Raw genomic sequence first — 115,343 nt, 5'->3', positions numbered from 1 at the left:
AATCTGCGACAGCGTCGCTTCGGTCCAGGAAGCGCTCTGGGCGGCGTAGTCTTTCTTCGCCCGCGAGCACTTTCGCTTCGGAAATTTCCCCGGCCTTGTTACCCCATTCCTGACGCACGTAGCTCAGGACGGCGGCAATCTTCTTCGGGGAAAGCTGCGCTTCCCACGGCGGCATCACCTGCGCCGTGGTGAACTGCTTGCCGTCCACGGTGATCGGGCCACTCAGACCCTTCAACACGATGGCGAGCAGACGCTTCTCTCCACCCTGCACGATATCCGAACCAGCGAGATTCGGGTACTGTCCGGGCACGCCCATGCCATTGGGCTGGTGGCAGGCGAAGCACACCTGGCCGTAAACAATCTTACCCTGCTGGGCGAGCGACAATTGCGCTTCGGCCGGGCCGGCGTTGGCGCCCGCTTTTTCCGGCAGCGGGAAGAGCACCGCGGGCGAGCTCTCGTACTCGTTGTAGACGTTGCCGCTCAGGCCGCCATTGAAAACGCCGAAGTAGACGCCAGCCCAGACAAGGGCCACGCCACACACGGCGGTCAGCCACAAAGGCATCGGCGTTACTTCCGCCGACGGTTCGGGCTTTTCACGTTGCACCGCGGCGTGCACCTCGGTGACGTCGGGCGTTTCCTGATAATCGATACGGTTGGGACCTTCGTTGGAATTACTCACTTGGCGGCAACCTCCGGCGTGGCGGTTTTAACTTCCTTGAGCGGATGGCTCTTATCGAGAGACAGCAGGTAGCCAACGAGCTCTTTGGCTTCCGGCTTGGGCACGATCTCGTAGCCGTCCTCGACCGCCACATTCAAGGCTTCGTCGGAGCGTTGGCCGGAGATCTTGCGCTTTTCAAACAGGTAACGATACGCCGGCATCTTCGAGTTATGGATGATGGTGTTCGGCGCGTAGAGATGGAGGAGCTGCCAGGCGGCATCGCGCTTGGCGGGCTTGTATTGGGCGTTTTCGTCCACGGGTTCGTTGCGCCACTTGGCGGAACCGACGTTGGCCAGATCCGGCCCGATGCGGGAGCTGCCGAGGAGCGGCGGCGAATCGAAGATATAATCACGAGCCACCGTGCGGCGGGTACCCCAACCGCGGTCGATATCGGTGCCGTTTTGCTCGTCGCGAACCTGCTGCGAATGGCAGTAGATGCAGCCTTCGGAGATGTAGACGGCGCGGCCGCCAGCGACGATACCGCGATTTTCGATCGGGTAGATGTCGACGACTTTGCCTTCGTCATCCTGGAATTGCGGCTGCATGCCGCCGAGTTGGGCCTGGGGCACCAGCACGAGAGCGAAGAGCGACAGGGCGAATGACCCGACGATCCCGGTCAGCAAATAATTGGAACGGTTCATTAGTGTTTGGCCTCCTCTCCGATGGGCGCGAAAAGGGTCGGCTCACCGCCAGGCTGGCCGATGCGCAACAACATGAGCAGGAAATGCAAGCCGAAGACGAGGTGGCCGACGCCGAGCAGGAGCCACGCACCGATCCGGCCGAGGTTCAGCAGTTCGCTCGTGTTCATAACCGTGGCGAAGATGGTGTTGTCGCTGTCGTTCAGGGCCGCGCCGGTCATGAGGCCGCCAATGAGGAGGGTTACGACGAGCAACGTGCCGCCGTAAGCCGCACCCCAGAAGTGCAGGCTGATCATCGAGGACGAGAGCCACTCGCAACCCACGAGCCGCGGGAGGATGTAGTAGATGGCCCCGAAGATGACCATGCTGAAGAACGAGTAGACCACCAGTTGCATCTCACCGTTTTGGAACTGCGTGAAGTGCACGATGCGATCGACCGACCGGAGCGAAGCGAACAAGCCGATGACACTCGAGACGGTGAAGGCGATGGCGCCGAAGAAGGTGAAGCGGATGGTCGGGCTATGATAGACCATGTGGAACTGGCCTTGCATGGTGAGCACGAGGTTCGCGGTGACCGTCACGATCTGAACCAGGAGGATGATGCTCGAGGCGATGCTCAACGTCACGATCCAGGCGGGAATCGGGCCGCCGCTCAATCGCACCGCGCCCCGTCAGACCGGTGAAGACGATGAAGGACCAGAAGCCGATCGCCGCGAGATTGTAGCTGTGCACCGGGCGGTTGACGACCTTCGGGATGAGGTAGTAAGCCGCCGCCAGAGCGATCGAGGTCAGCCAGATATTGAGGAAGTTCTGCGTCGCCCAAGCCGCCACGAGGTTTTGCACCACGCCGGAGACGTTGGGAAGCACGTGGGCCGCATGCGCCATGGCAAAGCTCCACGGGAACCAGAAGAGAGCGGCGACCAGATACCACACCGAGATGAACGGAGTGGTCTGCGAGCGGAAGCTGAAGAGCAGAAGAGCCCACACTGCCACAAGCAGGTAGCCGAGGAGCATCAGCACCGCGGAGCCCGTCGGGATTTCCAAGCCTTCCAAACCGGTCGTTTTACCACCCAGGATATTGAGGATGCCGTAGGTGAGACCGACCTGCCAGAAGACGGCGCCAGTGAAGAGCACGCCGGGGAATTTCACCTTCACGCGACCGAGACGGGCCAGCAACCAGATGGTCACGCCCAAGCCGGCGAGGCTGCCCCAACCGAAGCAGATCGTATTGGTGAAAGCGGGCCAGATACGGCCGTAGCTCAGGAACGGCACATCGGCGAGGAATCCAGGCGAGTAGAGCTGGATGGAAGCGATGATGCCCAGCACCGTGGCCAGCATGAGCCAGAGGATGCCATTGCCGAAAAAGAAGAGCACGGGGCCACGCGCGGAGGCGTCGATGGCGGCGCGCTCAACTGCCGGATAACTGGTTTCAGCAGTCGAGGCCGGAGCGGTCGTCGAAGTAGGAGCGGTAGCGACAGCGGTCATTTCGGGTTTTCGGTCGGATTAATGAGTGGAGGACGAGCTGGGGTAGCCGGCGCCGCAGCGGGAGCGGGTGCGGGAGCGGGCGCCGCCGGTTGCGGAGCGGGCGCAGGAGCAGCTGGTGCCGGAGCGGGCGCCGGGGCAGCAGCCGGAACTGGCGCAGGCACGGGCGTAGCGGCAGGGGCAGGTGCCGGAGCGGCGGCCGGTGCAGCCGCGGGCGCGGCGGCGGGAGCCGGAGCGGCCGGTGCAGGCGTGGCGCCGAAGTGGATCGTATACGCACCCTGCGGCCAGGACGGCAGCGAAGGCGGAGCAGGCTCCTTCGAATTCGGATCGGGAACGATCACCGGGAGCGGCGGTTCCACTTTGACTTGCGAAGGAGCGGGCTTCTTGGTGCTGAGTTCGGTCACGGCCAGCGGGATCGCCTCGGCGATGGTGACGTGAGCCAAGCCCTTGGCCTTGTCGACCCAGCCTTCGGAATTCAGCTTTTCCTGCGCTTCTTTCTCGAGGCGTTCGCGGACCGCGATGCGATTCGAGGCACGGCGTTGTTCGAGGGTTTGCCCAGGCTTGCCGGAGAAGGCGAGCAGCGCCACCGCGACGATGACTACTGCGAAGAGCAGGACAAATACCCCGAGAAAGCCGAGGAAGCCGTTGGACGTGCGTTGTGTAGATTCGTTCGCCATGTCAGTTGCTCAGTTTCAGCGAGAGGAGGAGGCGCGGGTCGCGGGTCGGATAGAGATAGGACTTGCCAATGACCTTGGTCAGGAAGACCCAGCCGAGGATGCCGCCAATACCCACGAAGGAGAAGAGATCGAAAAGGCTCGGGTGGAAGCCTTCGCGGTGCAGAGCCGGCAGAACGATGACATACATGTCGAGGATCTGCATGGCCAGGATCCACCAGGAAACCCAGAGGATGATCGTGTTCTTCTTGATGAACTGGAAGAGCAGCACCGGGAACGGCAGGAAGAAGCGGCAGACGACCAGCGCCTGGCTGAAGTACCACCAGGTCTCGGTATTACGCAGGCGGAAGTAAGCGGTCTCTTCCGGAATGTTCGCGTACCAAATCAGCATGTATTGATCGAAGCCGATGTAGGCCCAGAAGATGGTGAAGGCCAAAAGGAACTTGCCCATCGTGTGGAAGTGCTCGTCGTTGACCACTTTCAGGTAGCCCTGATTCTTCAGCCAATTGACGATCAGCACGGTCAGCGCCATGCCGCTACCGGCTGCTCCGGCGAAGAGGTAGACACCCCACATAGTGGAGAACCAGTGATAGTCCAGACCCATGAGGTAATCGGCCGCGCTAAAGGTGATGCAAAGGCCCATCGCGGGGATGCCACCGACGCCCAACTTGCGCATGATCAAGGTATGCCTGGCCGCGCCGTCCTTGTCCTGATCCGTGGAGCGCTTCCAGAGGGAGTACGAGATCCAGCCGAGGAGGACGAAATAAACGATCCAGCGAACCCAGAAGAAGGTGTGGTTGAGATAACCACTCTTGCCGTCGAGGAGCGGATCTTCACCGGGGTGAAGGTTCCACCACTTCCACAGATCATTCGCGCAGAAGAGGAGGAGGGGCAGGAAAAAGAGAAGGGACACTGGCGTGACCTTGGCGATATTCTCCATCTGCCGGCGAACCGTGACCGACCATTCGGAATCCGTCGCGTGATGCAGGCAGGTCCAGAAAAGACCACCCACGCAAAGCGAGAAGAAATAGAAAGCCGCGAAGAGCCACGAATAGGCAGCTTGCACGTGCCAGGGTTGATAGCAGAGCCCGATAACACTCAGCACAATTCCGGCAATTCCCACCCAGAGAAGGATCTTCGGCGCATTACCGGCGCGCTTGATATCATAGGTCTCCACCGCTGGCGGAGTAATTTCGTGGGAATGGTCGCTCATTGCTTGGATTGAAGTTCCTTCTGTTTGGCCGCCGGCAGTTCAGCCACCTTGACGCTCTGGCTCTTTTGCAGAGCCCGGATGTAGGAGATGATGGCCCACCGGTCTTCGACCGCGATGTTCGGGCCGTAGGCGCCCATGGTGTTATGCCCGTTGGTAATCGTGTTGAAGATCTGTCCGTCCGGCATGGTCCGAATGCGATCGTCCTGGAGATTGGCGATGGCCGCGATGCCGAACTGACTCGTGATCCCATTGGCCAGGCCGACTTTGCCGTGGCAGACCGCGCAGTTGATGTTGAAGCGTTCCTGACCGCGCTTGACCAACGCATCAGTCACCTCGATCGGGAAACCGTCGCCGTAGACGTCGCCGAACTTACCGGTGTTGTAGTAGTTCGGCTCATCGGTGAATCCTTCGGGCTGGAGCGTGCCATTCTTGGCCGTCGCCTGGAGGAAGAAGCCCGGCAGCGTGTAGCCGAGCGGAATGGTGCCGTCGACTGGACGCCGCGAAGCACTGCCGTCCGAGTAGAACGTGCTCTCGTGCTGCGGGTCGTAGCGCGGCTGGTGCTTCATGTCCGGAAAGATCTGCAGCGGAGGAAGAGGACTCTTCGTGCCGCGGAACCCGGCGAGAACGGCCACCGAAATGGTGCCGAGGATGAAAAGGATGAAGAAGGTGCGAAGCATATCAGTCGTGAATCAGCGTGACGTGCTGACCGCCGATCTCCTCGAGGAGGGCGCGGGTCTTGGTTTCGGAGAATTTCGGATCGCGCGCTTCGATCACGAGGAAAAAGCCGTCATCGGTCACCCGTGCGAAACGTTCCCAGTTGAAGACCGGGTGGTACCACTTCGGGAGTTGGTTCATGACCATCAACGAAAACACCGTGGTGAACGCCGAGAAGAGCACCGTGAGCTCGAACATGATTGGGAAGAACGCCGGGATGGTGCGCCAGTCGTACGGCTTGCCGTGCACGATGAGCTTATAAAGGCTGAACGACGGAATCATTTCCAGGCAGACCGCGGTGAGAAGACCCGTAGTGCCGCCGATGAACACCGGGGCGCTCAACCAGGATTTGCCGAGACCCATGGCTTTGTCCATGCCGTGGATCGGGAAAGGCGTGTGCACGTCCCACTTGGAGAAGCCAGCGTCGCGGATTTTTTCCGCGGCATGCATGAGCGCTGCCGCGCTTTCGAATTCGGCGCCGAGGCCGTATACTTTGCGATATTCAGCCATGTTAGTGATGCCCCTCCTTGGCGGGCGCGTCGTGCGGTCCAAGGGCGCCCGTGGCCGGGCCGCCGGAGTTCGCGGTGGGACGATAGTGATGCGGATCGGCGTGCGGAGTCACCGCCTTCACTTCGAAGGCGCAGATCATCGGCAGGAAGCGCATGAAGAGCAGGAAGAGAGAAAGGAAGATTCCGAACGTGCCGCAGAAGGTCCAGATTTCGATCCAGGACGGGTGATAGTGATGCCAGGAACTCGGGAGGAAGTCCTGGGCGAGCGAGGTCGCGATGATGACGAAGCGCTCGTACCACATGCCCGCGTTGACGAACATGCTGGTGATGAAGACCACGATGTAATTGCTCCGCGCCCACTTGCTCCAGAAGATCTGGGGCGAGATGACGTTGCAGAACATCATCGCGTAGTAATACTTGTTGTACCAGCCGCCTTCGTTGAAGCCGAGCGAAGCACGCTGATGGAAGAAGGTGAACATCTCGAATTTGTTCTGCCCGTAGTAGGCGATGTACAACTCCATGAGATAGGCGTAACCGACGATCGAACCGGTCAGCAGGATGATCTTGGCCATCTTGTCCACGTGCTGACGGGTGACCATGTCATCGAGCTGCGGATAGAGCAGACGCGCCGGGAGCATGATGGTGAGCACCATGGCGAAACCACCGAAGATAGCGCCCGCAACGAAGTAGGGCGGGAAGATGGTGGTGTGCCAGCCAGGAAGGATCGAAGTCGCGAAGTCGAAGGACACGACCGAGTGCACGGAAAGCACCAGTGGGGTGGAGAGACCGGCGAGGAGCAGATACGCCATTTCGTAGTGGCGCCACTGACGGTTCGAACCGCGCCAGCCGAGGGCGAAGACGCCGTAGGCGAACTTCTTCACCCGGGACTTGGCACGATCGCGCAGCGAAGCAAGATCGGGCACGAGGCCGGTATACCAGAAGAGCACGGACACGGTGAAGTAGGTCGAGACCGCGAACACATCCCAGAGGAGCGGCGAACGGAAGTTCGGCCAGATGTCGTAGGAATCCGGAATCGGCGCCAGATACCAGGCCATCCACACGCGACCGACGTGAATGCCCGGGAAGATACCCGCGCAAATCACCGCGAAGAGGGTCATCGCCTCTGCCGCGCGGTTGATCGAGGTGCGCCACTTCTGACGGGAGAGGAAGAGAATCGCCGAGATCAACGTTCCCGCGTGACCGATGCCGATCCAGAACACGAAGTTCGTGATGTCCCACGCCCAACCAACCGTCTTGTTTTCACCCCAGACACCGACACCGTTCGAGATCTGATAGCCGATGCAGCACAGCCCAACCATGGCGAGCAGCGCGCACGGGAAGAAGGCGAGCCACCACCAGATGGGGGTGCGGGCCTCGACAATGCTGGAGACGTTTTCCGTGATCCAATGCAGACTACGCTCATTGGTGACCAGCGGAATGCGCTGGACTTCCTTGGGCGTTTCGAGAGTGGCGACAGCTTCCGACATTACGCTTTGGTTTCTTTGGGTTCAGCGGCGGCTTCGTGCTTTTCGCCACCGTGGTGAGATTTCATGGCCGCGCCGATTTTCTCTGCGCCGGGCATCTTGGGATTGGGGTTACGAATGCGCGCCAGGTAAGAGGTGCGCGTCGAAATGTTGAGATACTCGAGCAACCGGTAGCCGCGCTCGCTCTGCTTGAGCTTGGCCACACTGCTTTCGGGATTGAAGATATCGCCGAAAGTGATGGCGTCCGCCGGGCAGACCTGCGCACAAGCCGTGGTGAACGAATCCGCCGGAATGCGGTAGTTATCGGAATCGCGGATGGCCACCTTGGTGGCGATCTTCGCTTCCTGGATGCGCTGGACGCAGAAGGTGCACTTCTCCATGACGCCACGCATCCGCACCGTCACGTTCGGGTTTTTCTGCATCTTGAGCGTGTCCTCCATCTTCTTCTCGGAGATGAGGTTCCACTTGTGCAGACCGGTGAACCAACCCCCGTTCTTGCTGCCCATGGCGTCGCGCAGGTTGTAATCGAAGAAATTGAAGCGGCGCACTTTGAACGGGCAGTTGTTCGCGCAGTAACGCGTGCCAATGCAACGATTGTAGGCCATGACATTCAGGCCTTCTTCGTTGTGCACAGTGGCGTTCACCGGGCACACCGTTTCACACGGCGCATTCTCGCAGTGCTGGCACATGATGGGCTGCGAAACCATCTCCGGATCCGGATCTTCCTTGTCGACGCTGGCGAAATAACGGTCGGTGCGGATCCAGTGCATTTCGCGGCCATTGATGACCTGCTCCTTGCCGACGATCGGAATGTTGTTTTCCGCCTGGCAGGCGACCATGCACGCGGAACAACCAATGCATGAATTGAGGTCGACGACCATGCCCCAGCCGTGCGGATCCCAGCCGAGGTTGTCTCCATGCCCGCTCACCAGGGGCTTGCCAAACTCTTTAGCCGGGTGCTTCGACAGCTCCGGATTATTCAGCTCAGGATGCGTGTAGAGCGACTTGTTCGGCGGGATATGGGCGTCCATGCCCATCGTCTTGGCGAACTCCGGATTTTCCTTGTACTCGCTGACGGTCGCTTCGCGGGTGAGGTCGCCACCACGGCCTTCGAGCGCGTGGTGTTCCTGAGTGATGGCCAGATTGTAGGTGTGGCCAGTCACGCGCAGCTTCGCACCGAGGACGATGTAAGGCTCGCCAGTGGTGCGCAGCGGATAAGCATTGAACCCCGTGGTCGCACCCACGCGGCCCACTTCCGTCCGCCCGTAACCGAGCGCAATAGTGATCGAATTGTCGGCGTGGCCGGGAGCGACGAGCGCCGGGAGTTCCAGCACGCGCTTGTCGAGAATGACCTGCACCATGGCGCGTCCGATCCTCGAATCCTCATCTTCCTCGATCCCCAGCTTGCGGGCGGTCGCCGGACTGATCAGCGCGGCGTTGTCCCAAGTCACCTTGGTGATCGGGTCGGGAATTTCCTGGAGCCAGCCGTTGTTGTTGTAACGGCCATCGTCCACCTTCGGACAGGGAGTAAGGACGACTTCGAAAGTGTCTTCGCTCAGGGCCGGGATGCTGAATTTTTCCGTGATGAGCTTGGAGGCCGCGCCGCCGTTGAAGTTCAACGTCGCGGGCTTGATCTCGCTGCCCGCGAGGAAGCCATCATGAAGGAATTTCGCCCACGCAGTGGTGAAATCCGCCGGCTTGGCGATTTCCTTGAAGGTATCCTGAACGAGTTCCGGACCGTGCGGCTTCTCGAGGCCGGCGACCTTCGCGAGGAGGTCGAGTTCGCTCCACGCTCCGAAGAGCGGGAGGATCATCGGCTGCACCGAAACGTAGCTGCCATCGACCGCGCGACCGTCACCCCAGAATTCGAGATAGTGCGCGAGCGGCACGTTCCACTTGGAGAGCTTGGCGGTTTCGTCGATTTCCTGGCCGAGGCGGATGACCGTCGGCACGGATTTCTGCAAGGTCGCCCAATCGAGATCGCCCGGGGCGTTGTAAACCGGATTGGGGCCGATGATGAAGAGCGTCTGGACCTTCTTGTCCGCGATGTGCTTCGACAATTCCGCAATCGAAACCGTCGGAGCGACCGTCGACTTACGACCGATGATCGTCTTGCCGATGTTGCCGAGCGCGGCATTGATCGCCGTGGCGAGCGCCTGCACGGCCGCGGATTGACGCGAGCCAGCGACCACGATGCTCTTGCCCTTGGCGGCAATGAGATCTTCGGCGCAATACTTGATCCATTCCGGATCGATCTTGACCGTCGGGGCCGGGATGGCCTTGACCACTTCCGCGAGCACTGAGTCCGACGTCGCGCTGGCCACTGCGGCCGCAATTGCGAGGGCGAACGCACCCACCTGGCTGGCCGGCAAACGCAGGCGATGATCCGACATGCCGCCAGTGATCGTGTAACGATTCTCGACGACGTAGAGCCGGTTCATCTTCGAATCCGGTCCTGTCACGCGGCGACGCGTGGTGAAGCCGCGGATGTCAGTGAGATCGCCATCGCTGCCGAGGAAGTCGGAGTCGAGCGAGAGAATAACATCCGCCTTGCTGAAATCGGCAACGACCTCGGCGCCCTGACCGAAAATGGTCTCGTCCTTCACCGGACCGAGCGGCTCGTAAGTCGCCCACGTGACCTTCGGGAATTTCTGATTGATCAGGCCAATGAGGCGCTGGCGGGTCGGCGAATTATCTTCCTGCAGCAGGAAGGCGAGGCCGGAACCATCACCGGCACCCTTGAGAAGGCCGTCGAGTTCCTTGACGAAAGCCGCCTCGTCCGTGACTGCGCCATCCTTGAGGATCTTCTTCGCGCGATCCGGATCATAGAGATCGAGGATCGAAGATTGCGAATGAATATCCGTGCGCGCCTTGCTGATCGGGTGCAGCGGGTTGCCCTCGATCTTGGTCGGGCGACCGTCGTGCGTGGTCGCGACCAGCGGAGCGTAGCCGCGACGCGTGGGCCGGGCAGTGGTGAAGAAGAGCGGCTTGCCGGGAATCGACCATTCCACGCCCTTCGTGAAGGGCACGAGGTGCATGATCGGGCGGCGGCAGGCGGTGAGCCCCAGGCCGGCGAGCGCCGTGGAGGCACCCATGAGCTTGAGGAAGTTACGACGGGAAAGATCGCCGCCCTGCATTTCCGATGCGCCTTGCGGGAACTCGCGTTCCAGCCAGCCGCGGAACTCCGGCGTATCGGACAATTGCCCGAGGGAACGCCAGTACTTCTTGCCGGTCAACGGCTCAGAGGGATGCTCAAAAATTCGTTTCATCGATGACAGCCGGCGCAGTTTTTATCCGGTGGGTTGATATGCCAGTCGTTCACCAGGGTCGCTCCGATTTCTTCCTGCGTGAGTTTGATCTTGGGATTGGAGAAATCGCGATCCTGTTCCTCCGGCGGTTTACCGAAGGTGGAGACGAACTTCTGCACGTTTTCATCCTCGGGTTTCCAGTTGAGGTTCGTGATCTGATTCAACGGACGCAGGGCGTTTTTCGGATCGCGATGGCAGTCCAGGCACCAGCCCATTGAGTGCGGCTGGTCGTGATAAACGACCGCCATCTCGTTGACCTTGCCGTGGCAACTCACGCAACTGACGCCGCGATTCACATGAGCAGAGTGGTTGAAGAAAACGAAGTCCGAGGTCTTGTGGATTTGCACCCACTGCATCGGCTTACCGGTGGCCCACGAGTCGCGGATCGGAGCGAGTTTCGGATTATCCCGCTGCACCTGCGAGTGGCAGTTCATGCAGACCTGGGTGGTCGGGATGTTCGAGTGAGCGGCCACTTCCACGAAGCTGTGACAGTAACGGCAATCCATGCCGAGCTGACCGACATGCACGTCGTGAGGAAAGGGAACGGGCTGTGCCGGCTGATAGCCGACCCGGGTGTATTTGGGCGTGAAGTAATACCACATGCCCAACGAAACGGCGTTTCCGAGCACCAGCACGCAAACGACGATTTTGATGGGCAGGATATTGCTCCAGCGCGGGAAGATGTTCGCCATTGCCTAGAGACTTTCGAAGCTTCGTGGGTTGAATTTTTCAGCGTTTTGCATGCGGCAGGAAAACGGGTGGGCGTGCACTTTGTGGTTTCAAGGTGGGCATTGCAAGCGCAGTTTGTGAAAAATTTCACAAGCACCGCAAACCCACCAGCACCCGCTCCGTTTTCTTCAAAAAGGGCGGGGATTTTTTGGCCGTCGGCAACACGATGCAAGGACAAAAAACTGACGATCTGCGTACTCGCACGTGCATCGGGGAACGTACCGACGGAGGTCTGACGCGAGTGCGCTCCCGCGAGATTCGCGCTGTAACCGCTGTCCTATTGATGCCGCGGTCCGGTGGCGATCTGCGGTGGCTGCTCCACCTTGAAACTCCACCGGGACTCCACCTTCTTGCCGGCGATCTTTGCCGTGAGAATGGCGGTGTATTCTCCCGGGGCGAGACCGTGCGCCTGATAGGTCAGGACCTTCGCTTGGGAATCGAATCGCGGCGCCACGGGGCCGACTCCACTGAGACGCAGGCCGATGCTGCCGCTATCGATTGCGCCCAGGCGCGTGAGGTCGGCTTTAATGAGCGGATTGGGATCGGCAATCGTCGCGTCATTGGCCGGCTGCGCGTGAATATCCCGGGCGGTAAACTCCTCGGCCACAGCGGCTCGCGAGCTGGCCACCACGCCCCCGCCGAAATTCGTCGCCGTGGTGAAGATCTTCGGTTGGTTGCCTTGAATGAGATAGCGTCCCAAAGCATTTTCCGGCGTGCCGGCGCCGATCTTTTCGCCGTTTACGGTGAAGAGCATTTCGTAGCCGGCCTTCGCGGCGACTTCGCGGACGTGATCGTTGGCCGCTCCGTAAGGCAAGGCGAGCGCGTTGACCTTGATGCCCAGGTGGTCTTCCAGAGCCGTCCGCGAGCCGTGGAGTTCATTCCAGAGCCACTGGTCGTAGGCGGCCTCGGTCATACCGGCTTTCTTCCGGCGCAGGTCTGCGTGGGAGACGGTTTCGCTCTCGATGGCCACACCGGCGTCGCGCAGCTCGGCGAGTTGCTCCCACGATAAGGAACCGCCGCCGGCCTTGGGCCCACCGCGCACGTAATCCGTGTAGACGAAGAGGGTGAAGGGATAGCCGTATTTCTTCAGGATGGGCCAGGCGACACTGTAGGCGCTGCTGTAGCCGTCGTCGATGGTGATGAGCGCGCTCCGCTTCGGGATGCTCTTTTGCTCGTGGCGCCAGGCCTGGAAATCGTCCAGTGAGATGACGGTGATACCTTGATCCTTCAGCGCCTGCATCTGTCCCTCGAACTCTGGGGGCGTGATCTCCGTGTCCGGCCGCTTCACCTTGTCGACGAAACGCTGATACCCGAGAATGATCACTTGAGCGGTTCGATCGATCTTTGGCTCGGCGGGTCCTTCGGCCACGAGATCAGGCGCGCTGGCCGGACTCGAGGTGGCAGATGAACTCGCCTGCACCGGCGAGGGCGTGGCGGGCGAAACCAGCGCGTGGAAATAGGCCGCATACGGCATCTTGCGGCACGCCGGGCACAACACCACCGCCAGGATCACACAGAGGCGGAGCAATTTCATTGGCATCTCCTATCTTGGGCAGGTAACGGCTGGGCATACGGGCCCGCCTGCGGACCGGACCCGCGGTCATCAACTAGAGATTCGGGGCCCCGGCCTTCCGTGGCTCCACGACTTCTGCGGAAAGATACACCGAAATTGACCTCAGGATAGGAGATGGCCATAACCGAGCCCTGTGGATGCGCTGACTAAAGACTATCGAGGATCGATACGGCCGGGTATTAGGCCGTCCGCATTTTGGCCCCCTTTTACAAGCCACCCAAGGCTCAAAGATTTTCCCGTCCAAACCTTAAATCGGTCCGTTTACCCAATGTCCCGCAATGGAATCTCGCCCTCGGCGGTTTGAATCCATACTCTCCTCCCCTTTCCCATGCCTCGTAATCCCCTCTCCACTCTGATCGTCGCCAGTCTCACCATGGTCGGCGCGGCCTGGTCGCTGCACGCCGAGGATGCCCCCGCTTTCACGCCCAAGGCCGAGCACGTCATCCTCGTCATCTGGGACGGCATGCGGCTGGATTTCATCAACGCGCAGAATACACCGAATCTCCAATCGCTGGTGCAGCACGGCACGTTCTTCGCGAACAACCATTCCTTCTGGCCGACGACGACCGAGGTGAATGGCACCGTCCTCGCCACGGGAGCGTTTCCCGCGCGCAGCCATGTCGTGGCGAATTCGGAATACCGCCCGGAGATCAACCCACGCGGACCGGTCCACACGGAGGATGCCGAGGTCATGCACAAGGGCGACGAAGTGAGCGGAGGCAAATACGTGGGCGTGGCCACGGTGGTGGAGACGGTGCGCAAGGCGGGCTTTCCGGCCGTGGTGGCTGGAACCAAGCCGGTGGCGCTGATCCAGGATCGCGCGCCGGAACGACCGGCCACACCGTTTTCGGCCACGCTCTTCGCCGGCAAGATCTATCCCCATGCGCTGCTCGCCTCGATCACCGCCGCACTCGGGCCGATGCCGCAATACAAGCCGGACATGAATAACCCGGCCCCAAACACCGCGGGAAATCAATGGACCACGCGCGCCTTGCTCGAGCATCTCTGGCACGATGGCGTGCCGCGCTATTCGGTACTGTGGCTGAGCGATCCGGACTTTCCGCAACACCTCACCTCGCCGGGCGCGCCGGCGGCGATCGCGGGCATCCACGATAGCGACACGAATCTCGGGTTGGTGATCGCCGAGTTGCAAAAACGCGGTGAGCTCCAAAAGACGGACATCTTCGTCGTGAGCGATCACGGGTTCAGCACCATCGAGCGCAGCGTGGACCCGGTGAAATATTACGGTGAGCACAGGGTGACCGTTTCGAAGCAATTCAACTCGCCGCCGACCAATGGACAGGTGATGTCGGTGAGCGTGGGCGGCGCGACCGGGCTGTATGTCATCGGCCACGATGCCGGAGTGACCGGCAAGCTCGTCGAGATGCTGCAGAGGAGCGATTTTGCGGGACCGATCTTCACCCGCAACGCGGCGCCCGGCACCTTCGCCATCAGCGCCGCGCACCTCGATAGCCCGGAGGCGCCGGACATCGTATTCAGCTTTCGCTGGAGCGCGGGGAACAACGCGGTGGGCACGCCGGGCCTGATCCTCGCCGAAGGCAAGGCCGGCAACGGCATGCACGGCAGCCTGAGCAAATTCGATATTCACAACACGCTCGTCGCGGGCGGCCCGGACATTCGCATTGGCTATCGCGATGAGTTTCCCACCGGCAACATCGACGTGGCGCCGACGATCCTCCATCTGCTCGGACTCAAGTCGCCGGACGGGACGGATGGCCGTGTGCTCAGCGAAGCCTTCACCGGCGCTCCGGAGCCGAAGGAAAAGCCGGTGACCAAGCGCATCGAAACCCTGCGCGACTTCACCACCGGGGTCATTTTCAAAGACGCGCACAAGTGGCAGCAATACCTGCAGACGACCACCTTCGACGGCCGGACTTATTTCGACGAAGGCAACGCCAGCGGGCAGTAAAACTTTTTACGCCCGCCCGCGCCGTCTTTCGCGCCAGGCGGCGAGGCCACTCTCAGCCATGCGCAGCTCTTTGAGCGCGGGATAATTTCCGCTGATCGTCAACCTCGGCAGACGATCCATCTGCGCCGAGTGTTCCCGGGTGAGATTGCCCGGGCGCGTCGTCAGCATCGTCGCGAAACCGCTCGAGCGCACGAGGGCAAACTCGCGTTCACTGACCGCCTTGGCGCCGCCGAAGGGATAGGCGAAGTGTCGCACCTCACGCCCGAGTTGAGCAGCGAGGGCGCGGCGCGCGCCATCGACTTCCACGACCAGCTCTTCGTCCGTCAGGCGGTTCAGGCTGTGGTGCCCCGCGGTGTGCGCGCCAATGGTCACCAGCGGATCCGCGGCCAACGCGCGCAATTCTTCCCAAGTCAGGCACAGCTTCCGAGTGAGGGCGCACGGATCGAGACCCGCGGCCTCGCCAATGACGCGCAGCAGTGCGTCGCGCTCCGCACCCAGGCCGCGCACCAGCCGCGCGATCTCCTCCAGCGCACGGTCACGCTCGCCCGTCGTAGCGGCGGTAAAATGATGCGGCGTGCCTTTCCACGAAAACTGCAGCGCCTTCCCCGCGTTCAAGATTTCCTCGATCCAGTACCACCACACACTCGCGTTGCCCGCGATGAAACCGTTGGTGATGTTGACCGTGAAGGGCGCACCGAATTCACGGAAGATGGGTAGCGCCAGCGTCGCGTTGTCGCGATAGCCATCATCGAAGGTGAAGCAGACAAAGCGCGGACCATGCGGGCTGGCGAGGCGTGCGGGGATTGCCTCCTGGGCGACGATTTCGAGACCATTTTGCCGCACATACTCGAGCATCGCTCGCAGGTCCTTCGGTGTCACTTCCAGCGCGCGATTCGACGGCAAAGGCGAGCGCTCCGCCTCGGGCACGACACGGTGCAAAGTCACGATGAACCCGAGACCACCGAGCACCGGTCGCGCCAGCGTCGCTGCAGCCTGCATGGCCGAATCGCGAAGGCCCCGCGCGGTCATAACCCCAGCAGCGTGACCTCGCTGTAAAGATTGTCGATCTGCTCCGGACGCAAGGTTTTCGACCGAAACAACGCCACCTGGGCAAGCCTTGTCTCCCGGCTGTAGATCGGCAGTGGCCCTTCGAAAAGTCGCGAGTCGATGGCGAGGAGCGCAGTGCGGTTTTTCAGTCCCATGCGCCAGCGAATGTGGCCAAGGCATTCCCGAAAGAGTTCGCGATTGCTGATATGATGGATCCGCGAGAAATGCGCCCGCCGGCCTTTGGTCACGGTGAAGACCACATGGCATTTCGCCCCGCGGTGCGTGATGAGCATTTGCTCGCATTCCGTCGCACGCAGATGGACGAAAAACTCGCGTTGCACACCCCGGAGTTCGGTGGCGATGACCTCCGGATTCATGGTGATGCGCCCTGCAAACCAGCCCCCCGGTTTCCAGATCGAGGGCAGCGGCAACAATACGACCCATTTCGTCTCCAGGTTTTCGAAACCGAAACGGCGATAGAGCGGATCGATCGACGGAATCGCAGTGTGGCAGGTTAGCGTGCGATCTTCGATGCTCATCACCGCCTTGAAGAGTTGCAGCGAGTGATTGCGATACTCGGGCAGCGTGACCCAGCTCGTGAGATTGGCAAATTTCTCGACGCGCCCGTCGATCATGCGCTCGTAAAGGATCGTGCCGAAAAAGCCGACGACGCGGTCGCCGTCCTTAAGAACGAATCCGCGCATATCCTCCTCGCAGGCCCAGGAGTAATGAAACAGCCGGCGCCATTGCTCCGGCGGAATCGGCGGATTACGAAAGACGTCGAAGAGTGGCAGGACGGACTCGAAGCTCGCCGGCGTCGCAATTTCAACGTGGATCATGGCGCGCCGTGTGCTGCCAGTGCCCGGCGGATCGCGGCCACGCTCTGCATCTGCATGAATTCATCCGGCGAGAAGCGTTGGCCGAAGGATTGTTCCAGCGAGAGCACCAAGTTGAGGTGCGCCACCGAATCCCACGCCGCGGTGTTTTCCATCGACGTCTCCTCGTTCAAGGTGCCGACGTCGACACCCAGGGTATCCGCGAGAATTTGAAGGAGCTTGTCATTCATGAAAGTGGACCCCGATATACGAGGGAGAGGGCAGAGCATCCGACAGACTTTTGCGCCAGCGGTTTCCGCCACAGTCCATAAACGCGTGCTGCGGGTAGAAGTCTCGGACGAGCGCGTTCTTGGCGGTCGGGAAATACTCGCCCATGAGCTCGCTGCCGCCTTTGGTTTTCACAAGCTCGGCCAGTCGCGCAAGCAAAGCGGTCTCGACGCTGCGGCCAATGACCCGGCAACTGAGCAAAAACGTATCGATCGTCCACTCGCTGTCCATCGGCCGCGCGATGGCCACTCCGACCAATCCGTGATCCCCAAACCGATCCGCCAAGCGCAGCCACAAAGCCACGCTGCCACTGGCGATCATCTCGGAAATTTGCGCCGCAGTGTGACGGCGCGTGGTGAGGTTGAATTGATTTGTCTTCGCGAGCAATTGCGCCACCCGCGGCAAAGTGTCCGCCCCGACCGCGCCGATCGTCGCCACCATTTGCAAGCCGGCGAGAAACTCCTCCGGCGAGGCCGCGGCGCGACTTGCTTCTGCGCGCGCCTGCTCTTGCTGATACATGCCGGCCCGCTGCTGATCCTCGGCGGAAATCGTCAATTGATCAAAGGCCTCACTCTCCGCGAGCACGGCACCGTATTGCAGCGGATCGGCCGGCACATCCAACACCCGCACCTCAGGCAGAGCCACGCGCACTTCTTCGCGCTCGAAAGGATTGTCGTCGAACAGCACGAGCGCATCGATTCCCAGGTTCAAGGCGGCGGCGATCTCGCGGAGATTGGCGCTCTTTTCCTGCCAGTTGATGCGCATGAGCGCGAAGTCCTCGCGATGCAGGATGCTGTCCGCGTGCTGATCGAGCACCGCCAGCACGTCGGCTTCTTCGTTCTTGCTCGCCAGGGCCAGCAACACCCCGCGCTCCTTCAAAGTGCGCAGGTGCTTTTGAAAGCGTTTGAAGACATTGCCCGGGTAATCATCGCCCAACGCAATTCCACCCAAACCCTCCTCGCCGACCACACCACCCCACAACGTATTATCCGCATCGAGCACGAGACATTTCGCCGGCGCGATAAACGCGGCGCGCAAGGTGCGAGCCAGTGCACCGCTCGTTGCGATCTGCGCGGCCACGCTCCATGGTTGGCGCGCCAGGGCAAACATGCGCGCATCGTGCCAGCCACGCAGTCCATGCTCAGCCACCACACGCGCGTAGTCGAAAACGAATGCGCCCGACACCGCGCGGCAGGCCACCGCAAGCGCCGCATTGGCTTTCTCAATAGCAAAGGCTTGAGAGGACTCCAGCATGGCATCCCCCACCCCGGCCGTGAGCCGTTCCGGTTGGGCAAAATTCACAATGAAGAGCGCGGCCGCCGTGCGTTCACGCAAGCTGCGGAGCAGATCGCGCAAACGTGCGACCGCGGCGTCGAGCGACCCGGTTCGTTCAAAAAATTCCGGCGCCAGTTCCTCCAAGCGAGCGAGGATCACGATGGCTTCCGGATTCTGCGCGTAGAGCGGACCGTCCGCCGCGAGAGCCGTGACCTCCAATTGGCCAAAGGGCGCGAACCACGGCGCGATCTGCAGCCCACGCCGCGCACCTTCCACAATAAGGAAAGGCTGCAGCAATTGCGCGGAAACGGTGGACAGCACCGCCACTCGCAATGGACGCAAGTTCGGCACCTCACCCGCCTGCACCCGGCGCGCGGCCTGCAAATAGGCCGCCGGCGTCGGCGCAAGATTTTGCGTGATGGAGGGAGCCGCCGTCATGCTTCGGCAAGTTTCGAGGCGTTCGCCTCCACCGCCTTCACCACGGCGCGCGAGACTGCGTCCGGATGAATCGCGTGCAAACATTTCAGTTCGAAAGGGCACGGCGTAGTCAGCCAGCACGGCGCGCAATCGACCGGCGTGAAAAAGCGATGGGCAAACGGATAGTCGAACCCATCGGGCGCTTCGTAGCCGCCGAAGAGCACCACGCTGGGAATTTTGTAGGCATTGGCGATGTGCATTCCGCCCGAAACCGGCCCCACGAACACCGCCGCCTGGGAGAGCATCCAGATGAAATCCCGCATGGTCGTCTCCCCGGCAAACGAATGGAAACGTGGGCCGAATTGCGGCTGAGGAAACATCGACTGCGTGCCGACTTCGATGACGTGATAGCGCTCGACCAGCATCTCGACCAACCGGGTCCACGAGGCGAAAGGCCACTGCTTGTTCGGCGTCCATCGACTGGCCTGTGGCTGAATGATGATGCGCGGTCCCGGCACCTCCGCAATGCGCGCCCGGATGGACTCCGACGGATCAATGATCGGCGGCTCCAAATGGCTGGCGGACAGGTTCAGGCCCACACATTCCGCCATCAACGTCACCAGTGGCCGTGGCGGAGGCAGCACCAGATTGTATTGCAGATAAATCGCATTTGCCGCCGCGGCAGGAGTGAAACGCTCGACCGCGGAGAGGTGCGGATTGCGCTCGAAAACGTCCTGATGACGGCTGAGAAAAGTGATGTGGCAACGCGGATTGAGCCGCCGAATTTCGCGGAAGATCGGCGTACACATCAGCTCATCGCCGATGCCGCCGCCATGAGAACAGAGCCGCAAGCGGGCGCGTTGCCAGGGCTTTTGGAACGGCCACGGCCAACGCCAGTTGACCGTCCCCCGGGCTCCGCGAAAAATCATCCAGCGACGAATGAGGTTCTCGGCCCGTTGCCGCTGCCAGCCTAGGGAGGCAATCAGATGTGCGAACGGATTCCCCTCAGCCATGGAGATGCGGGGGCAAAAGGAGGCAGACGTGCATAGTTCGAACTTAAAGATGCGGCGAGTTCCCGACAAGAGTGCGCATGCCGACAAAGGCAAACTCGATGCATCGCTTTTCCGGGCAGTGGCTCATGGATGGGATTCCGTGTTTCCCGCGCGGGCGCGGCGCCGCGATTCGCGGATGACTCCCCACGCCTTCGCCATCGCGATCTCCGCGCGCAACCAGAGTGAAGCGGGCGCCAGATATCGCGTCAGCCCGTAAATCAACCCGTTCCCCAGAAACTGCCGCCAATAGTAGCGCGACACGCCCAGGATGGGATGGGTGCGGATGACCTGGTTGAGCCGCACCTCGGTCATGCCATCACCGCAAAACCATTTGCGGATATAAGCTTCATTCGTCCGGCGCGCGGGAATGCAGTGATAGGTAATGGCTTGGGGCAAATAGCATCCTTGCGCGCCTCGGCGCCGCAACCGATTGATGAGATCGTTCTCCTCACCACCGACCGTCCCCGAGCCTTGCCGGCCCAGATCGGTGTCGAACTGCAAGCCCTCCATCGCCGAGCGGCGAATGGCCATGTTCGCTCCGCCCAGGGCATGCTCGAGGACACGCTCCTTCTCGCCGAGGTTGAGGTAGCCGATCACCGGGGCCAGGGCCCCCGACGCGTGCGCGGCGAACCAGGCCGGCGGGGCGGACTCGAAACGCGGCGGGATCGCCCCGCCGAAAAAGCCGTATTCCGTGAGCCTCTGCCCCGCCTCCCAATGCGCAACCAGCCAGCGCTCATCATATTCCATGTCATCGTCGGTGAATAACAGGAACGGTGCGTCGGTCTTCTCAAGCGCCAGATTCAGGGCGAAGCTCTTGCCTTGGATCTTTTCCAGCAAATAGCGCGATGGGAAAGGCATGGGCGTCTCCCGGCACACTTCCGGCGTGTGATCGGAGGAGTTATTGTCGACGACGACCAATTCCAACTCCACACCCGGTGGCGGAGTGCACTGCGCGAGGGATTTCAACGCCCGCCGCAGGCTTTCCGCCCGGTTGTAAGTGCAGAGAATGATCGAGATATCCATGGATCTGATCTGTCAAAGGCCTCGGCCCGTGACCCTTTCCCTAGAGCCTGTTATTCACTTTTATGAAAGTGATGGCCCGGCCTGCGCCGAAGGCGTTGAATCTTTCAGCCCAGCGAGGAAAATGCATAACCGGACCCTCAGGCGATTGACCGCAATCTCGCCCCTTGAGGCGTGGACACCACTTCCGTCCGCTTGACAAAGAACATGGTCAGCGGTGTGCGGCAGAACGGAGCGTAGCCCTTCTCCCCGAGAAAGTTCGCGAGCTCGGATTGCGGGAGCTGATCCAAGGTGAGCAGGGACGCATCTTCGATGAGAATGAGTGTCGGTGAATATTTCTCCCAATCATTGGATCGCAGCACGTTGAACTCGTGCCCTTCCACGTCGATGCTCAGCATGTCGATCCGCTGGCCGGCCGGCAAGTGGTCCGCCAGGATGTCTTTCAGCAAGCGCGCCTGGACGGTCTTTTTGCCCAGATACTGAAATTTGAAATCAGACTTCGGCCCATCGTGATAAGACATCCGTTGCTCGACGACCTCATCGGAAAGCGTATTGATCCCACCGCCTTCGAACTGGTGATAATTCAAGGTCTGCTCCACATCCGAAACGGCCACTTCGAGATTAATGTCGCGGGGGCGAATCTCGTTGAATTTAGTCATGCTCCCCGGCAGGGGATCGATGTTAATTCCCCGCCAACCCTTGCGATAGAGCAGGTAGGTATTCGAGTAGGCCCGCGGATGGTGGGCGCCGACATCGACATAGAATCCCTCCGCCTGCCGATGAAAAATACGGGCCAGGATCATGTCCTCCCCTTCCTGCGCGAAAACCTCCACCGCATCGGGCTGCAGCTTCCGCGGCCCGCGCAACCGGGCCTTGATCGGCTCCGGAATCATTCGTTTCAAAAGCTTGAACATGCGAAGGGATTTTCTAGTTAGCTAACACGAGTGGGCGGATTGAGCTCCCATTGGGTCCGCAGCAAACATGCGGCGGAATTGAACAATTGGCGGCCATTGCCGAAAAAGTCTCCCCCCTGGATTTCGAAATGCATCGCCGACGGAACGTGATCGGCGCCCGCTTCGTTGACCAGCGCGGCCAATTCGACGGAATAGCGCCCGGGGGTAAGAGAAAAATTGGTGGGCAAAGTCAGTTCCAGCGAGCCGTTCTTGGGAAAAGGCCCGGGCAACCCGCCGGTCAGCGAGTCCAGGGAAAGCAATCGGAACTGCTGGGCGTCGTAAATGTTCACGAAGAAACGCGCCGGCACGTTATCGGTATTTCCCTCGTAGCTCAGCCGGACGCGCAGGCCCCCTCCAGCCACCACCGACTTGGAGCCGTCCAGGGCCATGATCTGCAGATCCGTAAAGCGTACTTCGCCGGTCCCGCGAACATCACCGCGCTTGAACTGGTTTCCGCCATCACCTCCCGGCAGAGCATCCCGCAGGTAGATATTGGCCACTTCTTCGATGGGCCCGGTGGCAGCCACCTTGCCGCGTTCGAGATAGATGCCCTTGCTGCAAAGCGCACTCACCGCCGCCATGTTATGGCTGACAAACAGCACCGTCCGGCCGGCGCGCGCGACTTCGCTCATCCGGCCGAGACACTTCTTCTGAAACGCCGCATCTCCCACCGCGAGCACTTCGTCGATGATCAAAATCTCCGGATCGAGGTGAGCCGCGACCGCAAAGGCCAGTCGCGTGGTCATGCCGCTGGAATAATGCTTCACCGGCGTATCGAGGAACGAGTCCATCTCCGCGAAAGCGGCAATCTCATCGAACTTCCGCAGGATCTCCGCGCGGGTCATGCCGAGGATCGCCCCATTGAGAAAGGTATTCTCGCGTCCGGTCAGCTCCGGATGAAATCCCGTGCCGACCTCGAGCAAACTGGCAATACGCCCGCGAATGCGAATCTCGCCCTCCGTCGGTTCGGTGATCTGGCTGAGAATCTTCAGCAGCGTCGACTTGCCCGCGCCGTTGCGGCCGATGATGCCCACGCAATCGCCCTGCTCCACATCGAAGCTCACATCGCGCAACGCCCAGAATTTCTCCACCTGTTTCTTCTTTCCACGAAACAACGCCGTGAGCTGATCGCGCAGCGTGTCGTGCATCTGCGCGCCGAGCTTGTATTCCTTGCCGAGTTGTCGAACGGAAATCACGGCCATCGTCAGATAATATCGGCGAACGTTTTTTCGGTATTGCGAAAATACATCATCCCGGTCACCAGCATGACGAATCCGACGCCCAAGCTGAGGAAAAAGCCTGGCCAGTAGGGCTCAAACTTCGGCCCAAGCACGCTCCAGCGGAAGCCATCGATCACCGCCACCAGCGGATTCAGGCAGTACCACATGCGCCAGCGCTCCGGCACGATATCCATCCAGAGAAACGGTACGGGCGTGACGTACATGCCTAGCCGCGTGATGAAAGGCACGACGTAGCGGATATCGCGGTACTTCACATTCAAGGCGCTGAACCACGCGCCCGCCGCAAAGCTAACCAGGAAGGTCAGGAACAAAAACACCGGCAGGAGCAGCAGGAGCGGCTGCACCGGCACATGGTAGATCGCCATGAAGATCAAGAGCAGCACGAAGGAAATCCCCGCCTCGACAAATCCACTGCTCACCACGCTCGCCGGGATGATGAGCCGCGGGAAATAAACGCGGGAGATGATGCGCGCCGAAGCCACCATCGAGTTGCTGCTCTCCGAAAGGGTATTGGAAAAGAATTGCCACGGCACCAGTGCAGCAAAGGTGATGATCGCATAGGGCGCCCCGTGCGTGGGAAATTTCGCCACACTGCCGAAGAGCACGGTGAAGACGACTACCATGAGGACGGGCTGCAGGATCACCCAGGTGACACCGAGGTAGGTCTGCTTGTAGCGCAGCAGGATGTCGCGCCAGGCGAGGAAACCGAACAACTCGCGGTAACGCCACAGCTCGCCGAAATTGATGGTGATGAATCCGCGTTGCGGACGGATGACGCGCTCGGGCGCCGGACCTTGATCAACGGACATGGAAAAAACGTGCAGTGAAACTGCGTAACTCGATCATGGGGGCGAGACGCTTAACTGCTCGGCCCGACCAGCGGCAAGACTATTTGCCAGTGTGGCAGGAGATAAAGGTTTGCGTCCGATGACGATCGTCGACAACCCGCTGATCGGCAGGATTCCGTCGAGGACGCGGAAGATCGGCGTGAGGATGCCGTAGAGCCGCAGCTGCCAGGGTTTGAGTGCTTTCTGGCCACCCAGCGTGTTCGCGACATACCACGCCCATACGCCGACTTTGTTGAAGAAAAACTGCTTCTCCACCTCCAGTCCGGCTTCGCGCATTTTGTCTTCGAGCTCGTTTTTCGAGTAGCGCCGGAAATGGCCGAGCGCCCGGTCGAACTCGCTGTAGAGCTTCATGTTGTAAGGGACGAGCACCACGATGCGGCAACCGGCCGGCACGGTATCGAAAAGATTGCGCAACACCGCGCGGTCGTCCTCGATATGCTCCAGCACATTCAGGAAGACGACGCTGTCGGGCACAAAGCCACGCAGTTGCTCGTAATCCTCGCGCTGCGCCATATCGAGCTTCCCGATCTGCAGGTTCTTCTGCGTCGACCAGCGGGCCTTCAGCTCGGTGAGATAGTCGATGCGATAGTCCGTGAGCAGCACCTGCTCGTGCAAACGGATGTGCTTGCTGAGGTTTCCGCGACCCACGCCGAGCTCCGCCACGCGCTGACCGAGCCAGGGCTTTACGCTTTCGTACATCCACAGGTTGAACTGCGGCGCCTGCTCCAGCGCGTCGAGCGTCACCTTGCCCGCATCCGAGTAGTTGCTGGAAAAGCGATACTTGATGATGAACCACAGCGCCGCCATGCCATCGCGCCAGGTGATCTTTTTGCCTTCCTCGTAGCTGCGCCCGTTGTAGCTGATGGGCACCTCGTACATCCGCAGGCGATTGCGCGCCACCTTGGCGGCGATCTCGGGCTCGATGCCGAAACGATTCGACTCCAGCGGAATCATCCGCAGCGCCGCTGCGGTGAACGATTTGTAGCACGTTTCCATGTCGGTGAAGTTCGTGTCGTTCAGCATGTTCGAGAGCAGCGTGAGGAACCGGTTCGCCTGCGTGTGCCAGAAATAGAGCACCTTGCGCTCTTCGCCAGTGAAACGGCTGCCGAAAACCACGTCCGCCTTGCCCTCGATGATCGGCCGCAACATACGCGGATAGTCCTGCGGCTCGTACTCGAGGTCAGCGTCCTGGAATATCACCAGGTCGCCGGACATTTCCTGGATCGCCCGGCGCAACGCCGCGCCCTTGCCCATATTCTGCGGCTGCTGGAAGATCCGCACTTCGGGGTGATCGGCGGCCAACGTCTGCGCAACGCGCCATGTGGCGTCCTTGGAGCCGTCATCGACCACGATGACTTCACGCGTCAGGTCACCCGGCAATTTCGCCGCGAGGATCGCCTGCATGCAGACCGCCAGCGTCTCTTCCTCGTTGTAGGCGGCCACGAGAATGGAAAGTTTTTGGAATACAGGCGTAGGAGACATCGCGAGAGATAAGGACAATGTGCGAAACTATAACCTTCGGCAAAAATCAATTGTTGGGCCGAATCATGTAAAGCTTTGCTCTCTCCGAACGGAGTTCACCTCCGCGGGAGAGATCGGCTTGGGCGAGGGGGAAAAAGAAATCGGGATGCGCCGCCGTGACCCGCTTGAGCTGTTCATGGTGCTCATGGCGATGCTCGCCGGACACCGAATCGTCGAGAATGAGGAAACGAATCTTGCCAGAGGTGAGGAATTTGAAGACGTCGTCGTCCTTGTCGAAGGCCGGCGAGTATCCGCTGCCGCTCCACGTGCTGCTGGCCAGCGATTTACTCGCCCGCTGGATGATATGGCCGGGACGCTTTTCGTGCAACGCCACTTCAGCAATGAACATCCCCTCGCCCGTGGCATCGGAGGAAACCAGCGCCTCGTCATCCGGCTTGGCGTCGGCCAGCATGATCTGCGCAAGCGGGCCGAAGCCAAACGCCCCCTTTGAGGTGATCGGGAAAAATTTCCACACTGTTCCCCCGAGGATGAGGGTCGCAAAAATGGCCACCCGCCAGCAGGCGCCCAACCGCTTGGCGATGAAATCGAAGCCCGCGGCGGCAAACATCAATCCCGCGGGCAGGATGGGAATGAGATGCCGTGCCTCGAGCCCCACGGGCGTGATGGATTGGAAAATGAGCACGGCAAGGATCAACGCGCCGGCCGCCGCCCATCGTCCCGGATGCTTGGAGCCGCCACCCAGTCGGGCGATGACACCGAGCGCGAAGAGCGCCATCAGCACAACGCCGAGCGAGAGTGCGAACTTCTGTGCGTAGTACGGGATCGCCTGGGCGGTAAAACTCCAGGAAGGATTGGGCTGCAACCAGCCGCCCTTGCCCAGATTCCGGGTCGCCCACGTCCACGGGCCGGCCACGACCGAGACGATCAACACTGCACCCCAAAGCGCAGGGCGCTTCAGCAGCGCAAATCGGGGGGTGAAAACCAAAGCGAGCGGCGCCGTCAGCGCCAGCGCCAGACCGGTGCCCTTGGTGAGAATGGCCAGCGAAGCGAGGATGCCGAACCAGATCGCATCGGAGCGCTTTTGGCGGTCCAGGAAATTGCCGAAGGCCATGGTCGCGCCAAACATGAGCACGGCGCTGAGCGTTTCCGCCATGACCATGCCGTAGTAGCTGCGGACCAGCGGCAGCGAGATCAAGACCGCCCCGGCAACTGCGGCGACGACGACACCCACCTCATCACGCAAAAAGCGATAGACCAGCCACGCGAGAATGCCGGCCAGGGTGCAGAGCAAAAACAAAAGCGAGCTGCGCGATACTCCGAAGGGAAAAGTCCACGCGGATTGGACCAGATAGAAAAAGGGCGGCCAGACGCCGAGGCCGATCTTCGGATAGTGGGTGTAGTAGCGGTCGGCGAATTCCTTGCCCACGCGAATGGGCGAGCCATGGAAACCGCTCGCCGCGTAATGCCCAACTTCGATGATCGCGTCGTGAATGAACAGGCCGGTCACGACATGCGCGGCCTCGTCGGGATGGCCGCCGAATTCGCTCTTATAGGCATCGAATTTCCACTGCCAGAAATAGGCAACGTCAAAGACGAGGACGAAGACGATGAGACTGATGACCCAGGGTTGGGCTTTCTTTTGCATGGTAGGGAGTCTGCCTTTAGCTCATCGGAATCGGCGCGAAACGCGCAAAAACCGCTTTGTGCTGCGATTTACTGCCAGGCTCGGGGCGGCATTCCGTGACACGCCAACCCTTGCCAGTAAAGAAATAGTCGATGCGCAGCCACGGGCCGAAGAAGGAAATGGGGTTATGCGTGTATCCTGGAAATGTCAAGCCCCAGCCGCGGCCAACGCGCGCAAAGCAGTCGGTCATCTCGCCGGCAAAGATGTGGTAGATGTAGCCGTGATCGGGCGTGTTGAAATCGCCGCCGACGATCATCGGCTCCTTTTCCTCGGCGAGGACTTTGGCCAGCGCGCCGGCCAGGCTCATGCGCTCACGGACCCAATCACGAAAGTCGCCATAACCGGCCTCGCGGTGGCCGTGACCGGCGAGATCGCCCAGGATGTGGCGTCCGCCGAGAAAGCGGGAAAGCTGCTGCCGCGGCGTGGGCAGGTGCACGCTGTAGATCGCGATGGTGCGACCCTGGTATTGGATCTCGTAGCGCGCGGCCACCGGCTCGCCGTGAATTTTCGCGCCGCCGACCAGCTCCGCTTTTTGGATGGGAAACTTGCTCAGGAAAGCGAACTGATCGAGGTCGCTGAAATACATACCCGGAATCTTTCTCCCGAGATCCGCGCCGCGGCCTTTCGCATCTTGGATGAGAATGATGTCGGGCTTCACCGCGTCGAGAAACGACATGAACTGCGGCCGATTGCTTTCGCCGAAATTGAAGGTGACCGCGCGCAGTTCCGAGCCATTGGGCGAAGGCACGGACGACCAGCGGAAAGTCATGTAGACAAAGATCAGGACGAACGCCGCGGCGAGGTGCCAGAACACCAATCGCCAGCGAAACAACAGGCACAACGGCGTGAGAACCACGAGGGGAAGCAGGGACGTCTGGATCGGCGCGTAGAGCAGCACGCAAAAGAGCCAGAACCGCTCTCCCCACCACTCCATCCCGAAGAGAAACAGCAGGAACCCGGCGACATAGAGCAGCGTCGCCCAACCCAGCGCCTGACGAGTCCACTTGAGCACGCTGTCGATCGTGCCTGCGGTAATCTGAAAGAGAACCTGATCCCGGTTTGGGTGGGCTCCGCCGCCGGATGACGCTCCCTGCGGGGAAGAAGCCGGCTCGCTCATGGTTGCTGCAGGATCCAGGCGGCCGGTAAGTCGAGCCGCGGCTCGTGCGAGTTGGCCATCAACGTTTGCACAAGAGGATTGGCCTTGGTCTGCTGGAGATTCTGTAAGCCTTTCGTTGAGATATCGGTGCCGCCCAGCCGCTCGGCGATGCGGAAACAGAGTTCGGCGTCGTTGATCCGATTCTGCAACTGCCAGTGGAGGCCATAGTAAGCGTAGACATTCTCAAAGAGCGGATCGTACTTCAGCAACTGCTGGAATACCTCTTCCGCGTCCGAAAAACGCCCCATCAGATCGAGCACTTGCGCCTTTTTCAACAATAGGCCGGTATCCTGGGGAAAAAGTTTGAGCCCCGACGCATAAGCCTCAATGGCATCTTCATGCAACGCCAGGACGCTGGCCGATTCGGTGTTGCCTTGGGTAAGAAAGTGCTCGGCTTCACCGAGATAGCCATAGAGGAAGGGATTCTTCTTTTCCCAAGCCAGGCCCTGCCGGGCAAAGGCGACCGCGTCCGTATTGCGCTCGTCACGCAACGCGACCCGCGCTTTCTCGGCATAGACCTCGCCAGGCAAAAGGCGCAGCGAAAAGACCAGCGTGACCAGCGCTACCGCAGCACCGAGCCACCGCCACCATCCCGCGGGTTTCGGCGCCGGGGCTTGCTCGGGGGCGAGCGCCCCCACCGGCCGAGCCATCAAACCAAAGAGAAACGCGACGAACAGGGCATTCGCCGGAATGTGCATGTTGAAATCAACCACTGAATGCACCAGCAAGGCCGCGACCGCCGACAGCGCACCGATGATCAGCGCGAGGTCATGACTCAGCCGCGGCGCGCCGGGTGAAATTTGCTCATGCACAATCTTCCGCAAACCAGCCATTCCCGAGACGAGGTGCACGAGGAGAAACAAGCCGCCCAGCGCGGCGCCGATCACCCCATACTCTGCCAGCAGTTCGAGATAATCATCGTGGGCGTGCATCGGGTCATTCTGCACGACGGGAAAACGAAATTGGCGACCGTAATAAAGATAGGTGCCGCTGCCCGTTCCAAAGGTCGGATTGAGGTGAAATTGCTTCAGGGCCGCCTGCCAAAGCAAGAGGCGGGGATTGTGAGGCTCGTAGATCTGACCCAGGCGGGCGTGGAGCGTTTCGCTCTGGGACATGAAGAGCAAACCACCGCCGACGAAGATGACCGCACTCACGAGCAATCCGGCAAACATCAGCCAAAAGCCACCGCGCCGGGTCAGTTGCACCGCCCACAGGCTCAGGACAGCGAACGCCCCGAGCCCAAATACTACCGAAAGATAACCGCCGCGGCTCCCGGTGATGGCCACACCGGCCAGGCACATCAGCGCACAATAAGCCGCGAGCACGCGCAGAGCAGGCCGGCTGGCTCCCCAACACGCCTGCCCCAAAGCCAGCATCGCGATCATTTCCAGCAATCCGGCGAGGTGGTTGGGACAGATGTAGAAGCCGCTCGCCCGCCACTCATAAGCAGGTGGCCGCATGATGCCGGGCAGCAGCATGAAGTTATCGGCCTGCTTGAATTGAATCGCCCCGATGACGACATGCACCAGCGCCACGATGAGGAGGGCGCCGGTCAAGGCGAGCCGCATCCGCGTGTCGGTGTAATACATGACCGTCAAAAGATAAACAATCAGGGCGCCCAGGACCATGAACAGGTCGGCTCGGGCGAGATATTCCACCGGGGAAGACAGCGCGCGTGCAATCACCCATCCGGCCAACGTCAGGACGGTGACGAGGCAAAGCGCGGGCGGCCGGACCAGCTTCTTGACCGCCAGAAACGAAAGGAGCGCTCCGCCAGCCAAAAGCGCATACCCGGGAAGGCTGAAGACCAATTTGACTCCGCCGATGAGGACCTGGATGCAAATCAGCGCCAGGGCGAAAAGGGTAAAAGAAAGATAACGCACGTCGTCAGCGGGGAAGGAAATTTAGAAGGGCGCCGATGCTTTCGCCACCCAATGCAGAGACTTTTGTTCCGGCAAAGCAAAACGCCCCTGCAACTTTCGTTGCAGGGGCGTCGCAAAGGAACTCAACGCAATTACAGATTGAAGATGTCCGTGACCGGGGCGCCGGTGGCGCTGCGATGGATATAGAAGTCCGAATTGTTGTTGCCGATGGCTTTGACCACCACCGTGCCGTTGCTGTTATTCATGTTGGTGGCATTCAGACCGAGCGCGCCCGCGCCGATCACACCAGCCGCCGCCTGGGTAATACCGAAGGCAACCGCGTTCTCAAGGTTGGTGAGGGTGATGCCCCCGAGACCGGCGACCGTCGTGTTGATCGCACTGGCGATGTCGAAGATCGGGTTACCGGCAGCCATGCTACCACCGGCAGCAGAGCTCACGTTGGTGCCACCCACCCAGCGCAACGCCTGACCGGCCGCCTGAGCCATTTCCAGCGCGTAAGGACGGGCGTTGCCACCCACGGCCGCGGTCAAGACCGCAGCGGTAACCGCACTAATCGTCGAGTCGCCATTGTTCGTCACTTCGGCGATATAACCCGTGATCGCACCCGCCGCACCGTACGTCTGCTCCGACCGGGACGTGCCAACGCCGCCATCGCTTTGCTGGAAAGTCTTGGCGGTATCACCCGCCCCATTGAACGGATTCACTGGACCGCGGAGGACGGTATTGTTCTGCACGACCGACGCAATCACCGCTGCCGAGATCGTCGAAATCAGCGCGTTTTTCGTATCCGTCGTGGACAGATTCGCTTCCAGGATGCCCGTGGCCAAAGAAGCGGTAATCGCCGCAGCGGCCGCCGGCTGGTCAATGACCACGCCGATCGAACCAGGGAAGGCTTTGGTCCCGAGCGCACCGGACGGATTGGTCAGCGAAGGCAGAGCCAGCGGGTGCGGGTTGGTGATTTGCGCGTAGGTGAAGATCGAACCCACCGAAGCGCTGGCTTGCAGCGGATTATTGAAAGCCACCGAACCGGCAATGTAGTGAGCGTGATCCGGATCGATTACCGTCGCCGCAACGGCGATGTCCTGGGTCATCGCAGTATTGGTCACGATCTCGTGGCCGACGAAGTCGAAGAGATCACCGATATTCCCGGCGAGCGCTTCGCTTTTGACGTGGGTCACAACCTTCCGCACTTCCTGCAGAGCCGGATTCAAACCGAGGAAGGTCGAATGAGAGGTCCGATACGCATCACTGGCCACGCTGACCAGAAGCGAATCAGAGACGGAGGATTGCTTGATCGCCACAGCAAGACCGGCATCGGCCTCGTTGGGGTTCGCCAGCACCGCCGCGTAAAGATCCGCGATCACGCTGTTGGTCGGGCTGGCATTCGTGGAAGCCGTGTTGAACGCGCTGAGGGTGTTCGTGTAGGTTTTGGTCGCACCACCCGTCTGGATGGCCTGAACCAGGCTCGCGCCGCTCTGGGCGGCGGTTACATCTCCACTCGTGGCTCCCACCTCGGCAAAACCGGCGGTTTGGATGGCGCTACGATTGGCTCCATGGAGATCGCCGGCCAGCGCCGCAATCACCGCGATATAGGAAGAACCGCCCGCGGTATTAATGGAATCCACTGCTTGCGTCACGAGAGCACCGCTAATTCCGGGAGTGACGTAGGCCACGGCTTCGGCCTTGTAGACGATGTCTGCAAAAGCGCCCGTTTTCCCCGCGCTATTTGCTCCCGCGATCGCGGCATTGACGACGCTATCGACAGTGGTCGAATTCAGCGTGGTATTACTGGTGCTGGTGTAGTTAAGAATGTTGGCCACCACATTACCCACCTGCTCGACGGGAGCGGCTGTGGCGCCACCCATGGCAATATCCGCGAAGGTCGCCGCCCCGTAAGGCGTACGGGCCGTGGTGTTGATCGCTCCAAGCACGGTCGCGATGGCGTTGGACTGATTGGCGTAGACTGCCGCTGCCACCACGCTGCTGGGAGCGGCCGTTCCGTCGACGAGCGCCCACTGAACGATTACCGGAGAGGTCAACGCGCCCCGAACCGTGGCGCCAGACGCGATCGCGTCGGCGAAGCTGGGGTTGGCAGTCACATACCCCTGAAACGCCGTGAGCGACGAGCTGTTGTTGTAGCCAGCGACAACCTGATCCGTATAGCTCTGCGTGCCAGGATTCAAACCGCCCACGACACTGGCGATCGTGCTCGCATTACCACCTTGGGAACGCAGCGCTCCATCCACCAGCGATGCCATCGTCGCGTTCGTCGCATTCGACTTACTCTGCAGAGCGGCGACGGACGCATTCAGAACCGCCGTCAACGAAGCCATGCCAGAGAAGCCGCCGAAGGTGAGATTCTTGACTTCGATATCGATCAGGGCCGGATTGTTCGTGGCTACCGGCGCAGCGAGCAGCGCAGCGACTATGCCCGTGCTGGGATCGGTAAAAGCGGTCGTCTTTTGCGCCGCAGTCAAGGTTGATGCACTGAGGGCCGCCAACCCGGCATTTACGATCGAATTCACGCGAGTGAGATCCGTCGGAACATCAGCGACCGCCGTCGCCGTCAACTGAGGAATGCTCGAGGCGATCGTGGTGTTCGTGCTGGCTCCGGCGGCGTTAAAGATACTCGGAACGATGGAGTTGATGAGCGACGGTTGCACCTTCGCGAGTGCGTCAGTCACCGAGTTCAAATTCGCCACAGCCGCGGCCGGGGTTGCGCTGGAGGTAATGATACCTTGGGAAACGGCGGTCGTCGTCGCGGCAAGATCTGCCGGCCGCCAGCCTACCGCTTCGGCGGCGAGGCTGCCCACGGTAACCCCGGCAGGCACACCCGCCCCCCCGGTGACGATGGCCTGGGCACAAGTCAGCACCGTGTTGGTATACTGGGCCGTCGTCGGCGCAGTCGATCCGGTGGGAATCGGAACTTGCAGGGTCACAGTCGGACCGTAAATGGTCTGCAGCGTGTTCTGCAGGAACTGCAGGTTCGGGCTGGAATGTACGGTAATCCCCGTATACGTACTTCCGTACGGCGCTCCGGCTGGATTTACCGGGTAGTATTGCCCCTGGCCATAGGCACTCGTCGCCAGCACGGAAGCCAACGCAATTCCACCTAGTCCGCTCAACATCGAATGCCGCAAGGATCGAAAGCCACGAGACGAAGCAGTTGCCGCGCGGAGTTTCTGTTTTGAATTCATAGATTTTTGCTCGTGAATGATTTTCGTCATTGTGGGCATTTTCACGGACGACCAAGGGCCGGCGCGAAAACAACCGTAGGGGATGGGCGCAGATTAACGGGACCGGCGCCGGGGTCGTCAACACATTCTTTGCAAACTTTAGAAGGATTTTACGTATTTTTCTACGTACAGAACACGCATTCGGACCTATTTTTGCTTTACGTAGGACCATGAATTGCAACAGAAAGGTCCGTCCGTGGATTCCCCCTCTTTTATTATTCCCTTTAATCCTGCCCTCAAACATCCGCTAAAAAATGAGTGAACTTCTGAACCGATTCAGCCTCGAAGCCGCCAAGTTCAATGGCCAGGTCTTCCTGTCTCTGCTCTTGATTTGGATCGCCCTCGTCTATTGCGCGGTGATCAGTCTCAGATCCCAAGGCTTCAGCGACCGCCAGCGTCGTCTGTGGACCTGGATCATTATTGGCGTCCCTCTGCTCGGGCTGCTGGCTTACCTGCCATTTTCCGTCCGCCGGGAGGATCTTCCCCAAGTCTTCCTGATGAAGATCCACAAGGATCGCACCCTGAAGAAAGTCAAGAACGGCGCTTTTTCTGGAGAACACACGGTTTGAGACGACAATCCAAGCGAGGGCCCGGCTTTCACCGAGCGCCCGTCAGGCAACTTCACACCCCCCGGCGATTCACGATTGCCCGGACGGCTGGAATTTTTTGCCTGGCAATTTTTTCGACACCCGTTTTCGCGCAGCAGGATGCCGCTCCGTCGCGCCCGCAATTCCGGACCGGCCAACCCGCGTCAGTCGCCACTGCCGATGGCTATCCCGCCTCGGGCCCCGGCTACACCGGCACCCAAGGCCTCACCCAAGTTCCAAATGGGTCATTTCAGCCCGACCGCCTCGGTGTTTCGCAAGCGACGCTCTTTCGCAATACGACGTTCCCCTATGGTCCGCTCGTCACTCTCCCCGATGTGGGCCCTTCGGTACGCTCGGAGTCGATCACCGGTGATTTCAAAATCAGCCTGCCGAACGTCTCCGGCGGCTTGCCATGGGCCCAGCAGGGCTTCCAACCACAGGACGCCGATCTCAAGATTGGTCCGCTTTATTTGAAACTGCGCGCCCTCGAGGCCGCGGTGCTTTCCAGCGATAACATCAACCTCACCCCCGACCACAGGGAATCCGACACCATCGCGTATGTCGGAGCGACGATCGAGGCCGTAGCTCAGCTCACCGAGGGCCTGAGCGTCACCACCGCTGGCACTTTCGTCTACCTTCCGACCGAAGGAAAGGCCGGCATCGCCGGTTTCGGCCTATCGGATATCTACAATTTTGGATGGTTGTCCGGCCCGCTGGTGCGCGCCCAAGTCCAGTGGCAAACGATGATTGGCGGGTGGAACGTCGTTTTCGCCGACGACTTTCAGATTCAGCACGCTCTTTATTCGGACGATTTTCGGAGCGACGACGTTTTGTTCCAAGGTGCGGACTTCAATAACCAGCAGGTCGCGGGTCGCTACATCTTGCGACCGGATCGAAACTTCATCTTCGACAACGCCGGTGCCAACAACAACGACAATCACAATCGCAATCTCCGGGACGATACTCTCGTTTACTCGAACACCGTCAGCGTCGGCACCGAGCGCCTACTCCCCGGCGCCATCCGCCTGAGTGCGAATGTCTACCACGAAAATCTTTGGTACAATCAAGGAAATCGCGGGCAACCTGCCTTGCGCGACGCCGCTACGGTCGTTTTACAGGATGTCAACGAGAATACCCGTTTCAAACCCTACTTTATCTACCAGGCGTTTAGTACCGACGAATTTGACAGTCTCCAGCATATCTTCCTCCTCGGTTTCCGCGGCCCGATCACCGACCAACTCCAGCTGTGGGCGGAAGGCGGATACTTCACGGGCGGCTTTTCCAGCAACGACAACGGCGCACTCTGGCGGATACAACTCGACCACACTGCCGGCCCCTATACTCAAGAGTCGGTCTTCTACTCACGTGAGTTCAATTACTTCCACGACGAAATCGACGACATCTTCGGTTACAACCTGCACCAGATCCTCGGGCCAAAACTGGATTCGGACTTCTACGCCTACCAAACCCGCGCCGAATATCTTTTCCACGATGGGACGCTGACCGACGAGCAATGGCGGCTCGGTCTGCGTTTTACTTATGCGGTCGGTCCAAAAACCACCCTCCGCCTGACCGGCGAATACGACACGGGAGAATTCGACAACACGGTAGCGTGGATGGGCCGGGCGGAAGTTGGTTACAATTTTTCCGACACGCTTCTTTTGCAACTTCTTTACCAATATCAGCAAAGCAAATCGGATTCCTTCTCGCGTAACTACTCCGAAAATCTCATCTACGTAAGTCTAACTAAATATTTCCGGTAATCTCGAACAGAAATTGCTACGCAGAAATCCGCAAATTTGCCCACACTACTGAATTGACGGTTAAACTGATTTCGATACAACACGATCCGCCTGTGACCCCTCATCATTCTCTCAAGAAAAAAAGCGCTGGTTTGACATCCAGGCAGTTTCTGCCCGCAACCACCGCTCTTATTACTGTCACTTATTTGCTGGCGTTCTCGACTGGCCTGGCTGCAGACCCGACTGGGAAGTCGGGCATCTCCTTCCGCCAGCCGCAAGTCGACCTCGCTTCCACCAAGGCGGGCAGCGCTGCCCCGGCAGCGACGCCGGGCGCCGATCTCTCCGCCAATGCCGCCAAAAGCGACATGGAAGACCTGGGCGAAAAGCGGCAGACCCTGCAGGGCGAAGTCCGCTACGCCAAGGCCAAGCTGGAAGCGGCCCAAAAGCAATTTGCCCTTCAGACCGCGGCCGGTGATCTCGAGAAAGCCGAGCATCTCGACCAGGAGGTCAAGGATTGGCAGGCCCGCTACTCGGCGGCCAAGGCGCAATTGGACGAGGTGGATAAGCAACTTTCGGATGTCTCGCAGGGTCATTCGGTCGCGGCAGACGAAGTAGTCGTGCCCGGCGAAAACCTGGAGGTTTTCGTCAACGAAGATCCTTCCTTCAACGGCATCTATCAGGTCCGTCGTGGTGGCTACATCATCATGCCGCAGGTCGGGCGCATCTCCGTGGCCGGCAAGTCCCTTTCCGCCGCGGAAGCCTCGGTGAAGCGCGCGCTGCAGAGCTCGCAGCTCCACAACGCCTCCGTCATGATCGAGCGCAAGCAAGGCGCCGACATCGAAAACGGCCCGCTCATCTATCTTTCGGGTGAATTCCACACCCCCGGCCAGTGGCACATTCCCTCGGGCATCACACCCACGCTCGTCAATGTCATCCTCAGCGCGGGTGGTGTGACCGACAAGGCCGACCTCACGCGGGTGCGCGTCATGCGCATCGCGGCGAACAAGAGCGTCGTCGAGGAAGTGAACGTCGACAAGATCCTCCAGGGCGGCGGTCTCACCTCTGACATCACCCTCGGTGAAGGCGACGTCATCACCATTCCCGCCGGCCCCTCGAACCTCGTCTACGTCACCGGCAACGTCTCGTCGCCCGGTGGCTTCCCGCTCAAGGAAGGTGAGCGCGTCAGCGCCTACGCGGCGATCCTCCAGCGCGGTGGTTTCGCGCGTTTCGCCGACCAGAAGCGCGTCTACGTGCTCCGCGCGCTGCCGGATGGCACGAAAGCCAAGCTGCCGGTGGACATCAGCGCCATCAAAAAAGGCCAGCGGCCGGACGTTCAGCTCCAGACCAACGACATTCTCGTCGTGCCGGAGAAGTGGTTTAGCTGGTAATCCGCAGAAACGCTTTTGCCGCTCTCCCTCCATTTTTACAATGGAGCCAGCGGAGCCGATGAACGTCGCGTCCATGCAGCAGGTATGATCCCTGCCTTGTTCGCGACGTTTGTCTGTCTCGGCTGAATCCCATTTCATCCCCGTCATGGATTCTTCACTCGCTCTCTACGTGGAACCTGCTAGGGTATTGTTTTCCGTTCGAAGCGCCTGGGCTCGCGCCGGCGCCTGTCCTATTTTTCGACTACTCTCATGATCCCAGGAACGAAGAAGCCCGCTTTCACGCTTCACGACATTTTCCTCTATGTCGCGATCGCCTCGAAGCACGCACGGCTCATGGTGCTGCTCATCTGCTTCGCTCTCACCGCTGGCCTGACTTATTACGTCTTCGCCAAGCCGGTCTACTACGCGCACGCGCTCATTCACCTCGAATATCTCGCGCGCCCGCTCGATACCGACAAGCTCTACGAGGACGGCCGCCTCTCCGCTTTCGTCGCGCAATTCACCGAGCCGCAGATCATGCTCCGGACGGCACGCGCCCTCGGCATTGACACGAACAGCCGCGACCTCGAGCGCAAGTATCTCTTCAAGTTCCGCGCGTCTCTCAATACCGAGAAAAATATCGACGTGGAAGCGTGGCCGTACTCTGCCGATTGGGCCCACCGCTGGACGGAAACGATGGTGCAGCAGTTCATCGCTTATCGCCAGGAGCGGCGCAACGAAGAGAAAAACCTCATCGTCAACACCTACTCCGAGGAACTCAAGGAACTGGTCGGCCGGCTGGACCAGCAATTCTCCGAGAAACTCGACTTCCAGGATCAGCAGGACTTCACCAAGACGCTCATCCTCGTCAATTCCATCAACAACCTGCCTGCCGACCTCACCAAGCTGCAAATGCGCATCGACGAGATCGGCCGCGTCCGCGTGCGCCTGCAGGATCCCGCGCTCGATAGCGTGGCCAAACTTTCGCTCATTGCTTCCGCGGATGACAACGACACCCGCCTCTCCGTCGGCCAGACCGTAGCCCAGCCTCAGTCCGGGCAGAGCGCCGACAAGAAAGACGCGGCCGCGAACAACAGCGTTGTCGTCGTCCCGTCGCTTCTCAAGTCCCTGCATCCGTGGGACGAACTTGCGCAGCAGCAGCAGCAGGTCAAAAAGGAGATCTCCGAAGGCCTCCGCAAATATCTGCCCACGGCCGGCGCCATGAAGCCGCTTTACCAGCAACTCGACGTCATCAACCAACGCCTCGACGCGGAAGTCGAAGTCGCCACGAACCGCTTCAACCTCGAGTATCAGGAACTCCTCAATAAGAAGCACGACCTCGAAGCCAAGCTGCCCGAATATCAGGAACTCAGCCGCAAGCACGCCAAGCTCCTCTCGCAACTTTCGATCTTCGACGCCTCGCGCGTGCCTTACGACACCTACCTCGCGAACATGCAGCGGGAGATCAATGAAGTGGAGTTTGCCGGCGAAAAGGAACGCATCAATCTCAAGTATTCCGGCCTCCTCGAGGTGCGCGACGATCCGGTTTCGCCCAATCGCCTCCGCATCATGCTCCTCTCCTTTGTCGGCGGCCTCGTTCTCGCCCTCGGCATCCCCTTCCTCATCGAGTATCTCGACCACACGATGACCAACCTCGAGGAAGTCGAGCACTCCTTCCGCCTGCGCGGTCTCGGCGTGGTTCCGCAGACCGAAGCGACCGACATGTTCCTGCCGGCTACCGCTGTCGCCAGCGACGACACGACGAAGCACGGCCTCGTGGAAAACTTCCGCGTCATTCGCACGAACATCCTCTCCATGGGCGAGCTGAGCAAGCCGCCCCATGTCGTGATGGTCACCAGTGCCATGCCGAAGGAAGGCAAGACCGTCGTCTCCTCGAATCTCGCCGCGTCCTTCGCTCTCACCGGTGCGAAAACCCTTCTCATCGATACCGACCTGCGCCGCGGCCGTCTGCATCGCCTTTTCGGCTATCGCAAGGAACCCGGCTTGAGCAACGTCCTCCTCGGCGAATGCACCCTCGAAGACGCCTTCCGTCCCTCGGGCCAGGAAAACCTCACCGTCCTCAGCGCCGGCCGTCACCTCGACCACGGCACCGAGCTGCTCGGTTCCGCCCAGTTCTCCGAACTGCTCAACAGCCTGCGCGGCCGTTTCGACCGCATCGTCATCGATACCCCGCCGGTGCTCGGCCTCTCGGAGACCTCCATCATGCAAAGTCTCGTCGATGGCGTGCTCTTCGTCATCTGGACCGGCCAGACTCCGGTGCGTTGCGTCAAATCCGCCATCGAGACCCTGCGCGCCAACCGCGCCAACTTCTACGGTTTCGTGCTCAACCGTCTCGACCTCAACGCGACGCAGAACTACTACCAGTACTACTACTACTCGCACGACTACTACTACCAGCACGCCATCGAGAGCACATAGTAGTCGTGGGAAAGCAGGTTGGGCGAGGAAGTTGCCACATACCGGCAAAATGCTTGCGCAGAAATGGTCGGCGGACGGGGCGTAACTGCATGTCAGTCAATGAGCTTCCCGCCTTTTGCCAGGAGACGTATGATTCGTTTGCTCATCCTATCCGTGCTTTTGTGCGGCCTCCACTGCCGGGCCGATATCACGACCGAGCCGTGGCCGAAGAAGCTCCAGGATTTTCCATCCAAAGCACGCATTCTCACCCTTCGCAATTTCAAGATCACCGTGCGTCCTTCAAACAACCAGGAGGGTGCTGGCTCTGGCGGCGGAATATACGATTTCACTATCCAGAACACGAGCACGGGAGCGGTGCGCCGCTTTACTGAGCAAAGCGTCGGCGTCGCGATTTTGGAGTTTTGTCACGGCTGGCCCCAGCTCGAAATTTGGGGCAGAGGAGGCGGTGGCAATTGGTCTCGAGGCCTTATCCGTTTCACGCGGCGCGACTACGAGGAGGTCCGCGTCGACGCATTCACCGAATTCGACTTCAACGCAAAGGACAAGACTCGCACCACAACCATGCCTGGAGGCGATGACACTCTTTATTATGTCGAGACTCGCCTGCCCGATAAGTAATAAGTAAGATTTCGACGGAAACGCGGCGCGTCGATTCACACCCCTCACGATGAACTTTTTCGGTACCGCTGCCGTTGTGCTCAGCGTGGTGGCCTTCGCGGTCACTTATCACTGGCTCCGGCCTCGATCCATCGCGGTTCGCAGTTGCTGCCTTTGTGGGTTTGGGCTTCTGGCGATTCCCTCGATCTGGTTCGCCGCCTACTACCTCCACATTTTGCGAGAGCACGCATGGTTCTACACGCTCCGTTCGTGGCCCGGTTCCGAATTCCTCGTGGTTTTCCTGGGTTGCGCTGGCGGGGCGGCGGCAGCGCTCCTGCCCCGATTGCTTCTCGGTTTGCCGTTATTTGCGGTGCTGCTTCCTGGCGTGACGCCTTACATCAAGCCGCTGATGGCACCGCTGCCTGATCCCATCTTCAAAGAAAGCTGGCGCGGTGACGTCTGCCTCCAGAGTACGCCTTCGACTTGTGGTCCGGCCAGCGTCACCACCATTCTTCGGCGCCTCGGTGTCGATACGACGGAACATGCCATTGCCCGCGCGGCCTTTAGTTATGCGGGCGGCACGGAGGCTTGGTATCTGGCACGATACGTCCGCAGCCGCGGCCTCTCCGCACAATTTGATTTTCGCGATACTTTCTCTCCAGCCGCAGGGCTCCCTGCTCTGGTCGGTGTTCGTCTCGGAGGCTTGGGCCACTTCATCGCGGTTCTCGATCTCCACGACGACCAGATCACCATCGCCGACCCTCTGCGTGGCGAAGAGCATCTTTCGCTCACAGAATTTCAACACCGCTATGTTTTCACCGGTTTCCACATGGTCATCCGACGCGGCCCTCCGCATTGATCGTCCAGAATCATTCATGTGACTCGCCGGCACTTCCTCCGTCGCTCACGGCAATGTTTCCTCATGGCTCTTGCCCGCGCGGGGTGATTTCCGTAGACGAGAGCCCCACCAATATTTTCCTGCTTTGCCTGAACAGGTCTCCGTCGTCATCCCAGCGTACAATTACGCGCATTTCCTCCCCGAGGCGATCGCCTCGGTGCTCGCGCAGACGTGGGAACATTTCGAGCTGATTGTCGTCGACGACGGCTCGACCGATAACACGCCCGAAGTCTGCGCGCGTTACACCGATCCGCGCGTCCGTGCGGTGCGCCAGACGAATGCCGGGCTTTCCGCGGCACGCAACACCGGGATCCGCGAGGCTCGCTATCCGTTCGTCGCCTTTCTGGATGCCGATGATCGCTGGCAGCCCGAATTTCTCGCCACGGTCTTTCGCGAATTCGAGCGGCTCGGGCCGACCTTCGCAGCCGTGGGGACGAGTTGCTCGCGGATGAATGCCATCGGCGAACCCCTCGCACCACCGCGCCAGAATTTCCTGCACACCAGCGAGCTGACCGTGAAGTCGTTCTGCCTGCGCAACCGTCCCCTTTCTTCGTCGATCGTCGTGCGACGCGCGGTGTTTGAAGAGTGCGGCTATTTCGACACAGAGCTACGCAGTTCGGAGGACCGCGACATGTGGATCCGCATCACTGCGCGGGGTCATCGCTTCTTTTACCTCGGCGAACCGCTGGCGATCATCCGACGGCACCCGCAGAACATGAGCAAAAATGCGCCGCGCATGAAGCGGAACTCCGGCTTGGTGCTCCGCCGCGCGTGGAAAGCCGGGGCCGTCCCGCGAGGCGATGTCATTTTCTGGCTGCGTACCGCCGCCATCCACTACTTCCTCGTCGCCTGGACGCATTTCGACGACGGCCTGCGCGCCCGCGCCTGGCAATACTTGCTCACCTCCATCGCCCTCTGGCCGATCTTCTTGCGCGCCGATCGCGTCGCCGAACCGCCGCTCTTCCGCCTGCGCGCCATCGCCAACTTCCTCCGCGGCCACCGATGAAAATCCTCCACGTCGTCAATTCGCTGGACCCCGGCGGCATGGAAAACGGAGTCGTGAATCTCACCCGCGGCCTCGAAGCGCGCGGCTTCATATCGCACGTCGCCTGCCTCGAACGACGCGGCGCCTTTTCCGCCCGTCTCCCCGCTTCGAGCCAGGTTTTCCTCCTCGGCAAGTCCGGCGGCTTTTCTCCGCGCGCGGCCTGGCGACTGGCCCGGCTCATCTCCAGGATCAAGCCGGACGTCATCCACAGCCACAATCTCGGTCCGCTCATTTACAGCGGTCTCGCCACGCTCGGCGGGCGGCGCTGCCCCTTGGTTCAGGGCGAACACAGCCAGCTCACAAAGGAAGAATTCCTGCCCCGGCGCCTCCGTCAGCGTCGCTGGTTATATCGCGGCTGTCACACGATCCACACCGTATCCACCGCGATGCGTGAGGAGTTGATCCAGTGCGGCTTTCCCGCACAAAAGATCGTGGCCATCGCCAATGGCGTCGATACCACCCGTTTCACTCCGAGCGACCGTCTGGCCGCCCGCCAGTCCTTTTCCGTCCCGGCGGATTCCCTGTGCATCGGGATCGTGGGGCGCTTCGGCCCGTTCAAGCAACACATCCAGTTGATCGACGCGTTCGAGCAAATCGTTCCGAACTTCCCCCATGCCCGCTTGCTCATTGCCGGAGGTGGTGGCAGCCAGGAAGCAGCCGTGACCGAGCGGGTCCGGCAGAGCACCTTTCGCCCGCTCATTCACCTGCTCGGCTACCAGTCGGACCCCGTCGCCTGCTACCAGGCGCTCGATTTGCTCGCCATCCCCTCGATCAACGAAGGCCTTTCCAATGCAGCGCTGGAGGCCATGGCCTGCGGCGTGCCGGCCCTCGCCCGCTCCGGCTGCGGGCATGAACAGATCATTACCCACGGCGAAGACGGCTGGATCGCCCCCTTGGAAACCACCGACGACCTGGCCCGGGAACTCACCGAAATTCTCTCGGAACCCGTGCGTCTCGTTGACTTCGGCCGAAATGCGCGGAAGAAGGTGACTTCCAAGTTCTCCCTCGAGTCGATGATTACCGCTTACGAACATCTCTACCGCGCTGCCGCGCTGCGCTGATGGATCTCGTCATCGTCATTCTTTTCCAGGCGCTCTACTACCTGCGTCCGCAGGAATGGAGCGAAACGTTTTCGACGATCCACTTCGTGCAGGCGGTGATGCTTACCGGCATCGCCACGCTCTTCTTCCGCCAGGGCGGCTTTCGGCCACGGGAGATGTTTCGCACGCCGCATGACTGGGCGGTGCTTGCCTTCTGGGCTTGGATGGTCATCGCCTCCCCGACTCATTGGGCGACGTTCAAGGAGTGCGTCAACCTTTACATCTTCTACATCGTCATCGTGCAGGTGCTGCGCTCCGTCCCGCGCATGAAGATTTTCGTCGGCTGGTGGGTGTTCTTCATCGTGGTCGTCGCGCTGCTCGCGCTAGCCAGTAAATGGGGTTACGATCCGCTGGACAGTCTCTCGCGGACGAATGGGCCGATGAAGGGACGCCTCGTCCTGAACCTTTCGATCTTCAATAATCCGAATGGTCTCGGCCATAGCGTGGTGCCGGCCATTCCGATGATCTATTACTACTTGATCTGGAAGCGCCCGACGACCTCGCGCGTCATCGGCTTCGCGCTCATGGTCATTCCGCTGGCCTGCATCTACGAAACGGTGTCGAAAGGCGCCTTCCTTTGCGCCGGGGTCACCATCTTTGCCACCCTGGCCTTCGGTCGGCCGAGGAGCGTGCAGATCGCCCTGGCTGTCCTGGCCATGATGTTCGGCGTGTCGGCGCTCTTCCTATTGCCCCGTATGAATGAGCTCAGCAAGGCGAAGAGCGACGAGGCGATCCAGGGGCGTGTCGAGGCGTTCAAGCACGGCTATGGATTGATGCAATCGTTGTTCCGCGGCGTGGGCAAGGGCAACTGGAAGGATGAGGCGTTCATGACTGACTACATCCGCGTAGCGGTGCCGCCCAAGTCCGGTGACAATGGCGACAAGGGGCACTACATCTTGCGGCCGGTTCACTACAATAAGGCTCCGCACTCCTCCTATGTCTGCACGGGCGCCGAACTCGGCAAACCGGGTTTGTTTCTCTTCATCGGCGTGCTCTACTGCTGCCTGCGCACGACGATGACAGCCAGGACAGCCACGCCGGATGAAGAGCGCATCCGCCGCATGCTCTTCGTGCTGGTCATCTCTTTCGTCGTCTCGTCGTGGATGGTGGATTTCGAGTACCGGCCGACATTCTTCATGTTCACCGCGGCGATTGCCGCGCTGCACCGCCATCTCATTGGGATGCTCGCGGAACCGAGGAAGGGAAAGGATGTGGAAGAGGAAACGCCGGAGGATCAACCAGCGCCGCCCGTGTGGCATCCGCCCATCCTGGTGGCGCAACCCGCGCTGGCCGGGGCGCTGGCTCAATCCCACGTCCCCCAGCAACTTCTCGAACCGGAAACCAGCGACGACGACGTGATCGATGTTCAACCTCAGCGCGTGACGGGGGTCGGATGGAATTGGAATCGCCTCGGGTGGTTCGATTTGGTCGCGGTTCTGGCCCTGACCGCCGCCGCCATCCGCTTCTGGGCCTACATGATCGTGCGAATGTAGGCCCACGGGCCGCCTGGTATCATGCTGCTTCACACCATCCCTGTCTTCCTGTTCTGGGTTTCCTGTGGACTGCTTTTCTACACGTTCGCCGGCTATGGGCTGTTGATTTCCGCGCTTGCGCGGCTGCGGCCGAAGCCGGTTGTGCCCTCCGCCCCCGATACGCCGCAGCCTTCCGTTTGCATCGTACTCGTCGCGTGCAACGAGGAAAAGCGGATCGCCGATCGCCTCCGTAACCTGCTCGCGGCGCAATATCCGGCGGATCAATTGAGGGTCCTGCTCGTCTCCGATGGCTCGACGGACGCCACCGTCGCACAGGCGCGGTCCTTGCAGGATGCGCGCATCGAAATCATCGAGCAACCGACCCGATCCGGCAAGGCCGCCGGGCTCAACCTCGGCGTGTCGCACCGCACGGCAGACATTCTCGTCTTCACCGACGCGCGACAGCGTTTCGCGGAAGACGCTATCGCGCGTTTGGTCGCCCATTTTGCCGACCCGGCCATCGGCGCCGTCAGCGGTTCGCTGGAAATCGCGCCGGCAGCCAGTGCCACGGGCGCGGGAGTCGATGCGTATTGGCGGTACGAGAAATCGCTCCGCGCTGCGGAGTCGCAGTGGGACTCATGCGTCGGTTGCACGGGCGCCATCTACGCCCTGCGCCGCGATCTGTTCATGCCCATTCCCGAGGATACCTTGCTCGACGACGTCGTCATCCCCATGCAAGCCGCGGCACAGGGCGCCCGCGTCATCCACGATCCTGCGGCCGTCGCCTTCGACCCTCAATCCCTCGAACCGGAAGCCGAGCAACGTCGCAAGCAGCGCACCCTCGCCGGCGGGTTCCAAATGCTCTTCCGCTATCCCGCGTGGCTGCTACCGAAGGGGCACCGGCTGTGGTGGCAACTCATCTCCCACAAATATCTCCGCCTCCTCGCACCCTTCTTTCTGATAGGCGCCTTTGTCGCGAATATCCCGCTCGCGGGGGAGCAGCTTTACGCTCCGTTTCTCGCTGCGCAGATCCTTCTCTATTTCTTCGCGGTCCTCAGCCGGTCTCCAGCGGCCAGCCAATGGAAATTCTGCAAGCTTCCCGCCGGCTTCGTCTTTCTCAATTTCCAGGTCCTGCGCGGTCTGCGCTATTACCTTGTCGGCGGCGGCCGACAGGGCTGGCAGTAGACTACAAAAGACCAAGTATTTTCACTTATCACGTTCGGACACCGTTGATTCTCCGGTGACGATTTGCATATATGCCTGAAAAGGCGTTGCTCCCCCGGGACAATTTCGCCACTTTCCCGCCGACGTTCCCCACCCATGCGCACCGGGCACTCCCATTCCAATTTTCAGTCATGATCAAGGCGCTCGACATCTGGCTTCCTGCCTGGCGGCGCCGCGAGAAGTACAGCCAGCACGCGCTCGGCACGCGCCATGTCATGATCGCGATCTGCGATCACTACGAGCCGTTCCATGGCGTGGGAAAACCGGAAGCCGTCGCGCGGGTCGAGGCCTGGCAACGCGACTATCCCAAGCTCATCGAAGAATTTCGCGACGCGGACGGCATCGCTCCCCGCTACTCGTTTTTCTACCCGATCGAGCAGTACGACGCCGACATCGTCGGTCGCCTCGCCGATCTCTGCGCGGCCACCGGCAGCGAGACCGAGATCCATCTCCACCACGACAACGACACCGCGGAAAATCTGCGCCGCACTCTGGAGCAGGGCGTGGAGCGATTCGCCAGCCACGGCCTGCTCTCGCGCGACGGCACTGGCGCGCTTCGCTACGGTTTCATCCACGGCAATTGGGCGCTCGATAATTCGCATCCCCACGGCCGGCACTGCGGGGTGAACAACGAACTCCGCATCCTCCGGCAAACGGGCTGTTACGCCGACTTCACGCTGCCCTCCGCACCGGAGCGCACGCAAACGCACACGATCAATAGCGTCTATTACGCCCGAGGTACAGACCGGCCGAAGTCCCACGACCGCGGCCGGCGGGTGCGGGCGGATCGCGACCCGCAGCAGCAGCACGAGGACGAGTTGCTCATCGTGCAGGGGCCGCTCGCCTTGAACTGGCAGCGCAAGAAATTCGGTTTCCTCCCGCGCATCGAAAACAGCGACCTCACGGCCGTCAATCCGCCCACCCTCGAGCGCTTCCGCCTCTGGCTCGATTGCCAGGTCGCCGTCGAGGGCCGGCCCAACTGGGTCTTCGTGAAGCTGCACACTCACGGTGCCAAACCCGAGAATACACGCATGCTCCTCGGCGAGCCGATGCGCGAGTTTCATCGCTCCCTGGCAAAGCTCGCCGCCAAGGACCGCACCATCTGCTTCCACTACGTGACCGCGCGCGAATTGGTGAACATCCTGCACGCCGCCGAGGCCGGTCACTCGGGCAATCCCGGCCAATTTCGCGATTTCCGTTACCGGCGCGTGACCTCTGGCCAAACGGAAGGCAGCATGGCGGAATCACGCCCTTGAAGCTGCTCTTCGTCTCGAATCTTTTCCCTGACGCCACCGAGCCCTATCGCGGGCTCGATAACGTCACCCTGCTCCATCACCTCACGGAGCGCTGGGAGATCCGCGTTTTGGCAGTGCGGCCAGCGTGGCGGTCCCGTGCCTGGCAACCGCGCGAGATGGACCAGAAGTTTGCGCCACAATACGTCCCCACGCCGTATATTCCGAAAGTCGGTAGCCGCTGGAATCACCGGATCATGGCGCGAAACCTGCGCGAGCGTCTGCGGGAACTGCGCCGGCAATTCGCTTTCGATGTCGTTCTCAGCTCGTGGATTTTTCCCGACTCCTGCGCTATCGCCGAGTTGTCGCAGAAATTGGATTTCCCCTTCGTGGCCATCGCGCAGGGTTCGGATGTTCACCAATACCTGCGCGTGCCCGTGCGGCGGGAGATCATCACGCGACTGCTCCCAAGTGCGAGCGGCGTCGTTACGCGCAGCGGGGAATTGGCGCGGCTCCTTGCGGAAGCCGGTGTCGCCCGCGAGCGCCTGCACCCGATCTACAATGGCGTGGATCTCGACCTCTTCCGTCCTAGCGACAAAGCCGCCGCGCGGCGCGAACTCGGTCTGCCGCTCGATGCGCCGATCATCCTCCAGGTCGGGAACTTTTACCAAATCAAGAACCCGCTCATTCCTCCGATAGCCCTGACGCAGATGCGATCGGAACGCTTCAAGGCTCCGCCGGTCGTTGTCATGGTTGGGGGCGGCGATCTGGAAAAAGACGTCCGCCAATTCGCCGAGCGCTCCTCGGTGGCCGATCGCGTCATTCTGCCCGGGAGAACCAATGCGCAAGGCGTGGCCCGCTACATGCAAGCCGCGGACCTCCTCAGCCTGACCAGCGCGAACGAAGGCGTGCCGAACGTCATCCTCGAAGCGTTCGCCTCTGGTCTGCCGGTGGTCGCGAGCAAAGCCGGTGGCATCCCGGAGGTGCATCCCGGCGACGACTTCGGTCGCCTCGTTTCGCCGATCGAACCGTCGTCCTTCGCCACCGCCTTCGAAGAAACGCTGCTCTCTCCGCCGCCCACGGAGCGGATGCGAAATCACGCGCTGCAATTTTCGTGGCAACGCGCGGCGAACGAGTATCACGAACTCCTTTGCCAGGCCCGCCGATGAACATTCTCTTCCACTTTCGCACGCAAGGGACCGGCGCCGAGGGTGTGCACATCGCCGGCATTGCCAACGCCTTTCGCCGACTGGGTCATCGCGTCGTTTTTTCCAGCCCTTCAGGCATCGATCCCACGCAGAGCGCGGGGGAGAATCCATTCCGCCACGGCCGGCGAGGTCTGCTCGCCCGCCTCGCCGCGCATGCCCCGGGCGTCTTCTTCGAATTGCTCGAACTCGGCTACAACATCTTCGCCGGCTCGCGGCTGAGGGCATTGCTCCAGCAGGAGAAGTTCGATCTCATTTATGAGCGTCACGCCTTTTTCCTGTGCATCACGTCGTTGCTCGCCCAGCGCCGAGGCATCCCACTGATCGTCGAGGTCAATGAACTCGCCGGCGACGAGCGCGTTCGCGCCGATCCCTGGCTGTTACCGTTGGCCCGCCTCGCCGACCGCTTCACTTTCCAGCGTGCCCAACTCATCGCCGTCGTCTCCCCGCACCTGCAGCGCCGTATCGAGGCGATGGGCATCCGCAAGGAGAAAATCGTCGTCGTCCCCAATGGCGTCGACGAGCAGTCTCTCGAAACCCGCGCCGACGGCACCGCGATTCGCCAGCGCTACCAGTGCGAGAACGCCGTCGTCGTCGGCTTCGCCGGCTGGTTCGTCCCGTGGCATCAGCTCGATTCTCTGGTCACGCAATTTGCCGCTCTGGCGGCGACCCATCCGCAGTTGCGCCTCTTGCTGGTGGGCGACGGCCCGTTGCGCACCGATCTCGAGGCCCAGGCGACCGCCCTCGGCATCCGCGATCAACTCCTTTTCACTGGGCCCGTTCCGCACGCGGAGATGCCGTCCTACCTTGCGGCCATGGACATCTGCATCGTCCCGCATAGCAACGCCTATCGCTCGCCGATCAAACTCTTCGAATACATGGCCGTCGGCCGGGCGATCCTCGCCCCGCGCACCGAACCTATTGCCCTCATCCTCCGCGACGGCGAAAACGGCCTATTGTTCGAACTCGAAAACGGCGACAGCCTGCGTTCGCAACTGGCCTCGCTGGTTTCCGATGCCACCTTGCGCGCCCGGCTCGGCGAACAGGCTCGCACCGATGTCGCCGAACGGCATACCTGGACCCAAAATGCCCGCACCGTCATCGAACGGGTGTTCGGCTCAAACCCCGGTTCAAGACGCGAACGGCCTCCGTTGACATAACCCATCGGGGAGATAGGCTCCCGCGTCCGCCGACTTCGTGATTCCACCCGCTAATCTATCCCACCCGGTTTCGAGCGCCAATGCCAGCGCGTGTCCTTCGCGCGAGACGCTGGAATTGCTGCTGCTGATCCGGCATTTCGAGGAGACGTTGCTGCGCCTTTTCCAAAGCGGGAAAATTCACGGCACGACGCACACCTGCCTCGGCCAGGAATACATTCCCGTGGCGGTCATGCCGCTCCTGCGCGACGACGATTTCGTTTTCAGCAATCATCGCGGCCACGGCCACTATCTCGCACGCTTTCGGGATCCGGAAGGACTGCTGGCCGAGATCATGGGTCGCGAAGGAGGCACCTGCGACGGTGTCGGTGGCAGCCAGCATTTGCGGCGGGACCGCTACATTTCCACCGGGGTGCAGGGCGAAAGTCTGCCCGTCGCCGTCGGCGCGGCTCTCCAGTTGCGCCGCAAGAAGCGCGGTGGGCTGGCGGTGCCCTTTATCGGGGATGGCACTTGGGGCCAGGGCGCCGTCTACGAAGCGCTCAACATGGCCGCACTTTGGAACGCACCGGTGGTCGTGATCGTCGAGAATAATGGCATCGCGCAAACCACGGTGCGGTCAGCCAATATGGCCGGCAACATCGAGGGTCGCGCCCGCGCCTTCGGAGTCGAATATCTTCGCTGCACGGGCCACGAGGCCGAGGCGCTGCAGGCCAGGCTCGCACCGGAATTGGATCGGGTGCGCCAGAGTGGGGCACCGCTCGTCGTGGAATTTGAGACGCGGCGACTGGCCGCGCATAGCAAGGGCGACGACACCCGCACACCCGAGGAAGTGGCTGCCCTGCGGGCCATCGACTGGGGCGCCGATTACCAGGCGCGTTGGCCGGAGATTTTCGCCGAAGTCGATGCCCGGATGCGCGACCGCATGGCGGCCATCGTGGAGGAGGTGGAGAGCCGGGCCCTTTCAAGCTGGAGCAACCGATGACCAACACGGGCGAACGCTCCACCAGCGAGCGCATTATCGAAAACCTGAACCGTGCCTTGCACGCGTTGCTCGACGGGGATGACCGCGTTTTTTTTCTGGGTGAAGACGTACTCGACCCCTACGGCGGCGCCTTCAAGGCCGCGCGTGGTCTTTCCACCAAATACCCCGATCGTGTGCTGACCACTCCGATCAGCGAGCTGGGCTTTGTCGGCGTGGCCAATGGCCTGTCGCTCGCCGGGCAGCGGCCGATCGTCGAGATCATGTTCGGCGATTTCATCTTCCTCGCCTTCGACCAGATCATCAATTTCGCGGCCAAGAGCGTGAGCATGTATGGCCGGCGGGTCCCTCATCACCTGCTCATCCGCTGCCCCGTGGGTGGACACCGCGGCTACGGCGCGACACATAGCCAGAGCGTGCAAAAGCACTTTCTCGGCGTGCCCGATCTCGATCTTTTCGAACTCTCCCCGTTGCACGACAACACCGCATTGCTGCCCCGAATCCTGGCGCGCGATCATCCGGGCATACTCTTCGAGAGCAAAGTCCTCTACGCCCAACCGCAGCTCGGAGAAGGCGCGATCGACGACCTGTTTACTTGCGAGTTCCTCGATGAAGAGCGCATGACCGCGCACGTTTTCGTCGACCGCGATCCGCAGGCGATCCTGATTGCCTCCGGCGGCAGCTTCCCCGCCTGCTGGCAGGCGGCGCGGCAACTCCTCCTCGAGCACGAAATCGAGGTCCAGATCGTCGTGCCCTTCCAACTTTATCCTTTCGAGGTGCAATCGCTTGCCCCGTTGCTTTCCACGGCGCCCGCGCTCTATGTCGTCGAGGAAGGCACTGCTGGCGGCACTTGGGGCGCGGAAGTCGCCGCCGTAGTCGCCGAGGCCTGGCCGCACCGCGCGCCCGTCCGGCTGATCCATTCCGCGGACAGCATCATCCCTTCGGCCCGGCATTTGGAAAGAGATGTGCTCGTCCAACCGGAGAACATCGTGAAACGTGTGAGCACCGATCTGCATGCCATCCATCCTCGTTCCCACCATCAATAGCAACGAGTCCGCCGCGAAGCTCCTCGCCTGGAAAAAGGCCCCCGGTGAGAGCGTTCAGTGCGGAGAGACGATTGCTATTTTCGAGACGACCAAGGCGTCCTTCGACCTGGCCGCGGAGCATGCGGGCATTCTGCATCCCGTGGCGGCGGAGAACACGGAATGCGCTTTCGGCAGCGTCGTCGGCTACATCTTCGCGGACGAGGCGGAGCGCACTGCTTTCCGGAATAACGAGACTCAGAAAGTTCGCTCTGCACCCGAAACTCAGGGTGGTCCAGTCATCACCCATGCGGCACGCGAGTTGATCGCCAAACTCGGCATCACCGCGGAACAGATTCAAAGTATCGGCAAAAAAGTCATCAAAGCTGAGGATGTGGAGAAACTGGTTCCCGCGGCAGTGGCTCCTGGAGGAGTGACTTTGAGCGCCCAGCAACGCGCCATCGCGGGCGTCGTCAAACGATCGCACGCGCAGATCCCCGACTCATTTCTCGTCAAAAAAATCCGCGTGGATGCGGCCCTGACCGCTCTCGCGGAATTCAGCCGCAGCGAAAAGGTCTTCGCCAACCTGCCCGACCTGCTCGTCTGGGTGCTCGCGCGGCTTCCCGAAAAGTTTCCGCTCTTCTTCGGCGCGCTCTCGGACGATTTGCAGTTCTTCCCATCCGCCGCCGGCAACATCGGAGTGACCTTCGACCTCGGCCGCGGACTGTTCATTCCGGTGATCAAGGAGGCCGGCCGACTTTCGCTGGGCGAGATTGCGAAGACGATGATGGCATTTCGCATGAAGGCGATGCGCGCCAGTTTCCAGGCGTCCGACCTGAGCGGCGGCGACCTTTCGTTGAGCATCAACATGGACGCCGACACGCTTTTCGTTCAGCCCGTCATTCTACCTCCGCAAACCGCGATGATTTCCATCGGTTCCGTCCAAACCGAGTGGGTCCGCCCGGCAAACGGCGCCGACCTCATGGAGAGCCGCTATATTCAACTCGGCATCGCCTTCGACCACCGCGTGATCAACGGCTTCGGCGCGAATGGCCTCGCCAACGCGATCAAAGAGCAGCTCGAAAGCGGCCCGTCACTGACCGCCGCGACTGGCCGCTAATTCAAGTGCCCGGCCCCTCTTCCAATGGCGCGTTCTTCGATCCTTCGTGGAGGACGCGAAGATCCTCATTACGTAAGTAAATTCCCTGATTTTCAGGCTGGCAACGCATGTAACAAACTGACATTTTGTCGCATTTCATGGATTCTCGCGTCCTCGCCATCGTCTCCCGCCTCTTTCACGTCAACGCTGGCGAGCTCACGCCGGAAAGCGGTCCGACGACCATCGCTGCTTGGGATTCTGCCGGTCACATGAACCTGATCCTGGCCCTGGAGCAGGAATTCGGCATCCAGTTCGGCGACGATGAAGTGGCGGAATTGATCAGCGTCGGCGCGATCAATGCGGCGCTGGCCAGACACAGCGTCACCAGCTGAGTCCATGGGCCTGCCGATCACGTGGCCGGAAGGCAAACGCTTTGCCTTCACCATCTTCGACGATGCGGACAATGACCGACTGGTCAACGTGCGGCCCGTCTACGACTTTCTCGGTGATCTCGGCATATTCAGCACCAAGTCGGTCTGGACACTCGCCGCCCAGTATGAAGCGACGCTGGGCGGGCTGAGCACCGAAGATCCCGAGTATCTCACTTGGGCGCGGAGGCTGCATGAGCGCGGATTTGAAATCGGCTTTCACGGGGCGCGCTGCCACAGCTCCACGCGGGAAGAAACGCAACGGGGGCTCGACCTTTTCCGCGAGCACTTCGGCAGCGACCCGCGGAGCATGTCGAACCACTTTCAAAACGTGGACAGCATTTACTGGGGCGCGGCGCGTCTCTCGGGAGCGCGCCGATGGGTTTATCGAGCGGCTAATTTTCACGCGTCGCTCCGGGCGGAAGGACACGTGACTTCCAGCAAATATTTTTGGGGAGACCTTTGCCGCGATCGCATCCGCTACGTGCGCAACTTCGTCTTCCGCGACATTAATACCCTGGCCGCCTGTCCATTCATGCCCTACTACGACGCCACGCTGCCGTTCGTCAACGGCTGGTACGCCTCGTCGGAGGGCGGCAATATTCGCTCTTTCAACGCGATGCTCACCGAGGCCAATCAGGACCGGCTGGCGGAGGAAGGTGGCGCCTGCATCATGTATGCCCATTTTGCGAAGGGTTTTTACGTCGATGGCCGCCTGGAGCCGCGTTTCGTTGCGCTCATGCGACGGCTCGCCAGTCTCGGCGGGTGGTTTGTGCCGACGGGCACGCTGCTGGATTTCCTCGCGGAAAAGCATGGCGGTTTGCACGAGATTACTGCTACCCAGAGAGACGCACTCGAGTGGCGGTGGCTGTTGGCGAAACTGCTGCACGGCTCCTCTTGAAAAATCCTTTGTGAGCCTCCGCATCGTCCCTTACCAAGTCGAACACGAACCCGCTGTTGCCGAATTCAACGCCCGCGGGCAGGCGCACGAAGCGCCATTCGGCTTGAGCAAGACGGCGCTTTCCGCGTGGCTGCCGAAACAGGAGGGGCGCATCGTCGTCCGCGAACTTTTCCTCGCCCTGGAAGGCGCCGAGGTGCGCGGCGGCTTTGCTCTGCGGCGCCAGCCGTTTTGGCTCCGCGGCGCCGTCCGCGATATCTGCAATTATCAAGGGCCGATCTCGGAAGGGATCTGGGACCGCCGCTACATGATGTCCGGTGTGCAGATGTTGCGCGCGGCGCTTCGCGAATGTCCGCTGCTCTACGCGCTGGGCATGGGCGGCGTCGAACAACCGCTCCCCAAGCTGCTGGCCGCCGCCGGGTGGTCGATGAAGCCGATTCCATTTCGCTTTTACGTGCTTCGCCCCTCCCGATTTTTGCGCGAGATCCGCCCGCTTCGCCGGACGAAATTGCGCGCAGCCATCCTGGATGTGGCTGCGCTCAGCGGCCTGGGGTCTCTCGCGCTCTGGGCCCGGCAAGCCTATCGCACCCGGCATCGTCTGCCGAACGGCTCCCGCGCCGAGCGCGTGGATCGCTACGAGGCTTGGGCCGACACGATCTGGATGAAGGCGCGCGACGCGTATGCCCTCACCGCCGTTCGCGACCAGGCCGCACAAAACGTCCTCTTCGGCGACGGCAACGTCAAAAACATGACGTTACGCTGCCAGCGGAACGGCCAGGATATCGGCTGGGCGGTGGTGCGATCCACCGTCATGCAGGACGACAAGTATTTTGGCAACCTGCGGCTCGGCTCCCTGGTCGATTGCCTCAGCATTCCCGGCGAGGAGGCGAATATCGTGGCCCTGGCGACGGATTACCTCCGCGAATTGGGCAGCGACCTGGTGGTGACCAATCAGAGCCATACGGCGTGGCTCAACGCCCTTTCCGCGCGTGGCTACATGGAAGGCCCATCGAATTTCCTCTTCGCCTGCTCGCCCCAGTTGGCGCAGGAATTGGGACCGCTTTCCGGGGCACTCGGAACCGTCCATTGCAACCGCGCGGATGGAGATGGCCCAATCCATCTTTGAGTTCGTAAATATACGTGACTTTGGTACCGTTTTAGCTTCTATAGTTGGTCTTGCCCGTTGGGCCTGCCTAGGCAACCCTTCGGTTTATAATTTCTTTACCACCCGTAGCTCCTTTAACGATCCCGCCGCCCTCTGCATGAATACCAACGGCATCCTTCGGAAGCATTGGTTTCACGTCTCGTTGCACTTCGCGACTGACGCGTTCCTTTTCACCCTCGCGTTCGTCGCGGCGATGCTCCTGCGTTTCGGCGGGGAAAGCGCCGTGTCGCTGTGGGCGCACTGGCCCTTTTTCGTCGCCGGCGCCATCGTCTTTTCCGCGACCACCTATATCGCCAGCCTCTATTCGACCCATAGCGCCAACCGCGGCATCCTCGAGCGCTCGCTCGTGCTCATCGTGTGCGTGATCCTGGCCACACTGGTGATCATCGGCGGCACTTATCTGAACTCCGCCCGTCCGCTGGGACGCGGTATCATGCTCCTCGGGACGCTCGCCTCCTATCTCGCGGCGTTGATCCACCACATCGTGATCCTCCACGGCCTGCGCAATTCCAAGGAGCGCGTGGCCTATGTGGTAACCGGGGCCTTCGACGAAGCGGAGACGCGCCTCTTCGCCAGCTTCGGCGGGCGCAACCTCGAGTTCGCCGGCGTGGTCCTTTACGGAGCGTATCAACCCACGGGCAAGCTGCGCATCCTGGGCAAAATCGAAGACCTGGCCGCGATCGTGGAGCGCGAAAAAATCTCGCGGGTGCTGTGCACGAACAAGTGTCTCGGCGACACCACACTCATCCGGCACTTCTGCAAGCTGCGCTACTCGGGCATCTCGGTCATGCCGCTGATCTCGCTCTGCGAGGAAGCGGAGCAGTACGTCCCGCTGGAATTGATCAGCTCGGAATGGCTCCTGAACGCCAGCGGCGAACCCCAGCACATTTACATCAAGAAGCTGAAGCGGCTCTTCGACATCATCTGCTCGGCCATCGGCTTGATCCTCGGCGCGCCCTTCGTCGGCGCCGCCGCCCTCGCCATCCGTCTCACCTCTCCGGGCCCAATCTTTTACTACCAGACACGCAGCGGTCGCTTTGGGCGTCAGTTCCAGATGACCAAGCTGCGCACCATGCACGTCAATGCGGAGAAGGACGGCGTCCGCTGGAGCGAGAAGAACGATCCGCGCGTCACCTTCGTCGGCGGCTTCCTGCGCCGCTATCGCATCGATGAGATCCCGCAACTCTGGCACGTGCTCTGTGGCCACATGTCATTCGTCGGCCCGCGTCCCGAGCGCCCGGAAATCATCACCCAACTCGCCAAGGAAGTCCCCTACTACGAAGAGCGGCTCATGGTGCAGCCGGGCATCACCGGCTGGGCGCAGGTCAGCTATCCCTACGGAGCTTCGACCCTCGATTCCCGCCGCAAGCTGGAGTACGACCTCTATTACATGAAACACATGAGCCTGTTCCTCGATGTGTTTATCCTCCTCGACACCGTCCGCATCATCCTCACCGGTGGGGCCAAGGCCCATATCCGGGCGGTCACGGCGGAAGAGACCATTCAGGAATGGGAGCGACTGAAAGAGCAGCCTGCTGCGGTGGTGAAGCCGAATTTCGAGCTGGAGACCGCGTAGTTTCCGAACCGCCGAAGCGGTTCATCCGGATCGTCCGCCGCCCCTCAAACGCCCGCGGCCACGGGCTGCTCAAAGGCCTGCACAATCCAGCGCCGCATCTGCTTGGCGGGGCGCATGTGGTCGACATAATACTCGTAATTGGCTCGCGACATCGCCCGCGCCACGTCGTCGTTTTCCAGCAAGCGCACACAATGCGCGACGCACTGGTCCGGCGTCTCGTAGGCGAGGTAATTACGCGGTTCGGTGAAGGGCTCGACGAACGTGAACCGGAAGCCGGAAGCCACGATGCACATCGAAGCCGCGGCATACTCGCCCAGCTTCCAGGCGGTCGCGTGATGCAGGCCCTTCGTGTAGATGCCGACGCGGCACGTCTGGATCGTCTTCAAATAGGCGGAACGCCGCGTATCCCAGTGGCAAACCACATCCGGAAAATTCTGGCGCGCAAAAGGGGTGGGCAGCGCGCCACCGATGAAACGATCGCCGAGTTCCTTGCGCAATGCGCGCACGACCCCCACCCGCTCTTCATTGATCTCCGGCGCAAAGGGCGCGCCGGTCACTTCCGCTTCGGTCCACAGCCGCGTCTGCAGCAGGACCTTCGGCGGCAAAACCTGATCCGGCGCGCGCTCGAAATCTCGCGTGACGGGCAGCCGCAAATAGTCGCTCAAGTGCTTCAGGCTCTCCTTCGCGCGCTTGGGTCGTCGGGCCGCGTAACGCATCCAACCAGCCAGGAGCGAAAGCGCCCCACCCCGATTTCCCGGCCCGAAGATCGGCCCAAACGGGGCCACCTTGCTCCGCGCCGCCGGTTCCAGCTTCTCGACATCCGGCGGATAGTGATCGCGCTTGAAATACACATCGCTCGCCGCCAGTTCCTTCGTGCTGAAAAGATAGCTGCGATCGTGAATATCGAAGCAGACGCGCAGCCGGCGACCATCGGCGATGCGCTCCATCTCAGCGACGATGGTGAAATCCTCCACCTGGTCGCGCGCGTCCCACGAGAGCTCGATCTCGCCCGCTTGCACCAGTTCGAGAAACGCCGTGTAGAGATAGAAGACCTGCGACGACTCCAGCAACGGAAGCAGGGACACGGAAATGCGATAAGCAGCAGCCATGGATCGCTTAGCCTTTGGTCTCGGGCTTCCTAGTAAATCTCCACCGGCGAGCGTTTGCCGTCGTCGGGGCTCCGCCTGGCCGCGGCCTCCGCGCCGAGCGTCGCCACGCGCAAGTCCCACACCTCCGCATCGCGTCGCTTGAATTCCTCTTCGCTCCACGCATCGGGCGACGATTGCTTTTTCTTGTAATTCGCCACGTTTTCCAACGCCCGATCCAGGTCGGCCACTGGCACACGTTCAAGATAGCCGAGGGCCTCTTCGACCACCGCCACGCGATGGCAGATCATCGCCATGTCATTGCCCGCGGTGATGGCCAGCCGGATGGTTTCCTCCAGCCCGTAGTGATTGAGGATCGCGCCCATGTCCAAATCGTCCGTCATGATCAGCCCCTTGAAGCCCTGCTCCTTGCGCAGCAGGTCGGTGATCACGCGATGCGACAGCGAGGACGGCGTGCGCGAACTCTCCAGCGCGGGATAAAAACCGTGGCCGATCATCATCGAATCCACTTTGTCGGCAAAGTGTTTGAAGACCGCGAGTTCGTGCGTCTCGAGTTCCTCGCGGCTGAGCGGAATCTCCGGCAACTCGTGGTGCGCATCGAGCGGTGCCCGCGAGTAGCCGGGAAAATGCTTGCCGCAGCTCAGGATGCCGCCGGCTTGCAGGGCGGAGTTGAAGGCGCCGGCGTTGCGAATGACTTGGGGGACATTGTTGCCGTAGCAGCGGCCGCGCAGCGAATTGTCCGCTTCGTCGTCGAAGGAAATATCCAGCACCGGGCACAGGTCGAGATTGAAGCCGAAGATGCGCAGGAGCTTCGCCGTGATCGTCCCGTGACGCCGGATCAGTTCGGGATCATTCTTATCCCGCAGCTGGTTGGCATTCGGCGGCTCATTGCCCACGAGCTTCAGGCGCGAGACGCGTCCACCTTCCTGGTCGATGGTGATCATCGGCTCGACCTGGCTCAGGTCGCGCAGGTCATCGATCAGCTTCCGCAATTGATTCGCCGTTTGGATATTGCGACCGAACAAAATGAAGCCGCCGGGTTGCAGCCGGCGGAACTGGGCCGCCGTGGCGGCATCGAGTTCCGGACCGGGGACACCGGTGAGGAGTAATTGACCTAGGGAAGATCGTTCCATATAGCGGGCGCAGCGTAGCGAACCCTGATAGCAAACCCACTTTTTTCCGCTGCAGAAGCGAAAATCTTGTCTTCACTCTTTCTTCACCATGCGTCTGGCACTTTACGGCGGCACATTTGATCCGGTGCATCATGGGCACCTCGTCCTCGCGCGCGATGCGCTGGAGCAGCTCCAGCTCGACCGGCTCATCTTCATCCCGGCCAATCTTTCTCCGCACAAGCTCGCCACCCAGCCCGTCCCGGCCGCCCTCCGCCGGGACATGCTGGCCGCGGCCATCGCCGAGGAACCTGGCTTCGCCCTGGACGATTCCGAGCTGTCCTATGCCGGCCCGAGCTACAGCATCAACACTGTGGAACGGGTCCGTGCCGCCCATCCCGACGCCGAGCTCTTCTACCTCATCGGGGCCGACAACATTCGGGAACTGCATACCTGGCGGCGCATCGAAGACCTGCGCCGGCTGGTGGAATTCGTCGTTTTTGGCCGGGGCGATCCGGCCGGACAGGCTACGGACGGGTTCCGCACCCTTCCCCGGCGGATCGATATCTCTGCCACGGAAATACGTCGCCGGGTTGCCAGCGGCCAATCCATCCGCTATCTGGTTCCTGAGCCCGTGCGCTCCATCATCACCGCCCATCACCTTTACCAGGACCCTGCCACATCGACTCTGAATCGCTAGCCCGTATCTGCGCGCATCTCGTCGCGGACAAAAAAGCCGAGGACATCGTCGCCATCGATCTCCGCGAAATCTCCACGTTCACGGATTTCTTCATCATCTGCTCCGGCACCTCCGAGCCTCATTTGAAGGCCATCGCCGGCGAATTGCGCGACAAGCTCAAGGAAGACTACGACGTCAAACCGCTGGCCGTGGACGGTTACCCGCTGAGCCAGTGGGTCGTGGCCGACTACTCCGACGTGGTCGTGCACATTTTCCATCGCGACAAGCGCGTCTTCTACAGTCTCGAGGATCTGTGGAGCGACGCCCCGCGACTCGATCTCCAACTCTGACCTTCCGTGAGGTGATGTAAGGTGACCTATCTCGTCGAAACCGAAATCGGCTGCCCATGGTGTGGCGAATATTTCCAGACGACGATCGACACCTCGCAAGGGGATTACACGACCATCGAGGACTGCGCTGTCTGCTGCCGCCCCATCGCCCTGACCATTACGTGCGAGCCGGGTGAACTGACCGACGTGCAGGCGGAACGAGGGTGACGGACGCGCTCCGGCGCGTCCCCTGATCTTGCCACTGTCGGCCACGTTGCAATTCTACGGATTCCGGGAATCATGGGTGTGTAATGGATCGCGATAAAATCCAAATCGACTTGATCAAGCTTCCCTATGGTGAACGCTTGCTTCGGCTGACGGAGCCGCGGTCAGGTTTAACTTTGGAAAAGGAGCTCGACGCCGACCAGCCCGTCGCCCGTCAAAAGGAGCGGCTCCTCGGTATGTTCAGGGCCGCTCTCGCTCGGGCGGATCTGCACGCCGCCTGACCCGCCATCGCCGTGTTCGCTGTAAGCAATTGTTATCCGGTCTTGTCGCTTTCATGTCCTGCTTGCAGCCGCGGAAAGCATCCTGATTCAGACGCCGTCCGTAAAGCAACCAGTGCACGACTTTCATCACCAAGTGCGCGAGCGACGTAACCCGTCATGAGGGATCTCACAGGAGAAGGATTTCGTCCGAATCCCCAGAGTCTCTTCATATCCTCCTCCTCGAATTCCAGTACGCGAAGCACCTCGCGAAGGTCCGCAAACTGCGTAAACCATGGAAGCGCCACCTCCTTGATCTGTCCACGAACATCCGAGATCGCCTGCGGCAAATAGCGCGCTTCATCGTCGATGAACCAAATGTCTTTTCGTTCGAGTTCCTTCTGGAGAAACCTGCGCGCAAGTCCGCCTCGAAAGTGGCAATGATACTCCTCTGGACGCTTGTTCCCGTTCTTCTCTTTGATCGGGAACAGGTCAGGAATGCAGAGAAGGTAACATCCGAGATTCACCGAAAACGAATAGGACGTGCATCCGATGCCGCCCGCAAGATAGCTGTTAAACGACTGAAAATTAATGACGTCGATACGCTCTGGGTGATAGCGCCATGAGGTGCGTGCGGAAAATTCCGAAAAGCCAACTGACTCCAGAATCGGCCGAATCTCTTTTGCAATGGTCTTGTTTACGACTTTGGAGTCCATGGATCCGGACTAACATAAAGCAGGTGCCAATGTGTCTCAAAAAGACGACGGGAGGTCTCATAAGACAGCTAGCCTCAAGGTGTTTGGCGGTCCGTCCATTGCACAAGGAGGCTAAAATTGATCAGCTTTTAAGGTTTTCTGACTACCGCGCTGCGGTGGCCTTTACCCATCAAGGCCAAGCCTTTTAGAAAAACCCCTATGAAATCCTCCTTTCACCCCCTCGCCATCCGCCTTTTGGCGCTGCTGTCGGCGCTTCTTTTGACCGGCCGGACTGCACTGGCCGCGGATCGCCCGCCGAATGTCATCCTCATCGTCGCGGATGACCTCGGCTATGCGGACGTGGGCGTCTATGGCGCAAAAGGATTCGAGACGCCGAATTTCGACCGGCTCGCGCATGAAGGGCGGCGCTTCACGGATTTCCACGTCGCGCAGGCGGTGTGCTCGGCTTCGCGAGCGGCGATCATGACGGGCTGCTACCCGAATCGCATCGGCATCGAAGGCGCGATGGAGCCGTGGTATAAATTCGGCATCAGCGACCAAGAGCTGACGATGCCGCAGATGTTCAAGCGGAAGGGCTACGCGACCGGCATGGTCGGCAAGTGGCACCTCGGCACGCCCACCGAATTTCTGCCCACGCATCGGGGCTTCGACGAATGGTTCGGCCTGCCTTACTCGAACGACCAATGGCCGTTGCATCCGGAAAAGCCGGGCAAATTTCCACCGCTGCCGCTCTACGAGGGCGACAAGGTCATCAACCCAGGCATCAACCATCGCGACATGGAGCAGCTCACCACGCAGTACACCGAGCGGGCGGTGAACTTCATCGATCGCAATCACGACAAGCCCTTCTTCCTCTATGTCGCGCAGACCATGCCGCACGTCCCGCTGGCCGTGAGCGATAAGTTCCGCGGCGCGACCAAGCGCGGCCTTTATGGTGATGCCGTCGAGGAAATCGACTGGAGCACCGGCGAAATCCTCGCGGCGCTGAAGAAGTATGGCCTGGAGAAGGACACGATCATCATGTTCCTCTCCGACAATGGCCCGTGGCTCATCTTCGGGAATCACGCGGGTTCGGCTTATCCCCTGCGCGAAGGCAAGACCACGACGTGGGATGGAGGCACCCGTGTGCCGTTCATCATCTCGTGGCCGGGCCACATCCCGGCGGGAACGGTGTCCACCGAAATGGCCTGCGCGATCGATCTCATGCCGACTCTCGCCAAGCTCATCGGCGCGAAGATGCCCGAGCACAAGATCGACGGCCTCGACATCTGGCCGCTGCTGGCCGGGGACAAGGACGCGAAGAACCCGCACGACGCTTACTACTTCTACGGCGTGCCGTTTGGCAGCTGGAGCGGCGCGGAACTCGAGTCCGTGCGCACGCGCGAGTGGAAGCTCATCCTGCCGCACGTCTACCGCACCGTCGGCAACCAGAAGCCCGAAATGGACGGCTGGCCCGCCGAGTACCTCAAGCGGCCCGTGCTCGTGCCGGAGCTCTACGACATGCACAGCGACATCGAGGAAAAACAGGATGTCGCCAGGGAGCACCCGGATCTCGTGAAGCACCTGCTCGACATGGCCGAGCAATGCCGAGTGGACCTCGGTGACACGACGCTCAACCGCAAGGGCGCGGGCGCACGTCCGCCGGGCGGCGTGAAGGAGTAGCCGCGGCTGGGTTCAGTGAACCCGGCTGCCGCAGCGTCGTCTGGAGCGAATGGCAGTAAACCGGGGAGCCGAGGCGAACGAGGCCCTACCGAAGGAGATTGACTCCGCGGGGTGTCCACGGCTCATCTCCGCATCGTCCCGCCAGCCCCACCATGCGTATCGAAGTCCTCAATACCGGCACTGAACTGCTCCTCGGCAGCGTGCTCAACACGCACGTCCAATTTCTCGCCCAGGCGCTCTTCCCGCTCGGCTTGCGGATCCAGCGGCAGGTGACGGTGCCGGATGGCGTGGCCATTCGCAATGCCTTGGCGGAGACTTTCGGCCGCGCCGATGCGGTGATCATCACCGGCGGACTCGGCCCCACCACGGACGACATCACCCGCGAGACCGTGGCGGAATTGCTGGGCATGGAGTTGATCCACGACGAAACAGTCATGGCCGCGATCGAGCGGCGGTTTGCCCGGCGCCATATGCCGATGAGCCCGCGCAATCGCCGCCAGGCCCAACGCCCCACCCAAGCGACCGTGCTGCATAATCCCAATGGCACCGCCCCCGGCCTGTATCTCGCGGCGCGGATGCATGGGAAGATCACTGCGCCCCACCTTTTCCTCCTGCCAGGACCGCCACGCGAATTGGAGCCCATGGTGACCGACCAGGTGCTCCCGATCCTCGAGCGACTGCTCCCGCCGCGACCATTGATCGAAATGCGGACGGTGCGCGTGGCCGGCCTCGGCGAATCGGCGGTGGAAGAACTGGTCGGCGCGCAACTCCTCGCCCTCGATCTCGAACTCGGCTATTGCGCGCGCCCCGGCGAAGTCGACGTCCGGACAATCGGTCTGCCGCACGTCCTGGTGGAAGCGGAACGGATCATTATCGAGAAGCTCGGCCCGCACATCGTCTCGCACGATCAGCGTCTGCTGGAAAAGGTGTTGGTTGATCTGCTGACCGCTCGTGGCGAGACTCTGGCCTGCGCGGAATCCTGCACCGGCGGCCTTTTGGCCAACCGCATCACCAACGTCCCCGGCGCCTCGGCCGTGTTCCTGGCCGGCTACGTTACCTATGCCAATGCGGTGAAGACCAGCGCTGTGGGAGTCGACCCCGAGCTCATTAGAGCACATGGTGCGGTCAGCGAACCGGTCGCCCGGGCCATGGCGGAAGGCGCGCGGCAAAAGGCCGGCACGGACTACGCGCTGGCCACGACGGGCATCGCCGGCCCCGATGGCGGCACGGAAGAAAAACCTGTGGGAACCGTCTTCATTGCCCTCGCCGGAAAAATGGGTCCGACCATTGTCGCGCGGCATCGTTTCGCCAGCGAGCGCAAGACGTTCAAAGATCTCGTGAGTCAGACCGCCTTCGATCTGCTGCGCCGCCAGCTTACTCCTCAATAACCGCCGGCGTGCCGACCTTTACCTTCTGGTAGATGAGCGGCGCGATATCCGACGGCAGACGCACGCAGCCGTGCGAAGCGGCATAGCCGGGCAGGATTCCCACGTGCATGCCCACGCCCGTGTCCGTGAGACGGCAGAACCACTTCATCGAAGCACCGACGTAATGCGTGCCGCTCGGTGCCGAATCAATCTGCGTGCTCACTCCCGAGCGCACCACCCGGCCGCCACGGTCCACGAAGTCCCCATAAATGCTCGAACGATGATCCGGGTCTTTTTCCCGCACGTGGAAGTCGCCCCGCGGCGTCTCGTGCCCACGCTTGCCCGTGGAGCATGGCGTATCGATGTAAACCTGCTCGCCCACCATCAGATACACTCGCTGTTTGCTCAGCGAGACGATCACGTGGGAATTGTCCGGGTTGATCGTCGACTCCAGGCCTTTATCGATCTTCGCGGGGGCCTGGCCGCGGTGGATCAGGTCGCCCGGTCTTTTCATTGCGGGCGCCGGCGTGCGCGTGCCGAAAAGTTGGGCCGAGGCGTGGTGTCCGAAGACGCCGAACGTGCAAAATAGGATGGCCAGGAGAGTTTGAGTATAGCCAGCGGGTCTCATGCGACGGGAAAAGATGCTGTTTCATACGGAGGCAACCGCGCGGCGGCAATCACATAAATTTTCGCCTTTTCATCATCCTTGACGGAAACTTTTGGACGGGAAGGCGTGTTCACAGCAACGTAACCGCCGCCGTGCCCTTGACCTTTTCCCGCCTGCTTCTGATTTTCTGTGTGTTCTGCCTGGGCGCGGAGTTCCCCGTCCGTGCCGCGCGCAAACCGCCCGAGCCCGAGGTCGGCGTCGCGCCGCCCCAACCCGTGGAATTGAACCTGAAGATTCACCGGGAGGGTCAAACGGAGATCCCCCTGCGGATCTACGGAAAAGCCGGTGAGCCGCTGAAATACCTCATTCGCACTGCTCCCCTGCACGGCAAGCTCTCCGAACCGCAGCCAAAGGAGCGCGAGGTTTCCTCCGTCATCTACGATCCGCCACCCGATCTCAATATCACCACGGACAAGTTTACCTATGCAGTGCAGGGCGGCGCGGGCGTTTCGGCGCCCGTGGAGGTGACCATCACCATCCTGGATCAGGCCCCGCTGCTTCAGATCAAGGACACGATCGACTTTTCCACCATCCGCGTCGGCGCCACCACTTCGCGTCTGCTGGAGATCAGCAACCAAGGAGGAATGATTGCCTCGGGCGACGTGATCGTGGATGCGCCGTGGAAGTTGGAAGGAAAGGCCGCCTACAAGCTGCGCAATGGGGACGTCGCCGTTTTCAAAGTGATCTTCGCCCCCGATATGGGAGGCAAATTCGATGGGGTCGCCCGTTACACCTCCGACCCCGAGCACAGCACCACCTTGCGCGGGGTGGCCGAAGCCGCCATCGCCGCCATCCCGGAGCAGTGGGTATTGACCCAGAGCCCTGGTGAAGCCATCCGCTCCGGCACCTTCGCCCTAACGAACCAACTCGACGAAACACGCACGCTCCAGCTCAAGACCGATCCGCACCTGAAGGTTCCCGCCGAAGTCACCATCGCCGCCCACGCCACCGCCTCCATTCCCGTCGAAGCCTCTCCGGACAATGTCCAGGCGATGGAGGCGGAGATTCATCTCGTGGCCAAGGATTTCACCATCTCCGTTCCCGTACGGGTCCCCGCGCTCGAAGCCGTGCTGCGAACCACGACAGGGGACGTGGAATTCGGCCGCATCGACGCAGGCAAAAAAGCCAGCGCCCGTTTCTCGGTGGAGAATATCGGCGGGGCCAATGGCTACGTGTCGTGGGAGATCAGCCCGCCTTTCCAACTCACAGAAAAAGGCACCATGCTGCAGCCGGGGGAAAAGAAGGAATTCCCCATCGAGATCGATGGCAAGACCAGCGGCAAATTCCGCACGTGGCTGAAATTCAAGGCCGGCACGCAGACGTTCGATATTCCGGTGGAAGCGGAAATCGCGGGTGGCCCCCAAAAAGCACCGCGCGTCCTCGTCGGAAGCATCGCGGTGCCGGTTGCCAGCAGCGCCCCTCCCGACAACTCCAGTGGTCCCCCGGATTCCGCCGAAAGCGCGCCCACGAAAGCGCCCTATGTCCAACCCGATTGGGCACCAGACGTCACTCTGCCCGAAGGAGTGCACGTCGATCATGTCACTCCGACCAGTGCCGAGATCGTGTGGCCGGCCAATCTCGGCATCAGCACGCGCTTCCGCATCGAAATGCGGCAACTGCAGCTCGACCACGACGGGAATTTGCAGGTCTCCTGGGTCACGCCCAAGGACATTCCCATCGAAGCGCGCGGGTCCAATAACGTCGCCGTCCTCAACGGCCTGGCCTCCGGCGAGCCATGGACCGTTCGCGTCTCCACGCTGCAGCCCAATGGCGATCCGGGAAACCGCCTCTTCACCATCGAATTCATCACGCCTTCGAAATCGTCGTGGTTTGCCCGGGTGGGAAAACCGTCGCTGATCCAGTTGCTGGTGATTGCGCTCGTCGGATTGCTCGCCTGGCAGACCTGGCTGCGCTGGGCGCACCGCCGGATTGTCTGATCGCAAATCCCTCTCGACCGGCGGCGGCTCCGCTGAAAGATTCTGCCTCGATGCAAGTCCCTCTTCTCGATCTCAAACTCCAGTACGCACCTCTCAAGGCTCAACTGCTCCGGGAGATCGAGGCCGTGGCGGATTCGCAAGCCCTGCTCCTCGGGCCGCAGACGGAGAAGCTGGAAAAGGCCGTGGCCGACTATTGTGGCGCAGGCCACGCCATCGGCGCCTCTTCCGGCACGGACGCCCAACTCATGCTGCTCATGGCGCTCGGCATCGGACCGGGCGACAAAGTCCTCACCACACCCTACACCTTTTTCGCCACGGCCAGTTGCGTGGCGCGGCTGGGAGCGACGCCGGTGTTCGTCGATATCGATCCCGTCACTTTCAACATCTCCGTGCCGGCGCTCGAGACCACGCTCGCCCGCACGCCGGACGCCAAGGGGATCATCCCCGTGCATCTCTACGGGCAGTGTGCCGACATGGAGGCGATCGTCGCTCTCGGAAAAAAATACGGCATCCCGGTGCTCGAGGATGCCGCCCAGGCCCTCGGCGCGCGTCACCCACTCGGCGGTGCGGGAGCGATCGGCGAGGCGGGCTGGTTTTCATTTTACCCGACGAAAAACCTCGGCGCCTTTGGCGATGCCGGCATGGTCGTTTGCCGCGACGAAAAGCTCGCCGTGAAAATTCGCGCCCTGCGCAACCACGGGATGGAAGTGCGCTATTACCACAAATGGATCGGCGGCAATTTCCGCATCGATGCCATCCAGTCCGCCGTGCTCAATGTGAAGCTGCCGCACCTCGATACGTGGAGCGCCGGCCGCCGCGCCCGGGCCGATTTCTACCGTACGGCCCTCTCCAGGCACGCTCTACCCATCACGCTACCCACCGAGGTCTACGCGGATGCTGGCCTGCCGAATCATCACATCTACAACCAGTTCATCGTCCGCGCCCCGAAGCGCGACGAACTGCGTGCGCATCTTACCAAGGCCGGCATCGGCTCCGAGATCTACTATCCGCTGCCGTTGCACATGCAGGAGTGCTTCGCGTATCTCGGCTACGAGGAAGGCGAATTCCCCGAAGCCGAACGCGCCGCCAGGGAAAGCCTGGCCCTGCCCATCTTCCCCGAACTCACCGAGGAACAGCAGACCTACGTCGTCGAACAAATCGCGGCGTTTTATCGGTAAGCGATCGCGGTCACATTGGAGGGCGCTGCTCCGTCCTAACCATTACCCACATCTTTTTTGAAGGTCCCGCGGAGAGAAGAAGTGCCTGCGAATCACGCAAATCACGCGAATAAAATCCTCCTCATTCGCGTTATCTGCGTGATTCGCGGGCCCCATCCGCAGCCTTTTTGAGATGTGGGTAATGTTTAGGCTCCGTCAGCGCGCATTGTTAGGACGTTGTAGGTACGGCGCTCCGTAGCCGTCGGGTGTGAGCTGTTGTCAAGACAGCACCTCCGCGCCTCGGCGGAGCGAGGCGGCTACAATGCTGCGCGTTGCGCGCCGCGACTACGCCACGATCTCCGTCCCGACACCGGTATTGGTGAAAATCTCCAGCAACAGCGAATGTGGGGTGCGGCCGTCGATGAAGTGCACCTTCTCGACGCCTTCGGCCAGCGCGTGCAAGGCGCTTTCCACCTTCGGAATCATTCCGCCGGTGATGATCTCGTCCTCGCGCAGTTGCTCGATCTCCGCGCGATTGACCGACGGGATCAGCGACTCCTTGTCCGTCGGGTCGCGCATGATGCCCGGCACATCGCTCAGGTAGATGAACTTCGCCGCGCGCAAGCGGCCCGCCACCGTCCCCGCGGCGATGTCCGCATTGATGTTCAAGGCATGTCCCGAAGCATCGCGGGCCAGCGGCGAAATCACCGGCACCGACTCCGCGGCGATCGCCTTCGCGATGATGTCGGTCTGCACGTCGATCACTTCGCCGACAAATCCCATGTCGATCTTCGTCGATTTTCCTTCGGTCTGCGGCGGCAGCTTTTTGCCGATGAGCACGTCCTTGCCCTTGATCCCCACGGCCTTGCCCCCAAAGCCGTGCATGACCTTCACGATCGCCGGATTGATCTCGTTATCGAGCACGTCCTCGACGATGCAGATCGACTGTTCATCCGTGACACGCAGGCCATTCACAAAGCGCGGCTTGAGACCGGCATCGCGCATCTTGCTCGTGATCGCCTTGCCGCCCCCGTGAATCACCACGGGATTGATCCCGACAGCCTCGAGGAAAACGACGTCGCGCAGGAAGCGCTCGACGACCTGTTCGTCTTCCATCGCGCTGCCGCCATACTTGATGACAAAAAGCTGACCGCGAAACTTCTGGATAAAAGGAAGCGCCTCGATGAGCGCCTCGGCTCGGACATTGGGTGGTTGGGCCATGAAAACGAAAGGATAAGCGAATTACTCGCCCATGTTCAGCTTAACGTAATCGGTGCTCAAGTCGGTCGTAAAGACTGTGTAATCCGCGCTCCCCACATGCAGGTCGATGGTGATGGTGAGCTTCTTCTGCGCGACGATTTTCTTGAGCTTGGAAAACGGGGTCTTGCTCGCCATGCCGCCTTTCACCGCGATGAGGCCGTCGTAGAAAATATCCACATTTTCCTCGCGCATCTTCGCGTCGCAATAGCCGAGCGCATCCATGATGCGGCCCCAATTGGGATCGCCGCCAAACCACGCGCATTTCGTGAGCGTGGAATTCGCCACCGCCTCGGCGGCCTTGCGCGCGTCGGCGAGATTCGCCGCGCCGTTCACGTGCACTTCCACAAATTTCGTCACGCCCTCGCCGTCCTCCACAATCATCCGCGCGAGATTACGCGTCACGTGATCGAGCGCGCGCTGGAAAAGCTTCATCCCCGCCGCGCCCTGGCGCAGCGACTTGTTTCCCGCGGTGCCGTTTGCGAGTATTATCACCGTGTCGTTCGTGCTCATGTCGCCATCGACGGTAATGCGATTGAACGACTGCTCGACCGACGCGGAAAGCGCCTCCTGCAATTGCTTCTTCTCGATCGCCGCGTCCGTGGAAATGAAGCACAACATCGTCGCCATGTTGGGATCGATCATCCCCGCACCTTTGGCGATGCCGCCGATGCGCACCGGCTTGCCATCGAGCTCGAACTCCACGGCGATCTCCTTGGCAAAAGTGTCGCTCGTCATGATTGCCTCCGCGGCGCGGCGGCTGCCATTGTTCTTCACCGCCTCGGGCAATTTCGCGATCGCTGTGACCATCTTGCCAATCGGCAGCGGCACGCCGATGCGTCCCGTGGAGCACACCATGACCTGACGCGGACGCAACTTCAGCGCTTTGGCCGTGGCGGCCGCCATGCGCTTCGCCGTCTCGATGCCCGCGACGCCGGTGCAAGCATTCGCGTTGCCCGCATTGGCCACGATCGCCCGCACGTCGTTGCCGCGCAGGTGGGCCATCGACACGCGCACCGGCGCGGCCTTCACCTTGTTCGTGGTAAACGTACCGGCGACGACCGTGGGCTGCGGAGAATAAATGAGAGCGATATCCGGACGGTTGGCGTTGGACGCCTTGATGCCACAATAAACGCTGCCAGCGAGGAAGCCCTGGGCAGCGGTGACTCCACCGGAAATTTCAGTATACGACATGGCTGTGCTGTGAAAGGAATTCGAAGTCGCGCACGGCGCGGGGTGAAAGAAGAGCGCATTTCAGGCCGCGGGACGAGATTCTTTCCGAAAAAAATTTCGGGCTTGAGCGCTTCTCTGAAAAAAGTGTGATTGATGCTTATGCCGGCTTCGGACACCCCCTCCCCAGAACCGCCCCGGACCCGCCCTCCGTATTGTACCATCGCCACCTGGGTGGTGCCGGCACTCGGCGGCCTGATCACTTTCATGGTCTACCAAAGGGCGGTGGAACAGCGGGGAAACGGCGATTGGTTGCCCGGCATAGGGCAATTTATCATCGGCGCGCTCATCACGGCCGCCGCCACTTTCGGCTGTGGGCTCGCGGCCCTGTTGCGCAGGGAGCAAAACCGCTGGCTCGCGCTCCTGCCTTTTCTCACGGCGCTCGGCGTCCTGCTTTATGCCGGCTGGAATGTTCTGCGAAACTCAATGCGATGAGCAAAGTATTGCTGTAGCAATAGCACATCGGATCACTGCGGAGATTCCGAAGCAGTTCGAACGGTAGCTATGAAATTGAATCCAACCCTCCGCCTCTACCTGTCAGTTCTGCTCGGTGTAGCGGCTACCCTTTCGTATGCAATCACGATCAAGCCTTCTCCTTTTACAATAGTCGGCTTAACGGTCATTTGGATCATTTTCCCTCTGGTAGACCTTTTTAGGCGCGGCGCGAAGGATGATTCTTGTAAACCGAAGCCACCGCGAAAGTAACTATCCACTGCCGTTCTGGTCAGCGACGCGGAGCGGCTCCAAAAAGAACGTCATCCTGAGCGGAGCAGGGAAGCATGGGCGGAGTCGAAGGACCTCAAACTTCCGTGGGCTTTCGCGCGGAGCCTCCCCAATTACGCCGGACCACGCACCCGTTTTTCCGACCACCGTCGCCCACGGATATTGGAGATTTGCCCCACAGTCCCATAGGCGTCTCGCAGACCCGGCTTTCGACTGCGTGCCCGCCACCTTCGCCCGCCGGGGCCCTCCGCTCAGGATGACAGGCTTTTTTGGGCGCTTCGCGTATCCCTGCCAAACGCCTCCCCAAGTATCGCCGCTATTCGGAAATACTTTTTGGCATTTATTCTAACCGCGACGCATCCCGCCCATCTCACCCAAACATCGCCACAGGCGAGCGCACAGCGCGTACTACGTTATCCCGTAACTAGGTTCACGGCGGGGTGTTGGTAACCTAGCGACCACATTTCTTCCGCCCCCCCAACCGGACAACGTCTCCCCTTCCTGATGATCTTCGACCTCATCCGCCATCCACGCCTTGGCCTCATCCCCATCGCCACGGTCTCGCTGATGCTGGCTTATGATGGACGGGCGGCGGACAACGTCGATTTCGTCCGCGATGTCTATCCGCTCCTGCAACGTTCCTGTTTCGAATGTCACGGCGCGCAAAAACACAAGGGCGGCCTGCGACTCGATGAGCGCGAAGCCGCTTTCCAAGGCGGCGACAGCGGCGACACGATCGTCAAGGGCAAGCCCGATGACAGCGAGTTGGTTCATCGCATTTCGCTCCCCAAAGGCGATCACGACGTCATGCCGAATCGCGGTGAAAAACTCACTGCGCCCGAGATCGAAAAGATCCGCACCTGGATCGCCGCCGGAGCGCCGTGGCCGGATGGCGTGAAGCCGGCGAAACATTGGTCCTATGTTGCGCCGGTGCTTCCCGCGGTGCCGCAAGTGCCGGATCCCGGCGCCAACCCCATCGACGCTTTCGTCCGCGCGCGACTCATCACGGAAAAGCTTCAGCCCGCGCCCTCCGCCGAGCCCCACGTCCTCGCCCGGCGTCTCTATCTCGATCTCATCGGCCTGCCGCCGAAGCCCGAGGAAGTGGAGGCCTTCGTGCGCGAATGCGCCGGAGAAAAAGACAATGAGACAATCGGACAGTCGGACAAGGAGAAGGTCGCGCGCACCAATGTCTCATTGTCACAAAGTCCCATTGTCTCACTGTCTTTTCCAAACACGCAAAAAGCGGTCGAACACCTCGCGGACCGCCTCCTCGCCTCGCCACAGTTCGGCGAAAAATGGGCGCGCCAGTGGCTCGATGTCGCGCGCTATGCGGACTCGCACGGCTTCCAGCGCGACGATCTCGTCGATCTCTGGCCCTATCGCGATTGGGTGATTCGCGCCTTCAATGCGGATATGCCGTTCGATGAATTCACCATCGAACAACTCGCCGGCGATCTACTGCCCAACGCCACCGAGCAGCAGCATGTCGCCACTGGCTTTAATCGCTGCACCATGTGCAACGTCGAGGCGGGCACCGATCCGGAGGAGAATCGCGTGAACCAGGTGATCGATCGCGTGAACACCCTCGGCATGGCCTGGCTCGGCACGACGCTGGAGTGCACGCAATGCCACGATCACAAATACGATCCCTTCAAGCAGCGCGATTACTACGGTCTCTTCGCCTTTTTCAACACGACCGAGCTCGAGGCCGATCGCAAGAATCCCAAGGTCCCTGGCTCGATCCAATTCCTCGGGCCATACATGAAAGTCAGCGACCCGCCGGAAGAAGCGGAGTCAAATCAGCTGACCAGGGAAATCGCCGACACCAAGGCGCAGCTCGCGAAGAAGACGGCGAAGCTCACTGCGGTCAGCACGCCAGCAACGAAGACTGCCGGCACGGAAGAGCACGTGCTCACACCCACCGATTTCGAATCCACCGGCGGCGCCAACCACAAGGTGCTCGATGACGGCTCCGTGCTGTTGGTCGGCGATCCGCCCAACACGGACACCTACACGGTGACCGTGCGCACTCCGCTGAAGAACATCGTCGGCTTCAAACTGGAAGCCTTGACCGATCCTGCTCTGCCCGGAATGGGCCCGGGCCGCGGCGACCCATTGCGGTCGAATTTCGTGCTGAACACTTTCGCTGTCACCGCCGCCGCCGCGGATCACGAGACTGACGCGAAGCCGGTAAAACTCACCGAAGCGCGCGCGGACTTCTCGCAGACGGGTTGGGACGTGAACGGCGCCATCGATGAGAACGGCAAGACGGGCTGGGCCATCGCGCCGCAATTTCATCGGCCGCATTGGGCCACGTTCCGCGCCGCCGAGCCGCTGGCCAACGACAATGGCACCGTGCTCACCTTCCGCCTCGTGCAGGAGTTCGGCACCGCGCGCACCATCGGCCGCCTGCGGCTCTCCGCGATCACCGGAAGTTATCCCGCCGCGCCGCAACCACCGAAGGATGACCCCGAATTGCGCCGGCTGAATGCGCGCCTCGCCGATCTCGAAAAGCAGCAGAAGGCGCTACCCGCCCTGCGCACGCTGGTAATGAACGAAACGACGACGCAGCGGGTGAACGCGATTTTCCGGCGGGGCGATTTTCGCAATCCGGGCGACCCCGTGGAACCAGGCACGCCGGAGGTGCTGCATCCGTATCGCGAAGAAGGTCCGCGCAATCGACTGGCGCTGGCGCGCTGGCTGGTGAGCCGGGATAATCCACTCGTGGCTCGTGTCATTGCGAACCGGCTCTGGGCGGAGATTTTCGGCGAAGGCATTGTCAGCACGCCGGAGGATTTTGGAATCAAGGGCGAGCCGCCTTCGCATCCGAAGCTGCTCGATTGGCTGGCCGTGGAGTTCATGGACCACGGGTGGTCGCAGAAGAAATTGCTGCGGCTCATCGTCACCAGCGCGACCTATCGGCAGAGCTCTCGAGAGACCCCGGAACTGCGGGAACGCGATCCGCACAATCACCTGCTCGCCCGCGGACCGCGTTTCCGTTTGAGCGCCGAGGCAGTGCGCGACAACGCCCTGGCCATCGCCGGCCTGCTCGATCTCAAGCAATTCGGCCCGCCCATTCGCCCGCCGCAGCCCGACGGGCTCTGGGCCAAGGTCGGCGGCCAGAAATACGATTACATCGTGAGCCCCGGCGACGAACAGTATCGCCGTGGCATCTATGTCGTCATCAAGCGCGCGTCACCGTATCCGAGCTTCGTTAATTTCGATGCCACCTCGCGGCCCGCGTGTCGCGTGAAACGCACGCGTTCGAACACGCCGCTCCAGGCGCTCACGCTGCTCAACGACCCCGTTTACGTGCAGGCTGCGCAGGCCTTTGCCAGGGAGATCGGTGCCGATCGCGATTCCGGACCAAACGATGTGAATACGAAACTCGAACACGCGTTCCGCATGGCCGTAGCTCGCGCACCCGAGCCGGGAGAGCGCGAGATTCTGCACAAACTTTACGACTCCGAACTCGCCGCCACCGGCAAGCCCGGCGAAGCGTGGTTCTCCGTCGCCAGCGCGATCCTCAATCTCGATGAGACCATCACGAAAGACTAACCGCCATGCTCTACTCGCAACTCATTCACCGCCGTCATTTCTTCCAGCGCACGGGTCTTGGCATCGGCGCGCTGGCGCTGGGTTCGCTCCTCCGCGATGCGGCCGCGGAGACGGTCAATCCGCTCGCGCCGAAGCTGCCCCATTTCGCGCCGAAAGCGAAGCGGGTAATCTACCTGCACATGATCGGCGCCCCCTCCCAGCTCGATCTCTTCGACCCCAAGCCGGAGCTGGTGAAGCACGATGGCGAGAAGTGTCCGGAGTCGCTGCTCGCCGGCAAGCGTTTCGCCTTCATCGGTGGCGAGATGAAGCTGTCGGGCTCGCACTTCAATTTCGCCACGCACGGGCAGAGCGGCCAGACGCTCTCGGAGCTGTTGCCCAATCTCGCGCGCGTGGCCGATGACGTGACGGTCGTCCGCTCGCTGCACACCGAAGAGATCAATCACGCGCCCGCGCAGATGTTTCTGCACACCGGCTTCGGGCGTGGTGGACGGCCGAGTTTCGGCTCGTGGGTGACCTACGGGCTGGGTTCGCAGAACGCCGATCTACCCGCTTATGTCGTGCTGTTGAGCGGGGTCGCCGGCGGCGCGGGCACGAGCATGTGGTCGAGCGGCTTTCTGCCCAGCGTTTACCAAGGTATCCAATTCCGCACGCAGGGCGACGCGGTGCTCTTTCTTTCCAATCCCGAAGGCTACGGCACAGACCGCCGCCGCCGGGTGCTCGACGCCGTGGGCGCTCTGAACCAGACACATCTCGCGGATGTCGGCGACCCGGAAATCTCCACCCGGATCAGCCAGTACGAACTGGCCTATCGCATGCAGATCAGCGTGCCGGAGTTGATGGATATTTCGAAGGAGTCGCCGGATACCCTCAAGCTCTACGGTGCACAACCGGGCAAGGCGTCCTTTGCCAACAATTGCCTCCTCGCCCGGCGCCTCGTCGAGCGCGGGGTCCGAGTGGTGGAGCTTTACGACAGCGATTGGGATCACCACGCCAATCTCGCCAATGCCCTCCCGCGCAAATGCCGCGATGTCGATCAAGGGATGGCCGCCCTGATCTCTGACCTCAAGCAGCGCGGGATGCTCGAGGATACGCTGGTCATCTGGGCGAGCGAATTTGGGCGCACCCCGCTGGCCCAAGGCATGGGTGGCGAGGGCGAAAAGACCAAGCCCGGACGCGATCACCACAAGGACGCGTACACCGTATGGCTCGCGGGCGGTGGCATCAAACCCGGCGTCAGCTACGGTCGCACCGATGAATTCGGCTTCAACGTCGCGGAGAATCCAGTGCATGTGCACGATCTCAACGCCACCGTTCTGCACCTGCTCGGTCTCGACCACGAGCGACTGACATTTAAATACCAAGGCCGCGAGTTCCGCCTCACGGACGTGCAGGGGAAGGTCGTGGACGGGTTGCTGGCGTAAAGGTCATCCGGAGCGCGGCCGAAAGCCGATCCCGTTCAGCGGGAGAGAAGCCTATGGGACTGTGGGGCAAAGCCGGCCGCTTCAACCGGCGAGCTTCGATTTTCCAGCTCTCCTGCACTGCACTGGACGCCAAAGCCCACCGGAGGAGAGAGCGTTCGATTCAATAAATCAACGTCGGCGCGCTGAGGTAGATCTCGCCCTGTAGGGGTTGGCGGGAGCCGTTGTCGAGGAGGAATACGGCGTCCCATTTGATGGGATAGTGAATGGTGCCGTCATTGGCGCCGCCCCAATGGCCAAGCGTCTTTCCTCCGGCAGGCCGAAGTTGAAAATCAACATGTCGCCAACCCTGCCAATCGATCCTGGCGCCATCGCTCTGAAAAGTCTGCCCCGTATTGTCGGTAAATCGCAACCGCGCCTGGCACCCCTTTCCGTCCCCGAATACCCAGATACCAAATCCCTTCGGCTCGTATTTCGTAGTCTTTTCGCCAGCGGGCGCCATCGTCCGGTCATTGGGAACCAATTGCAAGAATCGCCAGCCCGCCGCAAATTGGTACTGGAGCCTCAAAGCCGGCGTCTTCAGCGGACACTCACCCGTGGGAGGGACGACAGTCTCGATCGACTGTTCGCTGTGCGATTTGGGATCACCATCCGAGGTAAGGCGTAACTTTGACACCTCCCAAGCCAGCGGCTGGAAATCGGCAAGTTTAAACTCCATACTGCCCAACCTCTTTCCCGCCGCCGTCTCCAGCGAAATGGAGGTACACTCCGACCCATTCCAATCGAGGGACACCAGTGCTGTCCTGCTCGCACCCTCAAAACGAATGCGAGCCTCACCAAGGTGCAGGCCAAAATCCGTCAAAAAATAATCCACCGACATTTTCTCCGGCAGCAACCCCTCCGGCCCGGCAGCAATCTCGAAAAACAACTTCATTGGTTCACGGAACGACCGTGCTCCCGCGGCCATCACCGCCTTCCGAGCCTTTTCATCCGGAAGGCTCTTTTCCCACGGAATGAGAGCGCCTCCCGTTGCACCGACGAATCGAACGGAGATAGGATTGTCCGCTACACACTGAAGCGTTTGCGAAAAAACCAGCCGCTCGGGCCGGACGCCATAGATCACTTCAAGCGGGATCTGCTCCTCGAATTGCGGCGGAATGCGGCCAATGAAAACATCCCAGTCGCGACTCGCGGTTTGATGCGCGGGCAATAGCTCCGTGCTTTCCGAATAGACCTCTTCTCGTTTGCCCGGATTCCACGGCGGGTTCCGAAAGAGGCTTTGCGATTCGCGCCAGCCAGGCAGGATCAAGCGGTGTGGGAAGAGATTGGTGAAAAGAATCGGCACTTTTGTATCCACGGGTCCAGCCTCAACGATCTCCAAGGGTAAGCGCTTCCAGCCGGCCACCAAACGTGGCGTCATTTCTGATTCATCGAACAAACGGTACTCAACGCTATCATCGACCTTGAACTTCCAGCTTTCGGAGTTTCGGGCCGCGGTCACCTTTTTCCCGAGGTGGTCAACTGCATCGCCACTGGAGTAGACCGCCGGAAACTCGCCAGTCAAAGGTTTGGGTCCTGCCGTCCAGGAGACCAAAGCGTAGGATTTTTCCTTAGCCCACAATTGCATCGGAGGGCAGGGACAATCCCAGGCTTTGTCACGGCTGTAATCGTCGCCGGCATCTGTCATCAGCCAACTCGCCAAATCTCCGGGCAAATACCGAAAGGCCTTGTTGAAGCGAAATCCCCTCAATTGCTGCGTGAGCGTCTTCATCGCCAAATAGGCCGGCTTCGGATCGTAAACCGGATCGCGGCTGGCGTGGTATTCGTTGCTCACGATGCCGAAGCGGTGCTCGCCTTCCTTCGGATCGGTACCGTCATCGTGCCAATCGTACCAGATCGAAAGGGCGACGTCGTTGGCGATATTGGTCAGGAATTCGCGCGGGAGATATTTGCCCTGCACTTCGGCGCGTGCGGCTTCGTCTTTGCCCAGCGAACCCCAAGCACTGGAGTAGCCCCACTCGCCACTAATGATCGGGACGACTTTGCCCTTCGGCCCGTATTTGCGGATGAGCAGACGGAGATGGCGATACTCCTCCTCGACCGTCTCCGGCGCGTTCTGGCGATACGGATGCACACTCACCGCATCCCAGTAATCGAGCAGGCCCGCTTTGAAACAGGCTTCAAGATAGGGCAGGTCGATAGTCGACGTGGCTGGGCCGATGAACGCCTCGCCCTTCGGGCCGATCAGCCCCGCCTGCTGCAACGCTCCGCCCGTGGCTTTCGCCAGCGCGATATAGTCGCCCGTTTTGTCGGCGGATTTCCAAAAGCCTCCGTTCGGCTCGTTCCACATTTCCCACAGGTAACCGCGCCCCTTGAAATGCCGCACCGCCGCAACGGCCCATTTGCCGAAGGCTTCGCGAAACTCGGGAGTATTCGCCCGCGCGGTGAAGGGCTGGGTTTCGCCGGGATTGGCGTAGAGCGGGTTGCCGTAGTCGAGGATGAAAACGGCGCGCATCTTGAATTTATCCAACGCCGCGGCGAGCCGGTCATAGGCGGAGAAATCGTATTCGCCTTTCACGCGCTCCGTGCCGCCCCAGCCGAAATCCATGCGCACCCACTTGAAGCCCGCGGCGGCAATCATCTCGAGCTCGCCGGGCTTCGGGTCGGTGAAATGGATGTTCACGCCGAGGCAATCGGGGATGACCGGCTGCGGCAGGGACGGATGCGGTTCGCCGGCGTGAGCGGCGATGATGCCAATGAGAAGCGCGGAGAAGAAAGCGAGGCGGGACATGGGGCGGGATTGCGAGGATTTAAATGCAGAGACGCAGAGACGCAGAGGAAGAATTTCGGCCGGCTTTTTTAAACGCAGAGGACGCGGAGAACGCAGAGGGCCGCAGAGATCGCAGGGACACGCTCCTGCGTATTTACATTTCGCTTTTCCTTCGCGAAAAACGCACAAAAACGCGCCCCTCCGTTGCTCTTCTCCGCGTCCTCTGCGTTAAATTGAGCCTCCGATCAACGGCCACCTCTCTGCGTCTCTGTGCCTCGGCGTTTTGAATCCTACCCGCCGTCCGGTGCGTTTGCATCGGTCCAGAGAGATTCCGAACGGGTCAGGCCGCTGCGCAGATCGTTCTCCAACCGGGCGAAGGTTTCCTCGATTTGCGCGAGGCGGGCGAGGAGCGGTTCGTTGCGCTGGCCTTCACCGGCGAGTTGCTCGGCGCGCGCCTCGATCGCGGGGGCGATGCCGGCGTAGTATTCCGCGATCGCCCCGCGCAGGGGCGGCTCGAGGACGGCCACGAGTGACGCGCGATTTTCCGTGAAGTGCCACCCCAGGCTGGCGATGACATTTTGCCGCAACAGAAAGGCGAGCAGGAACACGAACACCGTCGACTGGACGGCGAGCAAGATGAGAAAATCCGCGGTTTGCCCCGCGATCGCCGTGCCCAGGGCCACACCGATGGCGGCCAGGGCGGCGAACAGCGGCAAGCGCAATGTGCAGGCCGCATTCGCATACGCGCCCAGCACCGCGCGCTCGACTTCCAGCGGCGGTTCCATCGTCGTCAAAGCATCCTGAATGCTTTCCCGCGGAAACTCCGGTGGCTTCTCCACCTTTTTTTCTCCCAACAACTTGCTGCTTTCGCGCAAACACTCGCCCACGCTTTCACGTAGATCGGCCTCGAGCGCGATGAGATGATCGCGCAATTGCACGGCCAGCAGCGCGCGCGCCTGTTCCTCGATCTCGTAGGCGAAGTCGTGCAACCCGAGTGAACGCCGCCAGAGCAAGGCCAGTGGGCCAACGCGCTCGCGCAATGCGACCTCCGCGCGCCAGCGCAGGCTCTCGGTGTTCTGGGCCAGCGCCCAAAGCGAGCCGGCCACCTGCCGCTCTGCCTGCTCCTCGCGCTCGACGAGGTCGTCGCGCAGGCTGCGCACTTGCAGCCGCTGACGTTCGAGGGCCTGCCGTTCGGCGCGCGGTTTATTCACGATCTCGCGCAACGCCACCCGGGCAGCTTCATCGATTTTCTGCAGCTTAGCCCGCCGCGGCTCGGAGAAGATGATTTCGGTCTCGATCCAGCGCACCAGCTTTTCGCGCGCGGCAGTGTCGGTTTTCGAACCGATGAAAATGGGGCACGCCTGGCCGAGATTTTTCAGCATCGCCTGGCGCAGGCGTTTGACGGCGTTGGCGCCTTCCTCCGGCGAAACCCGATCGCTCTGCCAGACGATGAAAACGAGCCGCTTGAGCAAGTCCCGCGAGAGGCGCGCCAGGAAAGACCACGTGTCCGGCACGCCGCCGGTGGCGCTGACGACGAAGAAGATCAGATCAGCCCGGGAGAAATACGGACTGATCGCCTCGAAGGGCACGGTGCCCGGCGCCTCGATGAGAGTGAAGTCGCGCAGAAAAATGTGCGGCCGATGGCATTCGATGACATCCGCTGCCGGCGTCTGCTCGCGCGGCGTCTCGCCGTAGCGCAGCACCGCGATCCGGCCCGCGGTCAGGGGCTCCGCTGCGCCGGTAAATTCGCGTTCGAAAAGGGCATTCAGCAGGCCGGACTTTCCGCCACCTTCCGGCCCCATGGCCACGAAGGTAAATCCTTCCCGCAGCGCCCACTGCGAAGAGCGCAGGGCGCTTTGGGTGCTGACCTGCGCGCTCGCTTCAGCCGCCAGCCGCAGCAGCGAAAACAGCCCGGTCCCGACCTGCGCGCGGAGTTGGAAATACGCGTCGCCGATCATTTCCGGGGGAGCCAGCCCTCCCTAGGGTTTCGCCGCCGGTACCGGAGTGGCCGGAGCCGGGGTCGTGGTCGCAGGTGGCGTCGTGGATGCGTCCGCCGCGGCCGGCGTCGCGGGCGGTTTGGGCGTGGCTTTCGGTTTCGGCGTCGCGGGATGATCCATCGCGAGCAATTCGGAAACGGTGACGAATTTGTAGCCCTTCTTGAGCAGCGTATCGAGCGTCTCGGGCATGGCATCGATCGTCGTCTTGTGAATGTCGTGCGAGAGGATGATCGAGCCCGGAACGGTGTGCTTGAGGATCTCCGTCTTCACGTGTTCGGCATTGCGGATCTTCCAGTCCTCCGGGTCGACGTCCCACAGGATGATCTTGTAGCCCCAGGTGCCATTCGCCCACGCACGCTGGCGGGCGGTGAAGGCGCCGTACGGCGGACGCAACAGCTTCGGCGCCACGCCACAGGCATTGACGATGGCGTCGTGCGTCTTCTGGATCTGGTCGTGCACCGCGCCTTCGCTCATCTTCGCGAGGTCGGGATGCGACCACGAATGGTTGCCGACCTCGTGCCCTTCCGCGACGATGCGCTTCACGATCTCGGGGTACTGGACGACACACTCGCCGACCATGAAGAACGTCGCGTGAATCTTGCGCTCCTTGAGCATGTCGAGGAGGCGCGGCGTATTCTGGATGTGCGGGCCGTCGTCGAAGGTCATGGCAATGTACGGGCCATCGACGTGGCACTGCGAATAGGTGATCTTCGGCGTGCCGGTGGGCGGAGTTCCGCTCGGCACCGGAGTGGCCGAGGCCGAGGAATCAGGTGCGGGTGTAGCCGCGGCCGGCGCGGGCGCCGGTGTGGGCGTCGCCTTGGCTGAATGGCTTTTGGTAGCAGCCACCGCGGACACAGCTAAAATGAAAGTCGCCAAAAGGGCAAAAGCGGCGAGCGAGAGACGTTGCATGGGACGAAATGTTTAACGTAGGACGGTGAATCTGGGAAGGTAGATTAGATGCACGGAGTAGTGAAACGTTCAACAGGGCTGTAGCGGGTTTCTTTGAACCTTGTCGTCGAAATTTTCCGCTCGATTCGTTTCACCCCATTTCGGCGTCTGCCTGGACCACCAAAGCCGACAACCACTCCACGACCGGCCGCGCTCAGGAAACGAAACGTTCCATGATCACGCCGAGCTTGCGCAACGTTTCCGGTGGCCAGTATTTGCGGTCGGTAATCAACGCCGCATCGAGAGCGCGGTGCTCGGGAAAATTCGGTTCGGTCGGGATTTGCGGAACGACGCGGGCCAGGATCTTCTTGGCGGCGTCGGCATTGGCGTGGAGGTGCGCGATGACGGCGTCGGCGGTGACGGGTTCCTCCTCGACCTTCCAGCAGTCGTAATCCGTGATCATCGCCATCGTGGCCACGGCGATCTCGGCTTCACGGGCGAGACGGATTTCGCCGAGGTTGGTCATGCCGATGACATCGAAGCCCAGCTTGCGATGGGTCTCGGATTCCGCGCGGGTGGAAAACGCCGGGCCATCCATGTTCACATAGGTGCCCCCATTGTGCACCGGCAAGCCGAGCTCGCGCGCGGCATTGACGATCAACTGGCGCAACGGAGCGGAAGTGGGATCGGCAAAGCTGACGTGCGCGGCGATGCCATTGCCGAAAAAGGTGTGCGCCGGTCCCTGGCTGGTGCGGTCGAAAAATTGCGACGGCAGCACGATGTGCCGCGGGGCGTATTGCTCCTGCAAGGAGCCTACCGCGGTGACGCAAAGCAGCCAGCGGACATTGAGCGAACGCAGGGCGTAGAGATTCGCGCGGTGATTCAGCTCATGCGGCAAAATGCGATGTCCGCGCCCATGGCGTGGAAGAAAATAGACCTGCCGGCCGCCGAGTTGGCCGCCCACGATCACATCCGAAGGCGCGCCGAAAGGGGTCTCGATGGTGTGCTCCGTGACGTTGGTCACGCCGTCGATCTGGTAAAGGCCGCTGCCGCCGATGATGCCAATGGCTGGTTCTGTCATGCGGGGAGAGAAGGAGAAAGAATGACGAATGTCGAATGACGAATGTCGAACGCTGGGAGCCGCGCGTCACTCCAGACGTTCGTCATTCCCGCGGCGCCGCCGCGCGCCTACGCCTCGCCGTTCGAGCCATTCTCCGATAGCGCGGCAAAATCCCGCTTCAACGCGGCGACGAATTCCTTGTGTGCGGGGGAACGCGCCCGATTGCGCTTGGTGAGAATGCCCAGCGGACGCGACATCTTCGGCCCTTCGATATCCAGCGCGGACAGCACGCCGCTCTCCACTTCCTGCCGCACGGTATTGCGCGGCACGATGGAGACGCCGCTCTCGATTTCCACCGCCCGCTTCACGGTCTCGATGTTGTCGAACTCCATGGCGTGCTCGATCTCGATCTGGTGATCGCGGAAATGCCGGTCGATGACCTTGCGCGTCGGCAGGTCGGGCTCGAAGGCGATGAATTTCTCGCCGTTCAATTCCTCGATCTTGATCTTCTTGCGGCCGGCCAGCGGATGGTTCGGGTGACAGATGAGGACGAGCTTGTCCTCGCTGAAAATCTCGATCTGCAGGCCGTTGCGCTTCGTGGGAAAAGCGACGAGGCCGATGTCCACGTCGCCTCCCAGCACCTGGGTATAAACCTGCTGCGAACGCCGATACTCGACGTGCAATTCCACGTCGGGAAATTTTTCGCGAAAGGCTTTCAGATGCGAGGGCAGCTCGTGCAGGCCGATGCTGTAGATGGCGGCGATGCGCAATTCCCCGGCGATGACGTCGCGCAGTTCGTGCAGGCGATGGTCGAGGTTGTTGTAGACCTCGAGGATTTCGCGGCTCGCTTCGAGGAACGCATTGCCCTCCGCGGTGAGCGCGAAATTACGGCGGCCGCGCTCCACGAGGGTCACTTGAAACTTGTTTTCCAGCGCACGAATTTGCTGGCTGACAGCACTTTGTGTGATCGCATTGAGGACCGCAGCTTTCGAAAAGCTTCCGGTCTCGGCCAAATCGCAAAAGACTTTAAACGTGTCGATATACATAACAGCGCCTGGATATTGAAATAAGCTGCCCTTATTCGCCTGTCAACCACCCTGATTTCACTTAATGAACACCATCGCCGACAATCTTGCCGCCGTCCGGGCGGTTATTTCAGAGGCCGCCGCCCGCGCCGGACGCAATCCAGCCGACGTCGAATTAGTTGCAGTAACCAAAACGCACCCTCCCGATTCGGTCGTGGAAGCACTGGCCGCCGGGCAGTACGTCTTCGGCGAAAGCCGGGTGCAGGAGGCGAAAGCCAAGATCCCCCTGGTCTCCGGGCGGGCGCGCTGGCATTTCATCGGTCACCTGCAGCGGAATAAAATCCGCCAGGCGCTGGCCTTGGGCTTTGAACTGCTCCACGGGGTGGATTCGCTGGAAACCGCCCGCGAAGTCGACCGTCTCACCAGTGAGACAGGCGTTTTCCCGCGCGTGCTGCTGGAGGTCAATGTCGCCGGGGAATCGAGCAAGTTCGGCTTCTCCCCAGCGAAACTGCGCGAACAGCTCGAGGAACTTCTTTCACTGGGGCGGCTGCAGATCGAAGGCCTGATGACTATTGCCCCCTTCGCGCCGGAGGCCGAGTCGTCGCGCAAATACTTCGTCGCCCTGCGCGAGTTGCGCGACCAGTTGCAGACGGAATTCCGCCTCCCGCTCCCGCGACTCTCCATGGGTATGAGTGGAGATTATGCCGTAGCGGTGGAAGAAGGCGCCACGCTGGTCCGTGTGGGGACGGCGATTTTTGGCACCCGCAGCGGGAAAGCTTGGAAACCCTCCGCGGAATCGGCAACATTCGACGATTGAATCCATGCCCCAGCTGACCCCGACCAATATCCAGCCCATCGGCTCCGAACTCGCCATCGCCTGGAGCGACGGCACGGAATCGTACCTGCCGTTGGAGGCGTTGCGCCGTGCGTGTCCGTGTGCGGCGTGTGGCGGTGAGCCGGATGTGCTCGGGCGGATCATTCGCCCGGAGGTCACGTACACGCCGCAGAGTTTTGTTTTGAAGGGCTTCTCGGTCGTGGGCGGATATGCCCTGCAGCCTTCCTGGGCGGATGGGCACGGCACCGGCCTCTACACTTTTCCCTACCTGCAACGTCTCGCCGCTGAGGCCGCTTCCGGCCAGACGCCATGAACCGCGCGTTCAAGCTCTGCCTGCTCGGCGCCATCTTCGGCGTCTGTGGCGCCGCCGCTTTTTTCCAAGGCGCGATCGAGCGCCGGTGGCAGACGACTCCACCCACGGAGCTTTACCACGTCGTCTCGCAACAGCTCGCCGCTTTCCGCGCGGATGATTATTCCGGGGCCTATCACCAGGTCTCGATGGGCTTCCAGGAGAAATTCAATCTGGAGGCCTTCGCCGATCTCGCGCGGACGGATTACCCATCCCTGCTCCGCGCCACGCGGGTCGAGTTTGGCCAGACGAAATTTCACGGCCGCAATGCTTTTCTCTCCGCCTATTTCGTGATGCCCGAGGGGGACATCGTGCCGTGTGTCTACACGCTCGTGCGCGAGGAGGATGCGTGGAAGATCGACAGTGTCCGCGTGCTCCCCCGCTGGCCGACCAACCGCCGGCTGGGTGGATTGAGGACGTGAGCGAACTTTAATTTGCCGTCGGGATCGTCGCCCGCAGCACCATTGCGTCCGGCGTGAGTGGGCGCATCTCGCGATCGGTCGAAGACGCCGTCAGGAGGAAAAACGCCCCGCGTTCGAAAGTGCGTCCGCCACACTCCACCTTCCCATCGATCACCGAGAAGATAGCGAAGTTGTGTCCCGCGCTCTCGCGCGGTTTATCCAGCGTCCAGCGCTCCACACAAAATTCCCCGCACTCCACGAGCACGTCGCCATTCGGTTTCACGATCTCCGGCTCAGTGTCGTCGAAATTAATGGAGGCCATCGATTCCGCGATGTGCAATTCGCGCGGTTTGCCATCCAGTCCGAGGCGGTTCCAATCGAAGACTCGATAGGTCGTGTCGCTATTCTGCTGCACCTCGACGATGAGATTTCCGGCGCCGATGGCGTGCACCCGGCCGCTGGGGATGAACATGGCGTCCCCCGCCTTGATCGGAAAACTATGCAGCTGTTCGGCGACATGCCCTTCGTGCAACGCGCGCTCGAAAGCTGCGCGATCCACCCCACGCTTCAGCCCGGCGTAGAGGTCGCTGTCGAGCGAAGCGTCGAGTAAATACCACATCTCCGTCTTCGGCTCGCCTCTCAATCGCGGCGCCACTTCGGCCGGCGGATGCACCTGTACGGAAAGCCGTTCCTGCGCATCGAGGATCTTGACGAGCAGCGGAAAGCGGCGCGTCTCCGGCAGGCCCGTCCCAAAAATCTGCGCCCGGCGCTCGACCCACAATTCATGCAACGTCCAGCCGCGGAACGGGCCATCGTGAACTACGCTCTGCGCTTCCTCGCGATCGACGATCTCCCACGATTCTCCAATGCGCACACTGGGCGGGAGGCGTTTGCCGAGCATCGTCTCCAGACGCCGACCTCCCCACACGCGTTCCATAAAAAGCGGTTCAAAAACAAGAGGCTGATCCATCGGGGTTGATATCGAGATTCAAAGAGGAATCGGACGTGACGCCAGAAAAATCGCCCACGAGAATGCGGCGTGCGGAATGGGGAATGCGGAATTCTCCATTCCGCACTCCGAATTCCGAATTCCGAATTCCCCCTCTGCGGTATTGAATCCCCTGCCAATCGGGCTACTATGGCCCGCTAATGGCCCGCACCCAGGAAGCCCCTTCTTCCCATCCTCTACACGAAGTCCTCAGCCTCGTGTTCCTTGGCATCGGCACCCTTCTCTACCTCGCGCTGATTTCCTATTCGCCTTCGGACGTCCCGAGCTGGTTCCCGCTGAGCAGCCAGGCCGCCGCTCGCGGCGCGGTGCTGAATTTCGTCGGCCGCACCGGCGCCATCGTCGCCTGCAGCAGCTACGCTTTCCTCGGCGCAGCCTCGTATCTGCTCGCCGCGCTGCTCCTCGGCTACGGCGGGGCGAAGCTGCTGAATCCCGAATTGCGCCTCACCTCGCGCGCTTGGTGGAGCGTGGGCTTCATCCTTTCCGGCGCCTGCCTGGCGCATCTCCTGCCGTGGTCGCTGCTCGACATGGAGCGGTTGAATATCGCCGGTCCCGGCGGCTGGGTCGGCAAATGGCTCGGCGGCATGTTGCTCAAGAACATGCTCGGCACCGTAGGATCGACGATTGTCCTTCTCGTCATTTACGCCTCCAGTCTCATCTTCCTCACCGGCCTGCACCCGATCGCCGCCGCCCGGCAGATCGCCAACTGGCCTTCCGTTTATCTCGAAAAACGCCGCGCCCGGAAGATGGCCGAGGCGGACGAAAAGGAACGTCTCGCTCTCGAAGCCGAACGCCTCGACCGCCAGCGCAAGAAGCTGGAGAAGACCCTCACCAAGAAGGGCGTCGCTCCGATCGAAACCGAGCCGGGCGAACCCATCGCGCCCGCCGTCGCCGAGCTTTTTTCCGAACCCGAGCCGACACGTCCCGAACCGCAGATCATCGACAGCACCCTGCCGCCCCCACCGCGGCGCAAGGAGAAGAAGGACAAGTTCCAGCCGCTCACGTCCGTCTCGTGCGAGAATTACGAGCTGCCCTCGTTCGACCTGCTCGACCCGGTCGACATGGGGGATCGCCAGACCGCCGACCCCACCGAGTTGCTCGCCATCCAGGACACGGTCATCGACACGCTGGGTCAGTTCGGCATCTCCGTTTCGCGCGGCGACATTACCCGCGGCCCGACCATCACCCGCTACGAAGTGTATCCGGCCAAGGGCGTGCGCGTGGACAAGATCGTGAGCCTGGAGCGCGACATCGCCCGCGCCACCCGCGCCGAGCGCATCAACATCCTCGCGCCGATTCCCGGCAAGGACACCGTCGGCATCGAGATCGCCAATTCCAAGAAGCAAAAGGTCACGCTCCGCGAGTTGCTGGAGAGCGAGGATTTCCAAAACGCCAAGGCCAAGATCCCGATCGCCCTCGGCAAAGACGTTTACGGCAAGACGATCATCGGCGACCTCGCCGCCATGCCACACGGCCTCGTGGCCGGCACCACCGGTTCGGGAAAGAGCGTCTGCATCAATTCGATCATCGCCTCAATCCTCTACCGCTTCAGCCCGGAGGATCTGCGCTTCATCATGATCGACCCGAAGGTGGTCGAAATGCAGATCTACAACACCCTGCCGCACCTCGTGGTGCCAGTCGTGACGGATCCGAAGAAGGTGTTGCTCGCCCTGCGCTGGGCGATCGATGAAATGGAAAAGCGCTACGCCATTTTCGCCAAGACCGGCGTGCGCAATATCGGCAGTTTCAATTCGCGCCCGATGCCGAAGTCGCAGGCCGAGCTCGACGCCGCGGCCGCCGCCAAGGCCGTCGCACCCGAGCTGCCGCTCGACGCCGCACCCACGGAGCCGGTCGATCCGGAGTCGCTGAGCAGCGAAGAGCGCATCGAGAAGATGACCACGATCAAGGTGCAGCGTGACAACGAGCTGATCATTCCGGATCGCATGCCCTACATCGTCATCATCGTGGACGAGCTCGCGGACCTCATGCAGACGGCGCCAGCCGACGTGGAAAGCGCCATCGCACGCATCACGCAAAAGGCGCGCGCCGCGGGCATTCACATGATCATCGCCACGCAGACCCCGCGCGCGGACGTCATCACTGGCGTGATCAAGGCGAACGTCCCCTGCCGCGTGGCCTTCCAGGTAGCCTCGGCACTGGATTCGCGCGTCATTCTCGACGAAAACGGCGCTGAGCGTCTGCTTGGCCAGGGCGACATGATGTACCGTCCGCCGGGCACCTCGCGGCTCATCCGCGCGCAGGGCGTGCTCGTCACGGACGAAGAAATCCGCCAGGTCGTGGAGCACGCTTCCGGACAGAGCGAACCGGCATTTGAAAATTCCATCCACGAGCGCCTCCAAAATTCCGGCAGCGGCGACGAGGACGAGGAAGTCAGCGACGAAGACGAAGAGCTCGTCGATAAGTGCATCGAAGTCATGCGCCAGGAAAAGAAAGCCTCCACCTCGCTCTTCCAGCGCCGCCTGCGCCTCGGTTACACCCGTGCCGCCCGCATTCTCGATATCCTCGAGCAACGCGGCTACGTCGGCGCCGGTGAAGGAGCCAAGCCGCGCGAGATCCTCGTCGACCTCGACGCATTCGATTGAGAGAGCGAAAACATCGGAGGGACGCGCCCACTCTGAAAGTGGCGGCGGCATCCTGTTGCTGTCGGACTTAGAAAATGAAGGCCCTCTGGCATCATATATTTGCGAGAAAAAACCTATTCGAAGGCGAATACTCATCTATAGACGCCTTCAATTGCCAAAGTCCGACAGCAACATCCTGCCGCCGATCGTCCCACGTAAAGCGGCAGGATGCCGCTTTCACACTGCCTCCACCTCCTGATCTCCTCCCCTCTGCGTCTCTGCATCTCCGCGTTTTTACCTTCATCCGCCTCTGATCTCGCGACTTCGTCGCAAACGGGACTGGCGGGGGATTTCCCCTATCGACGTGTAAAAAGTTCGCTTCATCTGGAAATGCCTCACAATCGTGCTAAACATTCCTCCCCGCGGTGATTAAATCGCGGGTGATATGGTCGAATCTGTTGGCAAAAAACTCAATCAGGCCCGTCTGAAACGCGGACTGACGATCGATGAAGCGGCGCACGCTACCAAGCTGCGGCCGGACAAAATCAATGCGCTCGAAGCGGACGATTATTCGCTGCTTCGCAAACAACATTTACGCCAAGGGGTTTCTCCAGATTTACGCGCGTTTCCTGAACGTCGACGTCAGCGATTTTTCGCGCACGCTCGACAATGCGAACCCGATCAGCGTCAGCGATTATCAATACCTGAGCAATGCGCCGACGCCGCGCCGCGAAGTCACCCGCGTGGAACGCGACGAGCGCAAGCCGCCGTCGCTCGCGCCGCTCTTCTTTTTCGTGATCATCATCCTGCTCGGCGTGGGCGCATTCTGGATCGTCACCAAATACCGCCAGATCACGGGCGATGAAGCCGCCAAAGGCTCGCACCCGACTGAAGCGATCGTCTCCGCACCGGCGACGCCGCAGCCCGTGGCCGCCACTCCCGCTCCGGTTCCCGCACCCGTGGCGTGTCCCAGTTGCCACTCCGCCTCGGGTTCCGGTTTCCGCCCCGGTCGTGCAAGCCACTCCTGCGGCGCGACCGCAGCAACCATCGCAACCGGTCTTGCGCTTTACCAACGCCGTCCCGACAGCCGTGCCGGTAATCCGTCCCGCCGCCATCCCGCTGGCGGCCATTCGCGCCACGCCTCCCAGCAACGCTCCGGCGGTCATCGCCACGCCGGTCCCGGTGGCCAATCGCGGCCTCCAGTTGGCCACCGCCACTCCGGGCCAGGTTTCCGCGCCGGCGCCCGTGGCGCAGGCCCAGTGCTGCCAAGGACCTCCGATCAGGATTTCGTCACCCCGACCGCGGTGTCCTCCACCGATCCCGCCGCCCGCCCAGCGCCGGCCAGTGGCGTCAACGAAGTACTCGTCGCCACGACCAAGAGAACCTGGGTCACCGTCCGCAAGGACGATCCCAAGGGCCCGCCCATCTTCTCCGACTACGTCTACCCCAGCGCCAACCCCCTCAAGCTCAAAGGCGCCCGCTTCTTCATCGATACCCCGGACCCGAATTCCGTGCAGATCACGAAGAACGGACTCCCGTACGCGTATCAGGCGCCCAATATCCCGGTGCAGTAGGTCCGCGGCGGGGAAAGTTGAGGGTTGATAGTTGAGAGTTGAGAGCCACGGCTGGTAGTTCCACGGTTCTCGACCCAGCCACAAGGGATTGCGTTCCCTTTGGCCAGAGATACCCGCAGCCGAGTGCGTGGCTCTCAACTCTCAACCCTCAACTATTAACTAATTTGACTCCGCGCCGTTTCTCGGCGACCTCTTCCGCCCGCTATGTCCACCAAAACTGCCACGCCGAAGAAAGTCGGCATGATCTCCCTCGGTTGCGCCAAAAACCTGGTCGACGCCGAAATCATGCTCGGTGGCGTGCTCAGCAAGGGCATGCAGATCACCAGCAATGCCGATGAAGCGGACGTGCTCATCGTCAATACCTGCGCTTTCATTGATTCGGCGAAGGAGGAATCGATCGAGGCCATCCTCGAGGCGCACGAATCGCGCGGATTGAAGAAGCGCGCCGGGCAGCGGCTCATCGTCAGTGGTTGCATGGCACAACGCTTTGCCAAGGAACTCACCCACGAGATGCCCGAGGTCGACGCCTTCATCGGCCTCGACCAGGTGGCCGATGCCGCCGGGATCATCGAGCAGGTTTTCTCCCGTCCGGCAGCGCCGGTCCCCGCGGCGAAGGCCAAGGCGCCCGACGTGCTCCTCGACGAGCAGTGGGAACCGCTCAACCTCGTCACGCGCAAACCGGTTTACATTCCGGACTATGACACGCCGCGCTTCCGCCTCACGCCGGCGCACACCGCTTTCACCAAGATCGCCGAGGGTTGCAATCATCCCTGCTCCTTCTGCGTCATCCCGCAGATGCGCGGCAAGCATCGCTCGCGGACCATCGAGTCCGTCGTCGCCGAAGTCCGCTCGCTGGTCGCCGAAGGCGTGAAGGAGATCAACCTCATCAGCCAGGACACGACCTATTTCGGCATGGATCTGTGGGAGGAAAAAGCCGGCCCGCGCCAGCAGGTCGACAGTTCCCGTGGACCGACGCTCATCAAGCTGTTGCGCGAACTCGACAAGATAGAGGGCGATTTCTGGATCCGCCTGCTCTACACGCACCCGGCACACTGGAGCGATGAACTCATCGCCTGCATCGCGGAGTGCAAGAAGGTTTGCCGTTATATCGACATGCCGCTGCAGCACATCCACCCGCGCATGCTCGAACTCATGCGGCGCGAGACGAGCAGCGAGCACATCGAAAATCTCATCGCCCGCATCCGCGCGGGGATCCCCGGGATCGCGATTCGCACCACGTTCATCGTCGGCTTCCCCGGTGAGACGGACGAGGAATTCAATTACCTGCTCGATTTCATCGAGCGCACGCGTTTCGAGCGGCTCGGTGTCTTCACCTATTCGCAAGAGGAAGGCTCGCGCGCGGCGAAGATGGACGATCAAGTGCCGCAGAAGGTAAAGGCCGCGCGGTACAAGCGGGCCATGAAGCTGCAGCAGAAAATCGCCCGCGAAATTTCCGAGACGCAGGTTGGTCAGCGGGTGCGCGCGGTGGTCGATCAACCCTTGGTGGCCCGCGCGGCGGCGGATGCTCCCGACATCGATGGCCGCATCCTGCTCTCCAGCCCGGCGCCGGTGGGAGAATTCATCGACGTCGAGATCACAGGCACCCAGGTCTATGACCTGGTGGGCGATCCGATCCTGCCGGCGTAAGCCAGCCCTTTCGGCAAGCTGGGTGAAATCAGGGAGGGGCGTTACAGCAACGCCGTCGTCTCGGGCCAACCGCACATCACATTGAGCGATTGCACGGCCTGGCCAGCGGCGCCTTTCACGAGATTATCCTCGGCGCTCAAGAGCACCATGCGACCGGTGCGTGGGTCGTGGCGCCAGGCGACGTCGATGAAATTCGTGAAGGTCACGTTCTTGGTATCAGGCGTGCCTTTCTCGCCCAGCAAACGAACGAACGGCTCATTGGCATAGGCTTCCTTGTACGCCTGGCTGATCTCGGCCAGACCGATGCCATCGGCCGGCGTGGCATGAATCGTCGTGGCAATGCCGCGATTCACCGGAATCAAATGCGGCACGAAGCTGACGGTCACATCCTCGCCATAAGCATTGCTCAGCTCCTGCTCGATCTCCGCGAGGTGGCGGTGCTTCGGCACGCTGTAGGCGCGCACGCTTTCGTTGCACTCCACATAGAGGTAATCCACCTTGGCCGTGCGCCCGGCGCCGCTCACGCCGCTGAGGCTGTTGATGATGATGCTTTCCGGCTTGAGCATCCGCCGCTTGAGCAACGGATACAGCGGCACGATCGCGCTCGTCGGATAACAGCCCGGCGAGGCGACCAGTTGCGCGTTGCGGATTTGCTCCCGGTAAATCTCCGGCAACCCGTAAACGCTGATCGCCGCAAGTTCCGGCGCGTGCGCGGCCTCGCCGTAAAATTCCTGGTACACCGCGGCATCCTTGATCCGGAAATCGGCACTGAGATCGATGACCCGCAACTTCGCGTCCACGAGCGGCTTGGCATATTCCGCCGCCACGCCATGCGGCAACGCCAGGAAAACGGTGCGCGCCCCGGTGGCCACGATCTTGTCCACGCTGCTCTCGATGAAGGCCAGTTGTGAATAGCGCAGGCCGGCGAATTTCGGGAAAACGGTCTCCACAGTCTGCCCAGCGAGCTGGCGCGAAGTGAGCGCGACCAGGTCGACGCCCGGATGCCGCGAGAGCAACCGCACGAGTTCTTCACCGGAGTATCCACTGGCACCGACAACCGCGACGGGTTCGAGATTCATGCCGCGCACTTTACGGGTCGCAGGGCAGTTGAAAATGGGAAATGCGCAAAAAATGTAAGACGGAGATTTGAAAATAAGAAACCCGTCCTCACAGTTCGAACTCCAGCCCATCCTCTCCGATCAGCACACCTGCGGAAAGGACCGCGGTGCGCTCCGGAGAATCCATCGCGAGGATGGGATTCGTGTTGTTGAGGTGGGTAAAAACTTTCCAGCGGGCCGGCGACTTGCGAAGCACATCCAGGCTGCCGTCGCGGATGGGCAGATGGCCCATCTGTTGGGCGGTACGCGCTTCCGGGTTAATGCGACGCAATTCGTCGGCCACCCAAAACGTGCCATCGAAAATGACCGCTTCTGATTCCTCCAGCGCCCCCTGCAGTTCCGGCGTGATCTCCGCGACATCCGGCGCCAGGAGCAGACGCGCGCCACGTTCGTCACGAATCTGGTAGGCCACGCTATGCCCACTCTGCGCGGTGGAGGTTTTGTCAAAACGCGGCGGGCCGCCGGGAAGAAAGATCGTGCGCACCGCAAGACCGGAGGACGAACCGTCGCGCAGCCGCAAAGTCGAAAAATCCTCGGTTACTTTTTCCCAACGGATGCCGCAAAACCCGCCAAGTAGGGTCTCGAAACCCAGCGGCCCGGTGAGCGTCTCACGCACCGCATCGGTCGCGAGCACCGAAAGCGGTTCCCCTTCTCGCAGCAGAATCAACCCCAGCACGTGATCGAGATCTGCATTCGTGAGGAGCACCCCGGCGATGGGGCTATTCCGCGCGGAGGTTTCCCGTGGATGCAACGCGGGTGTCGCCTCCATCTGCACCCGCAAATCCGGCGAGGCATTGACCAGAAACCAGTTCCGCCCATCCGCACTCAACGCCACGCTCGACTGCGTGCGCGTGGGAATCTTCCCCGCCCGCGCCGCGAGACAATTATCGCAGGCGCAATTCCATTGGGGCAACCCGCCACCGGCCGCCGTCCCCAGCAGTCGTACACGGATCGCCACGTCCTGTTGAATCTGCGCGCCGGCTTAAACCGCGGCGGCGTAACACGTGCATTCGAAAAAGATCGGCACGGTCTTGATGCTCGGCTTGGTCCAGCGCTTTTTGGCAGTGTTTTTCATCGGGACGCGGGTCAGTTGGTGGTTAATGATGTTAGGGGAGCTGTGCTCCCTGTCAAATCCCCACGCGACGTGAATCTTAGAACCTCCCAACCCGCCCAGCCCGTCCAATGAGCGATCGCTGGAACGACGAAACCTTTACCGCCCGCCTGCGCGAAATCGGCGGACGCGCCTATCACGACAAGCATCCCTTTCACGTCGCCATGAATGAAGGACGGCTCGCACCGGAGGCCATCCGCGGCTGGGTGGCGAATCGCTTTTCCTATCAGCGCGCCATTCCGCAGAAGGATGCAGCGATCATGGCGAATTGTCCGGTGCGCGAAGTGCGCCGGCTGTGGATTCATCGCATTACCGATCACGACGGCACCGAGGACAGCGCGGGCGGCATCGAAGCGTGGCTGCGCCTCGGGGAAGCGTGCGGGCTGACCCGGGAGGAATTGCTCGATGGACGGCACATCGTGCCCGCGGTGCAATTCGCCGTGGATGCCTACGTCAATTTCGCGCGGATGCAGCCGTGGCCCGTCGCGGTCGCTTCGTCGCTCACCGAGCTTTTTGCACCGGATTTGATGGCCACCCGTCTCGCCGCTTTCGAGCGGTATTACACCTGGGTGCAGCCGTGGGGCTTCGACTATTTCAAAGCCCGCCTCACCCAGGCCCGGCGCGATTCGAACGAAGCACTGCGCCTCACGCTCACGCACTGCGATACGCCGGAGCTGCAGCAAGCCGCGGTGCGCGCACTCAGCTTCAAGTGCGACGTGCTCTGGTCGATCCTCGATGCCATTCACCTGAAATACGGCCACGCCTCATGAGCTCCATCTCGCCTCAATCCAGACCCGCCCTCGCGCCGGGCGCCCGCATCCAGACCGACCGCGTGGCCGGTCAGCCCGTGCTGCTTTCGCCCGAAGGCATTCAGGAATTGAATTTCAGCGCCCACGCGATCATCGCCCGTTGCGATGGGAAGCAGACCGTGGAGGAAATCACCGTCGCCCTCGCGGAAGAATACGAGGCGCCGCTCGACGAGTTGCGCGAGGACGTCATCACCTGCCTGGCTGAGCTTCACGAAAAGAAGCTCATCGTCGTCTCGTGAATTTCCGTCCCTACGCTCTGCTCGCGGAGGTCACGTATCGTTGTCCGCTGCATTGCCCGTATTGCTCGAATCCGGCGATGTATCCCGGCGGCAACGAATTGACGACCAGCGAGTGGCAGCGGGTGATCGACGAAGCCGCCGCACTCGGCGTGCTGCAGGCGGGCTTTTCCGGCGGCGAACCTTTGCTGCGTCCTGATCTCGCGCAGCTGATCGCCCACGCGCGCCAGGCCGGCCTTTATACGAATCTCATCACCAGCAGTCTCGGTCTGGACGCGAAACGCGCGCATGAGTTGCGCGAGGCCGGACTCGATTCCGTGCAGATCAGTTTCCAAGCCGAAGAAGCGGTGCTCGCGGATGCGATCGCCGGCGCGCGAGCGCATGAGAAAAAGATCGCCGCCGCCCGGATAGCGCGGGAAGCCGGCCTCCCCTTGAGCACGAATGTCGTCCTCCATCGGCGCAACATCGATCGCCTGCGCGAGATCGTCGCCTTCGCCGCCTCGCTCGGCGCCATCCGCCTCGAACTGGCCAATGTCCAGTATTACGGCTGGGCCTTCCTCAACCGCGCACAGCTTCTACCCACGCGCGAGCAAGTGCACACCGCCCGGCAAATTGCGGAGGAAGAAAAAGCCCGGTGCCGCGAGCAGATGGATATCTTCTACGTCCTGCCCGACTACTACGAAGACCGGCCGAAGCCCTGCATGAATGGCTGGGGCCGGCGCTATCTCACCGTCAATGCCGTCGGCGACACCCTGCCCTGCCCGACCGCGTCGTCCATTCCCGGCCTGCGTTTCGAAAACGTCCGGGCACGTTCCCTGGCGTGGATCTGGTCTGAATCGGAGAGTTTCCAGCAATTCCGCGGCGAGGATTGGATGCGCGAACCCTGCCGTGGTTGCCCCGAACGCACCCGGGACTTCGGCGGCTGCCGCTGCCAGGCGACGCTCCTGACCGGCGACCCGGCCAATACCGATCCCGTTTGTGGGCTTTCTCGCATCGTTCCCTAGTGGACGAAATCCTCGCCCAGGTCGCCTCCGGCGCCTCCGCCACCGACTGGACACCCCGCCAAAATCCGGCCCCTGCGCCAATCCCCAGCCAGGCCGGCTAAATCCATTCTCGCGAAATCGCAGAAAAACCGCTTCCCTTTTCCCGGCGTCCGGTTACTTTTCCGCCCTCCAAAAAATCTCGGGCCGTAGCACAGCTTGGTAGTGCGCTTGAATGGGGTTCAAGAGGTCGCTGGTTCGAATCCAGTCGGCCCGATTTTTTTGGTAGGAGCTGTCAGCAAGAGGGTTGCGACGGAACTTCGGTCCCTCATTGGCAATAGGCGCTAGAGAGTAGGGGGTCTCTTCCGCCGAGCGAGCAATAGCCCACCGGCAAAAACTAAACTGACGGTCGCGCTCGGCTCAGGGACAGTCGCCAAACGAAACCCAAAGTCGCTCGCGGCGGGCACCGGAACAGGCTGGAAGGCGCGGAAGGAGGACTGCATTTTTGCCGAATCACTGGGCCACGCGCCGCCCCGCAACTCCCGCGTAACACCGTCGGTCTGCACGCCATCGACCCATTGATAGACGTCTCCATTTTGATCGTAGGTGCCATAGGCACTCGACGAATTGGCACCGAATGCTCCCACGTCGGTCAGGTAGTTTGGCAAACTGCTATACGTATCGCTCTGGGTAACGGAATAGACGCCGGTGTTGTAGTTCGCCCGATTGGTGCCATCGCCTACCACGTTTCCTGGCGCTGTATCGCTCCTGGTCGCATACGTCCAATACCCACCCACGCCCGGGCCGCCTTTGTTGGGATCGTAATACGCCGCTTTGTACCACTCGCTCTCCGTCGGGATCCAATTCACCGCGTTCGCATTCTTATTGATGATTCCAGAAGTCGCTCCGTTGAGTGTGTAGGCTCCCTGCTCCGTGGAACCCGCCACTTCTCCCTGTCCCGTGGGCTGCCCGTTTTGCATCCAGTTGGCCATTCGCGCCGCATCAAACCAACTCACCCACGCCACCGGTCGCGACCCGCTCCCAATCACCGAATACGAATAGCTCCCACTGCTCCCCGTCTGGCTGATGCCCGCGCTGTTCAGGTCGGTCGCCATATTCGGGTTATAGAGCGAGTAGGGGTCTGTCTGCGCCACCGCGTTCAGAAACGCCGCGTATTGATCCAGAGTCACGTCATACTTGCCGATCGCGTAGGTATAGCTTACCCCTCCGAAGGAGAGACCGGAGCCATCACTTGCGGTCACGGTGTCATTCGCGTTGCCCGGGTTGCCGACGGTCACGAACTGATAGCCGATGTCTGCATGCATGACGGCCGGCGCTGCCAACAGGGCGGTGAAGGTTACGGCGCGTAACCACATGTCGAGTTGGAGTGAGGGCAGGGTGCTCATCGGGCCGCGAGGGTTCTCCATCCCCAATCCGTTGGCAAATTCCATTTTCATTGGCCGCGGTCACCCTTCGCGCTGGAAAGCCACCACGTTTTTAACCGGCCCGATTTTATTCGAGTCCTGAGAAGTCTCACACGCAAAGTCGGCAGAATTGCCGCCTGTTTCAGTGAACACAAGATGCGACTGGAGCCTTTTGGCAGAGGCTATTATGCTCTTTGACAGATTCTGGCTCCCACCTTCATGCCGTTTGGGAATGCAGAGTCAGGCCGCCCTCCCGTTGACCGATCTCCAATGAAAACCACCATCGTTGCGCTCACCCTGTGCCTCGCCTCATTGTTCGCTTTCGGATCCGATCCGGTCAAAGCCGGCAGCGAAAAGGAAAAAGATCCGATCGTCGGCCATTGGCGCTGGAGGAATCATACGGACATTAATGAAATCCGTCCGGACGGCACCATTCAATCTCCGCGAGCCACCGGTGTCTGGAAAGGCGTCCCCGCCGACACCGCGGAACGAAAGTATGAGATCAGTTGGAAGGGCGGCGCGACGGTCGATAAGCTAACACTCAGTGAAGATGGCAAGAAACTCACGGTGAAGAATAACCGAGGTGAAAAGTTTACCGCGGAGAAAATAGATTAGCCGACGGCCAGTGGGGTAATTTTCTGGAACCCCTGCGCCACCATCCGCTCAAGACGTTCCATCATTCAGCCCCGCGTCATTTCTCCGCCGAGCGACGTGGGTCGGGCTTGACGGTGTACATTTCGCCAGTCGGTAATCCGATGCGCGCTTCCTTGTCATCGACGTCCAAGAGCTTGTAGTGATGCCGGTCATCGATCAGCGGTTTGAGGACGAATTCCTGAGATACTTTTACTCTGAACCTCTGCACGCCCGAGGAACTCCCAAGCGGCAACCACTCGTAAGCAAATCTGGCGTAGACATCCGGGTCGTTGGCAATCTTATTGAGAATCAGAAGCACCTTTTGTCCGGTCACGGTGTCCACTACGGTCAATTCGGAAATGTCGTCTTTGCCAAGCGGGGTTGGGGGGCAAATTTTTGCACGAACTTATCCAGCTTGTATTTCGTGTTGGGAATCATGTCGCCCAAAGCGAGGAAGTCGGAAGGTTGTCGAAGATCGAGTTTGTCGATCTGGAACCTCATCCTTTCAGGCCTGTCTTTCGCCGGATCGCCGCCGTAGGCCATGAATACAAACCGGAAAGCGACCTCCTCGACTCGCTCGAGGAAGAGTTTCGTGTGATAGGCCGGATGCGATTCCTTGTTCTTCGGATCCGTGTGCTCGCGCCACTCGTCTTCATTCGTAAAGCCGTCCTGATCGGGATCCTGCAGCGGAACTTTCGGGTCATCCAAAGGCAGTCCGTTTTGCAGGAACCAAGCGTCCGGAATCTCTCGACCCGTGAGGCTATCCTTGTAGCGCGCCGGTTCGGCGGAGAGACACGTGGCGGCCAGGAAAAGACTTCCGCAAGCGGCCACAATCATCGCTCGGATGCTGGAATCTGGGGGACGCATTTCAGTCGGATTTACCGCTTGAATCAATCTTCGCCCGCCAAAGGCGTTTGGCGAGTCGTTTCCGAAGGCCAGATTTCGTGAAACTGCGGAGCTTTGTCGCGGTTTTGTTACCTCATACCTTCTTGCTTGTACAGCTAATTCGAGGCACTATCCCGCCTTCTGCTTGCGATCTTACGATTTGCAGCCCACCGGGGGGGTGGAAGGCGTTTCGATTGAGGTCCCCGGCTACCCCCCGCTTTTTCACTCTTCAACTACTCCGACATGAAGACATCGTTCCGTCGCACCCTGGTTTCGCACGTCCTGCCCATTCTCCTGCTGCTCGCGGGCCTTGGCCACGCCGCTGTGGTGACGCCTACCGTTTCCATCCTCAATTTCGCGTCGACGACGGTCACCATTAGCGGCCTCGGCTTCGACTCCCTCGCGGCCAATAATACCGTCGTCTTCAATCAAGGTGTCACCGGCACCGTGACGGCCGCCACCGCCACGCAACTCACCGTGACGCTCAGCGCCCCGCCCTCCGTGACCGGCAACCTGACGGCGGTCGTCACCACCGATGGCCTGAGCAGCGGCTCCCCGGTGACGGTGGCCGTGATCGCGCCCATGGTGCAATTCAACCCGACGAGCGAGAGCGTGAACGCGACCGCTGGGACGTTCAACGTCACGGCCACGCTGACTGGCAACGCGAGCTTCGCCGCCGGCGCCAGCGGCACGTCGTCCAACTTCGCCACGGGCCTCGGCATTGCCATCACCCAAGTCGTCGCGGACGCGGCGGGCAACATCTACGCGCTCGCCGGCGGGGCACTGCAAAAGGTCACTCCGAACGGCACCCTCACCACCGTCGCATCGTCGGGTGGCTTCAACAACCCAACCGGACTGGCCATCGATAGCGACGGGAATATTTACGTCAGCAACAACTACTCCTTCACCAACACCCATAACGTCATCAAATTGACCCCGGATGGCGGAAGCAGCTTTTTTATCCCCGATGACGCCGGCCTGACCGCACCGACGGCGCTGGTTTGCGACAGCGCCAAAAATCTTTACGTCGGCCAGGAAGATGGCTCGATCGTCCAGGTCACTCCGGCCGGCGTCATGATCTCATTCGCCACGTGCCCGCTGCCCGTGCAGGCCATGGCCGTGGACAGCGCCAACAACCTTTATGTCTCCTGCACCGACGACGTTATTCGAAAGGTGACACCCGCGGGCGCCGTCAGCTCATTCGCCGCGGGATTTGGCTCGGTGTTTTCCATGGCGTTCGACTCCGCCGGCTATCTCTACGCCGCGACCATCGCGGGGACGAATCTCTGGGAATTCAGCCAGATCGCACCGGATGGCACTGTCGCCGGCAACATCCCCCTGAATTTTGGCGTCGCCCCGGCCGGCGTCACTTTCGATCAATCCGGCAATCTCTACTTCGGCAATGGAACCACCCTGGTCCAGCTGGCGCCGACGGTGTCAGTCCCCTTCACGCTCGGAGGGACGGCACAATCCGGAGTCGACTACACCGCCGTGACCAGTCCGCTGACCATCGTCAACGGCCAGACGGCAGGCACGATCACCGGCTTGCTACTCCTCGATCCACCCACCTCACAAACGCTGACCTTTACCCTTGGGACACCGACCGGCGCCAGTCTCGGCAGCGCGACGGTGAATACCATGACCATTGTCGAGCCCAGCAGCGCTGCCACGGTTCAGTTCACCACGGACAGCGAGACAGTCAATCAGTCGGCCGGCACCTTTAGCATTCCGTTGACCCTGACGGGAAGCGCCACTCCGTCCTTTACCAATGGCGCGCTCGCCGCCCCCTCCGTCTTTGCCACGAATGTCTCCAACTCCGCCTCGGCCTCCTGGCTGACGATCGATTCCGTCGGAAATCTCTATGTCTCCAATCATAATTTCGGCGATATCAGCCGCATCTCGCCCAGCGGTGTGGTGACGAAGTCGTACCTCACTTCGGGAGGGTATTTCCGCAAGGAGGGCATGGCCTTTGACACGGCCGGCAATCTCTACGTGGCGACGCACGACGACAGCGGGGCCGGCTCGGTAATCAAGATGACACCGAGCCTGGTGATCACCACTTTCGCCTCCGGATTCACGAACCCACACGGCCTGGCGTTCGACGCGGCGGGCAATCTCTACGTCGCCAATGGCGATAACACCGTGCGGCAGATCACGCCCGCCGGTGTCGTCAGCACCTACGCCTCGGGCTTCTCCACGCCGAATGGCCTCGCCTTCGATGCGAGTGGAAATCTCTACGTGGCCAATGGCAGTGCCAACACCATCAGCAAGGTCACTCCCACCGGCACCGTGAGCACCTTCGCTACGGGTTTCAGTACGCCCTATGGCATCGTCACGGATTCCGACGGCAATCTCTACGTCACAAACAACGGCAACGGGGTCATCAACAAAGTAACTCCGGCCGGGATAGTCGGCCGCATTACCGGTGCGTTCGGCGGTATTTTGAGCATCACCCAGGCGACCGGAATCGTCTTTGACTCTCAGGGCAGCTTGTATGTGAGCAGTTATAGCGGCAATGACGTACTCAAGTGCACGCCATCCGTCAGCGTCCAATACTCCGTCAGCGGCACCGCGCAAGCCGGCAAAGACTATTCATTCGGGATATTGCCCACGAATGGAACAGTCATCTTCGTTCCCGGCCAGACGACCGCCTCCATCTCCGGAACACTCCTCGCCGATCCCGGCGCCTCGGTAACTCTCACCCTCACCCTCAACACCCCCATAGGCGCCAGCCTGGGAGCGACGAAGTCGAATGCGATGACCATCGTCGAGCCGCCGCCGACGGTGAATCAGAACACCGTCAGCCTGCCGATCAATACGACGCTGATCGCGATCAATGGCCTCTTCAATCGGACCGTGGCGAATAACACGGTGACCTTTAACAATGGTGCGATCGGCACCGTCGCCGGCTCTGTAAATGGTGGGGGCATCATCATCGGCGGTAATGGCAATATCACCTCGCTCACGATCAATTTGACGACCCCGCCCAACCAGGTCGGCCCGCTCATCGCCACAGTCTCTGCCGGCGGCGTCAGCAGCGTACCGGTGCAGGTGGCCACGGTGGTTCCGGTGGTCACTTCGACGACGACCGATCTCGGTTTCAATACCACGACCCTCACGATCAATGGTTTCGGTTTCGATCCCATCGCCGCCAATAACACTGTCACATTGAACAATGGCGCGACCGGCACAGTGACGGCCGCGACCGCCACGCAACTTACCATCGCGCTCACCCATTCGCCCACCCAGACCGGAACCCTGACGGCCACCGTTACGACCGACGCCATTACCAGCGCGGCCAACGTGCCGGTCGGAACAGCCGAGCCGATTGCGGAGTTCAGCACCACCGGCGAGAGCGCGGATGCCAGCGTGCAAACCTTCAGCATCCCCGTCCAACTCACCGGTAGCCCGACTTTCGACAGCGGCATTGCTCCCAGCATCACGCCCTTCGCCACCGGCTTTAATGCACCCGAGGGCATGACTTTTGACACCACCGGCAACCTTTACGTCGCCAACTTTCTGGGAGACTCGATCAGCAAGGTCACACCCGACGGAGAAGTCAGCACCTTTGCTTCGGGCTTCCCGACGACCGGCTTTACTTCCTATCCATCCGGTCTCGCCTTCGATGCGGCGGGAAATCTTTACGTCGCGCTCTTTGGCAATAACTCGGTGAGCAAAATCACGCCCGACGGCACCATTTCCACCGATGTCCCGGCGATGAACTCGCCGGCCGGAGTGGCCATCGATACGACAGGCAATCTCTACGCCACCGGCGTGGTGAGCGGCTCGTGGGTGGTCAGCAAGATCACACCGGCGGGAGCGCAGTCCACCTTTACCTTTACGCAGGACAACGGCACCTCCCTGGCGTTCGACGCCGCGGGGAATCTCTATGTCGGCACGAATGACGTGACCTTTGGCGGCCAGGTCACCAAGGTCTCGCCCGACGGATCCACGGCAAATCTCTTCGCCTCCGGCTTCCAAGGCGGCCCCAACGCGGGCGGCCTGGCCATCGACGCCGCCGGTAATGTTTACGTCGCCAACGGCACCTCGGTAAGCAAGGTTACGCCGCTCGGCGTGGTCAGCACCTTCCTTTCGGGGCTCGACGACCCTGCAGGTCTGGCCTTCGACACCGTGGGAAATCTCTATGTCGGGACAGGCGGCGACAACGCGGTCAGCAAAGTCGCGGCGACGAGCATCGTGCCTTTCACCGTGGGAGGCACCGCGGTCGACGGCACCGACTACACCGGCGTCACCGTCGGCCCGCTGGTTTTCGTAAATGGACAGCCGACGGTCTATATCACCGGCACGCTCATTCATCACCCGGGCGCAGACAAAACACTCACCTTCACCCTCGGCACGCCGAGCGGCGCGGTCCTGGGCACCACGACAACGCACACGCTCACCATTCTGAATGGACCGGTCGTCACTTCGAGCACGGCGAATCTCGCCAACGATTCCGCCACTCTCACGATCAACGGCTTTAACTTTGATCCGACCGCGGCGAACGATACCGTCACCTTCAACGACGGCACCGTCGGTATCGTCACCGCCGCCAGCGCCACGCAGCTTACCTTGCAGTTGTCGCAACGGCCGACCGGCTTGGGCTCGCTGACCGCCGTGGTCAATACCGGCGGACAAGACAGCGGCACGCCCGTGCAGATCGCAAACGTGGTGCCATTCGCCAATCCCACGGGCATCACCACGTCAGGCGGAACGGTAACTCTCACTTTCTCCGCCGCGCCTGACATCACTTACCAATTGCAATACACGCCATCGCTCACACCCGCCTCGTGGAGCAATATCGGCACAGTCACCACCAACGGCGCCGGCACTGGCCAATACATCGACACTCCACCGGCAGGAGCACAAGGCTACTATCGGCTCACGCATTGATTACCGAGGACCGGGCGCGGGGCCCGACTTGGGATGCCAGAAACAAAACGGGATCCCGCGAATGGCAATCTGTTCCTGCGGCCCCGGCGGAAGCTTGGCCACAATCTCCGCAGCGCGCGGGTCCTGCAACCAGATGACGCCCCCGACCGGCGCGTTCTGGGGATCAGCGATGACTTCCGTCCATTCGTCGGCAGTGAAAACGCAGGGCAGTAGATCGTGCTGCGCGTAGTAGTGAAGTTGCGGACCGTAAGTCGGCAGGAAATTGCAGACGATGGCTACGTCCTTGCCGAAGCGATCGCGCATGGCATGGCCCAGCTCGGGAATCAATTGCGACGGCTCAAAGTTTTCATCGCTCAAAATGCGGAAGGGGCGGCGCAGCCCCACGGTCTCACGCTGTCCGACGATCGCGAGGTAGCCGAGGATACCCAGCGTCACGGCCGTCCCGACCAGGTGCAGGGCGTTTCCCCGACGATCACACCAGCATGCAGCGGCGTCCAATCCCACCCCGGCCAACATCGCCACCGGCACGGTGAAATAGAACGACGCATAGTCGTGAATGGCGGACGCGTTCCGAAAGAAGAAAATGTAGAAGACGCTGAGGACGAAGAAACAACTCGCGCTCCAACCGAGTTGTCGCAACGGCCGGTCATCGCGGCGCTGAATGACGAACACCGTTCCCAACAATCCGAGGATCCACAGTGCAGGCTGAATGTGCGCGACCAGCAGGCTGCCGATGCGGGCAAACCATTCCGGCCATGAGATCACGCTGCCCATGCGATAGTGCAGCGCGATGGAAAGATCATGCCACGAATCGGGCCGCGCGAGTTTGATCTGCACGGCGAAAAGCAGTAGCGAAACGGGCAGCGTCACCAGCAAGCCAATCATCACGCGCCGATTGCGACGCGCGAGGCCATAGGCGGAAAGACAGACCGCCAGCACAAACAAATACCCGAGCCAGGCCGTCCATTCGCAAAGCAGCGCGGCGAGCAGAATCGGCCACCAGCGGCGGCCGTCGACCTCCCAGCGCTGCCAGGCGAGGAGCAGCGCGAGCATCCACACGAGATTGATCGGCTCGAAATTCACCATCCGTCCGTAGCGCAGCTCCATGGGCATCGCGGAAAAGGCGATCGCCGCAAATGTCGCCGCGCGCGCATTGACGCACTCTTTCACGAGCAGCCAAAGCAGCACCACGCCGAGAAAGGAAAACGCAATCGGCAGCAATCGCGCCACCCATTCCGCCTCGCCGAAGATCGCGAACATGCCGGTGAGCATGAGCGAGAGCAGCGGCGGATGATGCGTGTAAAATCCTTCGGGCGGAATCGGCGGTGTCCCGAAATAGAAAGCCGACGGCACGCCCGCCGTGGCGATGATTCCCGCGGCGAGCGTATTATGCGCCGATTGCGACCAACAGGCGCCGTTGCCATCGATCTGGTCCGTCCACGGCGCGGTGAAATCGCTGGCAAAACTCCATCCCAATAGCCCGATCGCCACGAAAAGGCCGATCCACCAAAAGCGGGAATTGGGGGCGAGAATCATGTGCTGGAGGGAACCATTACTAAAACGCGAAAGCGCGTTTTCTATTCGGAACTCCGCTCAACGCCGATTCAATTCCGCCGCTCGCTTTCTCGGAACGCTTCGAAGCAGAACAGCCCGGGAGGGCACCGCTCCGTCGGCGCCGGGGAACACGCGTCAACACGGAAGCGACGGCGCGTTTCCCTTCAGTTCCATTCGGCAATTCAATCCGAGCGCCACGCCTTTCCTGAACACACCTCCAAAAAACGTCAAAGCCCGGCTCTCGCGAGCCGGGCCGAGTTTCCTCCCTGATCGGGGCTGATTACCCGAGTTTCAGGCTGACATACATGCTGGCGTCCTTCCGCTTGATGAGCAGCAGCGCCGTGTCCTTCGACTTGCTGAGCGCGTTTTTCAGATCGTCGACCGAGGCCACCGGCTGGCGGTTCGCTTCAGTGATCAGATCACCCGGTTGCAGCGACGCCATCGCCGCCGGGCTGCCCGGGTCCACACCGCGGATCAATACGCCGTGCTCGCCGGTGTAACCGAATTCCTGCGCCAGTTCCGAGGTCAACGGTTCCACGCGCAGACCAAGTTGGCCGGCATCGCTCGGCTGAGCGTTTTCCTTGTTCGCGGACGCGATTTCTTTCATCGGCATTTTGCCCACGGTCACGTCGACTTTTACCTCCTTGCCGTCGCGCATCAGTTCCACCGGCACCTTGGTATTCGGGGTGGTCGCGGCGACCCACTTGCGCAGATCGATCGTACTATCGATCGCCTTGCCGTTGTAGTTTACGATGACGTCGCCCGCTTTCAGCCCCGCGTTGCTGGCCGGCGTGTCTTTGTTCACCTGCGAGATCAACGCACCCTTGGTATCATGCACCTTGAATTGCGTGGCGAGCGTGTCGTTCAGGTCCTGGATCCCAATACCGAGAAAGCCACGCGTGATCGTGCCGCCCTTGGTCAACGTCGGCACGAAGCCCTGGATCATGTCGCTCGGAATCGCAAAACCGACACCGGCGAATTGGCCAAGCCCCGTCGCGATGGCGGTGTTCATGCCGATCACTTCGCCGTCCATGTTCACAAGCGGGCCACCGGAGTTACCGGGATTGATCGCCGCATCGGTCTGGAGGAAGTCCTCGTAGTCGGCAATACCCACGTCGTTACGCCCCGTGGCGCTGATGATGCCCGCCGTGACCGTTTGCGTGAGGCCAAACGGCGCGCCGACCGCCATCACCCAGTCCCCCACTTTCAGCGCGCTGGACGAACCGAGTTTCACCGTCGGCAGATTGTCCGGCACCTTGCCCTTGATCCGAATGATCGCCACGTCACTCTTCGGGTCAGTCCCAACGACTTCAGCCTGGAATTCCCGTTTATCGGCCAGCTTCACCTTCACTTTATCCACATCCTTCACCACGTGATAGTTGGTGAGAATGTGGCCCTCCTTATCGAGAATCATGCCCGAGCCCATTCCGCGTTGGGGCACACTGTATTGATGCAGACGCCCCTGCGGCGAGGGGCTCTGTTGTCCCTGAAATTCCTGGCCAAAGAACTGTCGGAACATGTCCGGCAGTTCGCCGTCTCCGGAATTCATCTTCACCAATTTTTCGGAGTAAACGCTGACCACCGCGGGTTTCACCTGTGCGGCCACCGCTTCGAAGGCCTGGCTCAGTGCGCGCACCGGTGCGGTCACTGTTTGATTAATCGCGGGCGGTGGCGCCGTCTTGTCATTCTCGAGCCCTACGGCGTGCTCGGATGCCATCATCCCCACCGCCCCAACCGCGGCCGCCACTAGAGCGAGGCCCGCGATATTCCATGGTTTTGAGTTCATTAGTTATCCTTTCGTTAGTTTGTGTATTTCAAATCGAGCGCTGGGTTATCCTGTTACTTCCCCACTCCACTTCGCGGGGCGCTCGAGGGGCGCGGAGGGAGTTAAATCGAACTGAAAAATAAGAGTTCATTTCCTGGCTTCGGACTTCAGCGCGGAGATGGATTCGACATAAGTCTTGAAATTCTCGAGCCGGGCGGTCACCCGCTTCAGCAACTCCTCCGCGTCCTCCCATCCAGCGCCGGGCACATACTTCATTTTAAAGGAGACGCGCGTTTTATCCCCGGCCAACGGATCAAACCCGACCACTCCCGAACTCTCTGCGCCGGAAATGGTGCGCCAGGCCATGCGCCGATTTGGAATCCGCAAGACGATCTGCAATTCGGATTCGTATTCCTTTCCGTGCCGCTCCACGCGCCAATAAAAACGGTTGTCCTCCATGTTGCGGATCTCCCGCACCGCCCCCATGAAGTGAGGAAACTCCTCCACGTGTACCCAGTGAGTATAAACTTCTTCCACTCGCGCGCTAACTACGATGGATGCACCAACGGATTTAAACGAATATTGAGAATCGAGATTCATGTCGCTGCCGGAAAGCTGGCGATCATTTTGCAGATCTAAACAGGAGCCGCACTCCCCCGCCCACCGTTGCTGATTTCGGTGTCGCTAGGTTTGACTTACCGATTGCCCGACACGTTCAAAATAGAACGTCATTCAAGACCAGGAAAAATGATCGAACGGAATGCTGGCCTCACCTGTCCGCCTGTAGGTCGAAGCCCCTATGATCGCGGCTTGTCGGCATTCGACGAGACAACACAGACCCTCGCACAAAACGCACGGAATCGAGAATGAGGAAAGCGTGTGGACGAGGTTGCCGCGGAGCAGCTCCCCAAAAAAGCCAGTCATCCTTGAGCGGAGCGGGGAAGCATGGGCGGAGTCGAAGGACCTCCATCTTCGGCGGGTTTTCGCGCGGGGCCTCCCCAACTTACGCGTGACCACGCGTCCATTCTCCCAACCGCCGTCGCCCACGGATATTGGAGATCCTTCGACTGCGTGCCCCGCCCGCCTTCGCCCTCCGGCGCACTCCGCTCAGGATGACATCGTTTTTTGGAGCGCTTCGTGCATCCGTGCCTGGAGGCCAACCTACACGCCCTGCCCTGTCGAATAGCGCCAGTACCACAGGATCAATTCCGGCCCACAGAACAGCCAGATGAGAGCACCCAGCGCGAGGTACGGACCAAACGGAATCTTCGTCGACCATTCGCGCCGGCCGATGGCGATCGTCGCGATACCCACGAGCGCGCCGATGGTCGATGCACTCATGATGGTGAAGAGCACCGCTTTCCATCCGAGAAAGGCGCCGATGCAGGCAATGAATTTCACGTCGCCGAATCCCATTGCTTCACGCGGCAGCGTCACTTCCGTGACGTCACCTTTGATCTCATCGACCTTCACCAACTCCCATTTCCGCTGGTCAATATGCAGCCAATCGCATTCGCAACGCGCAACGACGTTCTCGAAGCGCTGGCCATCGATCTCGATCCAATTGCACTGCAGGAGCAATTGTTCGTTGCCGCGGTAGAAAAATTCGCTCCACAACATCTTCTCTTCCCCCACCGTGAAATCCGCTTCCTCATCGCGGCGGACCCACGAAAGCGATGTGGCTTTGTCGAATGTCAGGCGTTTTTTGCCGAAGGCTTTCTTGCCCAGTTCCACGACGAGCCACAGCACGCCATAGCCCAGACCCGCGCCGAAGATCGACCACAGCCCGCTCATGATATTCGAGTGCTGATCGTTCAGCGACGGAATGGCGAAGCTGAGCAGGACACCGGCGACGGCGCCGCCAATGGTAATTTCGTCGGGAATGATGAAGTGCTCGAAGTCGATGAACGTCGCGACGATGAACAACCCGCCCATGATCCAATACGGCAATGCGAGCAGCCATTCCTGATGCGGCCAACCCGGACGTCCCCACGCCCACACCTTGAGCCAGATGGCGAGGAAGAGCAGACCCGTCAGGAATTCCACGCCGAAATAACGGAAGGAGATGGGCTTGCCGCAATTCGCACACTTCCCGCGCAAGACCAGCCAGCTCACCAGCGGGATGTTGTGATGAAACGGGATCTGGTATTTGCAGTTCGGGCAAAAGGAGCGCTTCGGCTCATTGACCGAGAGATTCAACGGCAGCCGATAGATGCAGACGTTGAGAAAGGAGCCGATGGAAGCGCCCAACACAAAGGCGAAGGCGGCAAAAATGTAGTCGTAGGTAGGCGGGAACACCGCGCGCAAGCAAAGCAGCGTCCGTGCCCGCGTCAATCCGTCAGTGAGTGCGAGGCATCCGGCCACCCCTTGTCATTCGAATGCCGTTGTGCGACAAGCACCCCCCACAGCGACAAGCACCCCCCACATTGTGAAATTCTCTTTCCTCTCCCTTGCAGCCCTTTGCACCGCAGCCTTTGGTTTCCACGGCACCCTTGCCGCCGAATCCTCACCCATCTCGATCCACGTGGAAGCGTCCAACCGGACCGAGATGGCTCCCAAAGACCGATGGACCCGCACCCACATCCGGAAGCTGCATATCACCGTGACCAACGATTCCGCGGAGGTGGTCGAACTCAAGGTCAAGCACGTGATCTTCGGCCGCGACATGCTCACGCACGGCATCGTGAAGGTGACCAGCGGCGAAAATCCGGTCGAGGTGAAGCCGCATTCCACGGCCACGATCGACACCGCCGAAGGCAAGTGCACGGAGAGCGATCAGCATTTCGATGCCAAAGCGAAAAAGATGACCGAATCCTCCGGCGCGACCATCGCCGGCTCCGGCGTGCAGGCCCTGCAGGGCGACAAGCTCGTGGCTGAATGGTATGAGCCCGACACGATGAAAGAACAGTGGACCAAGGCGCAGCCGATGATCGGCTCCAAGGAGGCCACGGCGAAACCGAAAACGCCGAAGAAATAGCGGCGGTCGGGATTGGGTTTCTAGTTTCTAGTTTCTAGTTTCTGGTTTCTGGTTCTCCACAGCGAGATTTGTTCTGAGCCCGGCAAGGAGGGATGTCCAGGTGGACGTGGCAACAAACGAGTGACCAGAAACTTTAAACCAGAAACCAGAAACCCACCTCGGGTCGCGCCTTGTCATCCGAAAGCCAATTTGCGAAAAACAACCCCACTGTGAACTCCCCCCTCACCAAAATGCTGGCCCTCGGGGCAGCAGCATTCGGCCTTTGCGCCTCCCTCAACGCCGAGGAACCTGCGGCGATCCTGCTTCGCGTGGAGCAGGCCAACAAGAGCGACATGAACGCGAAAGACCGCATCAGTCGCACGCACAGCCGGAAGTTGCACATCTTCGTGACCAACAACTCGTCCAACCTGCTCGATCTCAAGGTCAAATTCGAAGTCTTCGGCCGCAGTATGCTGACGCACGAGATCGTGAAAATCAACGAAGGGGAAATGCCGCTCCAAGTGAAACCGCATTCGGCCGCATATGCCGATTCGATCGAGGCGAAGAGCACGTCCAGCGAACAGCACTGGGACGCAAAAGCGAAAAAGATGATCGAGCCCTCCGGCGCCACGATCATCGGAGCGGGCGTGCAAGTGCTGCAAGGAGCTCAAGTCCTGACGGAGTGGTACGACCCGGAGAGCCTGAAAGAAAAATGGGGCAAGGCGCAGCCTTTGGTGGCCGCCAAGCCCGGGACTGCGCCCGCCAAGCCGACGGCCACGCCCGTTAAACCGAAGTCGATGCTGGCGAGGGAATAGTGGGCGGAGTGCTTAGTGCTTAGTGCTCAGTAAGAAGCAGCAGCGCCACTGATTACTGATTACTGATTACTGATTACTGATTACTGATTACTAAGCACTCGCCCCTCTACCGCGCTTCCTGCTTTGGCAGAATGAAGCGCGCTTCGACGATCTCGCAGAGCGTGTGCAGGAGAAATTTGTGCGCTTCCTGGATGCGCGCAGTGATGTCGGTGGGCACGATCAATTCCATCTGCGCGAGGCCGCGGGCCCGGCCGCCGTCGCGTCCGAGCAGGGCGATGGTGTGCAGGCCGGCGATATTCGCCGCGGCGATCGCCGAAATGATGCTTTTCGAGTTTCCGCTGGTGCTGATCGCCACGAAGACATCGTCCCGCTGGCCGAAGGCGCGCACCTGCCGGGCGAAGACTTCGTCGTAACCGTAGTCGTTGCCAATCGCGGTGAGCAGGCTGCCGCAGGCTGCGAGATTCAACGCGGGATAAGGCCGGCGATCACTGACGAAGCGGCAGGCAAATTCGGTCGCAAAATCCGCGGCATCCGCCGCGCTGCCACCATTGCCACAGACGAGCAGCTTGTGACCGCTCAGGAGGCATCGACCAACGACCTCCGCCGCCTGCTCGTGCACGGATTGAAGCGGGCGCAGCGACTCGATGGTCGCAGTGGCGTCGTGGATGGCCTTCTCAAATATCGACATTCGTACGAACCTACAAAAAGGCAGCGCGTGGTGAAGTGAAATCAGTTCCCCGGCGAATTCGCGAAACTGCGGTTCGGGTTCCAATAGCCATTTTCTGCATCGGGCCCGAACCAGCCGAGGTTTTGCGCGTCGGCGTTACCTCCATTGGGATCTTCGCCCAAGTCCCGCGCGACTTTGCGTTCCATGCTGATGTGACCATCGCACCATCCCACAATTGCCATGTTATTGAAGCGAAAATGAACGCTGGGAGAAGGCCGGGAGCCCATGGGGCCATCGCCGAAATCCCAGAAAGGCGGTTCGCAAAATGGATACTCCTGGACGCCACCGGGCATGGCATAGGCGGTCGTGGCGAACATGACGGTCAGCGCCGGTCGCTGAATCGCCAGGGGATGTGCGGAAACGCGGCTGCCATCCGCATTGTACGACCATACCGGTGTGCCTCCGATGTAAACTTCGTTGTAGCCGTAACCACCCGCTCCATTTTCAAAGCTTTTGGAACCATGGAGCATGGTAGTGAAGAGAGGATCGGGGGTGATCATGCGCGACTGCCCCAAGTAGGGGGCCAAATATCCCTTCGTGGGATCGTAGGTGCCTGTCGCCGAGGTGCGCGCACCACACCAGCGGCGATTGTTCGAGATGTCGTCCGCGGGGACATAGCACTCGTGATCGTTGGCATACGCAATGTTGGCGGCCACCAGTTGGCGGAGATTGTTGCTACTCTGAGTGGCTTGCCCCTGAAGTTTTACCGAGCGGAACACCGGCAGGAGCAGCGCGATGAGCGCGGCGATGATCGCCATCACGACGAGCAATTCGAGCAGCGTGAACGCGGCGGAGCGCATACTCACGGAGTCGTCAACTGGGTGACCTTGACGCGCATGTATCGTTTCTGGCGGCCGGCCGCGGACACCACGTCCGTCACCCGAACTCGACGAATGACGCCAATACTAGTAATCGCGCTCGCACTGGCCTCCTCGATCGTGGGGGTAAATGCCCCAACCGCCGCCATCGCCTGGCCACCCGTGCTCTGCGCCACGGTGGTCCAATCACTCGCACTCAGCGTGTCGGAAACCTGGACTTCATAAAGCAAGTCGCTCGCCCGCTCGTCGCGCGTGAAGGTGATGACCAGTCGTCCGCTTTCGAGGGCGACACTCGTCAAAGCCGGGCTGCCATCCAGACGGGTCGGCTGGCGAGTGAAGGCGTACTTCAGCAAATTCGGAACACCATTCCCCACCGCGTCCACTGTCGCGCCGCGCGTCGCCCCGGCGAGGCCGTTCAAGTCCTGCCATTCGTTGAAAGTCATCAGCCGCGAAATCGTCCCGATCGCTTCGACATCCACCCCGCCAGAACCGATCGTCAACCAGGCATCGTAGATGGGATTGCCCAAGGAATCCTTGAAGAAGCCGCTGCCCGGAATATCCACGATGCGGATATAACTGATGCTATCGAGCCCCACGTCCGAAAGGTCAAACGGTGTGCCCCAGGAATCGCCATAGGCATTCACGTGCTTGCCCATGAGATTGAAGACATTCGTGGGGTCGATGGTTCCGTAGCTTCCCACCAGGCTGGGGGTCAAGGATACCGACGGGAAGCGGACGAAATTGATGCCGTCACTGGACACTTCCACATAAGCCAGCTCGCCGAAGATTCCCCCACTGCCCGCTCCACCAGTGTTGAAGCCCGAGAGGGATCCATTCTCGTAGACGACGAAATCCGCGCCGCTGAGATTCCGGATCGGGTGCGTGAAATGCAGGGTCAGCATGCCCGGCGGGGTGCTGGAGGCGATTTGCGAACTGCTGAGGTCACCGAGCGAAACGACGTTGAAGTCATCGCCAGTCACCGGACCCAGGGAGAGCGCCGGATTGCTCCAGGTGCTCGCCACGCCAGGGGCCGGTGAGTAGTTGATCACAGACGAAGCCCAATCGAAAAAGATGGGATTCACATAGTTGTCGGTATTGAGGAAACCTCCCGAGCCGTCGGAGATTCTCGCGCCACCGATCCCATCGGGCCCCACGAATCCCGGTACGGGTGCATCGTGTGTATTCGCCGGGTCATTCAGCGCGGCGGAATATGGGCCGGCGGACAAATCCACGCCGGCCAGGAGAAAAAGCCAGCACAGGGAGCAGCGGAAAACGGTGGCGCTCATTGGGTTCACGTTTCGCTCTTTTCGGGAAACTCTGGCCACTCATTTATCCGCTTTTGCCGAGCCGGCCTTCTCCTCCGCGGAAGCAGCCATAGGACAATTCCTCCCATGGCCATGGACAGCGCCGCCGGTTCGGGAATGACCTGCACGATTTCATTATTCGCCGACACATACGTGCCGCCGTCGTGCTCGCGCAATTCGCCCAAAAGACCGGTATCGGTGAGGATGGTTGATTCGATCCCGCTGTAATCGCCGTTGGAATTGGCACCGAAGGAGACCAGGTCCGAGGGGTTCGTGAAATCGGTCAGGGTGACCAACAGATTTCCCGAGGGATCCACGAGCATCGAAGTGGCGCCACTCACGGTGGGGAAGAGCCCACCATAGTTCACCCACACGTGACCGGCCGTACTTAAAGGGTCGAGGGAGGGATTGGCGATCGCGTTCGCGAGTTCCACCCCCGACCATTTATAGATGTTCGAGTCACCAAAGCCGGGGGCAAAATACAAATCCCCCGCCGCGTCAAAAGCCAGCGGTCCCGAACCTCCTCCGGTCGTCCCCAAGCTGATAGCAGGGCTGCTTACCAGCGTGCCATTGGCGGCTAGATGAGAGTAGAAGATCTGGTTGGAGCCGGAGCCCACGGCGCCGGTGAGGAAAAGATCGCCGCCATGGTTGTAGAGGCCGTAGTTCGCGGTCGTGGAGACAATGGCCTGCGAGGGTGTCCCGGTCAGCGGACCATAGGCGTGGATATTTTGGTTATTCGAGAAATCGCTGTCGTTGAAGTAAACGAAATTTCCGATGTCGACGACGCTGGCGCCCGCGAAGTTGTTGGGATTGGCGTAGATGTTCACCGGCGAACCGCCGTTCGTTTTCCACATATTGATGTCCGGGAAGCCCGTGGAGGTCATGTAGTAGAGATTGGCGTTGGCGTCCCAATCGTAGCTCACGATGTTGTCCGAGGTGGTGTGGGTGTAGTAGGGCACGGCAGTGTAGCCGTCGCCAACTACCATTAACTGCGCTCGGGCAGAATAAGACGCAGCGAGCGCCGTTAGGACGAGAAAGGCAGCCTTGGGAACAAAGCCGAAGAGGTGTTTTTTCATGTTTGGTTTCACTTGAATGAGGAGAAACCAGAACACGACCACGGTGCGAATGGCACCGAGGCAGAGGTGCTGATTTCTCATTCTTCTTTTTGCGAAGAAGTTTTTCC

General features: G+C 61.0%; 96 protein-coding genes, 1 tRNA gene and 1 pseudogene (1 of these 98 running past the window's edge). 47 read left to right on the top strand and 51 right to left on the bottom strand.

The genetic code is table 11. The features are described from left to right. From CFE428DRAFT_RS33415 to CFE428DRAFT_RS10685, 12 genes are all read right to left on the bottom strand, one after another. Nucleotides 1-679, bottom strand: the 5' portion of a protein-coding gene (locus CFE428DRAFT_RS33415; protein ID WP_006979552.1) for a c-type cytochrome. 26 nt of this gene lie to the left of the window's left edge; only the first 679 of its 705 coding nucleotides appear in the window; the start codon lies at nt 677-679; its stop codon lies beyond the left edge, outside the window. Beyond that, entirely contained in the window at nt 676-1,359 is a 684-nt protein-coding gene (locus CFE428DRAFT_RS10730) for a cbb3-type cytochrome c oxidase subunit II (RefSeq protein ID WP_006979551.1), read from the bottom strand. The genes CFE428DRAFT_RS33415 and CFE428DRAFT_RS10730 overlap by 4 nt, the downstream gene beginning before the upstream one ends. Then, a complete protein-coding gene (locus tag CFE428DRAFT_RS40390; RefSeq protein ID WP_272941106.1) occupies nt 1,359-1,982 on the bottom strand; it encodes a cbb3-type cytochrome c oxidase subunit I in 624 nt (207 codons plus the stop codon). The genes CFE428DRAFT_RS10730 and CFE428DRAFT_RS40390 overlap by 1 nt, the downstream gene beginning before the upstream one ends. Beyond that, nucleotides 1,876-2,841, bottom strand: coding sequence for a cbb3-type cytochrome c oxidase subunit I (locus CFE428DRAFT_RS40385; RefSeq protein ID WP_006979549.1), 966 nt, complete (start codon nt 2,839-2,841; stop codon nt 1,876-1,878). Before CFE428DRAFT_RS40385 ends, CFE428DRAFT_RS40390 begins: the two co-directional genes overlap by 107 nt. Next, entirely contained in the window at nt 2,838-3,515 is a 678-nt protein-coding gene (locus CFE428DRAFT_RS38435) for a hypothetical protein (RefSeq protein ID WP_006979548.1), read from the bottom strand. Before CFE428DRAFT_RS38435 ends, CFE428DRAFT_RS40385 begins: the two co-directional genes overlap by 4 nt. A gap of 1 nt (nt 3,516) precedes the next feature. After that, nucleotides 3,517-4,725, bottom strand: coding sequence for a hypothetical protein (locus tag CFE428DRAFT_RS10715; protein WP_006979547.1), 1,209 nt, complete (start codon nt 4,723-4,725; stop codon nt 3,517-3,519). After that, nucleotides 4,722-5,402, bottom strand: a complete 681-nt coding sequence (locus CFE428DRAFT_RS10710; RefSeq protein WP_006979546.1) for a c-type cytochrome — start codon at nt 5,400-5,402, stop codon at nt 4,722-4,724. The genes CFE428DRAFT_RS10715 and CFE428DRAFT_RS10710 overlap by 4 nt, the downstream gene beginning before the upstream one ends. 1 nt (nt 5,403) lies before the next feature. Beyond that, nucleotides 5,404-5,949, bottom strand: coding sequence for a DUF3341 domain-containing protein (locus tag CFE428DRAFT_RS10705; RefSeq protein ID WP_006979545.1), 546 nt, complete (start codon nt 5,947-5,949; stop codon nt 5,404-5,406). 1 nt (nt 5,950) lies between these two features. After that, complete coding sequence (gene nrfD, locus CFE428DRAFT_RS10700; RefSeq protein ID WP_006979544.1) at nt 5,951-7,435, bottom strand: NrfD/PsrC family molybdoenzyme membrane anchor subunit; 1,485 nt, start codon at nt 7,433-7,435, stop codon at nt 5,951-5,953. After that, entirely contained in the window at nt 7,435-10,701 is a 3,267-nt protein-coding gene (locus CFE428DRAFT_RS10695) for a TAT-variant-translocated molybdopterin oxidoreductase (protein ID WP_006979543.1), read from the bottom strand. The genes nrfD and CFE428DRAFT_RS10695 overlap by 1 nt, the downstream gene beginning before the upstream one ends. Then, nucleotides 10,698-11,432 carry a cytochrome c3 family protein gene (locus CFE428DRAFT_RS10690; protein ID WP_006979542.1) on the bottom strand — a complete coding sequence of 245 codons (735 nt, stop codon included), beginning with the start codon at nt 11,430-11,432 and terminating at the stop codon, nt 10,698-10,700. Before CFE428DRAFT_RS10690 ends, CFE428DRAFT_RS10695 begins: the two co-directional genes overlap by 4 nt. 314 nt (nt 11,433-11,746) lie before the next feature. Continuing rightward, entirely contained in the window at nt 11,747-13,003 is a 1,257-nt protein-coding gene (locus tag CFE428DRAFT_RS10685) for a polysaccharide deacetylase family protein (RefSeq protein ID WP_006979541.1), read from the bottom strand. A 367-nt stretch (nt 13,004-13,370) separates the two neighbouring features. On the opposite strand from CFE428DRAFT_RS10685, the gene CFE428DRAFT_RS10680 reads away from it, so the two are divergent. After that, the gene (locus CFE428DRAFT_RS10680) at nt 13,371-14,972 is read left to right on the top strand and encodes an alkaline phosphatase family protein (RefSeq protein ID WP_006979540.1); all 1,602 of its coding nucleotides are present in this window, start codon (nt 13,371-13,373) and stop codon (nt 14,970-14,972) included. Between the two features lie 6 nt (nt 14,973-14,978). Here the strand turns inward: CFE428DRAFT_RS10680 and CFE428DRAFT_RS10675 are convergent, their stop codons facing one another. The 14 genes from CFE428DRAFT_RS10675 to CFE428DRAFT_RS10610 all read right to left on the bottom strand — a co-directional run bounded on the left by CFE428DRAFT_RS10675 (nt 14,979) and on the right by CFE428DRAFT_RS10610 (nt 33,261). Next, a complete protein-coding gene (locus CFE428DRAFT_RS10675) occupies nt 14,979-16,001 on the bottom strand; it encodes a polysaccharide deacetylase family protein (RefSeq protein WP_006979539.1) in 1,023 nt (340 codons plus the stop codon). Further along, nucleotides 15,998-16,858 carry a GNAT family N-acetyltransferase gene (locus CFE428DRAFT_RS37205; RefSeq protein ID WP_006979538.1) on the bottom strand — a complete coding sequence of 287 codons (861 nt, stop codon included), beginning with the start codon at nt 16,856-16,858 and terminating at the stop codon, nt 15,998-16,000. Before CFE428DRAFT_RS37205 ends, CFE428DRAFT_RS10675 begins: the two co-directional genes overlap by 4 nt. Continuing rightward, nucleotides 16,855-17,085 carry an acyl carrier protein gene (locus CFE428DRAFT_RS10665; RefSeq protein ID WP_006979537.1) on the bottom strand — a complete coding sequence of 77 codons (231 nt, stop codon included), beginning with the start codon at nt 17,083-17,085 and terminating at the stop codon, nt 16,855-16,857. Before CFE428DRAFT_RS10665 ends, CFE428DRAFT_RS37205 begins: the two co-directional genes overlap by 4 nt. After that, complete coding sequence (locus tag CFE428DRAFT_RS10660; RefSeq protein ID WP_006979536.1) at nt 17,078-18,835, bottom strand: HAD-IIIC family phosphatase; 1,758 nt, start codon at nt 18,833-18,835, stop codon at nt 17,078-17,080. The genes CFE428DRAFT_RS10665 and CFE428DRAFT_RS10660 overlap by 8 nt, the downstream gene beginning before the upstream one ends. Next, nucleotides 18,832-19,743, bottom strand: coding sequence for a glycosyltransferase family 9 protein (locus tag CFE428DRAFT_RS10655; RefSeq protein ID WP_157447476.1), 912 nt, complete (start codon nt 19,741-19,743; stop codon nt 18,832-18,834). Before CFE428DRAFT_RS10655 ends, CFE428DRAFT_RS10660 begins: the two co-directional genes overlap by 4 nt. A 207-nt stretch (nt 19,744-19,950) precedes the next feature. Then, a complete protein-coding gene (locus tag CFE428DRAFT_RS10650) occupies nt 19,951-20,889 on the bottom strand; it encodes a glycosyltransferase family 2 protein (RefSeq protein ID WP_006979534.1) in 939 nt (312 codons plus the stop codon). 137 nt (nt 20,890-21,026) lie between these two features. Next, a complete protein-coding gene (locus tag CFE428DRAFT_RS10645; RefSeq protein ID WP_006979533.1) occupies nt 21,027-21,800 on the bottom strand; it encodes an FkbM family methyltransferase in 774 nt (257 codons plus the stop codon). 17 nt (nt 21,801-21,817) lie between these two features. After that, nucleotides 21,818-23,041, bottom strand: a complete 1,224-nt coding sequence (locus CFE428DRAFT_RS10640) for an ABC transporter ATP-binding protein (RefSeq protein WP_006979532.1) — start codon at nt 23,039-23,041, stop codon at nt 21,818-21,820. A 2-nt stretch (nt 23,042-23,043) separates the two neighbouring features. Beyond that, nucleotides 23,044-23,889, bottom strand: coding sequence for an ABC transporter permease (locus CFE428DRAFT_RS10635; RefSeq protein ID WP_006979531.1), 846 nt, complete (start codon nt 23,887-23,889; stop codon nt 23,044-23,046). A 33-nt stretch (nt 23,890-23,922) separates the two neighbouring features. Further along, on the bottom strand, nt 23,923-25,410 hold the full coding sequence (locus tag CFE428DRAFT_RS37200; RefSeq protein ID WP_006979530.1) for a glycosyltransferase: 1,488 nt from the start codon (nt 25,408-25,410) through the stop codon (nt 23,923-23,925). A 46-nt stretch (nt 25,411-25,456) separates the two neighbouring features. Continuing rightward, the gene (locus CFE428DRAFT_RS10625; protein WP_006979529.1) at nt 25,457-27,055 is read right to left on the bottom strand and encodes an ArnT family glycosyltransferase; all 1,599 of its coding nucleotides are present in this window, start codon (nt 27,053-27,055) and stop codon (nt 25,457-25,459) included. 16 nt (nt 27,056-27,071) lie between these two features. After that, entirely contained in the window at nt 27,072-28,211 is a 1,140-nt protein-coding gene (locus CFE428DRAFT_RS10620; RefSeq protein WP_006979528.1) for an endonuclease/exonuclease/phosphatase family protein, read from the bottom strand. Then, nucleotides 28,208-30,133: an O-antigen ligase family protein gene (locus tag CFE428DRAFT_RS10615; RefSeq protein ID WP_006979527.1), complete on the bottom strand. Its 1,926-nt coding sequence runs from the start codon at nt 30,131-30,133 to the stop codon at nt 28,208-28,210. The genes CFE428DRAFT_RS10620 and CFE428DRAFT_RS10615 overlap by 4 nt, the downstream gene beginning before the upstream one ends. 131 nt (nt 30,134-30,264) lie before the next feature. Further along, nucleotides 30,265-33,261 (bottom strand): beta strand repeat-containing protein, encoded by a 2,997-nt coding sequence (locus CFE428DRAFT_RS10610; protein ID WP_006979526.1) that lies wholly within the window; start codon nt 33,259-33,261, stop codon nt 30,265-30,267. 362 nt (nt 33,262-33,623) lie between these two features. Between CFE428DRAFT_RS10610 and CFE428DRAFT_RS10605 the strand changes: the two genes are divergently transcribed. The 20 genes from CFE428DRAFT_RS10605 to CFE428DRAFT_RS33385 all read left to right on the top strand — a co-directional run bounded on the left by CFE428DRAFT_RS10605 (nt 33,624) and on the right by CFE428DRAFT_RS33385 (nt 56,601). After that, nucleotides 33,624-33,938, top strand: coding sequence for a hypothetical protein (locus CFE428DRAFT_RS10605; protein WP_006979525.1), 315 nt, complete (start codon nt 33,624-33,626; stop codon nt 33,936-33,938). Then, nucleotides 33,935-35,719: a hypothetical protein gene (locus CFE428DRAFT_RS10600; RefSeq protein WP_006979524.1), complete on the top strand. Its 1,785-nt coding sequence runs from the start codon at nt 33,935-33,937 to the stop codon at nt 35,717-35,719. Before CFE428DRAFT_RS10605 ends, CFE428DRAFT_RS10600 begins: the two co-directional genes overlap by 4 nt. Nucleotides 35,720-35,850: 131 nt before the next feature. Then, nucleotides 35,851-37,086 (top strand): SLBB domain-containing protein, encoded by a 1,236-nt coding sequence (locus CFE428DRAFT_RS10595; protein WP_131989253.1) that lies wholly within the window; start codon nt 35,851-35,853, stop codon nt 37,084-37,086. A gap of 249 nt (nt 37,087-37,335) precedes the next feature. Next, a complete protein-coding gene (locus CFE428DRAFT_RS33395; protein ID WP_006979522.1) occupies nt 37,336-39,504 on the top strand; it encodes a polysaccharide biosynthesis tyrosine autokinase in 2,169 nt (722 codons plus the stop codon). A gap of 129 nt (nt 39,505-39,633) precedes the next feature. Further along, a complete protein-coding gene (locus CFE428DRAFT_RS10585; protein ID WP_006979521.1) occupies nt 39,634-40,122 on the top strand; it encodes a hypothetical protein in 489 nt (162 codons plus the stop codon). A gap of 49 nt (nt 40,123-40,171) precedes the next feature. Next, entirely contained in the window at nt 40,172-40,960 is a 789-nt protein-coding gene (locus tag CFE428DRAFT_RS33390; RefSeq protein WP_006979520.1) for a cysteine peptidase family C39 domain-containing protein, read from the top strand. A 124-nt stretch (nt 40,961-41,084) separates the two neighbouring features. Next, the gene (locus tag CFE428DRAFT_RS10575) at nt 41,085-42,005 is read left to right on the top strand and encodes a glycosyltransferase family 2 protein (protein ID WP_006979519.1); all 921 of its coding nucleotides are present in this window, start codon (nt 41,085-41,087) and stop codon (nt 42,003-42,005) included. After that, a complete protein-coding gene (locus CFE428DRAFT_RS10570; protein ID WP_006979518.1) occupies nt 42,002-43,105 on the top strand; it encodes a glycosyltransferase in 1,104 nt (367 codons plus the stop codon). Before CFE428DRAFT_RS10575 ends, CFE428DRAFT_RS10570 begins: the two co-directional genes overlap by 4 nt. Continuing rightward, nucleotides 43,105-44,637: an O-antigen ligase family protein gene (locus tag CFE428DRAFT_RS10565; protein ID WP_006979517.1), complete on the top strand. Its 1,533-nt coding sequence runs from the start codon at nt 43,105-43,107 to the stop codon at nt 44,635-44,637. The genes CFE428DRAFT_RS10570 and CFE428DRAFT_RS10565 overlap by 1 nt, the downstream gene beginning before the upstream one ends. 21 nt (nt 44,638-44,658) lie before the next feature. Further along, nucleotides 44,659-45,801, top strand: a complete 1,143-nt coding sequence (locus tag CFE428DRAFT_RS10560) for a glycosyltransferase family 2 protein (protein ID WP_006979516.1) — start codon at nt 44,659-44,661, stop codon at nt 45,799-45,801. A gap of 170 nt (nt 45,802-45,971) precedes the next feature. Then, nucleotides 45,972-47,096, top strand: coding sequence for a hypothetical protein (locus tag CFE428DRAFT_RS37195; RefSeq protein WP_042724802.1), 1,125 nt, complete (start codon nt 45,972-45,974; stop codon nt 47,094-47,096). Continuing rightward, nucleotides 47,093-48,241: a glycosyltransferase gene (locus tag CFE428DRAFT_RS10550; RefSeq protein WP_006979514.1), complete on the top strand. Its 1,149-nt coding sequence runs from the start codon at nt 47,093-47,095 to the stop codon at nt 48,239-48,241. The genes CFE428DRAFT_RS37195 and CFE428DRAFT_RS10550 overlap by 4 nt, the downstream gene beginning before the upstream one ends. Beyond that, the gene (locus CFE428DRAFT_RS10545) at nt 48,238-49,437 is read left to right on the top strand and encodes a glycosyltransferase family 4 protein (protein WP_006979513.1); all 1,200 of its coding nucleotides are present in this window, start codon (nt 48,238-48,240) and stop codon (nt 49,435-49,437) included. The genes CFE428DRAFT_RS10550 and CFE428DRAFT_RS10545 overlap by 4 nt, the downstream gene beginning before the upstream one ends. A gap of 37 nt (nt 49,438-49,474) precedes the next feature. Continuing rightward, nucleotides 49,475-50,416 carry a thiamine pyrophosphate-dependent dehydrogenase E1 component subunit alpha gene (locus tag CFE428DRAFT_RS10540; protein WP_006979512.1) on the top strand — a complete coding sequence of 314 codons (942 nt, stop codon included), beginning with the start codon at nt 49,475-49,477 and terminating at the stop codon, nt 50,414-50,416. Then, on the top strand, nt 50,413-51,459 hold the full coding sequence (locus tag CFE428DRAFT_RS10535) for a transketolase C-terminal domain-containing protein (protein WP_006979511.1): 1,047 nt from the start codon (nt 50,413-50,415) through the stop codon (nt 51,457-51,459). Before CFE428DRAFT_RS10540 ends, CFE428DRAFT_RS10535 begins: the two co-directional genes overlap by 4 nt. Continuing rightward, nucleotides 51,428-52,555 carry a 2-oxo acid dehydrogenase subunit E2 gene (locus CFE428DRAFT_RS10530; RefSeq protein WP_006979510.1) on the top strand — a complete coding sequence of 376 codons (1,128 nt, stop codon included), beginning with the start codon at nt 51,428-51,430 and terminating at the stop codon, nt 52,553-52,555. The genes CFE428DRAFT_RS10535 and CFE428DRAFT_RS10530 overlap by 32 nt, the downstream gene beginning before the upstream one ends. 137 nt (nt 52,556-52,692) lie before the next feature. Next, nucleotides 52,693-52,926 carry an acyl carrier protein gene (locus CFE428DRAFT_RS10525; RefSeq protein WP_006979509.1) on the top strand — a complete coding sequence of 78 codons (234 nt, stop codon included), beginning with the start codon at nt 52,693-52,695 and terminating at the stop codon, nt 52,924-52,926. A gap of 4 nt (nt 52,927-52,930) precedes the next feature. Beyond that, nucleotides 52,931-53,863 (top strand): polysaccharide deacetylase family protein, encoded by a 933-nt coding sequence (locus CFE428DRAFT_RS10520; protein ID WP_006979508.1) that lies wholly within the window; start codon nt 52,931-52,933, stop codon nt 53,861-53,863. Nucleotides 53,864-53,873: 10 nt separating this feature from the next. Next, entirely contained in the window at nt 53,874-54,986 is a 1,113-nt protein-coding gene (locus CFE428DRAFT_RS10515; RefSeq protein WP_006979507.1) for a hypothetical protein, read from the top strand. Nucleotides 54,987-55,122: 136 nt separating this feature from the next. Continuing rightward, nucleotides 55,123-56,601 carry a sugar transferase gene (locus tag CFE428DRAFT_RS33385; protein WP_049975607.1) on the top strand — a complete coding sequence of 493 codons (1,479 nt, stop codon included), beginning with the start codon at nt 55,123-55,125 and terminating at the stop codon, nt 56,599-56,601. A 44-nt stretch (nt 56,602-56,645) separates the two neighbouring features. On the opposite strand, the gene CFE428DRAFT_RS10505 is transcribed toward CFE428DRAFT_RS33385, so the two are convergent. Both CFE428DRAFT_RS10505 and CFE428DRAFT_RS10500 read right to left on the bottom strand, forming a co-directional pair. Further along, nucleotides 56,646-57,686, bottom strand: a complete 1,041-nt coding sequence (locus CFE428DRAFT_RS10505; RefSeq protein ID WP_131989252.1) for a hypothetical protein — start codon at nt 57,684-57,686, stop codon at nt 56,646-56,648. A gap of 53 nt (nt 57,687-57,739) precedes the next feature. Continuing rightward, nucleotides 57,740-58,840: a glycoside hydrolase family 3 N-terminal domain-containing protein gene (locus CFE428DRAFT_RS10500; RefSeq protein ID WP_006979504.1), complete on the bottom strand. Its 1,101-nt coding sequence runs from the start codon at nt 58,838-58,840 to the stop codon at nt 57,740-57,742. An 88-nt stretch (nt 58,841-58,928) separates the two neighbouring features. Between CFE428DRAFT_RS10500 and nadD the strand changes: the two genes are divergently transcribed. The 4 genes from nadD (at nt 58,929) to CFE428DRAFT_RS10480 (ending at nt 60,330) form a co-directional block, all read left to right on the top strand. Beyond that, entirely contained in the window at nt 58,929-59,516 is a 588-nt protein-coding gene (gene nadD, locus CFE428DRAFT_RS10495) for a nicotinate-nucleotide adenylyltransferase (RefSeq protein WP_006979503.1), read from the top strand. Next, nucleotides 59,498-59,845 carry a ribosome silencing factor gene (rsfS, locus tag CFE428DRAFT_RS10490; RefSeq protein WP_042724762.1) on the top strand — a complete coding sequence of 116 codons (348 nt, stop codon included), beginning with the start codon at nt 59,498-59,500 and terminating at the stop codon, nt 59,843-59,845. The genes nadD and rsfS overlap by 19 nt, the downstream gene beginning before the upstream one ends. A gap of 21 nt (nt 59,846-59,866) precedes the next feature. Next, the gene (locus tag CFE428DRAFT_RS10485; RefSeq protein ID WP_006979501.1) at nt 59,867-60,052 is read left to right on the top strand and encodes a CPXCG motif-containing cysteine-rich protein; all 186 of its coding nucleotides are present in this window, start codon (nt 59,867-59,869) and stop codon (nt 60,050-60,052) included. 83 nt (nt 60,053-60,135) lie between these two features. Next, nucleotides 60,136-60,330 (top strand): hypothetical protein, encoded by a 195-nt coding sequence (locus tag CFE428DRAFT_RS10480; RefSeq protein ID WP_006979500.1) that lies wholly within the window; start codon nt 60,136-60,138, stop codon nt 60,328-60,330. Nucleotides 60,331-60,362: 32 nt separating this feature from the next. On the opposite strand, the gene CFE428DRAFT_RS10475 is transcribed toward CFE428DRAFT_RS10480, so the two are convergent. Then, nucleotides 60,363-61,022 (bottom strand): DUF4304 domain-containing protein, encoded by a 660-nt coding sequence (locus CFE428DRAFT_RS10475; RefSeq protein ID WP_006979499.1) that lies wholly within the window; start codon nt 61,020-61,022, stop codon nt 60,363-60,365. Nucleotides 61,023-61,220: 198 nt separating this feature from the next. On the opposite strand from CFE428DRAFT_RS10475, the gene CFE428DRAFT_RS10470 reads away from it, so the two are divergent. After that, entirely contained in the window at nt 61,221-62,684 is a 1,464-nt protein-coding gene (locus tag CFE428DRAFT_RS10470) for a sulfatase family protein (protein ID WP_006979498.1), read from the top strand. Between the two features lie 152 nt (nt 62,685-62,836). Further along, nucleotides 62,837-64,072 carry a competence/damage-inducible protein A gene (locus CFE428DRAFT_RS10465; protein ID WP_006979497.1) on the top strand — a complete coding sequence of 412 codons (1,236 nt, stop codon included), beginning with the start codon at nt 62,837-62,839 and terminating at the stop codon, nt 64,070-64,072. Here CFE428DRAFT_RS10465 and CFE428DRAFT_RS10460 read toward each other — a convergent pair. Beyond that, on the bottom strand, nt 64,059-64,679 hold the full coding sequence (locus CFE428DRAFT_RS10460; protein ID WP_006979496.1) for a L,D-transpeptidase family protein: 621 nt from the start codon (nt 64,677-64,679) through the stop codon (nt 64,059-64,061). The genes CFE428DRAFT_RS10465 and CFE428DRAFT_RS10460 overlap by 14 nt on opposite strands. A gap of 137 nt (nt 64,680-64,816) precedes the next feature. Here CFE428DRAFT_RS10460 and CFE428DRAFT_RS10455 point away from each other — a divergent pair, with 137 nt between their 5' ends. Further along, nucleotides 64,817-66,655 (top strand): hypothetical protein, encoded by a 1,839-nt coding sequence (locus CFE428DRAFT_RS10455; protein WP_157447475.1) that lies wholly within the window; start codon nt 64,817-64,819, stop codon nt 66,653-66,655. Between the two features lie 50 nt (nt 66,656-66,705). Further along, a complete protein-coding gene (locus CFE428DRAFT_RS10450) occupies nt 66,706-67,833 on the top strand; it encodes a DegT/DnrJ/EryC1/StrS family aminotransferase (protein ID WP_006979494.1) in 1,128 nt (375 codons plus the stop codon). A 324-nt stretch (nt 67,834-68,157) separates the two neighbouring features. Here CFE428DRAFT_RS10450 and argB read toward each other — a convergent pair whose 3' ends face one another. Then, nucleotides 68,158-69,033 carry an acetylglutamate kinase gene (gene argB, locus CFE428DRAFT_RS10445; protein WP_006979493.1) on the bottom strand — a complete coding sequence of 292 codons (876 nt, stop codon included), beginning with the start codon at nt 69,031-69,033 and terminating at the stop codon, nt 68,158-68,160. A gap of 21 nt (nt 69,034-69,054) precedes the next feature. After that, nucleotides 69,055-70,263 carry a bifunctional glutamate N-acetyltransferase/amino-acid acetyltransferase ArgJ gene (gene argJ / locus CFE428DRAFT_RS10440; RefSeq protein ID WP_006979492.1) on the bottom strand — a complete coding sequence of 403 codons (1,209 nt, stop codon included), beginning with the start codon at nt 70,261-70,263 and terminating at the stop codon, nt 69,055-69,057. Nucleotides 70,264-70,473: 210 nt separating this feature from the next. Between argJ and CFE428DRAFT_RS10435 the strand changes: the two genes are divergently transcribed. The 3 genes from CFE428DRAFT_RS10435 to CFE428DRAFT_RS10425 all read left to right on the top strand — a co-directional run bounded on the left by CFE428DRAFT_RS10435 (nt 70,474) and on the right by CFE428DRAFT_RS10425 (nt 76,001). After that, nucleotides 70,474-70,734, top strand: coding sequence for a hypothetical protein (locus tag CFE428DRAFT_RS10435; protein ID WP_131989251.1), 261 nt, complete (start codon nt 70,474-70,476; stop codon nt 70,732-70,734). Nucleotides 70,735-71,526: 792 nt separating this feature from the next. Then, nucleotides 71,527-74,580 carry a PSD1 and planctomycete cytochrome C domain-containing protein gene (locus CFE428DRAFT_RS10430; RefSeq protein WP_006979490.1) on the top strand — a complete coding sequence of 1,018 codons (3,054 nt, stop codon included), beginning with the start codon at nt 71,527-71,529 and terminating at the stop codon, nt 74,578-74,580. 5 nt (nt 74,581-74,585) lie between these two features. Beyond that, a complete protein-coding gene (locus CFE428DRAFT_RS10425) occupies nt 74,586-76,001 on the top strand; it encodes a DUF1501 domain-containing protein (RefSeq protein ID WP_006979489.1) in 1,416 nt (471 codons plus the stop codon). 160 nt (nt 76,002-76,161) lie between these two features. On the opposite strand, the gene CFE428DRAFT_RS33380 is transcribed toward CFE428DRAFT_RS10425, so the two are convergent. From CFE428DRAFT_RS33380 to CFE428DRAFT_RS10400, 5 genes are all read right to left on the bottom strand, one after another. Beyond that, nucleotides 76,162-78,789, bottom strand: coding sequence for a glycoside hydrolase family protein (locus CFE428DRAFT_RS33380; RefSeq protein WP_006979488.1), 2,628 nt, complete (start codon nt 78,787-78,789; stop codon nt 76,162-76,164). A gap of 269 nt (nt 78,790-79,058) precedes the next feature. After that, on the bottom strand, nt 79,059-80,726 hold the full coding sequence (locus CFE428DRAFT_RS10415) for a P-loop NTPase family protein (protein WP_006979487.1): 1,668 nt from the start codon (nt 80,724-80,726) through the stop codon (nt 79,059-79,061). A 21-nt stretch (nt 80,727-80,747) separates the two neighbouring features. After that, nucleotides 80,748-81,674 carry a polysaccharide deacetylase family protein gene (locus CFE428DRAFT_RS33375; protein ID WP_006979486.1) on the bottom strand — a complete coding sequence of 309 codons (927 nt, stop codon included), beginning with the start codon at nt 81,672-81,674 and terminating at the stop codon, nt 80,748-80,750. 193 nt (nt 81,675-81,867) lie between these two features. Then, nucleotides 81,868-82,734 (bottom strand): S-methyl-5'-thioadenosine phosphorylase, encoded by an 867-nt coding sequence (gene mtnP, locus CFE428DRAFT_RS10405; RefSeq protein ID WP_006979485.1) that lies wholly within the window; start codon nt 82,732-82,734, stop codon nt 81,868-81,870. Nucleotides 82,735-82,841: 107 nt separating this feature from the next. Beyond that, nucleotides 82,842-83,759, bottom strand: coding sequence for a LysR family transcriptional regulator (locus CFE428DRAFT_RS10400; protein ID WP_006979484.1), 918 nt, complete (start codon nt 83,757-83,759; stop codon nt 82,842-82,844). Between the two features lie 64 nt (nt 83,760-83,823). Between CFE428DRAFT_RS10400 and CFE428DRAFT_RS10395 the strand changes: the two genes are divergently transcribed. The 3 genes from CFE428DRAFT_RS10395 to CFE428DRAFT_RS10385 are packed head-to-tail and all read left to right on the top strand — an operon-like array spanning nt 83,824 to nt 85,344. Continuing rightward, nucleotides 83,824-84,555, top strand: coding sequence for a YggS family pyridoxal phosphate-dependent enzyme (locus CFE428DRAFT_RS10395; protein WP_006979483.1), 732 nt, complete (start codon nt 83,824-83,826; stop codon nt 84,553-84,555). A 4-nt stretch (nt 84,556-84,559) separates the two neighbouring features. After that, the gene (locus tag CFE428DRAFT_RS10390) at nt 84,560-84,886 is read left to right on the top strand and encodes a DUF971 domain-containing protein (protein ID WP_006979482.1); all 327 of its coding nucleotides are present in this window, start codon (nt 84,560-84,562) and stop codon (nt 84,884-84,886) included. Next, on the top strand, nt 84,883-85,344 hold the full coding sequence (locus CFE428DRAFT_RS10385; protein ID WP_006979481.1) for a DUF4864 domain-containing protein: 462 nt from the start codon (nt 84,883-84,885) through the stop codon (nt 85,342-85,344). Before CFE428DRAFT_RS10390 ends, CFE428DRAFT_RS10385 begins: the two co-directional genes overlap by 4 nt. 7 nt (nt 85,345-85,351) lie before the next feature. Here CFE428DRAFT_RS10385 and CFE428DRAFT_RS10380 read toward each other — a convergent pair whose 3' ends face one another. After that, complete coding sequence (locus CFE428DRAFT_RS10380; protein WP_042724759.1) at nt 85,352-86,293, bottom strand: type I phosphomannose isomerase catalytic subunit; 942 nt, start codon at nt 86,291-86,293, stop codon at nt 85,352-85,354. 179 nt (nt 86,294-86,472) lie between these two features. Between CFE428DRAFT_RS10380 and CFE428DRAFT_RS10375 the strand changes: the two genes are divergently transcribed. The 4 genes and pseudogenes from CFE428DRAFT_RS10375 (at nt 86,473) to rimO (ending at nt 92,132) form a co-directional block, all read left to right on the top strand. Continuing rightward, nucleotides 86,473-88,932, top strand: a complete 2,460-nt coding sequence (locus CFE428DRAFT_RS10375) for a DNA translocase FtsK (RefSeq protein WP_006979479.1) — start codon at nt 86,473-86,475, stop codon at nt 88,930-88,932. A gap of 424 nt (nt 88,933-89,356) precedes the next feature. Beyond that, nucleotides 89,357-89,443, top strand: a pseudogene (locus CFE428DRAFT_RS41025) (RodZ family helix-turn-helix domain-containing protein); the annotation flags it as partial. Nucleotides 89,444-89,459: 16 nt separating this feature from the next. Next, nucleotides 89,460-90,485, top strand: coding sequence for a hypothetical protein (locus CFE428DRAFT_RS37190; protein WP_006979478.1), 1,026 nt, complete (start codon nt 89,460-89,462; stop codon nt 90,483-90,485). 204 nt (nt 90,486-90,689) lie between these two features. After that, nucleotides 90,690-92,132, top strand: a complete 1,443-nt coding sequence (gene rimO / locus CFE428DRAFT_RS10365) for a 30S ribosomal protein S12 methylthiotransferase RimO (RefSeq protein ID WP_006979477.1) — start codon at nt 90,690-90,692, stop codon at nt 92,130-92,132. 41 nt (nt 92,133-92,173) lie between these two features. Here rimO and argC read toward each other — a convergent pair whose 3' ends face one another. Next, nucleotides 92,174-93,211, bottom strand: a complete 1,038-nt coding sequence (gene argC, locus CFE428DRAFT_RS10360) for an N-acetyl-gamma-glutamyl-phosphate reductase (protein ID WP_042724758.1) — start codon at nt 93,209-93,211, stop codon at nt 92,174-92,176. Between the two features lie 88 nt (nt 93,212-93,299). Beyond that, nucleotides 93,300-94,208, bottom strand: a complete 909-nt coding sequence (gene pqqB / locus CFE428DRAFT_RS10355; RefSeq protein ID WP_006979475.1) for a pyrroloquinoline quinone biosynthesis protein PqqB — start codon at nt 94,206-94,208, stop codon at nt 93,300-93,302. Between the two features lie 224 nt (nt 94,209-94,432). On the opposite strand from pqqB, the gene pqqC reads away from it, so the two are divergent. The 4 genes from pqqC (at nt 94,433) to CFE428DRAFT_RS10335 (ending at nt 96,663) form a co-directional block, all read left to right on the top strand. Beyond that, the gene (pqqC, locus tag CFE428DRAFT_RS10350) at nt 94,433-95,131 is read left to right on the top strand and encodes a pyrroloquinoline-quinone synthase PqqC (RefSeq protein WP_006979474.1); all 699 of its coding nucleotides are present in this window, start codon (nt 94,433-94,435) and stop codon (nt 95,129-95,131) included. After that, nucleotides 95,128-95,409, top strand: a complete 282-nt coding sequence (gene pqqD / locus CFE428DRAFT_RS10345; protein ID WP_006979473.1) for a pyrroloquinoline quinone biosynthesis peptide chaperone PqqD — start codon at nt 95,128-95,130, stop codon at nt 95,407-95,409. Before pqqC ends, pqqD begins: the two co-directional genes overlap by 4 nt. Further along, nucleotides 95,406-96,410: a pyrroloquinoline quinone biosynthesis protein PqqE gene (gene pqqE, locus CFE428DRAFT_RS10340; protein ID WP_006979472.1), complete on the top strand. Its 1,005-nt coding sequence runs from the start codon at nt 95,406-95,408 to the stop codon at nt 96,408-96,410. The genes pqqD and pqqE overlap by 4 nt, the downstream gene beginning before the upstream one ends. Nucleotides 96,411-96,589: 179 nt before the next feature. Next, nucleotides 96,590-96,663 (top strand) — tRNA-Pro (locus CFE428DRAFT_RS10335). A gap of 67 nt (nt 96,664-96,730) precedes the next feature. Here the strand turns inward: CFE428DRAFT_RS10335 and CFE428DRAFT_RS10330 are convergent. Next, nucleotides 96,731-97,792, bottom strand: a complete 1,062-nt coding sequence (locus CFE428DRAFT_RS10330) for an SUMF1/EgtB/PvdO family nonheme iron enzyme (RefSeq protein ID WP_237705474.1) — start codon at nt 97,790-97,792, stop codon at nt 96,731-96,733. Nucleotides 97,793-98,080: 288 nt separating this feature from the next. On the opposite strand from CFE428DRAFT_RS10330, the gene CFE428DRAFT_RS10325 reads away from it, so the two are divergent. Next, nucleotides 98,081-98,425: a hypothetical protein gene (locus CFE428DRAFT_RS10325; protein ID WP_006979470.1), complete on the top strand. Its 345-nt coding sequence runs from the start codon at nt 98,081-98,083 to the stop codon at nt 98,423-98,425. 76 nt (nt 98,426-98,501) lie between these two features. Here the strand turns inward: CFE428DRAFT_RS10325 and CFE428DRAFT_RS10320 are convergent, their stop codons facing one another. Together CFE428DRAFT_RS10320 and CFE428DRAFT_RS10315 are read right to left on the bottom strand one after the other, a co-directional pair. After that, nucleotides 98,502-98,786 carry a hypothetical protein gene (locus CFE428DRAFT_RS10320; protein WP_006979469.1) on the bottom strand — a complete coding sequence of 95 codons (285 nt, stop codon included), beginning with the start codon at nt 98,784-98,786 and terminating at the stop codon, nt 98,502-98,504. 5 nt (nt 98,787-98,791) lie between these two features. Further along, the gene (locus CFE428DRAFT_RS10315; protein ID WP_162145259.1) at nt 98,792-99,310 is read right to left on the bottom strand and encodes an Amuc_1099 family pilus-like system protein; all 519 of its coding nucleotides are present in this window, start codon (nt 99,308-99,310) and stop codon (nt 98,792-98,794) included. Nucleotides 99,311-99,571: 261 nt separating this feature from the next. On the opposite strand from CFE428DRAFT_RS10315, the gene CFE428DRAFT_RS10310 reads away from it, so the two are divergent. Further along, entirely contained in the window at nt 99,572-104,221 is a 4,650-nt protein-coding gene (locus tag CFE428DRAFT_RS10310; RefSeq protein WP_006979467.1) for a virginiamycin B lyase family protein, read from the top strand. Here the strand turns inward: CFE428DRAFT_RS10310 and CFE428DRAFT_RS10305 are convergent, their stop codons facing one another. The 4 genes from CFE428DRAFT_RS10305 to CFE428DRAFT_RS10290 all read right to left on the bottom strand — a co-directional run bounded on the left by CFE428DRAFT_RS10305 (nt 104,222) and on the right by CFE428DRAFT_RS10290 (nt 109,838). Further along, a complete protein-coding gene (locus tag CFE428DRAFT_RS10305; protein ID WP_006979466.1) occupies nt 104,222-105,757 on the bottom strand; it encodes a glycosyltransferase family 39 protein in 1,536 nt (511 codons plus the stop codon). A gap of 298 nt (nt 105,758-106,055) precedes the next feature. Next, nucleotides 106,056-107,561 carry a Do family serine endopeptidase gene (locus tag CFE428DRAFT_RS10300; RefSeq protein WP_006979465.1) on the bottom strand — a complete coding sequence of 502 codons (1,506 nt, stop codon included), beginning with the start codon at nt 107,559-107,561 and terminating at the stop codon, nt 106,056-106,058. A 126-nt stretch (nt 107,562-107,687) separates the two neighbouring features. Further along, the gene (locus CFE428DRAFT_RS10295) at nt 107,688-108,140 is read right to left on the bottom strand and encodes an SRPBCC family protein (protein WP_006979464.1); all 453 of its coding nucleotides are present in this window, start codon (nt 108,138-108,140) and stop codon (nt 107,688-107,690) included. 561 nt (nt 108,141-108,701) lie between these two features. Next, the gene (locus CFE428DRAFT_RS10290; RefSeq protein ID WP_162145258.1) at nt 108,702-109,838 is read right to left on the bottom strand and encodes a prepilin peptidase; all 1,137 of its coding nucleotides are present in this window, start codon (nt 109,836-109,838) and stop codon (nt 108,702-108,704) included. A gap of 130 nt (nt 109,839-109,968) precedes the next feature. Between CFE428DRAFT_RS10290 and CFE428DRAFT_RS10285 the strand changes: the two genes are divergently transcribed. Both CFE428DRAFT_RS10285 and CFE428DRAFT_RS10280 read left to right on the top strand, forming a co-directional pair. Further along, nucleotides 109,969-110,517 carry a hypothetical protein gene (locus CFE428DRAFT_RS10285; RefSeq protein WP_083805072.1) on the top strand — a complete coding sequence of 183 codons (549 nt, stop codon included), beginning with the start codon at nt 109,969-109,971 and terminating at the stop codon, nt 110,515-110,517. Between the two features lie 209 nt (nt 110,518-110,726). Further along, a complete protein-coding gene (locus CFE428DRAFT_RS10280; protein ID WP_042724757.1) occupies nt 110,727-111,311 on the top strand; it encodes a hypothetical protein in 585 nt (194 codons plus the stop codon). 106 nt (nt 111,312-111,417) lie between these two features. Here the strand turns inward: CFE428DRAFT_RS10280 and CFE428DRAFT_RS10275 are convergent, their stop codons facing one another. The 4 genes from CFE428DRAFT_RS10275 to CFE428DRAFT_RS10260 are packed head-to-tail and all read right to left on the bottom strand — an operon-like array spanning nt 111,418 to nt 115,317. Further along, a complete protein-coding gene (locus tag CFE428DRAFT_RS10275; protein ID WP_006979460.1) occupies nt 111,418-111,999 on the bottom strand; it encodes a D-sedoheptulose-7-phosphate isomerase in 582 nt (193 codons plus the stop codon). Nucleotides 112,000-112,040: 41 nt separating this feature from the next. Then, nucleotides 112,041-112,838 carry a type II secretion system protein gene (locus tag CFE428DRAFT_RS10270; protein WP_006979459.1) on the bottom strand — a complete coding sequence of 266 codons (798 nt, stop codon included), beginning with the start codon at nt 112,836-112,838 and terminating at the stop codon, nt 112,041-112,043. A gap of 2 nt (nt 112,839-112,840) precedes the next feature. Beyond that, nucleotides 112,841-114,142 (bottom strand): hypothetical protein, encoded by a 1,302-nt coding sequence (locus CFE428DRAFT_RS33370; RefSeq protein ID WP_006979458.1) that lies wholly within the window; start codon nt 114,140-114,142, stop codon nt 112,841-112,843. A 5-nt stretch (nt 114,143-114,147) separates the two neighbouring features. Beyond that, nucleotides 114,148-115,317: a hypothetical protein gene (locus CFE428DRAFT_RS10260; protein ID WP_006979457.1), complete on the bottom strand. Its 1,170-nt coding sequence runs from the start codon at nt 115,315-115,317 to the stop codon at nt 114,148-114,150. Nucleotides 115,318-115,343: the final 26 nt, after the last annotated feature.

Source organism: Chthoniobacter flavus Ellin428 (assembly GCF_000173075.1).
GTDB classification, from domain to species: Bacteria; Verrucomicrobiota; Verrucomicrobiia; order Chthoniobacterales; family Chthoniobacteraceae; genus Chthoniobacter; species Chthoniobacter flavus.
Note: the sequence above shows the minus strand (reverse complement) of the source record. Positions and strands in the feature narration are given on the sequence as shown.

Coding starts and splice junctions, on each gene's coding strand:
- CFE428DRAFT_RS10730 (WP_006979551.1), bottom strand. CDS start 1,359: ATGAACCGTTCCAATTATTTGCTGACCGGGATCGTCGGGTCATTCGCC.
- CFE428DRAFT_RS40385 (WP_006979549.1), bottom strand. CDS start 2,841: ATGACCGCTGTCGCTACCGCTCCTACTTCGACGACCGCTCCGGCCTCG.
- CFE428DRAFT_RS38435 (WP_006979548.1), bottom strand. CDS start 3,515: ATGGCGAACGAATCTACACAACGCACGTCCAACGGCTTCCTCGGCTTT.
- CFE428DRAFT_RS10715 (WP_006979547.1), bottom strand. CDS start 4,725: ATGAGCGACCATTCCCACGAAATTACTCCGCCAGCGGTGGAGACCTAT.
- CFE428DRAFT_RS10710 (WP_006979546.1), bottom strand. CDS start 5,402: ATGCTTCGCACCTTCTTCATCCTTTTCATCCTCGGCACCATTTCGGTG.
- CFE428DRAFT_RS10705 (WP_006979545.1), bottom strand. CDS start 5,949: ATGGCTGAATATCGCAAAGTATACGGCCTCGGCGCCGAATTCGAAAGC.
- nrfD (WP_006979544.1), bottom strand. CDS start 7,435: ATGTCGGAAGCTGTCGCCACTCTCGAAACGCCCAAGGAAGTCCAGCGC.
- CFE428DRAFT_RS10695 (WP_006979543.1), bottom strand. CDS start 10,701: ATGAAACGAATTTTTGAGCATCCCTCTGAGCCGTTGACCGGCAAGAAG.
- CFE428DRAFT_RS10690 (WP_006979542.1), bottom strand. CDS start 11,432: ATGGCGAACATCTTCCCGCGCTGGAGCAATATCCTGCCCATCAAAATC.
- CFE428DRAFT_RS10685 (WP_006979541.1), bottom strand. CDS start 13,003: ATGAAATTGCTCCGCCTCTGTGTGATCCTGGCGGTGGTGTTGTGCCCG.
- CFE428DRAFT_RS10680 (WP_006979540.1), top strand. CDS start 13,371: ATGCCTCGTAATCCCCTCTCCACTCTGATCGTCGCCAGTCTCACCATG.
- CFE428DRAFT_RS10675 (WP_006979539.1), bottom strand. CDS start 16,001: ATGACCGCGCGGGGCCTTCGCGATTCGGCCATGCAGGCTGCAGCGACG.
- CFE428DRAFT_RS37205 (WP_006979538.1), bottom strand. CDS start 16,858: ATGATCCACGTTGAAATTGCGACGCCGGCGAGCTTCGAGTCCGTCCTG.
- CFE428DRAFT_RS10665 (WP_006979537.1), bottom strand. CDS start 17,085: ATGAATGACAAGCTCCTTCAAATTCTCGCGGATACCCTGGGTGTCGAC.
- CFE428DRAFT_RS10660 (WP_006979536.1), bottom strand. CDS start 18,835: ATGACGGCGGCTCCCTCCATCACGCAAAATCTTGCGCCGACGCCGGCG.
- CFE428DRAFT_RS10655 (WP_157447476.1), bottom strand. CDS start 19,743: ATGATTTTTCGCGGAGCCCGGGGGACGGTCAACTGGCGTTGGCCGTGG.
- CFE428DRAFT_RS10650 (WP_006979534.1), bottom strand. CDS start 20,889: ATGGATATCTCGATCATTCTCTGCACTTACAACCGGGCGGAAAGCCTG.
- CFE428DRAFT_RS10645 (WP_006979533.1), bottom strand. CDS start 21,800: ATGTTCAAGCTTTTGAAACGAATGATTCCGGAGCCGATCAAGGCCCGG.
- CFE428DRAFT_RS10640 (WP_006979532.1), bottom strand. CDS start 23,041: ATGGCCGTGATTTCCGTTCGACAACTCGGCAAGGAATACAAGCTCGGC.
- CFE428DRAFT_RS10635 (WP_006979531.1), bottom strand. CDS start 23,889: ATGTCCGTTGATCAAGGTCCGGCGCCCGAGCGCGTCATCCGTCCGCAA.
- CFE428DRAFT_RS37200 (WP_006979530.1), bottom strand. CDS start 25,410: ATGTCTCCTACGCCTGTATTCCAAAAACTTTCCATTCTCGTGGCCGCC.
- CFE428DRAFT_RS10625 (WP_006979529.1), bottom strand. CDS start 27,055: ATGCAAAAGAAAGCCCAACCCTGGGTCATCAGTCTCATCGTCTTCGTC.
- CFE428DRAFT_RS10620 (WP_006979528.1), bottom strand. CDS start 28,211: ATGAGCGAGCCGGCTTCTTCCCCGCAGGGAGCGTCATCCGGCGGCGGA.
- CFE428DRAFT_RS10610 (WP_006979526.1), bottom strand. CDS start 33,261: ATGTTGAGCGGACTAGGTGGAATTGCGTTGGCTTCCGTGCTGGCGACG.
- CFE428DRAFT_RS10605 (WP_006979525.1), top strand. CDS start 33,624: ATGAGTGAACTTCTGAACCGATTCAGCCTCGAAGCCGCCAAGTTCAAT.
- CFE428DRAFT_RS33395 (WP_006979522.1), top strand. CDS start 37,336: ATGATCCCAGGAACGAAGAAGCCCGCTTTCACGCTTCACGACATTTTC.
- CFE428DRAFT_RS10585 (WP_006979521.1), top strand. CDS start 39,634: ATGATTCGTTTGCTCATCCTATCCGTGCTTTTGTGCGGCCTCCACTGC.
- CFE428DRAFT_RS33390 (WP_006979520.1), top strand. CDS start 40,172: ATGAACTTTTTCGGTACCGCTGCCGTTGTGCTCAGCGTGGTGGCCTTC.
- CFE428DRAFT_RS10570 (WP_006979518.1), top strand. CDS start 42,002: ATGAAAATCCTCCACGTCGTCAATTCGCTGGACCCCGGCGGCATGGAA.
- CFE428DRAFT_RS10565 (WP_006979517.1), top strand. CDS start 43,105: ATGGATCTCGTCATCGTCATTCTTTTCCAGGCGCTCTACTACCTGCGT.
- CFE428DRAFT_RS10560 (WP_006979516.1), top strand. CDS start 44,659: ATGCTGCTTCACACCATCCCTGTCTTCCTGTTCTGGGTTTCCTGTGGA.
- CFE428DRAFT_RS37195 (WP_042724802.1), top strand. CDS start 45,972: ATGATCAAGGCGCTCGACATCTGGCTTCCTGCCTGGCGGCGCCGCGAG.
- CFE428DRAFT_RS10545 (WP_006979513.1), top strand. CDS start 48,238: ATGAACATTCTCTTCCACTTTCGCACGCAAGGGACCGGCGCCGAGGGT.
- CFE428DRAFT_RS10535 (WP_006979511.1), top strand. CDS start 50,413: ATGACCAACACGGGCGAACGCTCCACCAGCGAGCGCATTATCGAAAAC.
- CFE428DRAFT_RS10530 (WP_006979510.1), top strand. CDS start 51,428: ATGCCATCCATCCTCGTTCCCACCATCAATAGCAACGAGTCCGCCGCG.
- CFE428DRAFT_RS10525 (WP_006979509.1), top strand. CDS start 52,693: ATGGATTCTCGCGTCCTCGCCATCGTCTCCCGCCTCTTTCACGTCAAC.
- CFE428DRAFT_RS10520 (WP_006979508.1), top strand. CDS start 52,931: ATGGGCCTGCCGATCACGTGGCCGGAAGGCAAACGCTTTGCCTTCACC.
- CFE428DRAFT_RS33385 (WP_049975607.1), top strand. CDS start 55,123: ATGAATACCAACGGCATCCTTCGGAAGCATTGGTTTCACGTCTCGTTG.
- CFE428DRAFT_RS10500 (WP_006979504.1), bottom strand. CDS start 58,840: ATGGAACGATCTTCCCTAGGTCAATTACTCCTCACCGGTGTCCCCGGT.
- nadD (WP_006979503.1), top strand. CDS start 58,929: ATGCGTCTGGCACTTTACGGCGGCACATTTGATCCGGTGCATCATGGG.
- CFE428DRAFT_RS10480 (WP_006979500.1), top strand. CDS start 60,136: ATGGATCGCGATAAAATCCAAATCGACTTGATCAAGCTTCCCTATGGT.
- CFE428DRAFT_RS10475 (WP_006979499.1), bottom strand. CDS start 61,022: ATGGACTCCAAAGTCGTAAACAAGACCATTGCAAAAGAGATTCGGCCG.
- CFE428DRAFT_RS10470 (WP_006979498.1), top strand. CDS start 61,221: ATGAAATCCTCCTTTCACCCCCTCGCCATCCGCCTTTTGGCGCTGCTG.
- CFE428DRAFT_RS10465 (WP_006979497.1), top strand. CDS start 62,837: ATGCGTATCGAAGTCCTCAATACCGGCACTGAACTGCTCCTCGGCAGC.
- CFE428DRAFT_RS10460 (WP_006979496.1), bottom strand. CDS start 64,679: ATGAGACCCGCTGGCTATACTCAAACTCTCCTGGCCATCCTATTTTGC.
- CFE428DRAFT_RS10450 (WP_006979494.1), top strand. CDS start 66,706: ATGCAAGTCCCTCTTCTCGATCTCAAACTCCAGTACGCACCTCTCAAG.
- argB (WP_006979493.1), bottom strand. CDS start 69,033: ATGGCCCAACCACCCAATGTCCGAGCCGAGGCGCTCATCGAGGCGCTT.
- argJ (WP_006979492.1), bottom strand. CDS start 70,263: ATGTCGTATACTGAAATTTCCGGTGGAGTCACCGCTGCCCAGGGCTTC.
- CFE428DRAFT_RS10430 (WP_006979490.1), top strand. CDS start 71,527: ATGATCTTCGACCTCATCCGCCATCCACGCCTTGGCCTCATCCCCATC.
- CFE428DRAFT_RS10425 (WP_006979489.1), top strand. CDS start 74,586: ATGCTCTACTCGCAACTCATTCACCGCCGTCATTTCTTCCAGCGCACG.
- CFE428DRAFT_RS33380 (WP_006979488.1), bottom strand. CDS start 78,789: ATGTCCCGCCTCGCTTTCTTCTCCGCGCTTCTCATTGGCATCATCGCC.
- CFE428DRAFT_RS10415 (WP_006979487.1), bottom strand. CDS start 80,726: ATGATCGGCGACGCGTATTTCCAACTCCGCGCGCAGGTCGGGACCGGG.
- CFE428DRAFT_RS33375 (WP_006979486.1), bottom strand. CDS start 81,674: ATGCAACGTCTCTCGCTCGCCGCTTTTGCCCTTTTGGCGACTTTCATT.
- mtnP (WP_006979485.1), bottom strand. CDS start 82,734: ATGACAGAACCAGCCATTGGCATCATCGGCGGCAGCGGCCTTTACCAG.
- CFE428DRAFT_RS10400 (WP_006979484.1), bottom strand. CDS start 83,759: ATGTATATCGACACGTTTAAAGTCTTTTGCGATTTGGCCGAGACCGGA.
- CFE428DRAFT_RS10395 (WP_006979483.1), top strand. CDS start 83,824: ATGAACACCATCGCCGACAATCTTGCCGCCGTCCGGGCGGTTATTTCA.
- CFE428DRAFT_RS10390 (WP_006979482.1), top strand. CDS start 84,560: ATGCCCCAGCTGACCCCGACCAATATCCAGCCCATCGGCTCCGAACTC.
- CFE428DRAFT_RS10385 (WP_006979481.1), top strand. CDS start 84,883: ATGAACCGCGCGTTCAAGCTCTGCCTGCTCGGCGCCATCTTCGGCGTC.
- CFE428DRAFT_RS10380 (WP_042724759.1), bottom strand. CDS start 86,293: ATGGATCAGCCTCTTGTTTTTGAACCGCTTTTTATGGAACGCGTGTGG.
- CFE428DRAFT_RS10375 (WP_006979479.1), top strand. CDS start 86,473: ATGGCCCGCACCCAGGAAGCCCCTTCTTCCCATCCTCTACACGAAGTC.
- CFE428DRAFT_RS37190 (WP_006979478.1), top strand. CDS start 89,460: ATGCGCTCGAAGCGGACGATTATTCGCTGCTTCGCAAACAACATTTAC.
- rimO (WP_006979477.1), top strand. CDS start 90,690: ATGTCCACCAAAACTGCCACGCCGAAGAAAGTCGGCATGATCTCCCTC.
- argC (WP_042724758.1), bottom strand. CDS start 93,211: ATGAATCTCGAACCCGTCGCGGTTGTCGGTGCCAGTGGATACTCCGGT.
- pqqC (WP_006979474.1), top strand. CDS start 94,433: ATGAGCGATCGCTGGAACGACGAAACCTTTACCGCCCGCCTGCGCGAA.
- pqqD (WP_006979473.1), top strand. CDS start 95,128: ATGAGCTCCATCTCGCCTCAATCCAGACCCGCCCTCGCGCCGGGCGCC.
- CFE428DRAFT_RS10330 (WP_237705474.1), bottom strand. CDS start 97,792: ATGAGCACCCTGCCCTCACTCCAACTCGACATGTGGTTACGCGCCGTA.
- CFE428DRAFT_RS10325 (WP_006979470.1), top strand. CDS start 98,081: ATGAAAACCACCATCGTTGCGCTCACCCTGTGCCTCGCCTCATTGTTC.
- CFE428DRAFT_RS10315 (WP_162145259.1), bottom strand. CDS start 99,310: ATGCGTCCCCCAGATTCCAGCATCCGAGCGATGATTGTGGCCGCTTGC.
- CFE428DRAFT_RS10310 (WP_006979467.1), top strand. CDS start 99,572: ATGAAGACATCGTTCCGTCGCACCCTGGTTTCGCACGTCCTGCCCATT.
- CFE428DRAFT_RS10305 (WP_006979466.1), bottom strand. CDS start 105,757: ATGATTCTCGCCCCCAATTCCCGCTTTTGGTGGATCGGCCTTTTCGTG.
- CFE428DRAFT_RS10300 (WP_006979465.1), bottom strand. CDS start 107,561: ATGAACTCAAAACCATGGAATATCGCGGGCCTCGCTCTAGTGGCGGCC.
- CFE428DRAFT_RS10295 (WP_006979464.1), bottom strand. CDS start 108,140: ATGAATCTCGATTCTCAATATTCGTTTAAATCCGTTGGTGCATCCATC.
- CFE428DRAFT_RS10275 (WP_006979460.1), bottom strand. CDS start 111,999: ATGTCGATATTTGAGAAGGCCATCCACGACGCCACTGCGACCATCGAG.
- CFE428DRAFT_RS10270 (WP_006979459.1), bottom strand. CDS start 112,838: ATGCGCTCCGCCGCGTTCACGCTGCTCGAATTGCTCGTCGTGATGGCG.
- CFE428DRAFT_RS33370 (WP_006979458.1), bottom strand. CDS start 114,142: ATGAGCGCCACCGTTTTCCGCTGCTCCCTGTGCTGGCTTTTTCTCCTG.
- CFE428DRAFT_RS10260 (WP_006979457.1), bottom strand. CDS start 115,317: ATGAGAAATCAGCACCTCTGCCTCGGTGCCATTCGCACCGTGGTCGTG.